At 66.6% G+C, this 115,343-nt stretch carries 92 protein-coding genes and 1 tRNA gene (2 of these 93 running past the window's edge); 30 read left to right on the top strand and 63 right to left on the bottom strand.

Going from position 1 to position 115,343, the window contains the following annotated elements; translation table 11 throughout:
- The 10 genes from trxB to MF610_RS06240 all read right to left on the bottom strand — a co-directional run.
- Positions 1-631: the 5' portion of a thioredoxin-disulfide reductase gene (gene trxB, locus MF610_RS06200; RefSeq protein ID WP_242193935.1), read on the bottom strand. It extends 341 nt beyond the left edge of the window; 631 of the gene's 972 nt are visible here — the first part of the coding sequence; its start codon is at positions 629-631; the stop codon falls past the left edge of the window.
- Positions 632-736: 105 nt separating this feature from the next.
- Positions 737-871 (bottom strand): hypothetical protein, encoded by a 135-nt coding sequence (locus MF610_RS19045; RefSeq protein WP_277923934.1) that lies wholly within the window; start codon positions 869-871, stop codon positions 737-739.
- A 99-nt stretch (positions 872-970) separates the two neighbouring features.
- The gene (locus tag MF610_RS06205) at positions 971-1,177 is read right to left on the bottom strand and encodes a hypothetical protein (RefSeq protein ID WP_242193937.1); all 207 of its coding nucleotides are present in this window, start codon (positions 1,175-1,177) and stop codon (positions 971-973) included.
- Positions 1,178-1,229: 52 nt separating this feature from the next.
- Complete coding sequence (locus MF610_RS06210; protein WP_242193940.1) at positions 1,230-4,451, bottom strand: YadA-like family protein; 3,222 nt, start codon at positions 4,449-4,451, stop codon at positions 1,230-1,232.
- A 348-nt stretch (positions 4,452-4,799) separates the two neighbouring features.
- Positions 4,800-4,876 (bottom strand) — tRNA-Met (locus tag MF610_RS06215).
- 53 nt (positions 4,877-4,929) lie between these two features.
- Positions 4,930-5,442: a 2'-5' RNA ligase family protein gene (locus MF610_RS06220; RefSeq protein ID WP_242193942.1), complete on the bottom strand. Its 513-nt coding sequence runs from the start codon at positions 5,440-5,442 to the stop codon at positions 4,930-4,932.
- Between the two features lie 2 nt (positions 5,443-5,444).
- Positions 5,445-7,370, bottom strand: a complete 1,926-nt coding sequence (locus tag MF610_RS06225; protein WP_242193945.1) for a potassium transporter Kup — start codon at positions 7,368-7,370, stop codon at positions 5,445-5,447.
- Positions 7,371-7,940: 570 nt separating this feature from the next.
- Positions 7,941-10,634, bottom strand: a complete 2,694-nt coding sequence (locus MF610_RS06230; protein ID WP_242193948.1) for an exo-rhamnogalacturonan lyase family protein — start codon at positions 10,632-10,634, stop codon at positions 7,941-7,943.
- A gap of 25 nt (positions 10,635-10,659) precedes the next feature.
- Complete coding sequence (locus tag MF610_RS06235; protein ID WP_242193951.1) at positions 10,660-11,328, bottom strand: DUF6250 domain-containing protein; 669 nt, start codon at positions 11,326-11,328, stop codon at positions 10,660-10,662.
- On the bottom strand, positions 11,325-14,531 hold the full coding sequence (locus MF610_RS06240; protein ID WP_242193954.1) for a TonB-dependent receptor: 3,207 nt from the start codon (positions 14,529-14,531) through the stop codon (positions 11,325-11,327). Before MF610_RS06240 ends, MF610_RS06235 begins: the two co-directional genes overlap by 4 nt.
- A 173-nt stretch (positions 14,532-14,704) precedes the next feature.
- Between MF610_RS06240 and MF610_RS06245 the strand changes: the two genes are divergently transcribed.
- The 5 genes from MF610_RS06245 to bglB all read left to right on the top strand — a co-directional run bounded on the left by MF610_RS06245 (position 14,705) and on the right by bglB (position 22,347).
- Positions 14,705-16,579: a rhamnogalacturonan lyase gene (locus MF610_RS06245; protein ID WP_242193957.1), complete on the top strand. Its 1,875-nt coding sequence runs from the start codon at positions 14,705-14,707 to the stop codon at positions 16,577-16,579.
- Entirely contained in the window at positions 16,576-17,775 is a 1,200-nt protein-coding gene (locus MF610_RS06250; protein WP_242193959.1) for a rhamnogalacturonan acetylesterase, read from the top strand. Before MF610_RS06245 ends, MF610_RS06250 begins: the two co-directional genes overlap by 4 nt.
- Before the next feature lie 85 nt (positions 17,776-17,860).
- Positions 17,861-18,175 carry an L-rhamnose mutarotase gene (locus MF610_RS06255; RefSeq protein WP_242193961.1) on the top strand — a complete coding sequence of 105 codons (315 nt, stop codon included), beginning with the start codon at positions 17,861-17,863 and terminating at the stop codon, positions 18,173-18,175.
- 5 nt (positions 18,176-18,180) lie between these two features.
- Positions 18,181-21,159 (top strand): glycoside hydrolase family 35 protein, encoded by a 2,979-nt coding sequence (locus MF610_RS06260; RefSeq protein WP_242193963.1) that lies wholly within the window; start codon positions 18,181-18,183, stop codon positions 21,157-21,159.
- Positions 21,160-21,234: 75 nt separating this feature from the next.
- The gene (gene bglB / locus MF610_RS06265; RefSeq protein ID WP_242193965.1) at positions 21,235-22,347 is read left to right on the top strand and encodes a beta-galactosidase BglB; all 1,113 of its coding nucleotides are present in this window, start codon (positions 21,235-21,237) and stop codon (positions 22,345-22,347) included.
- A gap of 174 nt (positions 22,348-22,521) precedes the next feature.
- Here bglB and alaS read toward each other — a convergent pair whose 3' ends face one another.
- Positions 22,522-25,167: an alanine--tRNA ligase gene (gene alaS / locus MF610_RS06270; protein ID WP_242193967.1), complete on the bottom strand. Its 2,646-nt coding sequence runs from the start codon at positions 25,165-25,167 to the stop codon at positions 22,522-22,524.
- Positions 25,168-25,278: 111 nt separating this feature from the next.
- Between alaS and MF610_RS06275 the strand changes: the two genes are divergently transcribed.
- Both MF610_RS06275 and MF610_RS06280 read left to right on the top strand, forming a co-directional pair.
- On the top strand, positions 25,279-26,622 hold the full coding sequence (locus tag MF610_RS06275) for a dicarboxylate/amino acid:cation symporter (RefSeq protein WP_242193969.1): 1,344 nt from the start codon (positions 25,279-25,281) through the stop codon (positions 26,620-26,622).
- Positions 26,623-26,676: 54 nt separating this feature from the next.
- Entirely contained in the window at positions 26,677-26,901 is a 225-nt protein-coding gene (locus tag MF610_RS06280) for a DUF3072 domain-containing protein (protein ID WP_242193971.1), read from the top strand.
- A 326-nt stretch (positions 26,902-27,227) separates the two neighbouring features.
- On the opposite strand, the gene MF610_RS06285 is transcribed toward MF610_RS06280, so the two are convergent.
- The 6 genes from MF610_RS06285 to ccmC all read right to left on the bottom strand — a co-directional run bounded on the left by MF610_RS06285 (position 27,228) and on the right by ccmC (position 31,970).
- Positions 27,228-27,869: a tetratricopeptide repeat protein gene (locus tag MF610_RS06285; RefSeq protein ID WP_242193974.1), complete on the bottom strand. Its 642-nt coding sequence runs from the start codon at positions 27,867-27,869 to the stop codon at positions 27,228-27,230.
- A complete protein-coding gene (locus MF610_RS06290) occupies positions 27,866-28,270 on the bottom strand; it encodes a cytochrome c-type biogenesis protein (RefSeq protein ID WP_242193977.1) in 405 nt (134 codons plus the stop codon). Before MF610_RS06290 ends, MF610_RS06285 begins: the two co-directional genes overlap by 4 nt.
- Positions 28,267-28,794, bottom strand: a complete 528-nt coding sequence (locus MF610_RS06295) for a DsbE family thiol:disulfide interchange protein (RefSeq protein ID WP_242193980.1) — start codon at positions 28,792-28,794, stop codon at positions 28,267-28,269. Before MF610_RS06295 ends, MF610_RS06290 begins: the two co-directional genes overlap by 4 nt.
- Positions 28,791-30,719, bottom strand: a complete 1,929-nt coding sequence (locus MF610_RS06300; protein ID WP_242193982.1) for a heme lyase CcmF/NrfE family subunit — start codon at positions 30,717-30,719, stop codon at positions 28,791-28,793. Before MF610_RS06300 ends, MF610_RS06295 begins: the two co-directional genes overlap by 4 nt.
- Positions 30,716-31,144, bottom strand: a complete 429-nt coding sequence (gene ccmE, locus MF610_RS06305; RefSeq protein WP_242193985.1) for a cytochrome c maturation protein CcmE — start codon at positions 31,142-31,144, stop codon at positions 30,716-30,718. The genes MF610_RS06300 and ccmE overlap by 4 nt, the downstream gene beginning before the upstream one ends.
- Positions 31,145-31,244: 100 nt before the next feature.
- Positions 31,245-31,970, bottom strand: coding sequence for a heme ABC transporter permease CcmC (ccmC, locus tag MF610_RS06310; protein WP_242193988.1), 726 nt, complete (start codon positions 31,968-31,970; stop codon positions 31,245-31,247).
- A gap of 145 nt (positions 31,971-32,115) precedes the next feature.
- Between ccmC and MF610_RS06315 the strand changes: the two genes are divergently transcribed.
- Positions 32,116-32,868, top strand: a complete 753-nt coding sequence (locus MF610_RS06315; RefSeq protein WP_242193991.1) for a Crp/Fnr family transcriptional regulator — start codon at positions 32,116-32,118, stop codon at positions 32,866-32,868.
- A 141-nt stretch (positions 32,869-33,009) separates the two neighbouring features.
- Here MF610_RS06315 and MF610_RS06320 read toward each other — a convergent pair whose 3' ends face one another.
- Together MF610_RS06320 and MF610_RS06325 are read right to left on the bottom strand one after the other, a co-directional pair.
- The gene (locus tag MF610_RS06320) at positions 33,010-34,020 is read right to left on the bottom strand and encodes a ferritin-like domain-containing protein (protein ID WP_242193994.1); all 1,011 of its coding nucleotides are present in this window, start codon (positions 34,018-34,020) and stop codon (positions 33,010-33,012) included.
- Positions 34,021-34,037: 17 nt separating this feature from the next.
- Complete coding sequence (locus MF610_RS06325; RefSeq protein WP_242193995.1) at positions 34,038-35,003, bottom strand: ferritin-like domain-containing protein; 966 nt, start codon at positions 35,001-35,003, stop codon at positions 34,038-34,040.
- Between the two features lie 142 nt (positions 35,004-35,145).
- Between MF610_RS06325 and MF610_RS06330 the strand changes: the two genes are divergently transcribed.
- The 3 genes from MF610_RS06330 to MF610_RS06340 all read left to right on the top strand — a co-directional run bounded on the left by MF610_RS06330 (position 35,146) and on the right by MF610_RS06340 (position 37,803).
- Complete coding sequence (locus tag MF610_RS06330; protein WP_242193998.1) at positions 35,146-35,874, top strand: Crp/Fnr family transcriptional regulator; 729 nt, start codon at positions 35,146-35,148, stop codon at positions 35,872-35,874.
- 275 nt (positions 35,875-36,149) lie between these two features.
- Positions 36,150-37,022 (top strand): fatty acid desaturase, encoded by an 873-nt coding sequence (locus MF610_RS06335; RefSeq protein ID WP_242194001.1) that lies wholly within the window; start codon positions 36,150-36,152, stop codon positions 37,020-37,022.
- A complete protein-coding gene (locus MF610_RS06340; RefSeq protein ID WP_242194003.1) occupies positions 37,015-37,803 on the top strand; it encodes a phosphate/phosphite/phosphonate ABC transporter substrate-binding protein in 789 nt (262 codons plus the stop codon). Before MF610_RS06335 ends, MF610_RS06340 begins: the two co-directional genes overlap by 8 nt.
- Positions 37,804-37,810: 7 nt before the next feature.
- On the opposite strand, the gene MF610_RS06345 is transcribed toward MF610_RS06340, so the two are convergent.
- The 17 genes from MF610_RS06345 to MF610_RS06425 form a co-directional block, all read right to left on the bottom strand.
- Positions 37,811-38,074 (bottom strand): hypothetical protein, encoded by a 264-nt coding sequence (locus MF610_RS06345; RefSeq protein WP_242194005.1) that lies wholly within the window; start codon positions 38,072-38,074, stop codon positions 37,811-37,813.
- A 21-nt stretch (positions 38,075-38,095) separates the two neighbouring features.
- Entirely contained in the window at positions 38,096-39,451 is a 1,356-nt protein-coding gene (locus MF610_RS06350; RefSeq protein WP_242194007.1) for an HlyD family type I secretion periplasmic adaptor subunit, read from the bottom strand.
- 3 nt (positions 39,452-39,454) lie between these two features.
- Complete coding sequence (locus tag MF610_RS06355) at positions 39,455-41,266, bottom strand: type I secretion system permease/ATPase (protein WP_242194009.1); 1,812 nt, start codon at positions 41,264-41,266, stop codon at positions 39,455-39,457.
- Between the two features lie 4 nt (positions 41,267-41,270).
- Positions 41,271-42,536 carry a hypothetical protein gene (locus MF610_RS06360; RefSeq protein WP_242194011.1) on the bottom strand — a complete coding sequence of 422 codons (1,266 nt, stop codon included), beginning with the start codon at positions 42,534-42,536 and terminating at the stop codon, positions 41,271-41,273.
- A 62-nt stretch (positions 42,537-42,598) separates the two neighbouring features.
- On the bottom strand, positions 42,599-42,862 hold the full coding sequence (locus tag MF610_RS06365) for a hypothetical protein (RefSeq protein ID WP_242194013.1): 264 nt from the start codon (positions 42,860-42,862) through the stop codon (positions 42,599-42,601).
- A gap of 281 nt (positions 42,863-43,143) precedes the next feature.
- Positions 43,144-44,031 carry a helix-turn-helix transcriptional regulator gene (locus MF610_RS06370; RefSeq protein ID WP_242194015.1) on the bottom strand — a complete coding sequence of 296 codons (888 nt, stop codon included), beginning with the start codon at positions 44,029-44,031 and terminating at the stop codon, positions 43,144-43,146.
- A gap of 135 nt (positions 44,032-44,166) precedes the next feature.
- Positions 44,167-45,045, bottom strand: a complete 879-nt coding sequence (locus MF610_RS06375; protein ID WP_242195279.1) for an SDR family NAD(P)-dependent oxidoreductase — start codon at positions 45,043-45,045, stop codon at positions 44,167-44,169.
- A gap of 20 nt (positions 45,046-45,065) precedes the next feature.
- Positions 45,066-46,607, bottom strand: a complete 1,542-nt coding sequence (locus tag MF610_RS06380; RefSeq protein ID WP_242195282.1) for an AMP-binding protein — start codon at positions 46,605-46,607, stop codon at positions 45,066-45,068.
- Between the two features lie 23 nt (positions 46,608-46,630).
- Positions 46,631-48,265, bottom strand: coding sequence for a carboxylesterase/lipase family protein (locus MF610_RS06385; RefSeq protein WP_242194017.1), 1,635 nt, complete (start codon positions 48,263-48,265; stop codon positions 46,631-46,633).
- Complete coding sequence (locus MF610_RS06390) at positions 48,262-49,554, bottom strand: spinster family MFS transporter (RefSeq protein ID WP_242194019.1); 1,293 nt, start codon at positions 49,552-49,554, stop codon at positions 48,262-48,264. Before MF610_RS06390 ends, MF610_RS06385 begins: the two co-directional genes overlap by 4 nt.
- A gap of 3 nt (positions 49,555-49,557) precedes the next feature.
- Complete coding sequence (locus tag MF610_RS06395) at positions 49,558-51,867, bottom strand: TonB-dependent receptor (RefSeq protein ID WP_242194021.1); 2,310 nt, start codon at positions 51,865-51,867, stop codon at positions 49,558-49,560.
- A 213-nt stretch (positions 51,868-52,080) separates the two neighbouring features.
- Positions 52,081-52,806 carry a TetR/AcrR family transcriptional regulator gene (locus MF610_RS06400; protein ID WP_242194023.1) on the bottom strand — a complete coding sequence of 242 codons (726 nt, stop codon included), beginning with the start codon at positions 52,804-52,806 and terminating at the stop codon, positions 52,081-52,083.
- A gap of 65 nt (positions 52,807-52,871) precedes the next feature.
- The gene (locus MF610_RS06405; protein WP_242194024.1) at positions 52,872-54,524 is read right to left on the bottom strand and encodes a M28 family metallopeptidase; all 1,653 of its coding nucleotides are present in this window, start codon (positions 54,522-54,524) and stop codon (positions 52,872-52,874) included.
- A gap of 89 nt (positions 54,525-54,613) precedes the next feature.
- Entirely contained in the window at positions 54,614-55,189 is a 576-nt protein-coding gene (locus MF610_RS06410; RefSeq protein ID WP_242194026.1) for a class I SAM-dependent methyltransferase, read from the bottom strand.
- Positions 55,186-55,821, bottom strand: coding sequence for a PIG-L deacetylase family protein (locus MF610_RS06415; protein WP_242194029.1), 636 nt, complete (start codon positions 55,819-55,821; stop codon positions 55,186-55,188). The genes MF610_RS06410 and MF610_RS06415 overlap by 4 nt, the downstream gene beginning before the upstream one ends.
- The gene (locus tag MF610_RS06420; RefSeq protein ID WP_242195285.1) at positions 55,818-56,768 is read right to left on the bottom strand and encodes an acyl-CoA dehydrogenase; all 951 of its coding nucleotides are present in this window, start codon (positions 56,766-56,768) and stop codon (positions 55,818-55,820) included. The genes MF610_RS06415 and MF610_RS06420 overlap by 4 nt, the downstream gene beginning before the upstream one ends.
- Before the next feature lie 5 nt (positions 56,769-56,773).
- Positions 56,774-57,787 carry a glycosyltransferase family 2 protein gene (locus tag MF610_RS06425; RefSeq protein ID WP_242194031.1) on the bottom strand — a complete coding sequence of 338 codons (1,014 nt, stop codon included), beginning with the start codon at positions 57,785-57,787 and terminating at the stop codon, positions 56,774-56,776.
- 284 nt (positions 57,788-58,071) lie between these two features.
- Here MF610_RS06425 and MF610_RS06430 point away from each other — a divergent pair, with 284 nt between their 5' ends.
- Positions 58,072-58,530, top strand: coding sequence for a tRNA (cytidine(34)-2'-O)-methyltransferase (locus MF610_RS06430; RefSeq protein WP_242194033.1), 459 nt, complete (start codon positions 58,072-58,074; stop codon positions 58,528-58,530).
- 77 nt (positions 58,531-58,607) lie between these two features.
- Here the strand turns inward: MF610_RS06430 and MF610_RS06435 are convergent, their stop codons facing one another.
- Positions 58,608-59,933 (bottom strand): oligogalacturonate lyase family protein, encoded by a 1,326-nt coding sequence (locus MF610_RS06435; RefSeq protein WP_242194035.1) that lies wholly within the window; start codon positions 59,931-59,933, stop codon positions 58,608-58,610.
- 113 nt (positions 59,934-60,046) lie between these two features.
- Between MF610_RS06435 and MF610_RS06440 the strand changes: the two genes are divergently transcribed.
- A complete protein-coding gene (locus MF610_RS06440) occupies positions 60,047-61,555 on the top strand; it encodes an MFS transporter (RefSeq protein WP_242194037.1) in 1,509 nt (502 codons plus the stop codon).
- A gap of 89 nt (positions 61,556-61,644) precedes the next feature.
- On the opposite strand, the gene MF610_RS06445 is transcribed toward MF610_RS06440, so the two are convergent.
- From MF610_RS06445 to rhmD, 4 genes are all read right to left on the bottom strand, one after another.
- On the bottom strand, positions 61,645-62,544 hold the full coding sequence (locus MF610_RS06445) for an amidohydrolase family protein (RefSeq protein ID WP_242194039.1): 900 nt from the start codon (positions 62,542-62,544) through the stop codon (positions 61,645-61,647).
- 180 nt (positions 62,545-62,724) lie between these two features.
- A complete protein-coding gene (locus tag MF610_RS06450) occupies positions 62,725-63,468 on the bottom strand; it encodes an SDR family NAD(P)-dependent oxidoreductase (protein ID WP_242194041.1) in 744 nt (247 codons plus the stop codon).
- Complete coding sequence (locus MF610_RS06455; protein WP_242194043.1) at positions 63,465-64,319, bottom strand: 2,4-didehydro-3-deoxy-L-rhamnonate hydrolase; 855 nt, start codon at positions 64,317-64,319, stop codon at positions 63,465-63,467. The genes MF610_RS06450 and MF610_RS06455 overlap by 4 nt, the downstream gene beginning before the upstream one ends.
- A 10-nt stretch (positions 64,320-64,329) precedes the next feature.
- A complete protein-coding gene (rhmD, locus tag MF610_RS06460; RefSeq protein WP_242195288.1) occupies positions 64,330-65,520 on the bottom strand; it encodes an L-rhamnonate dehydratase in 1,191 nt (396 codons plus the stop codon).
- A 201-nt stretch (positions 65,521-65,721) separates the two neighbouring features.
- Here rhmD and MF610_RS06465 point away from each other — a divergent pair, with 201 nt between their 5' ends.
- From MF610_RS06465 to glgX, 9 genes are all read left to right on the top strand, one after another.
- Entirely contained in the window at positions 65,722-66,564 is an 843-nt protein-coding gene (locus MF610_RS06465; protein WP_242194046.1) for an IclR family transcriptional regulator, read from the top strand.
- Between the two features lie 13 nt (positions 66,565-66,577).
- Positions 66,578-67,342 (top strand): L-rhamnose 1-dehydrogenase Lra1, encoded by a 765-nt coding sequence (locus MF610_RS06470; RefSeq protein WP_242194048.1) that lies wholly within the window; start codon positions 66,578-66,580, stop codon positions 67,340-67,342.
- A complete protein-coding gene (locus tag MF610_RS06475; RefSeq protein ID WP_242194050.1) occupies positions 67,339-68,118 on the top strand; it encodes a rhamnogalacturonan acetylesterase in 780 nt (259 codons plus the stop codon). The genes MF610_RS06470 and MF610_RS06475 overlap by 4 nt, the downstream gene beginning before the upstream one ends.
- Entirely contained in the window at positions 68,109-69,071 is a 963-nt protein-coding gene (locus MF610_RS06480; RefSeq protein WP_242194052.1) for an alpha/beta hydrolase, read from the top strand. Before MF610_RS06475 ends, MF610_RS06480 begins: the two co-directional genes overlap by 10 nt.
- A 121-nt stretch (positions 69,072-69,192) precedes the next feature.
- The gene (locus MF610_RS06485; protein ID WP_242194054.1) at positions 69,193-71,619 is read left to right on the top strand and encodes a glycogen/starch/alpha-glucan phosphorylase; all 2,427 of its coding nucleotides are present in this window, start codon (positions 69,193-69,195) and stop codon (positions 71,617-71,619) included.
- Complete coding sequence (glgB, locus tag MF610_RS06490; protein WP_242194056.1) at positions 71,616-73,766, top strand: 1,4-alpha-glucan branching protein GlgB; 2,151 nt, start codon at positions 71,616-71,618, stop codon at positions 73,764-73,766. Before MF610_RS06485 ends, glgB begins: the two co-directional genes overlap by 4 nt.
- Before the next feature lie 15 nt (positions 73,767-73,781).
- Positions 73,782-75,041, top strand: a complete 1,260-nt coding sequence (glgC, locus tag MF610_RS06495; protein ID WP_242194058.1) for a glucose-1-phosphate adenylyltransferase — start codon at positions 73,782-73,784, stop codon at positions 75,039-75,041.
- A 155-nt stretch (positions 75,042-75,196) separates the two neighbouring features.
- Complete coding sequence (gene glgA / locus MF610_RS06500; RefSeq protein WP_242194060.1) at positions 75,197-76,612, top strand: glycogen synthase GlgA; 1,416 nt, start codon at positions 75,197-75,199, stop codon at positions 76,610-76,612.
- Positions 76,609-78,378, top strand: coding sequence for a glycogen debranching protein GlgX (gene glgX, locus MF610_RS06505; protein ID WP_242194062.1), 1,770 nt, complete (start codon positions 76,609-76,611; stop codon positions 78,376-78,378). The genes glgA and glgX overlap by 4 nt, the downstream gene beginning before the upstream one ends.
- Here the strand turns inward: glgX and MF610_RS06510 are convergent.
- The 6 genes from MF610_RS06510 to MF610_RS06535 all read right to left on the bottom strand — a co-directional run bounded on the left by MF610_RS06510 (position 78,365) and on the right by MF610_RS06535 (position 89,943).
- Entirely contained in the window at positions 78,365-79,864 is a 1,500-nt protein-coding gene (locus tag MF610_RS06510; protein ID WP_242194064.1) for an MFS transporter, read from the bottom strand. The genes glgX and MF610_RS06510 overlap by 14 nt on opposite strands.
- Before the next feature lie 153 nt (positions 79,865-80,017).
- Complete coding sequence (locus MF610_RS06515) at positions 80,018-82,060, bottom strand: glycoside hydrolase family 97 protein (RefSeq protein ID WP_242195291.1); 2,043 nt, start codon at positions 82,058-82,060, stop codon at positions 80,018-80,020.
- A 168-nt stretch (positions 82,061-82,228) separates the two neighbouring features.
- Positions 82,229-83,827: an alpha-glucosidase family protein gene (locus MF610_RS06520; RefSeq protein WP_242194066.1), complete on the bottom strand. Its 1,599-nt coding sequence runs from the start codon at positions 83,825-83,827 to the stop codon at positions 82,229-82,231.
- Positions 83,827-85,611 carry an alpha-amylase family glycosyl hydrolase gene (locus tag MF610_RS06525; protein ID WP_242194068.1) on the bottom strand — a complete coding sequence of 595 codons (1,785 nt, stop codon included), beginning with the start codon at positions 85,609-85,611 and terminating at the stop codon, positions 83,827-83,829. The genes MF610_RS06520 and MF610_RS06525 overlap by 1 nt, the downstream gene beginning before the upstream one ends.
- Positions 85,608-87,128, bottom strand: coding sequence for a tryptophan halogenase family protein (locus tag MF610_RS06530; protein WP_242194071.1), 1,521 nt, complete (start codon positions 87,126-87,128; stop codon positions 85,608-85,610). Before MF610_RS06530 ends, MF610_RS06525 begins: the two co-directional genes overlap by 4 nt.
- Before the next feature lie 58 nt (positions 87,129-87,186).
- The gene (locus tag MF610_RS06535) at positions 87,187-89,943 is read right to left on the bottom strand and encodes a TonB-dependent receptor (protein ID WP_242194074.1); all 2,757 of its coding nucleotides are present in this window, start codon (positions 89,941-89,943) and stop codon (positions 87,187-87,189) included.
- Positions 89,944-90,133: 190 nt separating this feature from the next.
- Here MF610_RS06535 and MF610_RS06540 point away from each other — a divergent pair, with 190 nt between their 5' ends.
- The gene (locus MF610_RS06540; RefSeq protein ID WP_242194077.1) at positions 90,134-91,156 is read left to right on the top strand and encodes a LacI family DNA-binding transcriptional regulator; all 1,023 of its coding nucleotides are present in this window, start codon (positions 90,134-90,136) and stop codon (positions 91,154-91,156) included.
- 128 nt (positions 91,157-91,284) lie between these two features.
- Here MF610_RS06540 and MF610_RS06545 read toward each other — a convergent pair whose 3' ends face one another.
- The 6 genes from MF610_RS06545 to MF610_RS06570 all read right to left on the bottom strand — a co-directional run bounded on the left by MF610_RS06545 (position 91,285) and on the right by MF610_RS06570 (position 98,598).
- Positions 91,285-92,175, bottom strand: coding sequence for an SMP-30/gluconolactonase/LRE family protein (locus MF610_RS06545; protein WP_242194080.1), 891 nt, complete (start codon positions 92,173-92,175; stop codon positions 91,285-91,287).
- 1 nt (position 92,176) lies between these two features.
- Positions 92,177-92,959 carry a D-xylose 1-dehydrogenase gene (xylB, locus tag MF610_RS06550; RefSeq protein ID WP_242194082.1) on the bottom strand — a complete coding sequence of 261 codons (783 nt, stop codon included), beginning with the start codon at positions 92,957-92,959 and terminating at the stop codon, positions 92,177-92,179.
- 21 nt (positions 92,960-92,980) lie between these two features.
- On the bottom strand, positions 92,981-94,120 hold the full coding sequence (locus MF610_RS06555; RefSeq protein ID WP_242194084.1) for a fumarylacetoacetate hydrolase family protein: 1,140 nt from the start codon (positions 94,118-94,120) through the stop codon (positions 92,981-92,983).
- A gap of 10 nt (positions 94,121-94,130) precedes the next feature.
- Positions 94,131-95,909 (bottom strand): IlvD/Edd family dehydratase, encoded by a 1,779-nt coding sequence (locus MF610_RS06560; protein ID WP_242194086.1) that lies wholly within the window; start codon positions 95,907-95,909, stop codon positions 94,131-94,133.
- Between the two features lie 61 nt (positions 95,910-95,970).
- Positions 95,971-97,380: a sugar porter family MFS transporter gene (locus MF610_RS06565; protein ID WP_242194088.1), complete on the bottom strand. Its 1,410-nt coding sequence runs from the start codon at positions 97,378-97,380 to the stop codon at positions 95,971-95,973.
- Positions 97,381-97,542: 162 nt separating this feature from the next.
- A complete protein-coding gene (locus tag MF610_RS06570) occupies positions 97,543-98,598 on the bottom strand; it encodes a LacI family DNA-binding transcriptional regulator (protein ID WP_242194090.1) in 1,056 nt (351 codons plus the stop codon).
- 270 nt (positions 98,599-98,868) lie between these two features.
- On the opposite strand from MF610_RS06570, the gene MF610_RS06575 reads away from it, so the two are divergent.
- The gene (locus tag MF610_RS06575; RefSeq protein WP_242195294.1) at positions 98,869-101,163 is read left to right on the top strand and encodes a glycoside hydrolase family 3 N-terminal domain-containing protein; all 2,295 of its coding nucleotides are present in this window, start codon (positions 98,869-98,871) and stop codon (positions 101,161-101,163) included.
- 954 nt (positions 101,164-102,117) lie between these two features.
- On the opposite strand, the gene MF610_RS06580 is transcribed toward MF610_RS06575, so the two are convergent.
- The 5 genes from MF610_RS06580 to MF610_RS06600 form a co-directional block, all read right to left on the bottom strand.
- Positions 102,118-102,489, bottom strand: a complete 372-nt coding sequence (locus MF610_RS06580; protein ID WP_242194092.1) for a tetratricopeptide repeat protein — start codon at positions 102,487-102,489, stop codon at positions 102,118-102,120.
- Positions 102,490-102,640: 151 nt separating this feature from the next.
- Positions 102,641-103,069, bottom strand: coding sequence for an ExbD/TolR family protein (locus tag MF610_RS06585; RefSeq protein WP_242194094.1), 429 nt, complete (start codon positions 103,067-103,069; stop codon positions 102,641-102,643).
- A gap of 12 nt (positions 103,070-103,081) precedes the next feature.
- Positions 103,082-103,567, bottom strand: a complete 486-nt coding sequence (locus MF610_RS06590) for an ExbD/TolR family protein (protein ID WP_242194096.1) — start codon at positions 103,565-103,567, stop codon at positions 103,082-103,084.
- A gap of 74 nt (positions 103,568-103,641) precedes the next feature.
- The gene (locus MF610_RS06595) at positions 103,642-104,436 is read right to left on the bottom strand and encodes a MotA/TolQ/ExbB proton channel family protein (RefSeq protein WP_242194099.1); all 795 of its coding nucleotides are present in this window, start codon (positions 104,434-104,436) and stop codon (positions 103,642-103,644) included.
- A gap of 86 nt (positions 104,437-104,522) precedes the next feature.
- Complete coding sequence (locus tag MF610_RS06600; RefSeq protein WP_242194102.1) at positions 104,523-105,218, bottom strand: TonB family protein; 696 nt, start codon at positions 105,216-105,218, stop codon at positions 104,523-104,525.
- A gap of 223 nt (positions 105,219-105,441) precedes the next feature.
- On the opposite strand from MF610_RS06600, the gene MF610_RS06605 reads away from it, so the two are divergent.
- Positions 105,442-106,299, top strand: a complete 858-nt coding sequence (locus tag MF610_RS06605) for a hypothetical protein (protein ID WP_242194105.1) — start codon at positions 105,442-105,444, stop codon at positions 106,297-106,299.
- A gap of 96 nt (positions 106,300-106,395) precedes the next feature.
- Here MF610_RS06605 and MF610_RS06610 read toward each other — a convergent pair whose 3' ends face one another.
- Both MF610_RS06610 and MF610_RS06615 read right to left on the bottom strand, forming a co-directional pair.
- Positions 106,396-107,145, bottom strand: coding sequence for an SDR family oxidoreductase (locus tag MF610_RS06610; RefSeq protein ID WP_242194108.1), 750 nt, complete (start codon positions 107,143-107,145; stop codon positions 106,396-106,398).
- Entirely contained in the window at positions 107,142-107,513 is a 372-nt protein-coding gene (locus MF610_RS06615; protein ID WP_242194111.1) for a dihydroneopterin aldolase, read from the bottom strand. Before MF610_RS06615 ends, MF610_RS06610 begins: the two co-directional genes overlap by 4 nt.
- Before the next feature lie 136 nt (positions 107,514-107,649).
- Here MF610_RS06615 and MF610_RS06620 point away from each other — a divergent pair, with 136 nt between their 5' ends.
- The 4 genes from MF610_RS06620 to MF610_RS06635 are packed head-to-tail and all read left to right on the top strand — an operon-like array spanning position 107,650 to position 110,532.
- A complete protein-coding gene (locus MF610_RS06620) occupies positions 107,650-108,144 on the top strand; it encodes a GNAT family N-acetyltransferase (protein ID WP_242194114.1) in 495 nt (164 codons plus the stop codon).
- A gap of 41 nt (positions 108,145-108,185) precedes the next feature.
- Complete coding sequence (locus MF610_RS06625) at positions 108,186-108,749, top strand: DUF1285 domain-containing protein (protein WP_242194117.1); 564 nt, start codon at positions 108,186-108,188, stop codon at positions 108,747-108,749.
- Positions 108,746-109,336, top strand: coding sequence for a CoA pyrophosphatase (locus tag MF610_RS06630; RefSeq protein ID WP_242194120.1), 591 nt, complete (start codon positions 108,746-108,748; stop codon positions 109,334-109,336). Before MF610_RS06625 ends, MF610_RS06630 begins: the two co-directional genes overlap by 4 nt.
- The gene (locus MF610_RS06635) at positions 109,327-110,532 is read left to right on the top strand and encodes a CCA tRNA nucleotidyltransferase (protein ID WP_242194122.1); all 1,206 of its coding nucleotides are present in this window, start codon (positions 109,327-109,329) and stop codon (positions 110,530-110,532) included. The genes MF610_RS06630 and MF610_RS06635 overlap by 10 nt, the downstream gene beginning before the upstream one ends.
- Here the strand turns inward: MF610_RS06635 and MF610_RS06640 are convergent.
- The 3 genes from MF610_RS06640 to MF610_RS06650 all read right to left on the bottom strand — a co-directional run bounded on the left by MF610_RS06640 (position 110,505) and on the right by MF610_RS06650 (position 115,199).
- Entirely contained in the window at positions 110,505-112,241 is a 1,737-nt protein-coding gene (locus MF610_RS06640) for a putative bifunctional diguanylate cyclase/phosphodiesterase (RefSeq protein ID WP_242194124.1), read from the bottom strand. The two genes, MF610_RS06635 and MF610_RS06640, sit on opposite strands and share 28 nt — an antisense overlap.
- Before the next feature lie 66 nt (positions 112,242-112,307).
- Positions 112,308-114,560 (bottom strand): DNA topoisomerase IV subunit A, encoded by a 2,253-nt coding sequence (gene parC / locus MF610_RS06645; RefSeq protein WP_242194127.1) that lies wholly within the window; start codon positions 114,558-114,560, stop codon positions 112,308-112,310.
- Between the two features lie 60 nt (positions 114,561-114,620).
- Positions 114,621-115,199, bottom strand: a complete 579-nt coding sequence (locus MF610_RS06650) for a TetR/AcrR family transcriptional regulator (RefSeq protein ID WP_242194129.1) — start codon at positions 115,197-115,199, stop codon at positions 114,621-114,623.
- A gap of 141 nt (positions 115,200-115,340) precedes the next feature.
- Here MF610_RS06650 and MF610_RS06655 point away from each other — a divergent pair, with 141 nt between their 5' ends.
- Positions 115,341-115,343, top strand: partial view of an alpha/beta hydrolase gene (locus tag MF610_RS06655; RefSeq protein WP_242194131.1) — the beginning only. 858 nt of this gene lie beyond the right edge of the window; the window shows 3 of its 861 coding nt (coding positions 1-3); the start codon lies at positions 115,341-115,343; its stop codon lies off the right edge, out of view.

A 115,343-nucleotide genomic window follows, 5' to 3' on the forward strand; every position in this document is an offset into this window, starting at 1 on the left:
CGACGAAGCGCTCGACCTGCTTGTTCCACAGCACGTTGATCTTGTGGCTGGCGAACAGCCGCTGTTGCAGGATGCGTTCGGCGCGGAAGCTGTCGCGGCGATGGATGATCGTCACGTCGTCGCTATGGTTGGTCAGGTACAGTGCTTCCTCGACCGCGGTATTGCCGCCGCCGATCACCGCCACCTTCTTGCCGCGATAGAAGAACCCGTCGCAGGTGGCACAGGCCGACACGCCCTTGCCCTTTAACAGCTCCTCGCTGTCGAGCCCCAGCCAGCGCGCCTGCGCACCGGTGGCGATGACCAGCACCTCGCCCTCATACACATCGCCGCTGTCGCCGGTCAGGCGGAACGGACGGCGGCTCACGTCGATATCGACGATGGTGTCCCACATCATGCGCGTGCCGACATGTTCGGCCTGCGCCTGCATCTCACCCATCAGCCACGGGCCCTGCACGACGTCGCGGAAGCCGGGGTAGTTTTCGACATCGGTGGTGGTCATCAACTGACCGCCGGGCTGGATGCCCTGCACCACGATCGGCTCCATCCCGGCGCGCGCGCCATAGATCGCGGCGGACAGGCCCGCAGGGCCGGAGCCGAGGACGAGCATACGGGTATGGTGCGTTACAGACATGGTACAGGTTCCGTTCGATGCGATCGGTCCGTCTATGCCGGTCGCGGGGTCGAACGCAACATGGGGAACCGGCGGCATGGCGCAAGCCATCCCGCCGGTCGCGCGTTATAGGATGAGGGCGAGGATCGCTGCCCAGAGCGGGAGGGCGAGCAGCAAGCCGAATATCAGCCCCGCCATGCTGTTCGGGCCATCGGCGTCGACACCGGTGGGCATCGGGCGGACGGGGGTGACGGTCGACATGGCGGCTATCCTCTCATGTTTTCTTGTTAACCATCAACGAACGAACGCCCCGGAGGTTCGATAGAATCTGAACGCTGGATGAAGATCATCGTGAATAGCTCACGCTCCGACCGGAGGGTCACCGGCCATTGCCTGCCGATGCGCTTCGGCGAGGATCGTGTGTGCCTGTGCCGCCTCCGCCGATCGGGCGTCGCGTACCATCGCCATCTCCTGGGCGTAGCGCAGCGCGTGATAGTCGCGGGCGTTGGTGGCCGACGCGGGCCTGGACAGGGTCGCCGCGCGGAAACGGCCGAACCAGAAATGCATGGTATCGCTTTCTGCAAAGATACGCCGGGGCGCGGGCGCCCCGGCGTCACGGTTAGAACTGGAACCCGACCCCGGCATTGGCACCGCCATAGCCCTGGCTGTCATAGGTCCCGCCGACCTTCACCACCGCGCGTCCATCGTTGAACGCCCGCGATGCGCCGAACGCGATGGCCGACTGGCCGCGATAGGTGCCGCCGCCGATGGCGACCATCGTCGCACCGGGTTCCATCGCCTGTGGCAGTGCCGCGACGGCCATCGCCGCCGACGATCCGGCGCTCAGGTCGCGGCGCAGCACGCCCAGGTCGAACCCGACCTGCGCCATCCGGCTGTCGATATAGTTGGTCGTCTGGTTGGCGACGCCTTGCAACCCGGCCTGCAACTGGCCGAGATTGACCGCATCGGTCGCCGCCGTCCCCGCCGCGACGTTGCGCAGCGCGACCGGTGTGCCGCCACCATTGCCCAGCGTTACGTTACCCGAGCCGTCATACTGGACCGAATTGGTGCCCAGCGTCAGCGCCGCCTGCGCGGTCTGGTTGACGGCGTTGAGCTGTCCGCCATTCACCGCCTGCGTCGATCCGGCCGCAACCGTGCCGGCGGCGACATTGGCGAGGGTGACGGGCGCTGCGGCATTGCCCCCGGCCAGCGTCACCTGGTTGGTGCGGGCGCCGGTGGCGTCGCGGTCATATTGCAGGCTGTTGGACGACTGGGTCGCCACCGCGAACAGCTGTCCGCCGTTGACCGCATCGGTCGATCCCGCCGCGACGTTGCCCGCCGCGACATTGTGCAGGCCGACGGGCGCTGCCGGGTTGGCGCCGATCAGCGTCACGTCGTTGGTCAGCGTACCGCCGTTCGACACCGTCGGCGACCCCGGATTGCTGTACTGGATCGCGCTGACCGTGCTGCCGGTCAGCGTGTTGCTCAGATTGGTGATCGCCGCGCTGTTGGCCGCGACCTGCACGTTCGTCTCGGCCAGCTGCCCGCCATTGACCGCATCGGTCGAACCGATCGCGATATTGCCGGCGCGGACGTTGCGCAGCCCGACCGCGCCACCGCTCGCCCCGACCAGCGTCGCATCGTCGGTCAGCGTGCCGCCATTGGGCGTGGTCGGCGCCGATGCGTCGGCATATTTAAGGGGCTGGTTGCCGACCTGCGTCTGCAGATTGGTGATCGCCGTCGAATTGGCGTCGACACGGGTCGTCAGGTTGGTCACCGCCGTCCCGGTGCCGGTCGCATTCGCCTGAAGGTCGGCGATCGCGGTCGTGTTGCTGGCGATCTGCGTCGTATGACTGGCGACCGTCCCTTCCAGCGTGGTCGTCCGCCCCGCCACTGCGGCTACTGCCTGGTTGGTGGTGTTCAGCTGATCGCCGTTCACCGCGTCGGTCGACCCGGCACCGACCGCACCGCCCGCGACGTTGTGCAGCGCGACCGCGCCACCGCTGGCCCCGACCAGCGTCAGGTCGTCGGTCACCGTGCCACCATTAGGCGTCGTCGGCGTCCCCGCCGTCGAATAGCGGACCGGCCCCGCCGATCCGTTGCCGATCTGCGCGATGGCATTGGTGTTCGCCACGACCTGTGCGTTGACCGCGAACAGCTGCGATCCGTTCACCGCGTCGGTCGACGTGGCGGACACGCTGCCCGCCGCGACATTGGCGACGACGGTACCCGCGGCACCGCCCAGCGTCAGCCGATCGCGCGCGACATTGTCATACTGCACCGCGCTGGCACCCAGCGCCGCCAGCCCGGACGTATTGGCCGTTACCCGCGTATCGAGCGCACTGAGTGCGGTCACGGTGGCATCGAGCCGCTGATCGGTCGCGAACAGCTGCGACCCGTTGACCGCATCGGTCGAGGTCGCGCTTACCGCACCGGCCGCGACATTGCCCAGCGTCACCGCCGCGCCCGGGGTGGTACCGACCAGCGTGACGCCGCCGGTGCGGACCCCGGCGGCATCGACGTCGTAACGGACCGCCGTCGCGCTGGCCCCCTGCAACGTCGCGATATCCTGACTGTTGCTGGTGACCCGCGTGTCCAGCCCGCCGATCGCGGTCGTATTCGCATCGACGCGCGTGTTGGTGGCGAACAGTTGCGATCCGTTGACCGCTTCGGTCGACGTCGCCGCCAGCGCACCCGCCGCAACGTTGCCCAGCGTAACCGCCGTACCCGGCGTAACGCTGGCCAGCGTTACGCCACCGGTCCGCACCCCGCCCGCGTCGACATCGTAGCGGACGGCGTTCGCAGTCGCGCCCTGCAGCGTCGCGATGTCCTGGGTATTGGCCGTCACGCGCGTGTCCAGTCCGCCGATCGCGGTCGTGTTCGTATCGACGCGCGTGTTGGTGGCGAACAGCTGCGATCCGTTTACCGCTTCGGTCGAAGTCGCCGTCACGGCACCCGCACCGACATTGGCCAGCACCGTACCCCCTGCGCCGCCCAGCGTCGCACGGGTGCGGGTGGCATCGTCATACGCGATCGTGCTGCCCGCCAGCGCCGTGACGCGATCGGCCACGCCGGTCACCTGTCCGACCGTCGCTGCATCGGTCGCGGCCGATCCGGCGGCGACGTTGGTGATCTGCCGCAAACCGCCGGCGGTGCCGACCGAGACTTCGCCGGCCGAATTCTGCGCACCGGTCAGGCCGACGGCGGTGTAGCCAGCCAGCGCGCCGCGCCCGGCGATCGAGCCGGCGCCCAGCGCCACGCTGTTCGCCGCCGTCACCTGCGCATTGGTGCCGAACGCGATGCTGCCGGTCGCACCGGCCTCGGCACGGGCATTATTGCCGAATGCGATCGCGTTGAGATCGGAAGCGAAGGACGGCGTGCCGTTCGTGCCCAGCCCCGAAATCCGGTTGCCGCCGATCGAGATGCCGCCGGGATTGTCGAGGCTGATCGCATTTGCCGTCATCTGGCACTGATCGTTCGGGCCGATGACGTTGCCACTGGTGTCCAGCACCTGCAGCGTGATCGGCGCACCCGATGCCGCCTGGTTCAACAGGCCGGTCACGTTGGTATTGAGCGGCGGCAACACCCCGCCGAGCAGCGGCAGGCCGAGGATACCGTTGACGGTCCCCTCGATCGGGCCGGTGATGCCGGTGACGACGGGCGCGACGATGTCCGTCACGACCGATCGGGGCAACTGGACGCCGGCGCAGGCGCTGACGACGCGGGTTTGCGCCGCCGCCTGTTGCACGCCAACCGTGCCGATCAACATAGTCGAACCGAGCAGCATCCGGAGCAACGGACTGACGGTACCGAAACGCGCGTTGGGCTGGGGAAATTGCATACGTCCTCCTGTACTCCCCGGAGCTGGGGCCCGGGTTCGGATCAGGATGACGCAGCGATCGCCACGATCTGCTTGACGGCAAATCTTAAAGGAAAACCGTATTTTACAGGCGCTTAAAGACTAATGTATCCGGTTTTGGACAGGGGAACGGGAGGCGGAAACGATGCTCGGGGGGACACGCCAACAACCGCCCATGGCCGAAATCCGCGACAGCGCGCGTTCAACCGTTCGCAAACCGCAACCTCGCGACCTTCACATGCACGGGGCAGCCAGCACGACGCGCATAGGGCACCGTTGCCACCACTTGAGGATTTTGCGTGAATTTCAACGGCTTCGGACCGCGGCGGGTGGTAGCGAAGGAGGGATTTGAACCCCCGACCCCAGGATTATGATTCCCGTGCTCTAACCAACTGAGCTACTTCGCCCCGCCGCATCCCCGTTGGGGAGGGCGGCCCTATACGAACGCGAATCGTTGTGGTCAAGCGAACATATGCCGGGAAAGTGCTTCCCATGGTCCGCCGCGATACCACCAGCTTGCCAGACCGGCGACTTTGAGCGGGCGGGGCTCGAAACCGGGGGACAATTCGGCCAGCAACGCCTTTGCTTCCGCTGGCTCCACCTTGTTCTGGATGGTGACGTGCGGCCGCCATCCGGCGCGGTCCTGCGGCACCAGCATGGTGGCAAAAGCATCGGCCAGTTCGGCACGGATCGATTCGAGATCGGGCGATTCGATGCGATAGGCGACGCCGCGGCCGAGGTTCATCAGCCCGCCGACCCGCGCGAACGGCGCCGGTACGCCGCGGGTCAGTGCGCTCAGCCGCTGCTTGAGTTCCGCGCCCAGCTCCGGGGCCAGATGGTGGAACATCGTGCAATGCGCCGCCAGCACGTTGCGCTCCGGCGGAAAATAGGCGCGACGCTGCCGGTCGAACCACGCCTGATCCTCATGCCCGAACAACGCGGTCACGATGATCGGGGCGGGACCGTCGGACATCGTCAGATTTCGACCTGGCTACCCAGCTCGACCACGCGGTTGGTCGGCAGGCGGAAGAACTCCATCGCGCTTTCCGAATTCTGCAGCATCCACGCGAACACCTTTTCGCGCCAGATCATCATCCCCGGCCGCGACGACGGCAACAGCGTCTGCCGCGCGAGGAAGAAGCTGGTGTCCATCATCCGGAAATCGCCGCCGCAGCATCCGACCGCCTTCAGCGCACCGGGCACGTCGGGGTCCTGCATGAACCCGAACTTCAGGATCATGCGGTGGAATCCCTGTCCCAGATCCTCGTTCTTCGTGCGAACTTCGGGATCGACATAGGGCGTGTCGGCGATCTTGACCGTCAGCAGGATGACCCGCTCGTGCAGCACCTTGTTGTGCTTCAGGTTATGGAGCAGCGCGTGCGGCACGCCTTCGGGGGTCGAGGTCATGAACACCGCGGTGCCCGGCACGCGGGTCGCGCTGCTGGCCGCCGACTGGATGAACACCTTGATCGGCATGGCGGCCTCCCGCATCCGCTCGATCATCAGCTTGCGCCCCTTGGCCCAGGTCGTGAGCAGCACGAAGACGACGATCCCGACTAGCAGCGGGAACCACCCGCCATCGGGCACCTTGGTCAGGTTCGACGCGAAATAGGCGCCGTCGATGCACAGGAACATCGCCATGAACGCCACGACCGCCGCGACCGGCCAGTTCCACACGCGCTTGATCAGCACCGCGATCATGCAGGTGCTGATGAACATCGTGCCCGTCACCGCGATGCCGTAGGCGGCGGCAAGGTTCGACGATTCCTGGAACCCGAAGATCAGCAGCAGCACCATGACCAGCAGCGCCCAGTTGACCACCGGGATGTAAATCTGCCCGGCCGCATCGGCGCTGGTATGTTCGATGCGCAACCGCGGCATCAGGCCCAGCTGCACCGCCTGCTGCACGACCGAGAAGGCACCGGTGATCACCGCCTGGCTGGCGATGATCGTCGCCAGCGTGGCAAGGATGACCAGCGGCAGGCGGAAATCCTCGGACGCCATGAAGAAGAACGGGTTGGATGCCGCATCGGGGTTCTGCAGCAGCAGCGCGCCCTGCCCCAGATAGTTCAGCATCAGCGCGGGGAACACGACGTACAGCCACGCGACCGAGATCGGGCGGCGGCCGAAATGGCCCATATCGGCGTACAGCGCCTCAGCCCCGGTCACCGCCAGCACGACCGACCCCAGCGCAAGGAACGCCATGATCCCGTCCTGCGCGAAGAACCGCACTGCCCAGATCGGGTTCAGCGCCTGGAAAATATCCGGCCGTTCGAGGATGTTGATGACGCCGAGGAACACCAGCGTCGCGAAATAGGCGATCATGATCGGCCCGAACAGCCGCCCGACGCTGGCCGTGCCGACCGCCTGCAACCAGAACAGCCCGATCATGATGACCACCGCGATCGGTATCACGAACGGATCGAAGCCGGCATTGACCGTCGCCAGCCCCTCGACCGCCGACAGCACCGACACCGCGGGCGTGATCATGCAGTCGCCGAAGAACAGCGCCGTCGCCAGCACGCCGAGGATGACGAGGCTGGAGGTCCAGCGCCCGCCGCCGCTCTTGCGCTGGATCAGCGCCAGCAGCGCGAGGCTGCCACCCTCGCCGTTGTTATCGGCACGCATGATGATGAAGACGTATTTCAACGTCACGATCAGCATCAGCGACCAGAAGACGAGGCTGACGACGCCGAAGATGTTCAGCTGGTCGACCGGCAGCCGGTGATGGCCGACGAACGTCTCCTTCATCGCGTAGAGCGGCGAGGTGCCGATATCGCCGTAGACGATGCCGAGCGCACCCAGCGACAGCTTGGCGAGCGACTGGCGCGGGCCGTGATGGCCCGTTCCCTCGGCGGGGAGATCGGTGGCTTCCGACGAAGCCTCTCGGGAAAATATCACGGGCGCGAGAACCGCGCCGAAGTGGCAACGAGTTTGGTCATGTCGACCGCGTCCCAGTGGTTCAAGGCCGCGCCGTTAGCACGCGCAATATGGCCGTGCAATCATCCGCTGTGCGGCAGGTGGGATGGATGGGGGATGAACGACGGGCTTTTGCCGGGCGTCGACTGGAGAAAGGACAATGTTCGCTCTTCCGTCCCGCTCCCCCCCTCCCGTTTGCTTCGAGCGCAGGTTCGAGCCTGTCGAGAACCGAAGTCGAGAAGGGGTTGCCCCAAGCAGGGCGTTCTCGACGGACGCTTATCGACAAGCTCGAAGCTGCTCGAACCAAACGGTGTGGGTGTTGACGGGTGCGAGCTGGGGGCTGATCTCTCTGATGTGAACGGTCGCCCGGCGAAGGCCGCAGCCGCAAGCGGCTATAGTCGCACGCGACCATCGGTACGCTACCGATAGATATCGCGGCCCTCCCCACTCTGTACAGCGCAGGAGCAATCGCACCGATGTTTCGGTTGAACGTCGATCGGTCCTGCGACGCCCGGTGACCGGATGCGTAGCGCCATATACCGCTAGCAACGTTTATTCAGCGCCCCCGCCCCGCCGCGGCCGGATGGCGCCGGCGTCGATCGCCTGACGAATCAGCGCCAGATTCTCGATCGCGGCCAACCCCCATTGCGACGCGGCGTTCGTGCTGATCCCCGGCCATTCGACCACCCCGCCCGGCAGCCACCGGCGCGGGTCGGTGGTTGCGACGCCGAGGCCCGCACGGCCGGCAAAGAACTCGCTCGCCCCCCGCGTTGCGAGGGCGGCATCCTTCTTCGCCCATGCGGCAAACGCGGTCAGCCGCGAATGCGCCTCGCCCAGATTCTCCGATCCCTTGCGCGGACCGAAACGCGCCTCGAACGCGGCCTTCGGCGCATTGTAATAGCGGCAGTAATCGAGCCACGCCGAACGGTAGCGCGGCACGTCGAGCAGCTGGAGCAGTTCGGTATTGATCTCCACCGCACCGAACACCGAATTGAGGTGCGAGATCGACACCTTGTCTCCCGGCCCCAGAAAACGGCCGCTGGCAAGGTCATACGGCGCGCTGCCCGCGACCCAGCCGTTCTGCAACCGGCCGATGCTGTCCATCCCGGCGATCAGCCGGTCGCGCCAGCGCTTGTCCCCGGTCCGCTCCCATTCGGTCAGCCATGCCGCGGCCAGCGAACACCACACCGTCCCGAACGACATCTCGATCGTGCCGGCCGGCAGCACCGGGCGATCGCCGCCGGGTACCTTGCGGCCGATCTCGACCGTCTTGAGCGTCTGGTCCGACGTCAGCAGGTCGCGCATCAGGTCGCCGACGCGTTCGTCGGCGGTCAGATAGTAGAAGATGCGGCGATAGGCGGCGTTGCTCACGCGCGGCTGCTTCGAACTGTCGCTCCAGTGCTGCACGCCGTGGCGGGTGCCCATGCCGCGGAAGCGGCCGACATGATACACATCGACCTCGCCGGTATGGCGGGTCATCGCCTCGGCCAGCCGGTACGCCTGCCCGCCACCGGTGCGCAGCGCCTGCATCCACAGCCACAAATCGGGCGACAATTCGCTGTTCGCCCACGCAAACCCGCCGATGTCGTAGCGCCACTGGTGCCGGTCGGCATCGTAGCTGTGCATGACGTCGCCATGGTTCCAGAAGCCGTACCAATGACGCCGCTCGACCTCGCCGGCATAGAAATCGACCAGCCGGCTCAGTTGATCCTCGATGGCGATACGGTTCGGCGTCGAACGGTCGGGCAGCGTCCAGTGACCGAACACCCCTGCCGCGTGCAGTCCCACCGGATCGGCGACCAGTTGCGGTGCGTCGACCACCGCCTTCGCCAGCGCCTGCAACCGCGCCGTGTCGGGCGTCGCCGGGAACGACCACAACATCAGCTCGCTGGTGCGCGCGATCCCGGTCGCACTGTCCCAGCCGGGCTCGTAATCCTCATAGGTGACGGCCAGCCCCTCGTTCTGGGCGTCATACCCCTCCATCCCCATCACGCCGCGATAGGGGCGCAGGTCCATCGCCGCCGCGCGCGGCGACCATAGCCACAGGGTGAGCTTCGCCGCATCGCCGTCCGCCCCGGCAATCGCGATCTCGCCGGGATGGCGCTCCCAAAACCAGCGTCCACCGATCGCCGCGCCGCCCATCGGCGACCCGACATAAGCGAAGCCCGGTGCACGACGCCCCTCGCCCGCGTCGATCCAGCCATGGCCGGGCCCGGTCCGCTTGCGCAGCGTGAAGCCCTGCGCCGAAAACTGCGCCAGCGACAGCTCGCCCCATGCCGGTATCCGCTCCAGCAGGTCGCCGACCGGCCGCGCCATGGCGGCGGGCGGCGGCGTCGCCTGCCCGGAAATCTGCGCGCGCCGCGTCGTCTCGCCCGGATCGCGGCGCAACCCGGTCAGCGGCCGCACAGCCTCGACGAACATCGCATCGTCGTCCAGCGCGATGCGGACATGGCGGTCGTGGAGCGGCACCGCCATCGGCACCGCCGTGGTCAACCCGACCCCCGACACGAACAGCGCGGCGGGATCGACGTCATGGACGAAGCTGTGGACGATCCGCAGCCCTTCGGCCCCGGCATAGGCATAGAGTCGGACGACGAACGGCAGGATCGACAGGCCGGACGCGACATGATGCCCCTCCAGCCGGACGACTGCGCGGACCGGTCCGCGCTGTTCGACCTCGACCCGCTCGATCCGTCCGGTGAGTGGCGTCCGCGGCCCTTCGGGATCGCCGCGCCGCACCTCGGCGACCAGTGCCGCGTCGCGCAGCACGACGCGGTCGCCATGCCATGCCCGGCGCACCAGCGTCTCGCCGCTCCGCGCGATCTCCCACCGGCGATCGCCGATCCTGACGACGATCGCGTCGCCCCGTTCCTCGATCGAGACTGCCCGGTCGGGCGCCACCGGTCGTCCCGGCGCTACCGTCACGCCGGCACCGGGCTGCACATCGGCGGGCAGCGCATGCGCGCTCCATTTGACGCTGCCATCGGGCCAGGTGGCGGTGGTCCAGCTCTGTGCCGCAATCGCCCGCCCGTCGCCATCGAGCACCGCCAGCGACCGGCGCGGCGACACCTGCCCGCGCGGCCACGCGATACCGAACGTCTGCCCCTGATGGATCGCCGGCGCCGTCCCCTCGACCCAGCGTGCGCCCGGTCGCGACACCGGCCCGGCCGGCGCAGCCAACGCTCCCGGCAGTCGCGCCGCACCCGCCGCCAGTATCGTTGCGCCCATCAGGGTCCGGCGGCTCATCCGCATCGTACATTCTCCGGATCGATCAGGGGCGCGAGATCGTGACGCCCCGGATACGCAAATGGCTTTGGGTCGTGCGGATCGCGAACCATCCGCGGCGATAGGGTTGCGGGTCGTGTAGGTTGAACATCCTTTGCCCGTCACGCTCGACGGCGATGCGCCGGCCGTCGGCGATCAGCACGATGTGCGTCCAGCGATTGGGCACGAGCATGTCGGCCGCCGCGCTGCGGTCATGGTCCGGCAACAGCGGGCGATCCCCTGCCCGCCCGGTATAGCGGCGCATCCGGGTGGTCGTGTTCCGGTTGCCGCCGATCCCGACATAATAGGTGGTCAGCGTGTCATAGTCCTCGAACCGGCCGCTACGCCGGCCCACCACCGTGCCGCCCGCCGGATCGGTCGCCATCCAGAAGGCGTTGAGGTCGCTCACCCGGTCGTTCGGCCCGCCCGCCGACACGGCCATCGCATCGAACGCAATCCGCACCGGCCCGTCGATCCGTTGCGGATGCCACAGCGTCAGGCCGGCGGGCGTGTCGATATCGATGACGCCCCCGGGCAGGAACGCGACGGTCGCCAGCGGATCAGCGGCCTCGGTCACCCAATCGACACGCGCCGGCCGATCGACCGGCACGCATCCCGCGAGCAACAACAGGCACCAGCCGCCCGCCGGGGCAAGGCGGCCGGTGCGCCGGATCACAGCTTGAACTGCGCGCCGATGAAGATGCGGCGGCCATTGTCGGTGAACTCGACGACGCGGGCATCGTCGATATACGCACGCGACAGTTCGTTGGTCAGGTTCAGCGCCTCGAAGAACAGGCTATATTGTGGCGAAATGCGGAACTGCACCCGCGCATCGACATAGGTTTCACCGCGGCGGAAGATCGGGTTGTTGCTGTTCGTCGCATCCGCCGCGTTGATCAGATAGTCGCTGCGCTTGTTGTAGCTGACCCGCGCGTTCAGCCAGTCCTTGTCGTAGAACACGCTGCCATTGTACGTATACTTCGACAGGCCGGGGAACGCATCCAGCGGCTGACCGGTGGCAACGTTGGTCAGCGAGCTGTTGAGCGCGCGGCTGTAGGTGAAGTTGCCGTTCACGCCAAAGCCATCGAACGGCGCCGGCAGGAAGGAGAATGCGGTCGACGCACTGACCTCGAACCCGTCCAGCTTCGCTCCGAAGCTGTTGGTCGGCTGACGCACCGTATAGAGCACGCCGTCACCGAACAGGTCGACACCGGCGCGGACCGATGCCGGCAGGACGAAGCTTTTGATGTCCTTGTAATAGTAACCGATGCTGACGACCGTGTCGGCGTTCGGATACCATGCGGCGTTCAGGTCGTACTGATCGGCGCGGTACGGCTTCAGATCGGGGTTGCCGGCCGTGCAGGTATCTTCGCCGGCGATGGTATCGGCGATGTCGATCACGCAATTGACGGTGGGCGACAGGTCGCTCGGCTTCGGCCGGGCGAGGTTCTTGGCATAGGTCGCGCGGACGAACAGGTTCGGCTGCACTTCCAGCGACAGGTTCACCGCCGGCAACCAGTCGTGATAGTCGTTGGACAGGGTAACTTCCTGTACCCCGACGGTCGCGATCTCGATCACCGCCGGAATGCCGGGAACACCGGTGCCGGGACGCACACGGCTTTCACGGCGCGTATTGCTGCTCGTCGAATCGTCGCGGGTATAGGTGTAGCGCATGCCGGCGTTGCCGGTCAGGTTCATGCCGAAGATCTCGGAACCGAAATTCGCCTTCAGGTAGCCGGCAACGATCTTTTCGTTGATGATGTACCCCGGAATCTGCGGCAGGCCGTCGGCGAAGCGCACCCGGCTCTGGTTGAAGCCGGACAGGTCGTAATAGCGCGACAGGTTGGCGAAATCGAACAGCGGCTGGGCCAGCCGCGTCGGCGCGCCATCGACCGCAGGGATACCGCCGAACAGCGGCGCACCACCGGTAATCCCGCCATTGACGCGCAGGAATTCCTGATACTGCGCCGGCGTGAAGTAGGTGACACCAGCCACGGGCCCCGTCGCCGGAGGGGAACCGATCACCGTGGTGAGCGACACGTTGTTGTTATACTGGAACACCGCCGGTCGCGCGACGATACCCGCCGCCGGAACGGCGGTGACCGCCGGCGACAACAGGCGCGCGCCACCTGCGTTATAGGCGACCAGGTCCGCGCTGCGATACTGTCCGCCGAACTTGATGCTCTTCAGGAAACCCCAGTCGAGATCGTAGTCGACGTCCAGCTTCAGCTGGTCTTCGGCAGAATCGTTCTGGCTGGGACGATATTGGACGCTGGGGCCGCTCTGGACCAACAGCTGTCCATTGGCGCCGCGCCGCGTATTGTCGCCATAGGCATTGATGTTCGCCGGATCGAACGCGCTGGGGAAGGTGATGATCGGCAGGCCGTCGGCATTGCGACGGTCGACGGTGATCCCCGACACGCCGGTGCTGATGCCCACGAGGTTGGTTTCGTTGACCCGGTTGCCTTCCGAGCGCGAGGCGAGGAACACCATCTTCATCCGGTCGAGTTCCCACTGGAACCCGGTCTGGTAGTAACGGGTGTTCTCGTCATAGCTGAAGTCGCGGCGCTGCACGCCGACGATGTTGCTGGCGCCGCCCGAATTGGCGACGATGTTGCTGCCAGCCGGCGTTGCCGCGTTCAGCGCGGTCGTCCAGCTCGTCAGGATATGCCCGTCGGTCGTGACGAACGACTGGGTCGGCCGCGCCCGCGACGCGCCCCCGGCGGCATTGGTCGCCAATGCGGCATCCAGGTTGTAGCGGGTGAGATCGGCCGTGCTGGTGACGACGCCGGCACTGCTCAGACCGCCGCCCATGTTGATGGCGTAGTTGGTGTCGCGCAGGTTCTGGTTACGGTAGTTCAACTGCACCTGGCCCCAGACGGAGAAATTGTCCGCGAAGCGATATTGTGCCTGGAAGTCGACCGAGGTCCGCGCATCGGTGCGTTCCTGGTTGCGATAGCGGACCGAACCCGGCGACCAGTCGAAGAACTGTTCCTCACACGCCAGCCGGTTGGCCGTCGCCAGCGCGGCGGTGGCGCCGGTCGTGCCCGCGCAGCTCTCATAGGTGCCGAAATTCGCGTAGGCGGCGTTGGGAATGGTCTTTTCGCTCGACCGGTCGAAATCGAAATAGCGCTGCCAGTTGGTGTTCGCGACCGAATCGCCGCGCGTATCGACCACGCTGTGCGTGACGTTGAACAGCACACCCAGTCGCCCGTCGAGCAGGTCGGAACGCCCCGCCGTCAGGTTGAAGCGTGGACGCCACTTTTCGGTGAGGTTGAGGCGCTGCGCCTCGCCCTTGATGCTGAACAGCGGTTGTTTGAGTTCGAGCGGACGGCGCGTTTCGACGCGCACGGTGCCACCGATGCCGCCTTCGGTCAGGTCGACGGTATAGCCCTTGTACACGTCGACCGACTTGACCAGTTCGACCGCCAGTTCGCGGAAGTCGCCGCTGCGCTCGCCCCCCGGCGATTGCTGGCTGACGCCGTTGATCTCGACGCGGTTGAGGTCGGGCTCGACGCCGCGGATCGACACCTTGCTACCTTCGCCGAAGTCGCGCTGCAGCTGCACGCCGGTGACGCGGGCCAGCGCCTCGCCGACGTTCTTGTCGGGGAAGCTGGCGATATCCTCCGCCACGATCGAATCGACGACGGTGTCGGCGTTCTTCTTACGGGCGTTGGCGGATTGCAGCGAGGCGCGGGTGCCGGTGACGAGGATGTCGCCGACCTCGTCCGCCAGCGGGTCGGTGGGGGATTGCGACGCTTCACCGCCCGACGCGACGACCTGCGCCATGGCCGGCGCGCTACCCAATGCCACGATCAGCGCCAGCCCCGATACCGCGCTGCGCAGCCCCGATCCGCGAATGTCGACGAACGGCGTCATGCAATCCCCTCCTTAAAAGTCCCTGCACGGCGCGTGGTTGTTCCCCGTAGCCGCAAAATGTCGTGATGCTCGTTACACGGCGTAATACCGAACGACGCCGTTGCAAAGCAGAATCTTCGCAATATGATATATGTGTTCACATGTTGGAACATTATACAGTGATTGGACAGACGATGCGGCGAAGCTACAGGGCGGCACTGGCGATCGGGATGGCAGCGATCGCGGTCGGCGCGGCGCCTAAACCGACCCGTCAATACGAACGACTCGACCGCGGGCTGGTCGCCGTGCCGGCGGCAGGCGGTGGCAATCACGTCAGCTGGCGGCTGCTGGCCGACGACCGGCGCGGCACTGCCTTTCGCCTGCTGCGCGACGGACAGGTCGTCGCGAAACGGGTTAGCGGCGCATCGAGCTTCCACGATCGCAGCGGCACCAGCACCGCGCGCTACCGCCTCGAAACGATCGGCGGACGCGAAGCCCTGAGCGAGGCAACGACCTGGGCCAGGGGCTATCTGCCGATCCCGCTCGACCGCCCTGCCGACCGGGTGACGCCGGCGGGCGAGCGCTATTCCTACACCGCCAACGATGCGAGCGTCGGCGACCTCGACGGCGACGGCCGGTACGAGATCATCCTGAAATGGGACCCGACCATTTCGAAGGACAATGCGTTCGGCGGCTATAGCGGGGAAACGCTGCTCGACGCCTATACGCTGGATGGCAAGCGGCTGTGGCGGATCGACCTTGGCCGCAACATCCGTTCGGGCGCCCACTACAGCCAGTTCATGGTCTATGACTTCGACGGCGACGGCAAGGCGGAGATCATGGTCAAGACCGCCGACGGCACCATCGACGGCACCGGCCGCGTGCTGGGCGATCCACAAGCCGACTGGCGGGCGAAGGGCGGCGAACTGCCGCAGGCTGACCGCACCGGGGCCGCCACCCTGCCCGACGGGCGCAAGGTCGCGCGGGTACAGGGACGCATCCTCAGCGGCCCGGAATATATCACCGTGTTCGAAGGCGCGACCGGACGCGCACTGGCCACCGCCCCCTATGCCCCGCCCCGCGGCAGCGATACGCCCGAAGGGTTGGCGGCGCTGTGGGGCGATGGCTATGGCAACCGTTCGGACCGGTTCCTTGCCGGGGTCGCCTATCTCGACGGGAAGCGGCCGAGCGGCGTGTTCGGGCGCGGCTATTATGCGCGCTCGACCATCGCCGCTTGGGACTGGCGCGACGGCAGGCTGACGCAGCGCTGGCTGTTCGACAGCGCCGCACCCGGCAACGCGAAGTTCGGCGGACAGGGCAACCACAACCTCTCGGTCGCCGATGTCGATGGCGATGGCCGTGACGAGATCGTCTATGGATCGATGGCGATCGACGACGACGGCACGGGGTTGTGGAGTGCGGGCCTCGGCCATGGCGACACGATGCATCTGGGCGACCTCGACCCGACGCGGCCCGGGCTGGAAAAGTTCGGCGTGCATGAGGAAGTGCCGCGCAATGGCGGGATCGGGTCGGCGATGCTCGACGCGCGCACCGGCAAGATCCTGTGGACCACCCCCGCGACCAAGGACACCGGGCGCGGCCTGTCGGCCGATATCGACCCGCGCTATCCCGGTGACGAGAACTGGAACTCCAGCACGCCGTACCTCTATTCGGCGCAGGGCAAGGTCATTCCCGGCCCCAAGCCGAAGGTCGCCAATTTCGCTATCTGGTGGGACGGCGACCCTTTACGCGAACTGCTCGATCGCAACCGCATCACCAAATGGGACTGGCGCACCGGTACCGAGACGCCGCTGCTGGTCGCCGAAGGCGCCACGTCGAACAACGGGACCAAGGCGACGCCCGCGCTATCGGCCGATATCCTCGGCGACTGGCGCGAGGAACTGATCCTGCGCAGCGACGACAGCAGCGAACTGCGCATCTATGCCACCCCCTTCCCCACCACCATCCGGCGGGTCACTTTGATGCACGATCCGGTCTATCGGCTGGGGGTCGCGTGGCAGAACACGGCCTACAACCAGCCGCCACACGCGCTGGTCGTGCCGAAGTGATCGCGGCGATCGCGCTGCTGCTCGCCGGGCCGACCGCCCCGACGACCTATCGGCTCGACGATGCCCCACCGGCCGCGAGCGAGACGCCGGTGGCGAGCGATCGCTCTTATCGGGGCGACTATGGCTATGAACCGGGTGGCGGGCGCCGTTTCTCGGTCGCGCTGCCCGAAGGCAATTGGCGCGTGACGGTGACGTTGGGCGGCAAGCGGCCGGCATCGACGACGATCAAGGCGGAGGCACGCCGGCTGATGCTCGATCGGGTCGCGACCCGCGCCGGGCAGCGGATGACGCGCAGCTTCGTCGTAAACACACGGACACCCGCGCTCGCGCCGCCGCCAGCGGGTGCGCCGGGCGGCACGGCGGTACGGCTGAAGCCTGCCGAGCTCGCCAGCGCGACCTGGGACGACCGACTGACGCTGGAACTGCTCGGCGACGCTGCGGTCACCTCGATCCGCATCGAACCCGCGCAGGTGCCGACGCTGTATCTGGTCGGCGATTCGACCGTCACCGATCAGCCATCGGAACCCGCCGCCAGTTGGGGGCAGATGCTGCCGGCGATGCTCGGCGATGACGTCGCGGTCGCCAACCATGCCGAATCGGGGGAGACGCTGAAGTCGTTCCTGACTGGCCTGCGCCTCGACAAGGTGCTGTCGACGCTGCGGCCGGGCGACTGGCTGTTCATCCAGTTCGGCCATAACGACCAGAAACGACAATGGGCGCAGACCTATGTCGACGCCGCGACCACCTATCGCAGCTATCTCAAGACCTACATTGCCGAGGCACGGCGGCGCGGTGCCCGGCCGGTGCTGGTGACCAGTCCGGAGCGACGCAATTTCGACGCGAACGGGCGGATCGAGCGCACGCTCGGCGACTATCCCCCCGCCGTCCGCGCGGTGGCGGCGGAGGAAGCGGTGCCGCTGATCGACCTCAACGGCGCCAGCGTCACGCTGTACGAAGCACTTGGCCCGACCGTCAGTCCGCAGGCGTTCAACGACGGTGGCAAGGACCGCACACACCACAATAATTATGGGGCGTGGCTGCTGGCGCGCGCGGTCGCGCAGGGCATGCGGGCAATTCCCGAACTGGCACCGGCGGTGACCGCAGCACCGTTCGATCCTGCCCACCCGCCGCCGCCCGCCGCCGTAGCGATCTTGCCCAGCAGCCTGCGCAGCGCGGTGCGGCCGGACGGGAATTGAATGCCGTCTCCGCGTTGACGCGATCGTCGCGTCGTTCTATTATTTGAATACGACGTCCACATGATGGACGACATGGGAGGGATCGATGGCGCGCCACGCGTTTCGGATGCAGTTGAAGCCGGGCATGGCCGCCGAGTATCGCGCGCGCCACGACGCGATCTGGCCCGAACTGTCGGCGCTGCTGCGCGGGGCGGGGATTTCCGACTATTGGATCTTCCTCGACGAAGAGACTGGTGCGCTGTTCGCGACGCTGGAACTGGCCCAGGTGAATCAGCGCGATGCGCTGCCCGGTCATCCGGTCATGCAGCGCTGGTGGGAATCGATGGCGCCGCTGATGGAGACGCAGGCGGATAACCGGCCGCTCGAATGGTCGCTCACGCCCATGTTCCACATGGCATGACCGGCATGCTGCGTAGCTTGCTCCTCGCCGCGACCGCGCTGGCCGCGACGCCGGCGCTTGCCCAGACCGCCAAGCCGACCGCTAATCTGAACGCGCCGGCAAGGCAGTTCGGCCGCGTGTCCTATGACGCGCGCTCGCTGATGATCGATGGCAAGCGGCTGACCATCTGGTCGGCCGAGGTTCATGCGTTCCGCCTGCCCAGCCCCGATTTGTGGCGCGACGTGTTGCAGAAGATGAAGGCCAGCGGGTTCAATACCGTCGCCTTCTATTTCGACTGGGGGTTCCACAGCCCCAAGCGCGGGGTGTACGACTTCAAGGGCATTCGCGACATCGACCGGCTGCTCGACATGGCGGCGGAGGAAGGGCTGTACGTCATCACCCGCGCCGGGCCGTATGTGAATGCGGAGCTGACGCGCGGCGGCTTTCCCGGGTGGTTGCAGAACCAGCGGGCGCGGGCGCGGACCGACGACCCTGACTATCTCGCCGCCGCGGATGAGTGGCTGAGCCAGATCAACCCGATCATCGCGCGTCACCAGATCAATAGCGGCAAGGGTACGGTGATCCTGCACCAGATCGAGAACGAGCTGGCGCTGACCACCCCGGCGCAGGGGCGGTACATGGACCATCTCTATGCCAAGGCGCGGGCGGACGGAATCACCGTGCCGCTGTTCCACAACGATCAAGGACGCAACGGATATTGGGTCCCGCGCGGGTCGAACGTGGCGAAGACGGTCGAGGGATCGCCCGACTTATATGCATTCGACGGCTATCCCGGCGGTACCTGCACCGTCGGTGGCAAGTTGACGCGCGGGTCGGCCGCGCCCGACTGGGGCTTCTATGGCTCCGGCGGGGCGAAGGGCGGCGCATCGGCCAGCCCGAACACCCCCGGTTTCGCGGCAGAGTTCGGCGGCGGCTGGTTCGATTATTGGGGATCGAACGGGGGCTACGAATGCAATGCGCGCCAGCGCGGCAAGCGGTTCCAGCGGGTGTTCTATGGCACCAACCTCGCCAACGGTATCGCCATCCAGAGCTTCTATATGGGGTTCGGCGGCACCAGCTGGGGCTGGTTGCCGGCACCGGTGGTGTTCACCAGCTATGATTACGGCGCGGCGTTCAGCGAGACGCGCGAAGTGCGCGAGAAGGCCGAGGAGCTGAAAGCTCTGGCTGGCATGATCGCAGCAGTGCCCGATCTGGCAGGGATGGTGCCGGCGGGGCCGGTCACGGTCTCCTCGCCGAACATCCAAGTCTATCACAACAAGTCGCCTGAGACCGATGCGCGCTTCCTGCTCGTGACGCATAATCCGTCGAACAAGGCGACCGACGACCGTTTCACCATCACCGCCGACCTGCCCGACGGGCGCTATGCGTTCCCCGAAATGCGGCTGAACGGGTTCGATGCGAAGTGGTTGATCGCGGGCGTGAACCTCGGTGGGCAGCGGCTGGTCTATGCGACATCGGAGTTGCAGTCGCATGTGAAGATCGACGGCGGCGACGTGCTGCTGCTGTACGGACGGGCGCAGGAGAGCGGCACGACGGTGCTGCGCTATGCGAGCGCGCCGACGGTGCGCGTCATCGCCGGCGACGTGCGGTCGGCGTTCGATGCGGCGAAGGGCGATCTGCGCCTCGATTATACCCATGGGGCATTGGCGCGGGTGCAGGTGTCGGGCGGCGGACGGCCACCGCTGACGCTGCTGATCGGCGACGAGGCCGAGGTCGCGAAATTCTGGAAATCGGGCGACGTGCTGGTGCGCGGGCCGGCGCTGGTGCGCTCGGCCAAGGGTGGCGCGACGCTGGCGCTGACCGGCGATATCAGGGAGGCGACGCCGCTGGAAATCTGGGCACCGAAGCGGGTCCGGTCGGTGACGTGGAACGGGCAACGCGTCGCGATCGCGACCGGCAGCGCGGGCAGCATCGTCGCGCGCACAGCGCTGGCGGGGCCGGCGGCGGTCGCCCTGCCGGTGCTGGCCGACTGGCGGATGGCGCCGGGGACGCCCGAGGCGGAGGCCGCGTTCGACGACAGCAAGTGGCAGGCGATCGACAACCGCGCCTATGCGAGCATCACCGCCCGCCCCGATGGGCAACCCAACATGCTGATGGACGCGTACGGCTTTCACGAAGGCGACGTGTGGTATCGCGGGCGCTTCACCGGCACGCCGGATGCGCAGCGGCTGCGGCTCTATTACGGCGCCGGCGGGTCGGGGATGGTGCAGGTGTTCCTCGACGGAAAGCTGATCGGGCAGGACGAACTGCCCGGCGGGCTGCCGCGACCGATCACGACAGGGGCAGCAACGATCGCGCTGCCCGACGCCGCGCGGGCGCCGGGCGAGCATGTGCTGTCGGTGATGTTGCGCAACAACGGCCATAACTGGGATCTGGACGCCGACGATTTCCACAAGGAAGCGCGCGGACTGGTATCGGCGTCCGTCGAGAAGCAGGCCGGGCAGTCGTTCGCGATCCCCGTTGCGTGGAAAATCCAGGGACGGCAGGGTGGCGAGGATATCGTCGATCCGGTCCGTGGCGTTCCCAATAATGGCGGACAATATGGCGAGCGGATGGGCTGGCACCTGCCCGGGTTCGACGATGCGCACTGGGCGAAGATTTCCTTGCCGGCGACGACTGCGCCTGCCGGCACCAGCTGGTACCGGACCAGCTTCGACCTGAACGTGCCGAAGGGGCAGGATGCGACGATCGGCGTGTCGTTCGGCGATACCGCCGTCCCGCGCTCGCCGGTCGATTACCGGGTGCTCGTGTTCGTCAATGGCTGGCACATGGGACAGTTCATCGCCCATGTCGGGCCGCAGCGGACCTTCGTGATCCCTGAGGGCATCCTCAACCATCGCGGCCGCAACGTCCTGTCGCTGGCGGTGACCAGCGATGGCATGCCCGGCAATGCGCTGGAGGCCGTCCGGCTGGTGACGTTGCGCAACGTGCGCGGCGGGGTGCCGGTGCGGATGGTAGATGCGCCGGCGGTGCTGGCGAAGTGATCCCGCCGCCCGTTCCGCACCCCCGCACACACATCCAGATCTTTACCGAAACAAACCCATCCTACCGGAGCAATCATGGCCGCGCTGACCCACGACATTCCCCGCCAAGAGGTGACCGATGCCATCGCGCTGCTGATGGACAATCTGGTGAACATCAAGGACGAGACGGGCGAGTTCCTGCTCCACCTCGATGACGGGCGGATCATCGACACCAAGGGCTGGGCCGGGTGGGAATGGACGCATGGCGTCGGCCTGTTCGGCATGTGGCGCTATTACGAACAGACCGGCGACAAGGCGGCGCTGGCGATCATCAAGCAATGGTTCGAGGACCGCTTCGCCGAAGGTACGCCAACCAAGAACATCAACACCGTCGCGCCGTTCATCACGCTGGCGTACCTTTACGAGCATGAGCCGGACCCGCGCTACATCCCGTATCTGGATACGTGGGCGGAATGGCTGATGGCGCCCGATGGCCTGCCCAAGACCGAAGAGGGCGGGTTCCAGCACATCGTCTACAATGACGAGAATCCGGGCGAGATGTGGGACGATACGCTGATGATGAGCGTGTTGCCGCTGGCCAAGATCGGGCTGCTGCTGAACCGTCCGCATTATGTCGAGGAGGCGAAGCGCCAATTCCTCGTCCATATCAAGTATCTGTTCGACAAGAAGACGGGCCTGTGGTTCCACGGATGGGATTTCAACGGGCGGCATAATTTCGCCGAGGCACTGTGGGCGCGGGGCAATTGCTGGGTCACGATCGCGATCCCCGAGATCATCGAGATTCTTGATCTGCCGGTCGGCGACGCGTTCCGGATGTTCCTGATCAACACGCTGGCGGCGCAGGTGAAGACGCTGGCCGAGACGCAGGACGAGAGCGGGTTGTGGCATACGCTGATCGTCGATCCGACCAGCTATCTGGAAGCGTCGGCGGCGGCCGGGTTCGCGTACGGCATTCTGAAGGCAGTGCGAAAGGGCTATCTGCCGCGGCATTACGAAGCGGTCGGGATCAAGGCGGTGCGCGGCGTGCTGGCCAATATCGATGAGGCCGGCGAGTTGAAGCAGGTGAGCTTCGGGACCGCGATGGGCGATACGCAGCAATTCTACAAGGATATCGCGCTGACCTCGATGCCGTACGGGCAGAGCTTGGCGGTGTGTGCGCTCGCGGAGTTTTTGCGGACGTATATTTGAGGGTCGTTGCCGACCGATAGCCTACCCCTGCGAAGGCGGGGGTCCAGGGCACGGGCGGTGCACTGCTTGGCTCTGGATCCCAGCCTGCGCGGGGATACGTCTTGCGAGCGAGCGAAACCCTACAAACGACGTACCCCGGCGAAGGCCGGGGTACGGTTTTACTTGGGGTCAGCGTTAGTTAGCCAACAACGCCTTGATCGCAGCGATCGCCGCGTCACCCTTCGACCCATCCGGGCCGCCGCCCTGCGCCATGTCGGGACGACCACCGCCGCCCTGCCCGCCCAGCGCCGCAACCGCCGCCTTGACCAGATCGACCGCGCTGACCCGGCCGACCAGATCGCTCGACACGCCGACCGCGACCGAGGCCCGACCGTCGTTGACCGCGACCAGCGCGACCACGCCCGACGGCACGCGGGTGCGGGCTTCGTCGATCGTGCCACGCAGAGCCTTGGCCTCCAGTCCGTCGATCACCTGACCGAGAAACGCGATGTCGCCGACCTGTTCGGGACCGGCGGGTGCCGCACCGGCGCCGCCGCCCATTGCCAACGCCTTCTTGGCCTCGGCCAGTTCGCGCTCCAGCCGGCGGCGATCCTCGACCAGCTGCGCCACGCGCGCGGGCACTTCGTCAGGCGTCGCCTTCAACGCGGCGGCGGCTTCGCGCAGCTTCGCGTCGCGATTGCCGAGCCACTGGCGCGCGGCTTCGCCCGTCAGCGCCTCGACACGGCGGACGCCCGACGACACCGCGCCTTCGGACACGATCTTGAACAGGCCGATCTCGCCCAGCGCATTGACGTGGGTGCCGCCACACAGCTCGATCGAATAGGTGCCTTCCGCATCCTGTCCCATCGATACGACGCGAACCTCATCGCCGTACTTCTCGCCGAACAGCGCCATCGCGCCCATCGCGATCGCGTCGTCGGGGGTCATCAGCCGGGTGGTGACGCCGCCATTGCCGCGGACCTGCGCGTTGACGTCGGCCTCGACCATCGCCAGCGCATCGGCCGCGATCGGCGAAGGCTGCGAAAAGTCGAAGCGCAGCCGCTCGGGCGCAACCATCGATCCCTTCTGCGCGACATGGGTGCCGAGCCGTTCGCGCAGCGCCTCGTGCAGCAGATGCGTCGCCGAGTGATTGGCGCGAATTTGCGCACGGCGGGCGGTATCGATCGTCAGCGCGACGCTGTCACCGAGCTTCACCGTGCCGGCGTCGATCGTGACGACATGGGCGTGGAGCTTGCCGAGCTGCTTGGCGGTGTCGGTAACGGTTGCCTTCAATCCCGCTTCGGTCGTCATCGTGCCGGCATCGCCGACCTGACCGCCGCTTTCGGCATAGAAGGGCGTCTGGTTGGTCAGCACCAGCACTTCGTCGCCCGCGCCTGCGCTGTCGACACGCGCGCCGTCCTTGACGATCGCGACGACCTCACCCTCGCCCGCTTCGACCGAATAACCGATGAACTCGGTCGGGCCGGCGGTTTCGAGGACGTCGAACCACACATCGTCCGAAGCTTTCGCGCCTGAACCCTTCCACGCCGCACGGGCCGCACGCTTCTGTTCGGCCATCGCCGCGTCGAAACCGGCGCGATCGACCGCATAGCCCTGCGCCCGCAACGCGTCGTCGGTCAGGTCATAGGGGAAACCATAGGTGTCGTAGAGCTTGAACGCCGTCTCGCCGGCCAGCGTCGCCCCGGCTTCGAAACCGGCGGTGGCTTCGTCGAGGAGCTTCAACCCCTTGTCGAGGGTGCGGCGGAACTGGGTTTCTTCTTGGCTGAGCGTCGCTTCGATCAGCGGCTGCGCCCGCACCAGTTCGGGATAGGCCGCGCCCATTTCGGACACGAGCGAGCCGACCAGCCGGTGCATCAACGGGTCCTTCGCCCCCAGCAGATGCGCGTGGCGCATCGCGCGGCGCATGATGCGGCGGAGCACATAGCCACGCCCTTCATTGGCGGGCAGCACGCCGTCGGCGACGAGGAAGCCCGACGCGCGCAGGTGATCGGCGATGACGCGGTGGCTGGCCTGAGTCGCCCCGTCGGCGCGGGTGCCGGTCAATTCGCACGACGCGGCGATCAGCGCCTTGAAGGTGTCGGTGTCGTAATTGTCCGACACGCCCTGCATCACCGCCGCGATCCGCTCCAGCCCCATGCCGGTGTCAATCGACTTCTTGGGCAGTTCGCCGACGATCTCGTTGGCGTCCTGCTCGAACTGCATGAACACGAGGTTCCAGATTTCGACGAAGCGATCGCCGTCCTCATCCGGCGAACCGGGAGGACCACCGGGGATATCGTCGCCATGATCGTAAAAGATTTCCGAGCAGGGTCCGCACGGGCCGCTGTCGCCCATCGCCCAGAAATTGTCCTTGGTCGGGATGCGGATGATCTTGTGATCGGGCAGCCCGGCGATCTTCTTCCACAGGTCGAACGCTTCGTCGTCGGTGTGATAGACGGTCGCGGTCAGCTTGTCCGCCGGCAGCCCCCAGTCGCGGGTCAGCAGGGTCCAGGCATTCAGGATCGCCTGTTCCTTGAAATAATCGCCGAACGAGAAATTGCCGAGCATTTCGAAGAAAGTGTGATGCCGCGCGGTATAACCGACATTGTCGAGGTCGTTGTGCTTGCCCCCGGCGCGCACGCACTTCTGCGACGACGTGGCGGTCACGTACGGCCGCGTCTCCAGCCCGGTGAACACGTTCTTGAACGGCACCATGCCCGCATTGACGAACATCAGCGTCGGATCGTTCTGCGGAACGAGCGGTGCCGAGGGCACGCGGGCATGGCCGGCCTTCTCGAAAAAGTCGAGGAACGAGCGGCGGACGTCATTGGTCGAGGTCATGGCCATGCTCGATACGCAGCGTTTTCACGCTTGCCAAGCGACGACGCGCACGGGGGTTGACCCGGACGAAACATTCCCCTCCCTTTGCGCGCAAACGAACAGGGACGACGCATGGCCAAGCGGCTTACGACTTTCATCCTTATCGCGCTGGCAGCAGGGCTCGTGCTCGGCTGGGCGCTGAACGCAGGCCTCGACGATGGCGGCGGCAGCGGGACGGCGACGCTGAAGAGCATCGCTTATTATCTGTCCGCCGTGACGACCGTGTTCCTGCGGCTGATCAAGATGATCATCGCCCCGCTGGTGTTCTCGACACTGGTCGTCGGGATCGCGCATATGGGCGACAGTTCGTCGCTGGGCCGGGTCGGCCTGCGCTCGTTCGGCTGGTTCGTGATGGCGAGCTTCATCTCGCTGATGCTTGGGCTGTTGCTGGTCAATCTGTTGCAGCCCGGTGTCGGCCTCAGCCTGCCCGTCCCGCCGGTCACCGCCGATACCGGCGTTGCCAAGCCGGCGTTCGATTTCGTGAAGTTCGTCGGTCACATCTTCCCCGCTTCGGGCATCGAAGCGATGGCGACGAACGAGATTTTGCAGATCGTCATCTTCTCGCTGTTCATCGGCGTCGCGCTGACCGCGGTGGGCGAGAAGGGCGCACCGATCGTTCGCGCGCTCGAGGGGCTGGTGGCGGTGATGCTGCAGGTCACCGACTATGTCATGCGCTTCGCCCCGTTCGCGGTGTTCGCGGCGGTGACGGCGACGCTGGCCGAACGTGGTCCGGGGATCATCGGCGACCTCGCCTATTTCATGGGCAGCTTCTATCTGGGCCTCGCCACGCTGTGGACGGTGCTGATCGGCATCGCCTTCGTCATCATCGGGCCGCGGGTGAAGATGCTGCTGCGCTATCTGCGCGATCCGATCCTGCTGGGTTTTTCGACCGCGTCGTCGGAAGCGGCCTATCCGCGCACGCTGGAGGCACTCGACCGGTTCGGGGTACCGCCGCGCATCGCCAGCTTCGTGTTGCCGCTCGGCTATTCGTTCAACCTCGACGGGTCGATGATGTACATGACGTTCGCGTCGATCTTCATCGCGCAGGCGTACGGCATCGACCTCAGCTGGGGACAGATGTTCCTGATGCTGCTGGTGCTGATGGTCACGTCGAAGGGCATTGCCGGCGTGCCGCGCGCCAGCCTGGTGGTGATCGCGGCGACTTTGGGCATGTTCAACATCCCGGAGGCAGGGTTGCTGCTGATCCTCGCGATCGACCATTTCCTCGATATGGGTCGCACTGCGACCAACGTCGTCGGCAATGCGATCGCCGCCAGCGTCATCGCCAAGTGGGAGGGCGGGTTCGACACGCCCGAATCGCCGGTGATCGAACCGCTGCCGACGCCATCGGGGCATCCCCGCAAGGACGTACCCGACAGCTTCCGCGACATGGGCGGCCCGTCCGCCGGACGCTGATCGACGGAACGAATTGGGAACAGCATGGTTGGTCCGGCGAAAGGATTTTTTGCCATGACCGACCATGCCAATCCCAAGACCGAACCCTTTTCGAATGCCGAGAAGGACCCCGACGACTGGACGACCGGTGACGAGGCGATGACCGGTGCGCAGGCGTCGTACCTCAAGACACTGAGCGAGGAAGCCGGGGAGCCGTTCGACGACACGCTGACCAAGGGCGATGCGTCGAAGCAGATCGATGCGTTGCAGGCGAAGACCGGACGCGGCGCGGGGAACTGACGGCCGGTGAGCGCGGAGCACCCTCGCTCACCGTCGCCCTGGGCCTGAACCGGGGTCCCGCTTCTTCTAGGCCGCAGTGAGGAAGCGGTACCTCGCCTCGTGCGAGACCAGCGAAAACCCTTGACTGTACCCCGGCGGAAGCCGGGGTACAGTTGGGGAACGTCGCAAATATACCGAGGAGCCTTGTTAACTGGACCCCGGGGTACGACGTGAATGGGGTTCCGTTCCAGACTTTCGCAAAAGTCCCGCTCAGGTCCGCGATGACCATTTGGAAGGCGTTGCGGCAAGAGGCGGCGTCGCCCCCGTGCGACGCTAACCGACCGCCCCTACTTCCCCGCCTCCGGCCGCATCGCCATCAGCCGGTCGAGCAACACCAGCCGCATCGCCAGATCCTGCCGGTAGCTCGCCTGTTTCGGCGTCCGCGCCAGTGCGGCGACCCACGCCCGCTTCGCGCCCGGCAAATCACCGATCTGGATCAACGCCATCCCGTAATAGAAATACGGCCCCGGATGATCCGGCGCAGTCGCCATCCCCCGCGCAAAGGCGACCTTGGCGGCCGGCGACAACACCTGTCCGCCATCATGCGCCAAAATCGCAGTACCCAATCGCGTCCACAGCCGCCCGCTATTCGGCGCACCGTGCAGCCCACCCAGCACCGCGTTCACCGCCGCCTGCGTCGCCCCGGCCCGCGCCAGCCCGTCGGCCGCGACGGCATAGGCATAGTCGTAGGTGAACCGTCCCCAGATCGCATCGCGCAGATCGTCGGCGGCCAAATCCTCGGGCTGGGTCACCCGCACCGCGCCGCGCGGATCGCCGGGCAGGCCCGGTCGTCCCTGCCACGCATAGCCCGCCGCACCGAGCATCAACGCGGCGCCGACAACGCCCCATAAAGGCCGGGACACGCGGCCGAGAACGATCAGCGCGAACGTCGCCACCAACAGCAGCGTGAGCAGGAACCACCCGTTCATCGCCGCCTCCGCTTCAAGCTACGCGCCGCCAGCAGGGCGCCGATCGCCAGCAGCAGGATCGGCGCGATCCACAGCGGTCCGGTCGCTGCCGACAGCGGCGGGTCATAGCTGACATAATCGCCATAGCGTTCGATCAACCAGTCGCGCACCCGGTCGGGCGCCTCGCCCGCCGCGATCCGCTGCCGCACCAGCGCGCGCATGTCGGCGGCCATGTCGGCATCGCTGTCGGCGATCGACTGCCCCTGACAGACCAGACAGCGCAGCGTTTCCATCAACGCCTTCGCGGTCCGTTCCTGCCCGGCATCGGCCAGTTGCGTGTCGGCCAGCGGCGGCGGGGGCACACGCGACTGCGCCAGCGCCGGACCGGCGAACAGCAGCGACAGGGTCAGCAGCCCCCTCATTTCGCCGCGTCCAGCTTGGCGAGCAGCATCGGCACATCCTCGTCGCGGATCGCACCGATATGCTGGTGCGCGATCTTCCCCTGCCCGTCGATCACGAAGGTTTCGGGAACGCCCGACGACCCCAGCGACAGCTGCACCGAACTGTTGCGATCGTCACCGACCGCCGCAAAGGGATCGCCATTGCGGGTTAGGAACTGCGCGACATCGGCCTTGGTATCGCGAATCGCAATCGCATCGATCGGCGCGCCCGCAGCGGCCAGCTTCGCCAGTTGCGGCGCCTCGGCCGCGCACGGCACGCACCAGCTGCCAAAGACGTTGAGCAGCCGCGGTGTGCCCGTCCGGAACGCTGCGGTCGACAGACCGGGCTTGCCCGTCGCGATCGGCGCCAGCGTGAAGTCGGGCAAGGGCTTGCCGACCAGCCGCGAGCGTACCTGCCGGTCGGGTTCCCGCGGCAACATCCACGCGAACAGCGCGGCGACGACCACGAACGCCACCAGCGGCATCCAGAGCAGCCGGCGGTTCATGCCGCCACCTGCCGCCGCCTGCGCCGCACCCGCCCGACCAGCGCCAGCAGCCCGCCGATCGCGATCAGCCCGCCGCCGGCCCAGATCAGCGACACGAACGGCTTCCACCACAGCCGCAGCTGCCGACGACCGCCGACATCGTCGCGGCCCAGCACGGCATAGAGCTGCCCATCCCAGAAGGTGGCGAGCGCCGCCTCGCTGGTCTCGGTCGGCGGGTTGGCGAAGAAACGCTGTTCGGGGCGCAGCACGAACGGCCGCCCGGTGCCCCGCGTAACGGTCAGCTTGCCCTGCACCGCCGACCAATTGTCGCCGACGACCGGCTTGATCCCGTCAAAGCGGACCGCGAACGGGCCGACGGTGTGACTCTCACCGGGTGCCGCCGCGACCAGCCGCTCGGCGGTGAACGCACTCTCGCTTGCCATGCCGGCCAGACTGACGGCGATGCCGAGATGCGCGACGACCATGCCATAGATGGCCAGCGGCGTCCGCCACGGCTTGCGCCCGACCAGCGGCAACACGCTGGCGATCGCCAGTCCGGCGGCGAAGGCCAGCCCCAGCACCGGCAACCACCCGCCATCGGTCCCCAGCCGCGCGGCGACCAATACGGCCAGTGCCACGCCGCCCGGCACCGCGACACGCCGCAGCACCGCCACGCCATCGTCCCGCCGCCAGCGCAGCAACGGCCCGACCGCCATCGCCCCTACCAGCACCAGCGCGATTGGCCCGGCGGCACGATTGAAGAACGGCGGCCCGACCGACAATTGTACCCCGAACGCCTCCGCCAGCAGCGGATAGAGCGTCCCGATCAGCACGATGCCGAGGATCACCGACAGCAGCAGGTTGTTGAGCACCAGCCCGCCCTCGCGGCTCACCGGCTCGAACAGCGCGCCTTGTCGCACCGTGCCCACGCGGAAGGCGAACAGCGCCAGTGCCCCGCCGATATACAGGATCAACAGCGCGAGGATGAACCCGCCCCGCGTCGGATCGACGGCAAAGGCGTGGACGCTGGTCAATATGCCCGAGCGGACGAGGAAGGTGCCGACCATCGACATCGAAAAGGCGACGACCGACAGCATCACCGTCCACGCCCGCAACCCGTCACGCGTCGCCAGCACCGTCACCGAATGGAGCAAAGCGGTCGCCGCCAGCCACGGCATCAGCGAAGCGTTCTCGACCGGGTCCCAGAACCACCAGCCGCCCCAGCCGAGCTCGTAATAAGCCCAATAGCTCCCCGCAGTGATGCCGATCGTCAGGAACACCCAAGCGCCCAGCACCCATGGCCGCATCGCGCGTGCGAAATCGCGCCCGACATCGCGGGTGACCAGCGCCCCCACTGCGAACGAAAACGCGACCGACAGTCCGACATAGCCGAGGTAGAGCGTCGGCGGATGGAAGGCGAGGCCGGGGTCCTGCAACAGCGGATTGAGCCCCAGCCCTTCGCTTGGGGAAGGCGACAGGCGCGCAAAAGGATTGGAAGCGAACAGCAGGAACGCATAGAAGCCCGCCGCGATCGCGCCCTGTGCCGCCAGCGTCGCGGCATGGGTCCGCACCGCCAACATCCGTTCGAACAGTGCGATGCCACCGCCCGCCAGCGCGAGGACGGTGACCCATAGCAGCATCGACCCTTCGTGATTGCCCCATGTGGCGGCGACCTTGTACAACATCGGCTTGGCCGAATGGCTGTTCTCGGCAACCAGCAGCACCGACAGGTCGGTCCGCGCGAACAGGGCGATCAGCGCCGCGAACGATCCAGCCGCCAGCACCGCCTGCGCCACCGCGACCGGGCGAACGGCGGACAGCAGGTCGCGGACGATCTGCGGCGGCTCAGGCGCACGTGACGACAGCGCGATCGCCGCCATCGCCAGCTGCAACAGCGCCATCGCCGCTGCCAGCCACAGCGCCGCCAGACCCACTTCGGCGATCATTTGGCGATGCTCTCGCTCTTGTGCATTTTCCCCGCGACCTGCGGCGGCATATAGCGCTCGTCATGCTTGGCGAGCAGGTTGTCGGCTACGAACCCCCCGCCCGCGACGAAGCGCCCTTCGGCCACCACGCCCGAATTTTCACGGAACAGGTCGGGGACGATTCCTGCAAATCGGACCGGCACGCTAGCCTTGCCATCGGTCACGGTGAACCGGATCGTCACGCCATCGGCGTCGCGCGCCACCGATCCCGGCGCGACCATCCCTCCGAGGCGCACCGGCTTGTCGAGCGGTGCGCTGGCGGCGTCGGCGGGGGCATAGAAGAACGCCGCCTCGTCGCCCAGCGCGGACATCGCCAGCAACACCGCGCCGACGATCGCGACGACCGCCAGCAGCGCCAGCGCCATGCGTTGCCGTTTCGGACTCATCCCCGCTCCGCGCGGCGCATCGCCACCCACGACGCGGTCGTGATCGCCGCGATCCCGCCCAGGGTCACGGCATATGCCGCGGCGATGAAGGCCCAATGGTTCATACCGCCGCCCGCCGACGCATCCGCGCCTCCGCCTTGATCCGCGCCAGATCGGCCCGCATCCGCATCAGCACGATGCCGCCGAACAACAGGCTCGCGCCGCCGGCGGTAAAGAACAGCGGCCACAGGATCGCCGGATCGATCGTTGACTTGGTCAGCGTGATGCTCGGCCCCTGATGCAGCGTGCGCCACCACAGCACCGAATAGCGGATGACCGGCAACAGCGCGGTGCCGGCAATCCCGAACAGCGCCGGGATACGCCCGTCGCCGTCGCGATCGGCATCGGCGCGTGCGAGCGCCAGATAGGCGAGATAGACGAAGAACAGCAGCAGCATCGATGTCAGCCGCCCGTCCCACTGCCACCACGTCCCCCAGGTCGGCCGGCCCCAGATCGATCCGGTGGCAAGGCACAGCGCAGTGAACAGCGCACCCGGCAACGCGATCGCCCGCGCGGCGACTGCCGCCAGCGGATGGCGCCACACCAGAAAGACGATGCTGGCGATCGCGAGGCTCGACCACCCGCCCATGCCCAGCCACGCGGCGGGGACATGGACATAGAGGATGCGGACGCTGTCGCCCTGCAGATAATCGGCCGGCGTCTGCGTCAGCCCGGCCCAGCATCCGAACGCGAACAGCGCCAGCCCGCCCCACACCAGTAGCGGGGTGAGCGGTCGGGCGATCGACAGGAAGCGCCGGGGATTGGCAAGGGCGTGAAGGCTGGGCACGGTCGCGCCCTGTCTATGCAAGGTCCGGGCAAACGGCAATCGGCATCGCACATCCGAAAACCGACGCGCCGTCCCGTCCCACCTTCGGAGCTTTCGCCGCCGGTTCGAGTTTGCCTTGCAACGCAAGCCATGGAACATGCTGCCTATGACGGTCGTACCCCACCAGACTGACGGCGCGATGCCGACCTCCCCCATCGGCGACGGCAATCGCCTGCTCGCCACGCTCGAACCCGGCGACCTCGCGCTGCTCGCCCCCGCGCTCGAACGCGTGTCGCTGGAGGTCGGGGATACGCTGCTGACCGCGGGCGGGCCGATCGAGCATGTCTATTTCCTCGAAGGCGGGATCGCCGCGGTGCTGGAGGTGATCGACGGCGAACGGCTGCACGCCGTCGGACTGCTCGGGTCCGATGGCTATGTCGGCTGGCCGGTGTTGCTGGGGGACGACCGGTCGCCGCACGACGTGGTGCTGCGCGCCGAACCCGGCACCGCGCTGCGCATCCCCGTCGACCGGCTGATGGCGGCTCTCGACCAGAGCGAATCGTTGCAGGCCGCGCTGCTGCGTTTCGTGCAGGTGTTTCTGATCCAAATGGGTCGCACGGTCGTCTCGGCGCTATCGCATCCGGTCGAGCGACGGCTGGCGCGCTGGATTCTCCTCTATCACGACCGGGTGCGCGGCGACGAAATCTCGATGACGCACGAGGAATTTCGCCTGATGCTGGCGGTGCGGCGCAGCAGCATCACCGACGCGCTGCACAAGCTGGAGGAAACGCTGGCGATCCGCGCGCTGCGTGGCCGGGTGATCGTACGGGACCGCGAAAAGCTGCTGGAAATGGCGGCGATGACCTATGGACCGGCCGAGGAAGCCTATGTCCGACTGGTCGGCTCGCCCGCGGCGTAACCGCCCCTCCGTCACCCCGGACTTGATCCGGGGTTCCGGTTCTTCTCGACTTCAGCAAAACGCCCCCCGGACCCAGTCCGGGAGGCCGCATAGGAGAGGAGAACGGCGCCCCGGCACAACACCGGAACGCCGCCCGCCCGATCAGTTCGCCGCGCTCGACCGGATCGTGCCGTTGACGCCATTGGGGAAGAAACCCCCGGCGGTCTTGGCGGTACGGTCGAGGTAGACGATGTTGAGCACCTGCCCCGGCGTCCGGCTGAACGCGATGCCGCTGCCGTCGGTGGGAACGATGTTCGACACCGCGGCGGTGCCGCTGCCGGTCGCCCGGATACCCTGGTCAAGATCGGTGCTGCCGTCGAGGCTGTCGCGGGCGTTCGAAATCGCCTCGGTCGCATCGATCAGCGCAGGCGTGGCGACGCCCTTGCGGTACAGCACGGTCCGCACCAGTCCGGCGTGATAGGCTTCGGCGGCGTGAATGCCGGCCGCCGCTTCGAGGAAGGTCTTGTTGCTGATGAAGCCGACCGCGCCCTTGTACGCCGTGACGCCGACGTCTTCGAAGATGAACGCGCCCAACAGGAAGTTCTCGTCATTGGCATAGACGTCGAACGACGCCCCGGCCCCGATCAGCCCGGCGGCACGCGCCGCGTTCGAGAAGGCACTGGTCGCGGTGGTGCCGATGTCGATCGCCGGCTGCGCTACCGCCGCCGACCCCAGCGCCGTGCGCAGGAAGTTGACGTGTGCCAGCTCGTCCGCCGCGATTTCGCGGGCATAGCGCGCGACCAGCGGATCGGTGAACGTCACCTGCCGCCCGCCGGTGACCGCCCCTTGCGTGCCTGTGCCCGACAGGCTGCTGTTGGGCAGGCCGGTGCCATTGGCGGCGAAGGCGTAGAATTGCGCTTCGAGATATTCAAGGTTCAGCGCGAAGTTCAGCACGTCGGCATCGGTCAGCGCCGAGGTCGCCGTCGGCGTGGGAGTAGGCGTGGGGGACGGCGTACCGTTGATGAAGCCGCCGCCGCTGTCGCTACAGGCGGACAGTACCGTGGCACCCGCCGTGGCGATCGCCGCGCCGCCGGCGAACCGGATGAAGTCGCGCCGCGCGTTGCGGCGTTCGCCGCAGGCTTCGAGCACCTGCAAAATAGGATCGTTCGTCATGATGTCTCTCCCTGAGCTCAATTGGCGGCGCTGGCGCGGATGGTGCCGTTGACACCATTGGGGAAGAAGCCCCCGCCGCTGGCCTGGGCGCTGGTGAGATAGACGATGTTGAGCACCTGCCCCGCCGACCGGCTGAACGCGATACCGTTATTGTCGAGCGGAGCGATGTTGCTCGCGCTCGGGTTGCTCGACAACGGGGTCAGCCCCTGATCAAGGTCGAGCGTACCGTCGAGGCTGTCGCGCGCGTTCGAGATCGCGTCGCTGGCTTCGACCAGTCGGGCCGACGGGGTTGCGATCCCCTTGGCATACAGCGTCGTGCGGACGATCGCGGCATGATAGGCCTCGACCGCGAGGATGCCGGCGGCCGCTTCGAGGAAGGTCTTGCTGGCGAGCAGCGGCGCTGCACCCTTATAAGCGGTGACGCCGACGTCTTCGAAGATATAGGCGCCGAGCAGAAAATTCTCGTCGCTGGCATAGGGATCGAACGATGCCCCGGCGCCGATCAGTCCGGCCGCGCGGGCGGCGGAGGAAAAGGCGCCATTGGCCGATGCACTGATGTCGATCGCAGGCTGCGCGACGGCCGAGCTGCCCAGCGCCGTACGCAGGAATTCGACGTGCGCACGTTCGTCCGCCGCGATTTCACGGGCATATTGCCCGACCAGCGGATCGGTGAAGGTGACCTGCCGTCCGCCGGTGACCGCACCTTGCGTGCCGGCACCGGTCAGGATCGAATTCGGAAGCCCCGAACCGAATGCCGCGAAATAGTAGAATTGGGCCTCGAGATATTCGAGGTTCAGCGCGAAGTTCAGCACGTCGGCATCGCTCGGCGCGCTCTGTGCCAGGGCATCGTTCGACTGCGTGGCGAAGATCGCCGCGCCACCGACCACGGCCGCACCGCTCAACATCTTGAAGAAATCGCGCCGGTCGTCCCGCCGTTTTGCGCGTGCTTCGAACGCCTCCGTCACCAATAGTTGGTCGGTCATGTCACCGTCTCCCTGGATCGTTGTCACGACCTAACGGTTGATCGATGTTAAACGATGCGGCGCCATGGGCACGCGTACGGTTCCGTACAAGATGCGTCGGACGACTGGATTGCCGCAGTTCTTGCAGGCAAAAGATAACCAAATGGCGTTCGCAGTAATGATAGACAGTTCGGCCGACATGGGTACTAGCCTGCCCACGACCGACAACATGCTGATCGGCGCACTGCGCCCGGAGGTACGGCGTCTGCTGTCCCGGTTCGCTACCCGTATCGAATTGCAACCCGGCGAAATCCTGACGCGCAGCGGCGAGCCGATCGACCGGCTGGTCTTTCCCGAAGGCGCACCGGCGATGCTGTCGCTGTCGACCGGCGGATCGTCGCAAGACGTCGGCATGATCGGACGCGACGGCGTCGTCGGATGGTCGCGCTTGTTCAGCGATCAGCCGACTCCGTTCACCGCCCGTGCGCATATCCAGCCTGGCACCGCGATCGTCATTCCGGCCATCGCGGTGGTCGAGGCGGCGGATCAGGACCCTGCGCTGCTGAAGGCGATCCTGACCTTTGCCCAGCGCTTTTCGATGCAGATGGCGCGTACGCTCGCCTCGGCACTGCGCGACGTGCCCGAACGGCGCATCGCCCGTCTGCTGCTGATGATCGACGACCGGATCGCAGGCGACGCGATGTCGGTGACCCATGCATCTATCGCCGCAACGCTGAACCTGCGCCGCGCAACCGTCACCGACTGTCTGCACATCCTCGAGGGCGAGCATATGGTCCGTTGCTCGCGCGGGCGGATCGTGATGCGCGACCGTGCCGCGCTGGAGGCCCGTGCCGGCCTTGCCTACGTCCCTGACGACGGGCTCGCCGCCTGACGCAAGCCGGTCAAGGCTGACGCTCCATGACGCCAAACGCGTGGACGCGTCCCGGAAGGACGAAACGCCGTTCCTGCCACCGGATCGTACCCCCGCGCAGGCGGGGGTCCAGAACCACATACTTCTCCCTGCCATTACTCCAGGGTTCCGCTTGCGGGGGGGAAACGCTGACGTTGCTCTTGTCCCGGAGCCCGATCGACAGTCGTTAAGTCCACCGAGCAGTAGCACGTAACACCCGATCGACCGTTGCCACACCATATTCCCATCTCTATGGTATGATTATGGTCACGAAGATGCGTGCAGTGGAATGGCCGACCCTATCGCTGGCGATCGCCGTCTATGGCGGCTGGATCGCGGTTACGGCCTATGCGGCGCTGTTGCCGGTACCGTTGCTGGTGCTGCTCGGCGGCTGGTTCCTCGGTTGGCACGGATCGCTGCAGCATGAAACGATCCACGGACACCCCACGCGCTGGCACCGGGTGAACGACCTGATCGGCGGGGTGCCGCTGTCGCTCTGGTTACCCTATGGCGTCTACCGCCGGACCCATATGGCGCACCACCGCTCGCCCCATCCGACCCACCCCCTCCACGATCCCGAATCGCGTTATGTGATGGGCGGTGGGCTCGCCACGGGCATCGCGAAACTGCGGGCGACGCTCGTCGGGCAGATGCTGATCGGTCCGGTAGCCGCGATCGCACTGTTCATCGCTGGCGAGGCAGGGCGAGCGTTCCGCGATCCGTCCCGTTTCGCACGGGAATGGGGGGTGCATCTGCTCGGGGTCGCGCTGGTGCTGGCATGGCTGCACGCCGTCGGCCTGCCGATCGTTACCTATGTCCTGTGCTTCGTGCTGCCGGGACAGGCGGCGTCGCTGTTGCGCGGATTTGCCGAGCACCGGGCGGATGCGGCCGGTACGTCACGCGCCGCGACCATCACCTCGCGCGGGCCGCTCGCGCTGTTGTTCCTCAACAACAACCTCCACGCCGCGCACCACGCCTCCCCCGCGACGCCGTGGTATCGCCTGCCTGCGCTGGAGCGGAGCCGGGCGCAGCGGATCGAGCCGCGCTATGCCGGCTACCGCGACGTCCTGCGCCGCTTCGCCTTCCGCCCGCACGACGTGGTGCGCCATCCCGACCTTGCCGATGGATAGCATCGCGTGGCTGGGCATGTACGATCACCCCGGACAGCACGCCGCCAACGACGCGCTGTGGAGCGCGATCCGCGATCATTTGCGCGCATCCGGGCTTGCGGACGTGCCGGAGCAGCGATCGCGCGATACCGACATCCACCGCGTCTGGGCGCATCCCGGACTGCTGCTCGGCATGATCTGCACCCGCCCCTGGGCATTGGCGCACCGCGATCTCCAACTACTCGGCCACCCGGTCTATGCCGGCACCGATCGACCCGGCGAGCATCGCAGCTGGATCGTCGTCCGCCGCGATGATCCGGCGGTCCGGCTGGCGGATCTGCGCGGGCGGCGGGCCGCCATCAACGATGGCGGGTCGAATACCGGCATGGCGCTGCTCCGCGACCGTATCGCTTCGCTGGCCCAAGACGGTTGCTTCTTTGGCGAAGTGGTCGCAACCGGGGCGCATGCCGCCAGCGCGCGGGCAGTAGCGACCGGGCGTGCCGATGTGGCTGCGATCGACGAGGTCACCTTCGCGGCGCTGGCACGCTTCGAGCCTGAACTGACCGAAAGGCTGCGTATTCTCGACAAGACCGCGCCAGCCATAACCCCGGCGTTCGTCACCGCAGCCGGTACGCCCCCAGACATCGTATCGCTGCTGCGCATCGCACTGGACCAAAGCCTGCCCCACGAGCCACCGGCACTGGGCCTGATGGGCATGGTGCCACCCTCACCTGCCTTGGCCGACCGCATCATGGCGCAGGATGAAGCAGCGGCAAGGGCAGGCTATCCGCACCTCGCGTGACGGCCTGCTATCCTTCGATCCCGGCATCGCCCGACAATAGCACGCTGGTATCGACGTCGAGGCCTAACGAGTCCTCGCGCGACCATGTCGTCTCCGACCCGTCCAGCCCCTGATAGCTGCCCCCCATTTCGTTCGACAGGTCGAGTTCGAGCGCAACGCCCTGATCGACGGACAGTCCGGCGGCCAGCGCGCCGCCATCGGCGTCGCTGATCTCGCTGCCACCTGTCGTCGGATCGCCCTGCGACCCAGCGTCGAAAATCCCGGACAACATGCCTGGCATAACGAAATCCTCCTATTCCTGACGGAAACTGCGGCTGATGGCGTCGCTGAGCGGCGCGAAGATATAGTCGAAGATCGTGCGCTCCTGCGTACGGATGTTCACACTGGCGGGGATGCCCGGCTGCAACGTCACGTTCGCCGCGCGCAACGCCGCCGGATCGACCAGTCTGATCTGCGCCCGGTAATAGCCCTGCCCGTTGGGCCCGGTGATCCGGCCCGGCGACAGAGTCACCACCTGTCCGTCGAACGTCGTGCGCCCATGCGGGTTGACCGTCGAGAAGCGGATGGTGGCGATCTGCCCCACCTTCACGTCGTCGATATCGGCCGGCGACACCTGCGCATCGATCAGCAGCATCCGTCCCGACGGCACGATCTCCATGACGGTGCGCCCGCCCGACAGCACCATGCCTGGACCGATCGCCGTCAGCCCCGACACCCGCCCGGCCGCCGGTGCGCGCAGGACGTCCTGATCGGCGGCATAGCGGGTGGTATCGAGCTGCGGCATCACCTGCGCCAGCTGTTGGCGGACGCCGTTCAGCTGCGACGACAGCTCCATCGTCTGCGTATCGACGATGCGGCTGCGCGCGATCGCGGCCTGGTTGACCGATGCCAGCCCGGCGGCACGATCGGCCATCAACTGCGCCTGGTTGCGCTCCAGCGACCGGATCGTCGTCTTGCGCGCAAAGCCCTTGGCATAGAGTTCGCGGTAATCGCGCAGTTCGTCGGTGATCAGCGCCAGCTGCCGACCCGCCGCGGCATGTTGCGCCCGCGCCGCCGCCAGCGATTCGGCGCTGGTAGCACGATCGGCGGCGAACACCGCCTGCCGCCGCGCGAACAGCCGCCGCTCCGCTGCCATCGCCTCCGCTACTACCGGATCGTCGCTCCGGCTAGTCAGCGCGGCGGGAAAGGTCAGCGCCCGCCCCGCCTGTTCGGCGACCAACCGCGCTTCCTGCGCCAGCAGCGCATCGGCCCGCGACTGCGCCTGCCGCAATTGCGCGCCCGAGCGTACGCCGTTCAGGCGGATCAGCGGCTGGCCTGCCGCAACTTGTTGCCCTTCGCGTACCAGAACCTGCGTCACGATGCCGCCGCCGACCGGCTGGATCGCGACCTTGTCGCCCGCCACGCTGACCTCGCCCGGCGCGATCGCCGCGCTGGACACCGGCGCGACCAGCGCGAAGCTTGCGAACAGCAGGATGCACAGGAACCCGACGATCAGCCCGACGCGGATCACCCGGTCCGATTTGTCGAGCGGTTCGATGTCGAGCTGGCGCATGCGCCGCTCGATCGTCCGCCGCGGCAGCGTCGGCGCGGCCCCGCCACCCCCTTCCGCGCCGCCCAGCGATTCCGGACCGGTGAAATCGAGCTTCATGGATCAGGCTCCTACCGGTTCGCGCGCGATCGAGCGGACCAGCTCGGTCCGCACCTTACGGAACACGCGGGCGCGGGGGCCATCGAGCTGCAACTCGCCGTTCGACAGCACCAGCACCCGGTCGACATGGGCGATGGGGTTCAATCGATGCGCGACGAGGATGATCGTGCAGCCCTCGCTCTTCAGCGTCTTGAGCGCGGCGGCCAGCGCCTCCTCGCCATCCTGGTCGAGGTGCGCGTTGGGCTCATCCAGCACCAGCAGCCGGGGCGATCCGAACATCGCCCGCGCCAGCCCGATTCTCTGCCGCTGCCCGCCCGACAAGCCGGCGCCGCCCTCCGACACGCGCGTGTCATAACCGTCCGGGAACGCCATGATCATGTCGTGGACATTCGCCCGGCGGGCGGCGGTAATGACATCCTCATCGCTCGCCTGCGTGAACCGCGCGATATTCTCACGGATCGTGCCGGGGAACAGCCCGACCGTCTGCGGCAGATAGCCGACCAGCCGCGACAGGCTTTCGGACGTCCAATGCCGCCCCTCGACCCCACCGATCACCACGCGGCCCTGTTGCGGGCTGGTGATCGCCACCAGCATCCGCGCGAGGCAGCTCTTGCCCGCACCGCTCGGCCCGACGATGCCGATCGCCTCACCCGGACGGATCGTGACGTCGATATCGCTCAGCGCCGGCTTCTTCGCGCCCGGTGGGGTATAGCTTGCACCCTGTACCTCGATCCCGACATGATCATCCGGCACGTCGACCTTCAGGTCGGGCGGCGGTGCCAGTTTCAGCATCTTCTGCACGTTGCGTCCGGCCACCACCGCCTGTGCGATCGTGCGCCAGCCGGTGACCGCCAGCTCCAGCGGCGCGAGCGCACGACCGAGCAACAGGTTCGCAGCGAAGATGCTGGCGGCGAGCAGCTGGTTCTGGATCACCAGATATCCGCCGATGCCGATCATCGCGCTTTGCAGGATCAGGCGGACGAACTTGAACACCGACGCCATGTCGGCATTCTTGTCGCTGCCCTCCGCCTGTCGCCGCATCATCGTCGCGCGGTCGATATGCCAATGCACCGCCAGCGCGTCCTCCATGCCCATCGCCCGGACCGGGCCGGCATGGCGCGCGATGCTGTCAGTGAACTGATAGCTGCGTCCGGCCGCCTCCTGCGCCACCCGCGCGCTTTCTCGCGTCGCACGGTTGTTGACCCATGCCAGTACCAGCAGCAGCACCGCCCCGCCCAGCGCTACCCCGCCCAGCAATGGGTGGATAATGAACAGTACGATCAGGAACAGCGGCATCCACGGCACGTCGAAAAAGAACTGCGCGCCCTGCCCCGCCAATGCGGTGCGGAACTGGTCGAGGTCGCGCAGCATCTGCGCGTTGCGGGCATTGGCGCCGGTACGTGGCGCCAGATCGATGATCGCCTCGAACACGCGGTGCGCCAGCACGCGGTCGAGCCGCGCCGCCGCCCGGATCAGCAGGCGTGCGCGCACCGCATCGAACACCACCATCGTCGACAGAGCGATCAGCAATCCGATCGACAGGCTGACCAGCGTCGGAATGCTCCCGCTCGGGATCACCCGGTTGTAAACTTCGACCAGATAGAGCGGCGAGGCGAGGAACAGGATGTTGACCCCGCCGCTGAAGATCGCCGCGGTCCAGATCAGCCGCTTGCACTGCCTGAGCGCCGAGGCGAACTCGTCGCCGCGCGTCAGTTCGGCGGCACGCGCCGCGCTGTCGAGCGCGACGACTTCCGCCTGCGCGACGGTGGCGGCGTCCTGCGCCTGACGAACATCGGCGGGGGTCGTGATGCTCATGCGTTCATCCTAAACCATGGCCACCGAACAGGTCCGGACCGTCATCGTGGCTTGCACCGTCGTGATCGCCCAGCAGCGGGGCGACCTCGCTGACGTCGCCGATCAGATCGTCGATCACGCTGGACGACGGTTCTTCCGGAGAAGCGGTGCCCGGCGCGATCACGTCGAACGCATCGGCATTCGCTACCATACCGACAAGGGTCTGGACCCCACCCTCCGGATCACTGCCGCCCAGCGCTTCGCCGGCAACGGCAGTAACTGCCTCCGCCGCCGGTTGCGCCACAAGGCCCGCAGGCTGGACAGCATCGACGATCGGGGCAGCGGCGGGCGCCGCAGCCGCCGTAACGGGGCTGACCGTTTCGGTTACGGCAGCGACCGCAGGTGCAGCGGCGTTCACTACCGGCGCCACAGCATCGACGACGGGATCGACTGCCGGGGTTACCGCAGCCACCACCGGCGCCGCAGTCTCCACCGTCGCGCCCAGCGCCGTTCCGACCGGTGCGGCGACGCCAGCGATGGTTGAGACTGCGGGCGCGGCAATCGCGGCAACACCCCCGGTCACCGGCGCAACGGTGTCCGCAACGTCTGCAACTACCGGGGTGACGCTGTCGGTTACCGGCGCGAGGACGGGATCGACCGCGTCCACGGCGTCGGCGACACCAGTAACGAGTGGATCGACCACATCGTCCGTCACCGGCATCGCGGCATCGGCAAGATCGCTCACCACGCCCGCGATCGGCGCAACCGTTGCGGTCAGCGTACCGATCTGTGGTACCAGCTGATCCAGCGTCGGCGCATCGAAGCCGCCGCCGGCTGGCGCCATCGGGTTGGGCGCCGCGTCGATCGTCGCGGCCGACGGCGTGGGAATAGAATGGGCGAGACCCAGCGCGGCGAGGCCGGCCATGACTAGTCCGCCGCTCGACACCGCTGTGGGAACGAGGTCGTCCAGCGTGGGGGCGGAACTGTCGGGGGTCGCCGCGGCGGGGAACGAGGACGTGGCAGCGCTCAAAAGGGCGCCTCCGTCGTCGTTGCGCGCGGCAGGAATTTCGTCGATCGAACCGGCCGGCGAGAAGGTCGCAGCAGCAGCGGTTGCGGGCGCCGCCTGCGCGGTGCCATTTCCGGCAGGGGCGGCGATGCTGACATGGCCGTTCACCGCCTGCTCGCGGGCAAAGGTCACGCCGGGGGTCGGCTGTCCGCCGAACAAGCTGAAATCGCCGGTGGCACCGCCCAGCAGTCGATTATCGGGGCGAAGCAGCAGATCGGCGATCATGATTCCCGTCCAGGCAAAGGAAAAGGGGCGGACAATAATGTCCGCCCCCGTTCGGAAAGGAATTACTCGGTCGTCTGGTCGTTCGAGCTGAACGAGTCGGTCACCGAGCTGAGCAGACCATCGGTCGACGTGTCGAGCCCGAGGCTGTTGTCATTCTGCTGTGCAGAGACGTTGCCATCCTCGTCCTCGTTGTAGCTCGACTGCGACGAACTGGCGTCGAGGCCCAGCGTCGTGTTCAGATCACCCACGACATCCGACGAGTCGGCTGCGCTGTTGCTGGTGCTCGATTCGTCGTTGCCGCCGAAGATGTTGGTCAGTCCAGCCATGATACGCTCCTATGGTTTCGATCGCGAAGATCGTCACGATCTTTGCGATCGTAGAAGTATAACCATCGCCGACCTTGCGCCGTTCCGGTACACTTTTGCCTCATCGCAACCATGTAGGACGATGTTTTCGCTAATACGCCATCGAAACGATCGTTGATTTACCGTTGATTGTTGCGTTGCAATGTAATCTAAATCTATTGCATTCTAACGCGGCAATCGGGACGTCGGGGCACCATGGCGGCGCGATCGGGCACCGTTCTGGGTCATTCAGGGACCGGATCTTACGGGATCACGCGATAGGCGGTGGGATCGACGCCGAATTTGGCGCGGAACGCCCGCGAAAAATAGGATCGGCTGACGAACCCGACGCTCGCCGCGACGGCCTTTACCGGCAGGCTGGTCGACCGGAGCAACGTCGCCGCCTCGCCCAGCCGCTGGCCGAGCACGAAGTCCATCGGCCCTGTGCCATAGGTCGCGGTAAAGTGGCGGGAAAAGGTCGACCGGCTCATGCCCGCCGCCTGCGCCAGCGAATCCACGCTATGGTCCGCGCCGGGGCTCGCCACGACCCGGGCGACCGCGCGCGCCAGCGGTGCGGTGGCGTCGGCACTCGCCAACAGGTTGCCGCTGCTTGCCGCGCGCACGGCATAGACGATGCACGCGCTCAGCATCGCTTCGGCCAGTGCCATGCTGCCGGCCAGCGGATCGGCGACTTCGTTGCGCAGCAGGGCCAGCGCCTGACGCGCGCAACGATCGGTCGCAAGCGTCAGGACCATTGGAGCGCTGAGCGTCGCCTGCGTCGTACCGCCGACCCGGCCCGCGGCGACGGTTACCGCCGCTTCGCCGTCGTGCCGGGCATCGGCGACCAGCCAGCCCTGGCGCCGCGCCGCGATGGCCGCACCATCGACGACCCGGTCGTGTCGTGCCGTACCGGCAGGCGATAGCTGTGTGGCCCAACCCGCCGGTACCAACACCAGCTGGCCCGACCGCGCGCGGGCATCGCCGCTATCGGAATGCAGCTTGAGCGTACCGCCAAGCACGAGGAAGGCGGCAACCCCGGCAACGGGCGGGGTGATCATCCGCACGCCGTTGCCGATCTCGCACAGGGTGAACCCCAACGCCCCGGCATCGATCGCACCCAGCAGCGCGGCGCGTGCCGGTTCGACGGACACGGTGGCAACGACAGCTGGCGGTGTGGCGATCAAGTGGTTCCAACCCCTTGCAAACACGCAAGCCTATGGAACCACCCGGGTTTTTACTCGGTTCCCCACCCGTACGCTGCGTACGGGCAGACGCGACCGGCTGGCTCAGGCAGCGGCGGCACGCTGCGCGCTGGCGACCTCGCGTTCTGCCTGGAAGAAGCCATAGGCGGGCACCGCCTCGCCCTCGCGGTCATCGATATCGGCCCAACGCTCGATCACCCGGTCGCCCGCGCCTTCGTCGTGACCAATATAGGTACCATTGGTCAGCGTGACGTTGGCGGTCGCGAAATGCCCGGCGCCGGCGCACAGGATCGCCCGCGTCGGCGCCTGTTCGCCGGTCAATGCCAGCAGGCCGTTGCTGACCAGCGCCGGGTCGAGCCGCGACAGGCTTTCATCGGGCAGCACACCATGCGTCATCGCCGTCGCGGCGGTCGGGGCCAGCGCGTTGACGCGGATGCCGTATTTCGCGCCCTCGATCGCCAGCGTCTGCATGAGGCCGACCAGCGCCATCTTGGCCGCGCCGTAATTGGCCTGCCCGAAATTGCCGTAGAGTCCGGACGACGACGTGGTCATCACGATCCGCCCATAGTGCCGCTCGCGCATCGGCTCCCACACCGCCTTCGAACAGATCGCCGCACCGATCAGGTGGACGTCGACCACCTTGCGGAAATCGTCGATCGTCATCTTGGCAAAGCTCTTGTCGCGCAGGATGCCGGCATTGTTGACGAGGATGTCGATCCGTCCCCACCGCGCCAGTACCGCCGCCACCCCGGCCTCGATCGCCGCTTCGTCGGTGACCGACGCGGGCAACGCCATCGCTTCGCCACCCGCCGCCTCGATCTCGCGCACGACCGTTTGCGCCTGTTCCGCCGAGACGTCGTTGACCACGATCCGCGCGCCGTGGCGGGCGAGGAACAGCGCGTGCGTCCGGCCCAGCCCGCCGCCCGATCCGGTGACGATCGCGACACGATCCTGAAGTTGCATCATCTCATCCTTGTTGAAAGTCATTGGCCATGCTCGGCACGCAGCCGCAGCTTGTCGATCTTGCCGGTGGCGGCCAGCGGCATCGCCGGCAGGCGCACCACCGCATCGGGAATCCACCACGGCGCCACCCGCCCGCGCAGCGCGCCCAGCAGCGCGTCGTCGCGAATGTCCTCCCCGTCGCGCAGCTCGACGACCAGGATCGGCCGCTCGCCCCATCTGACGTCGCTGCGCCCGATCACCGCCGCCATCGACACCTGCGGCAGCGCACCGACCACGCCTTCGATCTCCGCCGGATTGATCCATTCGCCGCCCGATTTGATCAGGTCCTTGGCCCGGCCGGTGATGGTCAGGTCGCCATCGCGACCGATCCGCGCCAGATCGCCGGTCGCGAACCATCCCGTCGCATCGGTTGCCGGTTCGACCTGCCCGAAATAGCGTTCGACCACCGCCGCACCGCGGACCCGCAAATGCCCCTCGACCTCGCGCTGTTCGGGAAGCGCTATGCCATCGGCATCGGTCAGCAACAGGTCGATGCCGATGGCTGGCCGCCCGGAGGACGACGCCTCGCGCTCCGCCATTCCGGGCGGGGCGAAGGTGCCGGCAGGCGACAGCTCGGTCATGCCCCAGCTGGTCTGCACCGTGACGCCCAGCCGCCGCTCCAGCCGTTCCATCAACGCGGGCGGCATCGGCGCCCCGCCGACGATGACGCGCTTCAGGCTCGGCACGTCGTCACCGGTCTGATCGAGATGCTCGACCAGCCCCAGCCACACCGTCGGCACGCCGACCGCGATCGTCACGCCTTCGACAGCGATCAACCGGGCAAGGTTCGCCCCGTCGGTCGCGCGTCCCGGCAGTACCAATGTCGCGCCGACCGCCGGCACCGCAAAGGGCAGTCCCCACGCATTGGCATGGAACATCGGCACCGCCGCCAGCACCCGGTCGGTGGCGGTAATCGCCATCACATCGGCCTGCAAACTGCGCAGCGTGTGCAGGAAGCAGGCGCGGTGAGTGTACGTCACGCCCTTGGGCCGCCCGGTCGTGCCCGACGTGAAACACAGCCCCGACGGCGTGCGCTCATCGAACCCGCCCCATGCCGCCGCCACGTCCGGTTCGACCAACGTGTCGAGCGTGTCGACCGCCGCCGCCCCGTCGATCGACAGCAGCATCGGCGGCACATCAAGCAACGCCAGCACGTCCTGCGCCAACGGGATCAGGTCGGCACTCGCCACCACGATCCGTGCCTGCGACTGCCCCAGCATGTCGGCCAGCTGCGCCGCCGTCAGCCGCGGGTTGAGCGTATGGCACGCCGCCCCGATCCCCATGATCGCATACCATGTCTCGACATGCGCCTGGCTGTTCCACGCCAGCGTCGCGACATGATCGCCGACGCCGATCCCTTGCGCGACCAGCGCCGCCGAAATCGCCCGCGCCCGCATTTCCAGATCAGCATAGCCGATCCGCTGCGTCGTGCCGTCGGGCGCGGCGGTGACCACCCCGGCGGTCGGATGCCATTTCCCGGCATGGGTCAGGAACCGGTCCAGCGTCAGCGCGAAATCCTGCATCGCGCCGGGTGTCGGGGCGTGGGTCACTGGCAGCCCCCCGCCTTGGCCAGCACCGGCGAAGCGACGCCGACATTCCAGTTCCACGGCTGATCGCCCGCCGCCCGCCGCCGACACGTCGCCGCCTCGTGCAGCGCATACATGTTGGGGAGCAGATAGGCGCCGGGACGCGGCTCGCCGGCAAACGCCATGTAATTTGCGCCGTCACCATAGGGTGCCCATGCCGGCGCGCGATCGGCACGCGGCACCCCGGTCTTCGCGAACGACGTCCAGTACCCGATCATCGCCGCCGACAGCGCGCGCTCGCGCGGGGTATCGGGAACCGCCGGCCAATAGGGCGGCATCTGTCGCGCGGTGCCGAAGACATAGGGGATTTCGGCGGCATGGAAGGCGTGCAGCCCGTTATCGTCCGCCGCCGGATAGCCATGGTCGAAATAATAGAGATAGGCGTTCTGCCCGACCGCCGTCTGGCGCAGCGCGAGCCGGGTCGACGTCCAGCCATACATCGCATCGCGCGTCGTCGCGAGCATCGACTCCGCCATCGTCTCGGCCGGGTACAGCTTCAGGAAGGTTGGGGCGAGGTCGCCATAGCGCGCCCGGATCGTCGCGACATAAGCTTGCGCGTCGGCAGGCGCCGGCGGCAACAGGAAGCGCAGCGACCGGATTTCACCGGCGTTGAACCCGGTCAGGATCGGCACCCGCGCCTGCTCGCCCCGATCGAACGTATCGACCAGTTGCCGGCGCAGCCACACGCCATCGACGCTGCCCCACGGGATATAGCCGGCTGCAGCCGCCTTCTGCACCAGCGTCGCCGCCGGCATCGCGCGCAAGGCAGCGAGGTCGATCGCTCCGGCAGCGGCGGCAACGCGCGTACCCTCTGCCTCCGCCGAGGGCGTACCGTTGGTGGTCGTCCGCAACTCAGGCGTCGAGATCATATAGGCGCTCTGGGCGATCGCCTTGTGGAACAGCCCGCGCGCCTGCGGCGATGCCATCAGGTACATCGTGCTGAGCGCACCCGCCGATTCCCCGGCCAGCGTCACCTTGGCAGGATCGCCCCCGAACCCGGCGATGTTGCGCTGGACCCAGCGCAGCGCCGCGACCTGATCCATCAGTCCGTAATTGCCCGAAATGCGCTGATCGTTCTCTGCGCTCAGCGCCGGATGGGCGAGATAGCCGAGCACGCCGAGGCGGTAGTTGATCGACACGACCACCAGCCCCTGTTCGGCGAGTTTCCGCCCGTCGAACATCGATTCATGGCCGTACCCCGCGATCAACGATCCGCCATGGACCCATACGAACACCGGATAGGTGCCGGGCTTGCGCGGGCGCCAGACATTGAGCGCGAGGCAGTCCTCGCTCATCCGGCGCGGCGGGTCGGCATAGATGCTGCCCATACGCGGCGCCGGCTGGACGCAGGCATCGGCGAACTCGGTCGCCTTGCGCACGTCGCGCCAGTCGGTGGCAGGCACCGGCGGCCTCCAGCGCAGGTCGCCGACCGGCGCCTGGGCGAAGGGGATACCACGAAACACATCGGTCTCGCCGAGGCGTACGCCCTCGACCTTGCCGACCGGCAGCGTCGCGACCGGACCGGGGGCGGCGATCGCCTGCCCATGGCCGGCCAGCACGGCCAGTGCCGCGCCGAATATCCAAGCACGGATCATTGCACGTCTCCGGTTTCCTTGGCGATCGCCCGGCCGAGCGCGAAGAACAGCAGCACGGCGACGGCGTAGAAGGGCAGCAGCGTGTAGAACGCCATCTGCAGCGGCCGGGCATAGCCCGCAGTCCCGAACCAGTCGCTCGCAGCACCCAGATAGGTCGGGCCCAGCCCCAGTCCGATCAGGTTCATCACCAGCAGCAGCAGCGCACCGGCCATCACCCGCTGCGCCGGCGCCACCGATTCCTGCACCAGCGCAACGGCGGGCGAGAGGTAGAAATAGTTCAGCCCCATCGGCAGGATGAGCAACAGCATCGCCAGCGGCCAGCCCGGCGCGGCAATGAAGCCGGCAAAGAACGGCGCGGCGACGATCAGCGCGAACGCAGGGATATAGGCATAGGCCCGCCGGTCGCGCGGCACGAAGCGGTCGACCATCCGCCCGGCGATGAAGATGCCGCCGCCCATCGATACCAGCACCAGCAGCGCGTACCAGATCGCGACCTCGTTCAACGTCATCCCCTTTTCCTCCATCAGGAACAGGGTGGTGAAATTGGCCGCGGCATAGGTGATGAACTGGTTGGCGCCGGTGGCGAGCGCGGTCAGCAGCAGCACGCGGCGCGTGAAGAACATGCGGAAGGTCGGCCAGAACGGCGCGCGCTCGACGACCGTGATAGTGGCTACGTCCAGCCCGCCGCGCTTGGGCTCGCGCACCGTCAGGAATACGATGACCGCGGTGGCGACGCCGACGATGCCCAGCACCATGAACGCGTCGCGCCAGCTATAGGCAGCGGCGATCGACGCACCGAACGCCACGCCCAGCGCGTTGCCGATCGGCGGCCCCAGATTGTAGAGACCCAGCGCCGTGCCGCGCGTGCCGGGGCGGAAATAGTCGGAGATGATCGCGTAGGATGGCGGCACGCCGCCCGCCTCGCCCACCCCGACCAGCATCCGCGCGCCCGCCAGCTGGCCGTAGTTGCCCGCCAGCCCGCAGGCGGCGGTCGCCGCACTCCACAGCGCGCAGGCAAACGCGACGACCCGCACCCGGTTGCTGCGATCGGCGAACCACGCGACCGGGATCGACAGCACGCAGTAGAACAGCGCGAAATACAGTCCGCTGATCAGCCCGATCTGGCCATGGGTCAGCCCCAGCTCGTCGCGGATCGGCTTCGCCAGGATCGCCAGCAACTGCCGGTCGAGGAAGTTCAGCACATAGACGAAGCACAATATGGCAAGGACGAACCACGCGCGGCGGCTCGTGGGCGGGGCGGCACCGGCCGCTGGCGCGATCGTCGCCATCGCTTAGATGCCCTTCGCCAGACGGATACCGATCGTGCGCGGGCGCAGCGTGCCGAACCGGCTAGCAAAGAACGCTTCGGGGTGGATGTACGTCACCGAATGATCGTCGGTCAGGTTCTCGACGTACAACTGCCCGAACCAGTCGCCATGGCGCAACCCGACGCTGGCGTTCAGGTTCACATATTCATCGGTTTCGCCAAAGGTCGGCAGGCGCGCGCGCGGATTGCCCGGCACGTTGGGGAACGAGCTGTTGAACGACCCGACATATTGCGCATTCACCGCGAAGTTGGCGTTCCAGTCGGGCTTCAGATCGAAGCCATAGGTGATCGACGACGATCCCTGCAACCGCGGCGCCGACAGCCGGTGGCCGATCACCGCACCCGAAATCGCGGCCTCTGCGGCGGTCAGTTCGGTGATCTTGGCATCGTTATAGGCGGCGTTCAGCCCCAGCACCAGGCCGGTGGTCGGAACAACCGCCATCTCGACCTCGAACCCCTTGCTGCGCGCCGCGCCAACATTGGTGGCAAACTGCACCGCATCCGAGATGCGATTGGCCTGCACCTGGATGTTGCTCCAGTCGATGACATAGGCGGCGGCGTTGATCGTCACCCGTCCGTCGAGCCACCGCCCCTTCGCGCCAACTTCATAACTTTTCAGGTCGTCCGACGACGCCCCGTCGGGGATCACTACGTCGGCCGGGTTGATCGTGCTGACCCGTCCGGCAAAGGCGTTGATGACCGGTCCGCGATAGCCGGTCGCGAAGGTCGCATAGGTCGTGATGTGGTCGACCGGCTTGAAGCTCGCGCTCAGCTTGTACGACGGCTTCGACCCGCGCGCCTCGCGCCCTTCCGCCGCCTGATACGGCGTCAGCGTCAACGGTCCGCGCCGCCCGGTCAGCGCCGCGACGAAATAGTCGCTGTTGTAGCCCCCCGCCTCGGTAAAGCCCTGCGCCGTGATCCGGCCATAGCGCAGGCCGCCGGTCAGCCAGAATTGAGGCGAGAAGCGATACGTCACCTCGCCGAACCCCGCCAGTTCGCGGTTGAACTGATGGGTATACTGCTTCTGATAATATTGATCGGGCAGCCCGGTGATCCCCCGCGCCTGCAGGAACGGCAACGACGAGCGGTAGAAGAAATCGACGTCGCGCCGACGGTCGAGATAGAAGCCGCCGACGACGAACTGCAACGGCCCCTCGAACGTCGAGGCAAGGCGCGTTTCCTGCACGAACACCTTGTCATAGGCATTCGCATCGAGCCCGAACGCGATCGCCCCGCCGAAGGTGTTGGCCAGATCGGCATAGAATTTCTGGTCGAAATCCGAATAGGTGCTCGAACTGGTCAGCCGCGCGAAATCGAAGTCGTAGTCGATCGTCGCGTTCAGGATGGTCTGCACGCCGGTAAAGCGGTCGGGCTGGTCCGACACGCGCTTTTCACGCCCCAGCGACGGGCTGGTCAGCGACGAATCCTTGGGATCGCTATTCTCGTACGACGCGAGCAGCCGCACCGACAGCCGGTCGGTCGGCCGTCCCAGCAGGATCACGCGCCCGCCATAGTCGATCAGCGTGTTCGAATTCTTCACGCCGGTCCCGACATTGTCGAGATAGCCTTCCTCGTCGCGATAGAAGCCGACCGCGCGCAGCGCGAGCTTGTCCTCGACGATCGGCACGTTGACCATCGCATTGTAGCGCTGGCGAAAGCTGTCCTTGCCGGTCAGTCCGAGGTCGACGACCGCCGCGGTATCGAAATTCCGGAGGTTCGGGCTCTTGGTCAGGATGCGCATCGCGCCCGACAGCGAACCCGATCCGAACAGCGTTCCCTGTGGCCCGCGCAGGAATTCGACGCGCTCGACGTCGAACAGGTTCGGATCGACCACCGTCGTATTGCCGATCGTCGAGACCGGCAGTTCGTCGATATAGACCGCGACCGTGCTCTGCAGGTTCGCGCCATAACCGTTGGTGGCGATGCCGCGCACGGTGAAGTTGTTGAAATTCTGGGTCGGGCGATTGAGCACCACACCCGGCGTCTCGCGTGCGATACCTTCGAAGCCGACGATCCCTTCGCGGGTCATCTCGCCCTGCTGGAACGCCGTGACGCTGATCGGCACGTCTTGGATGCGTTCTTCACGGCGGGTCGCGGTGACGACGATCTCGTCGGTCGGGCTCTCGGTCGCCCCACGGTCGCGGTGCGGCTCCTGCCCCGACTGGTCCGACGTCCGCTCGGCCGGCGGAGTCGCGACGTCCTGTGCAAAGGCCGACGATACCGACATCACCGCCAGCGCGCCGGCGCACACCGACGCAGAATAGGAAACCCGCATGCTCACTCTCCTGAGCGAAGCCGGCTGTTCGCGCCGGTCCTCGATCCCCGGATCATTGCAGGTTCCGGGGCGATGTCAACACTCACTATCGCGAGCGTTAGTATTATTTTCAGTTAGGGACAGGTGGTGGCGAGGATCGAAACCTCAACGTCACCGGACTTGATCCCAAGTCCCGCTTCTTCTTCCGACCGCCATGGAAAGCGGGACCCCGGATCAGGTCCGGAGTGACGACGACACGGGGGAAGAATCCGCGGCACCCCCTGCGCAGATCGACCGGAACCCGGCGGCCATGAACCGCGCCATCCGCTGCTTCACCGCGACGAAGTCCTCCGACCGGCACAGCCCGCCCGACAATTTGTCGATCCGCCCCGTCCGCGCCAGCGTCAGCATCAACGACCCGGTGACGAAGTGATAGCCCCAGAAAATGTCGGTCCGGCTGCATTCGGGCATCGCCCGCTGGAGAATATCGACCAGCCGCAACACGACCGGATCGAAATAATCGTCCATCATCTCGGCACCCCATTCGGGGGTATTCGCGACCTGTGCGCCCAATGCCGCATAGTTGCGCCACCCCTCCCCGCCCTGAATATACAGGTCGAGATCGGTGTCGAGGAACGCCTGCAACACCCCTTCGACGGTCGGCGCATCGCCCGCGGCGCGTTCATATTCCTCCAGCGCGCGCATCCGCGTCTCGCTGGTCACCACCGCGCGACGGGCGAAGACCTGATCGAACAGCTCCTTCTTGTCGCGGAAATAATAGCTCAGCAGCGTCCGGTGCACGCCGATCCGTGCTGCGACATCGGCCAGCGTCACGCCGTACAGCCCGTGTTTCGAGAACAGTTCCTCGGCGACGTCGAGAATCTGTTCGATCATCTCGGCGCGCTGTTCGGCCTTGCGCGAGGCGCGCTTGGTCGCGGCGGGGGTTTTGGCGGTCGTCACGCCTGCGTCCTGTCAGCAGCGACGATCCGTCGTCAAGAACCGATCGGATCGCCGCCGCTTCGCCCTCACCGCGGTTTGCGCTCGGATGCAGTCACGTCGCGCGCCGCACGGAACTCGCTGTCCGACGACCAGTTCGGCCAGACCGGCTGGTCGGCCAGCCGCCGCCCGACCGCGTACAGGATGCCCAGGTCGCTCGCCACGCTGCCGGTATCCCATTTCGGATCGTACTCGTCGGCGGGCTGGTGATATTTGTCGCGGGTATAGGCGTCGGCCAGCTGCTTGCCGCGCGCCGTGCCGCCGACGACCAGGTCTTGCCCGGCGTCATAGGACACCGCCGGCACGCCGCGCTTGGCGAAGGGGAAGTGGTCGGAACGGTAGAAGCTTCCCGCTTCGGGCTTCGGATCGGGGGTATAGCGGCGGCCCTGCGTGCCCGCCGCCTCGGTCAGCATCGTCAGCAGGTCGAGCTTGGCATTGCCCGAAATGCTGAAATCGCGCGTCCTGGCGGCGGCGAACGGCCCGTCCATGTTGATGACCCCGGCGGTGGTCGCGAGCGGCCGGAGCGGATTGGCGGCGTAATATTCGGAGCCCAGCAGCCCCTTTTCCTCCGCCGTCACCGCAAGGAACAGCACCGACCGGTCGGGCTTGGGACCCGCGCCATAGGCCCGCGCCAGTTCGAGCAACGCCGCCACTCCCGACGCATTGTCGAGCGCGCCGTTATAGATACGGTCGCCCTTCGCATCGGGCTGCCCGATGCCCAGATGGTCCCAATGCGCCGAATAGATCACCGTTTCGTCGGGATGGCGCGTGCCCGGCAGCACCCCGGCGACGTTGTACGAGGTGATCACCTGGCTGTTCACCGCATAGCGCGCGTCGAGTGTCGATTTGAGCGGCATCGGCCGGAAATCGGCCCGCCGCGCCGCCGCCTTCGCCTGTTCGAAATCCAGCCCCGACCGCTTGAACAGCTGCACGGCCAGATCGCGCTGGATCCAGCCCTCCATCGCCGGGTGCGACGCGGTCGGGTCGCCGCGCACGATGTCGAACATCGTGTTGGTGTTCGAATTCTTGACCGTGGCCCAGCCATAGGACGCCGGCGCGCTTTCGTGCACGATCAGGATGCCCGCCGCGCCCTGCCGCGCCGCTTCCTCGTACTTGTACGTCCAGCGGCCGTAATAGGTCATCGCCTTGCCGCCGAACTTCCCCTCGCCGCCTTCGAAATCGGGGTCGTTGATCAGCACGACCATGATCTTGCCGCGCAGGTCGACGCCCTTGAAATCGTCCCATTGCCGCTCGGGCGCGCGCACGCCGTAGCCGACGAAGACCAGCGGCGCATCCGCGATCGCGACCGACTTCTGCCCGTTGAGCGCCGCGCGGACCGCAATCTCGTTCCCCTGCGTCAGCGCCTGCGTCTTGCCCCCGGTCTTGAGCGACAGCGTCGGGGTGCCGACGATATCGGCCTTCAGCAACGGTACGTTCTGATACCAGCTGCCCTTGTCGCCCGCGGGCTGCAGTCCCGCCGCCTTCATCTGCTCGGCGATATAGGCGATGCTCTTTTCCTCGCCCGCCGTCGCCGGCCCGCGCCCTTCGAACGCATCACTCGACAGCGTCTGGATATCGCGCGAGATGCGTTTGACGTCGAAGGTCGGCGTGGCCGTCTGCGCCGACGCGGCGACCGCGGATACCGACAGCAACAGGGTCGACAGGAACAGGCGCTTCATCATCCGGGGCTCCGCATTGGTTTTCGCCAACCTGCCGCAGCCGGGGGCCGGCGGCAATGGCTGCAGGGGCGACGGTCCGTTTCGGCCCGGCGTCACATCCGGCGACACGTATCCACCCGCCAGCGCCGGTTCCGCCGAACCGTGCGGCACCGCCACTGGGCGCCGCTCTCGCCCAGAAACTTGCCGTGGAGCGGTTCGGCGTGCTGGGCGAAGTCGTGGAAATCGATGCGGTGATGCGCCAGCACCAGCACCCCGCCCGGCCGCAGCGCCGCTGCCACGTCCCGCGCGACCTGCCGCATGGCACGCGGCGACAGATAATAGAGCAGTTCCGCCACGACCACGACGTCGTAGCGCGCCCGCGGCAACCGGCCCGGTACCGCCAGCCGGATCGCCCGCGCCCGTGGCCGGTCCGCCAGCGCGCCCTGCACCAGCCGCGTGCCGTTCGCGGTCGCCTCGGTCGCGTCGAGCCGCAGCGCGCGCCCCGCCATCGCCACGCTGTTCGATCCGTTGCCCGCCGCCAGTTCCAGCACCCGCCCCCACGGCCCCGGCCCGATGCCGGTCAGGATCGCCTGCCGCTTGGCGGCTTCGTCACGGTCGTGGAAGGTGCGCCACGGATCGGGATCGGCGGCAAAGGTCGCCTCGAACCCGGCAAGGTCGATCGGCTTCATCGCCGCGCCTCGGCAAAGACTTCCTGCGGACGGCTGAACGCCGCGATCTGCCGCGCGGTCAGCGCGAAGCCCGCAGGGTCGTCGGTGATCCGCCCGGTCTGGGTACGATAGCTGCGGATCGCATGCCGTTTCATCAGCCGCTCCTGCCCGCTCAGCTGGATCGGTCGCGCGCCGGGCAGACGCTGTCCCGCCGGCCAGACCGGATAGGTCCGCCACCGCACGCCCGCCTGCCGCCGCGCCGCCGCCGCCGCGACGACGCGGTGGTCGGGATGGTCGTCCAGCAACGACGGGGTCAGCACCATCGCCGGGCGCGGCAAGCCCCGGACCGCTCGCGCGACCGCGCGATGCACCGCTCCGGCATGTTCGTACAGCGCGCCATCGGACAGGCCGAGGAAGCGCACATCCCCCGCCCCGATCCCGATCCTGCGCAACACCCGCCGGCTCTCGCGCTGCCGCTCGCGCACCAGTCGTCGCGTCGGCCAGCGCGCGCTGCCCCGATGCGATCCCGCCCCGTCGCTGACGATCATCACCCGCACCGTGACGCCGCGCCGCCGCAACCGCATCATCAGCGTGTGCGCGCCGATCGTCTCGTCGTCGGGATGCGGCGCGATCACCAGCAGCGCACGGATCACAGCGTCACCGTGAGCGTGCCGGCTGCCACCGCTGCGCCGACCTGCATCCGCTGCGCATCGGGGCCCGGCTGGCGCAGATAGACCGACAGGTCGGTGATCTTCGCAGCGAGCGGATGGTCGACGAACATCGCCGAGACCCCGACCGCCTCCTGCGCGACCAGCACCGCCTCGCCCCCCGCGGCATAGACCGCCGCGCGAGCGGCGGCGACCAACGGCAGTCGCGCCGACTCGTCACCGAACCATCCATCGGCGGCGCGTCGCACCGCATCGGCCGCCGCCATGCCCAGCGTGTACAGCCGCGCAAGCCGCCCCGCCTGATGCGGATCGTCGGCGCGGGCCGTCGCGACCAGATGATCGCGCGTCGCATCGACCAGTCCGGCGATCCCGCCTGCCTGCACCGCCGTGAAGCGCAACGCCCCGCCGCTGAACCACGGCTCGCGGATATAGTCGCCGGGCTGTCCGACATGGTCGCCGGGCGCGATCGCTTCGCCCGCCCAGCGCACCTGATGCGTATCCGACCGCTGCATGCCGACCACGCGCCAGAACGAACGATCGATCGCGGGCGGGGTGCGCGCCAGATCGAGCAGCAGCAACTGCCGCCCGCCCGCCACATCGACGCTGACCAGCGCATGGCTGAGGATGCCCGCGCCCGACGCGAAGCTCTTGCCCCCCGCCAGCCGCTCGCCCTCCAGCCGCAGCGGATCGCCGGGCAGGTCCGCATTCCACACGCCCAGCACCGCGCCGCGTAGGCGTTCGCGCTGCGCCGCGCTGCCATAGCGCGATACGATCTGCATCGCGTCGACATGCCCCTCGAACAGCCTCCCCAGCGGCAGGTCATCGCGCCCGACCGCGTACAGCGTCCGCAACAGGCGGAGCATTGCCACCGCATCCTGCGGGTCCGCCACCCCGTCCAGTTGTTCGCTGAGCGCTGCCAGCCGATCCCGCATCACGCTCACGCCGCCTTTCCAACGCTCGCGGTCAGCGCGCACAGCGTCGCCTCGGCAGTGAGGAACGGAACGTGGCGCATGCCGCCGGGCGGTACCGGCACGACCCGCATCGCAAACGCCTCCGCATTGGGGCAGTCGCGCGCCACCCCGATGACATGATCGAGCGTCAGGCCCAGCCGCGCCGCCAGCGGCTCGAACGCCTCGACCGCGAAACTCGCCCGCGCCAGCCCCTGCATCCGATATTGCCACAATTGGTCGGCGGGATGCGCGACGCCGACCCCGTCGAGCCCGCGCCGGTCGATCTCGTGCAGCACGGTCGCCAGCCCGCCCCGCGCGCGCCCGACCCGCCGGTCGGACGTGTGCACGATGCTCGCCGCATCGCGTCGCACCCGTAACCCGGCGCGTGCGGCATCGTCGACCAGCCGCGCATCCTCGCCACGCTCCACCGCCAGGAAGCCGCCGAGCGCCCGATAACTCGCCGCGCGCAGCCCCATATTCGCCCCGCTGGCATGATGATGGGGCCGCACCGCCTCCCACGGCACCGGGTCGACCTGCCGCCGCAGGGCAAACAACCGTGCGTAATACGCCTCGATCCGATCCTGTTCGGGCGCCCGGCCATGCCCGGCCCGCACCACATCGCCCGTCACCAGATCGGCACGCTCCAGCCCGGCGACCATCGCCATGATCCAGTCCTGTGCCGGCACGCTGTCCGCGTCGGTGCTCAGCAGGATCGCGCCCTGTCCCGCAGCATCGATCCCGTGCCGCATCGCGCGGTCGCGGGCGCGACCGGCGTTCGACGGTTCGCGATCGACCGAGGTCACGACCACCCGGTGCCGCGATCGCGCACGATAGATCGCGGCCAGCGCCGCGCTCGCATCCTCGCACCCGTCGAGCAACAGGCTGACGAAGACGGCCGTTTGCGCCGGGACGGTAAGCCGTTCCAGTGCATCGAACAATTGGGGCAGCCGCTTCGCTTCGTCGCGCGCCGGGATGCAAATCGCGATCGCGCCGCTACTCAAGCGCGCTTACCGCAACCGTCGATACCAATACTTCTCATCCCATTGCCCCCGTCCTGCGCGTGGAAAGCCCATCCCTGCACGATCGCGTAGACGCGACAACGAATGGCAACGTGTTCAGTTCAAGGGATTTTCGACAGCCGTTGCCGCGCGCTACGATCGCCGCTCGCCGCCTGCAGGAAGGACACCATCCGCCGGGTCGATATCGCCTGTCCCGACAGGATCATTCACAGCGAAGAGCCCGCGTTCCGCTTGCGCCGCCGTTCGCGACGCGCCAAGCACACGCGATGCGTATCGCGCTTTACGAACCGGAAATCGCCGGCAATGTCGGGGCCGTCCTGCGGCTGGGCGCCTGTCTGGGCGTTGCGGTCGACCTGATCGAGCCGCTGGGATTTGCGTGGGACGATCGTCGCGTGCGGCGGACGGCGATGGACTATATCGATCATGTTGCGGTGACGCGCCACGCCGATTTCGCCGCGTTCCGGGCCACCACCGGCACCGCGCGCACGATCCTGTTCACGACCAAGGCCACGCAATCGGCCTATGACTTTGCCTTTGCCGCCGACGACATATTGCTGTTCGGCAAGGAGAGCGCCGGCGTGCCGACCGACGTCGCTGCTGTATGCGATGTAGCGTTGAAGCTGCCAATCATGGCCGAGGTCCGCTCGATGAACCTCGCCACCGCCGCCGCCCTCGCGCTGGGCGAGGCGTTGCGACAGACGGGGTCGTTGCCAGGTCAGGGTTGATCGACATCCTATAAAGCCGAATGCAATGCAGGAGCGCGAGGCGCATTGCTTGCCACGCGTACCCCCGCACCTCTACGTCATCCCGCGGTCTTGGCCAGTTCGACCGCATAGATGTGCGTCGCGCCCTCGAAATTGCCGCGGAATACCGCCCATTTGCCGTCGGGGGTAAAGGTCATGTTGGGTTCGAGGCGATAGTCGTGACGGCGCATGTCGACCAGTTTCTCGACCTTCAGCGTCCCCGGCACGATCAGCCGGTCGGCATTCGCCGCATGGATATCGGCGACGTCGGGAATCGCCTGCGGCGTGAAGAGGTAGAGATATTTGCCGTCCGGGGCGTGCGCGACCATTTCGTTGTCGCCGCCGTCGCCGGAGAAGCGGCGGCCGTCGCGCAGCTGGTTGTAGTGGACCGACCATTGGTTGCGATCGACCTTGTACCAGTGCCGCCGCCCGGTCGCGAGGTCGACGCCGGCCAACCAGAACACCTCGCCGCGCGGGGTCTGCAGATCGTACCAGACGGTCTTGCCGTCCATCGAGAAGAACTCGTGCCCCGCGATCTCCATGTTCATCGTGCGGGTGTGGAGCAGGCGCTTGCCCGTACCGTCGGTGCGGATCGCCCAGATGCGGTCGACCTTGTGCCACGGCCCCTCGTGGCAATAGAGGATTTGCTGCGGATCGGTGGGTGAGAACTGGATATGGTTCAGCCAGTCGGTCGAGGCGGTGACGACGCGGCGCTGCCCGGTGCGCAGGTCGATGGTGAAGATCTCCATCGGTATCCCCGCCTCCAGCCGTTCGTTCAGCCGGCGCTCCTTCGCCTCGGCAAAGCTGTAGGGGGTGCCGTCGGCGCGGGTCGCGCGGTAATCGGCCTCGCCCGGTCCGACGACGCGGCCGGGCGTGTGGCGCTGGTCCTGCCGCGTGCCGTCGGGGCGGAGCGCCCCCTCGCCCAGCGCCACCTGTCCCAGCAGCAGCGTCTCGTCGGCGTTGATCGATCCGATCGACCCGCCCGGCACGTCGGCGACCTTGCGGCTGCGTCCGCTGTCGATGTCGACCGCGAAGACCGACGACGGCCCGCTGCCGTCGTTGCGCAGCTGCGTCGCGTAATAGGCGGTGCGGGTGCGGCGTCCGGTGAACAGCAGCGTGATCCCCTTCCCCGACACCAGCGGTTTCAGCTCCCAGCTCTTCAGGTCGACGGTGGCGATGCCGCCGGGGACGCTGACAACCATGCGATCGCCCTGCGGCGTATAGCTGTTCTGGTGGAAATACAGGCTTGTGCTGTCGGCCTGCGTGCTGATGCGGACCACGCGGTGGCCGGTCAGTTTGTCGACCCATTCCACCGTCGGACGCGCCAGCGACGGTGCGCTGCCGATTAGCACCGCCATCGCCGTCAAAAGGGTCGGTATCCGCATTGCAATCGTCCTCGACGCTTGTGGGTGTTCCACATAGTATGATATCGAACCACATATTGAGCATGACAGCCCGGCACGGACAAGCCCGGACGGTGCGAAAGGAGAGCGCAAGCGTGACATCCGCCCCGCCAGCCAAACGTCCCGTCCGGCTGATCAACTATCTCGCTTATGGTTCGAACGACGTGCTGGGCGCGGGGTCGATGGCGGTCATCTCCGGATGGGTGCTGATCTTCTACACCCAGTTCTGCGGGCTGACCGCCGGACAGGCGGCGATGATCTTCGCGGTCGCGCGTATCCTCGACGCGGTCGCATCGCCGTTGATCGGCTACATGTCCGATCATTTCGGCCATACCGCGCTTGGCCGGCGGTTCGGGCGGCGGCGGTTCTTCATCCTCGCGGCGATCCCGCTGCTTCCCAGCTTCGCGCTGATGTGGCTGCCGGGCATGTCGTTCTGGTATTATCTCGTCAGCTATGTCGGATTCGAGCTGGTCTACGCGATGGTCATCATCCCGTACGAGACGCTCGCCGCCGAAATGTCGTCGGATTACAAATCGAAGGCGAAGTTCGCCGGCTTCCGCATCCTGTTCGGACAGACCGCAGCGATCCTTGCCGGGTTCCTGCCGCTGTGGCTCATCAACTATCTCGGCCGCGACAGCGCATCGACCTTCTTCTACATGGGGCTGATCTTTGCCGCGCTGTTCATGGCGACCGCGGCGTTCCTGTATCGCTTCAGCTGGGAGCGCCCGTTGCCGGCGATGGTGGCGGGGCGGAACGGTGCCGGCGTCGGATCGGCATTTCGCGCCCTGTACCGCAACCTGTTCTCGACGATGCGCATCCGTGCGTTCCGGCTGCATCTCGGCATGTATCTGGGCGGCTATATCAGCCAGGATATCTTCAACGCCGCCTTCACCTTCTTCGTGATCTTCGCGCTGGCCGGCACGACCGCGATGGCGTCGGGGCTGCTCGGGACGATGTATATCGTGCAGTTCGTCGCGGTGGTCGTCGCGATCAACGTGGCGCTGCGCGCGTCGCCGGCCTTCGCCTACCGCGTGGCGGCGGTGCTGTTCGGACTCGGCGTGGTCGTGCTGCTGTCGCTGTGGAGCGGCGGCGTGACCGCGACCAGTCCGCTGATCTACCTCGCCATCGCGCTGGCTGGGCTGGGGCGCGGTGCGCTGAATTACATCCCGTGGGCGACCTATAACTACATGGCCGATGTCGACGAGATCGTGACCGGGCAGCGGCGCGAGGGGAGCTTTGCCGGGGTCATGACCTTCGTGCGCAAGGCGACGCAGGCAGCGGCGGTGGCTGGCGTGGGCCTGATCATCCAGGCGGGCGGCTTCGTCTCGGGCGCCACGACGCAGACGGCGCAGGCGGTGAACACGATCGCCGCATTGATGGGGATCGGGACGCTGGGCGTGCTGACGGCGGGCATCCTGGTGTCGCTGCGCTTCCGGCTCGACCCGACCACCCATGCGATCCTGATGGCCGAGATCGAACGGCTGCGCGCCTGCGATCCCGCCCCGCCCGAACCGCACAACAAGGCCGTAGTCGAGGATTTGTCGGGCTGGCGCTACGACCGGCTATGGGGCAACAACCCGGTGGCGGCGGCGAGCAGGGAGTAGGTCGCCCTCACTCCGGCTTCTTTTTCCCTCTCCCGCTGGGAGAGGGACGGAGGCGCACAGCGCCGGAAGGGTGAGGGTGATCCCGGACCTTAGAGCGTCAGGCCCAACCGATAAAGCCGGTTGGCATTCCCGGCGAACATCGCGCGGCGTTCGGCATCGGTAAAATCCGCGGTGATCGCATCATACGCGCTGAGCGTCGCGGCGAAGCTGCCGAACAGCCGGTCGGTCGGAAAGTCGCTGGCGACCATCGCCCGGTCGGTGCCGAACAGGTCGATTGCGGTCAGCACCAGTTCTCGCGCCTGTTCGAGCTCCCAGGGCCGGTGGGTGAAGCCGATCCCCGACAGCTTGATCGCGACATGGGGCAGCCTCGCGAGCGCGGCGAGGCCTTCGCGCCATTCGCCTTCCTCACCCGGAACGCACATGCCCATATGGTCGATCATCACCGGCGTTCCCGGATGACGTTCGATCAGGCGGGTAAGGCCGGGGAACTGGCCGGGATAGGCCTGCAGGTCGAAGCCCAGACCATATGCGGCCAGGCGGGCATACCCCCTGCCCCATGCCTCGTCCCGCGTCACGTCGCGCGGGGTATAAGTCCGGCGGGGGTCGGCGTGCCAGTTGACGATGTGGCGGATGCCGCGGACGTTCGGGTGCGCGGCATGGCGGCCAAGCAGCGTATCGACCTGCGGATCGGACAGGTCGGCGAAGGCGACGATCGCGTTCGGCATGCCGTCGCGGTCGGCCATCGCCTGTAGCCAGCGCGTTTCGTCGAGCGCGGCTTCGGGGGCGGCACCGGCATCGATATGCACGATACCGCGGACGTCCCATTCACCGGCGTCGGCGCGATAGTCGTCGAGGAGATAGGTGGTAGCGATCGGCTCGACCGAGCCGTTTGGGCCGTCATTGGCAAAGGGCGGCGTCAGCCACGGGTAGCGGATATGGTCGAGGTCCCACAGATGGACATGGGCGTCGATGAAGGGGAGTTTGGTCATCGTAATTACGTCCCATGCGTCCTGCCGCCCGTACCCCCTACCCGTTCGGTTCGAGAAGCTTCGAGCCTGTCGAGAAGCGTCTGTCGAGAACACCCTGTTTGAGGCACCCCTTCTCGACTACGGTTCTCGACAAGCTCGAACCTGCGCTCGAAGCAAACGGGTTTTGGGAGGGGGTAAACCTCAATACGTCGTCCGCCCCCCCGACGTGTCGAACACCGACCCCGTCGTGAAGCTGCATTCCTCGCTGGCCATGAAGCACACCATTGCCGCGCTTTCGTCGACTTCGCCCAGCCGCCCCATCGGGATCTTCGAACGCATGTAATCGACCTGGCTCTGCGGCAATTGCGCGAGGATCGGGCTTTCGAACGTCGCGGGGGTCAGCGCGTTGGCGATCACCCCCTTGCCGGCCAGTTCCTTGGCCAGCGACTTGGTGAAGCCGATCACCCCCGCCTTGGTCGCCGAATAGGCGCTGGCGTTGGGATTGCCTTCCTTGCCCGCGACCGAGGCGACGTTGACGATCCGGCCGTACCCGTTCGCCAGAAGATGCGGGACAACTGCGCGGTTGCAATAGAACAGCCCGTTCAGGTTGACGTTCACGACCTGCAGCCAACTGTCGATCGGAAACTCGTGCACCGGCACGGTCGCCCCGGTGATGCCGGCCGAACAGATCAGGACGTCGACCTTGCCCAACGCCTTCACGCTATCCTCGGCAGCGGCCGCGACCGCCGCTGCGTCGGATACGTCGAGGCGGACGCCGTGCAGCCCCTCACGCTGGCAGTTGTCCTCCAGCGCGGGGTTCATGTCCCACACCGATACCTGCCCGCCTTCTGCGACGATCCGCTCGGCGACGGCGAGGCCCAGCCCCGACGCGCCGCCGGTGATGATCGCGTTCCGTCCGGCGAACCGCCCCGAATAGGTGGTCATCCGAGCACCGCGTCGCCCAGGTTGCGCCATGCAACGACCTGCTGGTTCTGCTCACCCAGCCCGGCGATGCCCAGCTTCATGGTGTCGCCCGCCTTCAGGTAGATGGCGTTCGGCTTCTTGCCCTCACCGACGCCCGGCGGAGTCCCGGTGATCATCAGGTCGCCCGGATACAGCGTGATATATTCGCTGACATAGGAGATGAGTTCGGCGACGTCGAAGATCATGGTCTTCGTATTGCCGGTCTGCATCCGCTCGCCGTTTACGTCGAGGAACATGTCGAGGTCCTGATGGTCGCCCACCTCGTCCGGCGTGACCAGCCAAGGACCGACCGGGCAGAAGCTGTCATGGCCCTTGCCCTTCGACCACTGGCTGCCGCGCTGCTTCTGGTTGAAGCGTTCGGACACGTCGTTGGCGATCGCAAAGCCCGCGACATGCGAAAGCGCGTCCTCCTTCGACACGTAGCGCGCGGTCTTGCCGATCACGACGGCCAGTTCGACTTCCCAATCGGTATGGGTCGAATCCTTCGGGATCATCACCTCGTCATTGGGGCCGGTCAGCGACGACAGCGCCTTCATGAACATCATCGGTTCGGCCGGGACCGGCAGGTTCGATTCGGCGGCGTGGTCGGCATAGTTCAGCCCGATCGCGACGATCTTGCCGATACCCTTGACCGGCACGCCGTAGCGCTGTTCGCCCTGAACGGCGGGCAGGCTGTCCACATCGACGTTCAATCCGGCGATGCTGTCAACGGTGATGTCGTCGACCACGCCCGACAGGTCGCGGATCTGGCCGTTCGCATCGACGATGCCGGGCTTTTCATTGCCCTGGGTTCCGTAGCGGCAGAATTTCATGCGGTTTCTCTCAGTGTTCGAAGGGGCGGTGCATGGTCAGGTCGCGGTTCAGCTCGACCCCGAAGCCGGGCGCGTCGAGTTTGCTGGTCCGTATCCGGCCGTTCTCCGGAATCGGTTCGCCGATCAACTGCGGATGGAACATCGGCTGCACATGATCGGCCTCCGGCGCCATCATCAGATATTCGGCGAAGGGCGAATTGTGGCGGGTGACCACGAAGTGATAGCTGTAGACCGACGACCCGTGCGGCACGACCAACTTGCCGCGCGCATCGGCCAGCGCCGAAATCTTGAGCAATTCGGTGACGCCGCCGCACCAGCCGACATCGGGCTGGATGATGTCGCAACAATCCATCTCCAGCAACATACGGAAGCCCCAGCGGGTCGCTTCATGCTCCCCGGTGGTGACCAGCATCCCCTTGGGGGCATTGCGCTTCAGTTCGGCATAGCCCCAATAATCATCGGGGCTGACCGCCTCCTCGATCCATTTCAGGCCGTGTTCGTGCGCGGCATGGGCAAGACGCGTCGCATAATCGACGTCCAATGCCATCCAGCAATCCCACATCAGCCAGAAGTCCGGCCCGACGCGCGACCGCATCTCGGCGAGTTCGGCGATGTTCTTCCTGAGGCCCTCGACACCCTCGGCCGGGCCGTGGTGCAGCGGCATCTTGCCACCGATGAAGCCCATCTCCTTGGCTAGGTCGGGCCGCGCGCCGGTCGCGTAGAATTGCAGTTCGTCGCGCACCGCGCCGCCCAGCATCTGATACACCGGTTCGTCGCGCAGCTTGCCGAGCAGGTCCCACAGCGCGAGGTCAACGCCGGAAATGGCGTTCACCACCAATCCCTTGCGCCCATAATATTGGGTCGAGAAATACATCTGGTCCCAGATCTTCTCATATTCGGTCGGCGACCGGCCTTCGAGGAAGCGGGCAAGGTGCTTTTCGACGATGAAGCACGCCGGTTCGCCGCCCGTCGTGACCGCGAAGCCGATCGTGCCGTCCTCCGCCTCGATCTCGACGATCAGCGTGCCGAGCACGTTGATGCCGAAGCTCTGCCGCGACTGGCGATATTCGGGATAGCGGCTCATCGGCGTCGCGATGTGATCGTCGATCCAGTGATAGCCCTGCTGGTCGTGATAATCCGCCCCGCCGCCGCGCACGGTGAACGCGCGGACATGTTTGATCCTGGGAAGCGCCGCCTTCATTGCCACCACCTTACCTTTAGGCGGCCGGACCAGTGTCCGCCGCCGACTGTCGTCCGAAATCCCCATGGCCGCGTTCCATCATGTGGTATGGACCACGCGGCACAGGGTTTGAAACTGGTTGGAACCCCCGTGCGGGGAAAACCCGCGAACATCCGCTCCGACTGGTTTACTTTCTCACTTTATGGGATAGGATGCTACTAGATGAGACAGATACCGTCAAACGAAGAATCACCGGAAGGCACCGAACCAGAGGCCAAGGCTACGGCCAAGGTGCAGGGCAGCCAGACCCTCGTCCGCGGGCTCGATCTGCTCGACCAGGTGATCGACGGCCCGGTGAAGCTGGCCGAATTGTCGCAGCGCATGGGGCTGACGCGGTCGACCACCCACCGGCTGGCCAATGCATTGATCGATCGGGGTTTCCTGACCTTCCTGCCGCGCGAGGGCTATCTGCTGGGGCCCAAGCTGTTGCAGCTTGGCTTCCTAGCGCAAGGGCAGGCCGACATCGTCCAGATCGCGCGCCCGCGGATCGAGGAACTGGCGGCGCAGACCGAGGATACCGTCCATTTCGGTCGCCTCGACAGCAATCTGGCGCTGTATCTCGACAAGATTCCGGGGCGGCGGCGGGTCGATATCTCCAGCCGGATCGGCGATCGCCAACCGCTGTCGTCGACCGGCCTCGGCAAGGCGCTGCTGCTCGACGATCCCGAGGAACATTGGGTCGAGATTTTCGAGGCGGAGCATCCGCCGGGCACCCGCCGTCCCGACTTCGATACGTGGATGGAGCGTATGCGCGGCTATGTCGCGAACGGTCATGCGTACGATCTCGAAGAGAATGAGGATTTGATCCGCTGTGTCGCCGCGCCGGTGCGCGATGCGTCGGGCCGGATCGTCGGCGCGATCAGCGTGTCGAGCGCCGCGCAATATATGGACGACGCCCGGATGACGACGCTCAGCGTCGACGTCCGCAGCACCGCCGAACGGATCAGCCGCGATCTGGGCTGGTCCCCCGAAACACAGGCGCTGCAAAAACGCCGCAAACGATAGGGTCGAGGACGCGATGAAGCTATTGGAAGGCAAGACCGTATTGGTAACCGGCGCATCGACCGGCATCGGCCGCGCGGCGGCGATCGGCGCGGCGGAAGCTGGCGCGAACGTCGTCATCAACTATCACAGCCGCGATGCCGACGCCGATGCCTGCATCGCCGCGATCGAGGCGACCGGCCAGCGCGGGCTGGCGATCAAGGGCGACGTCGCCGAAGCGGCGACCGCCAGCGATTTCGTAGCAAGGGCGGTGGCCGAGTTCGGCCGGGTCGACGTGATGGTGTCGAATGCCGGCATCTGCCCATTCCACAGCTTCCTCGACATGCCGGCGGAAACGCTGGAGCGAACGCTGCGCGTCAACCTACACGGCGCCTATTATATGTGCCAGGCGGCGGCGCGGCAGATGGTTGAGCAGGGCGATGGCGGCGCGATCGTCGCGGTGTCGTCGATCTCGGCGCTGGTCGGCGGCGAGATGCAGACGCATTATACCCCGACCAAGGCGGGGGTGCATTCGCTGATGCAGTCGACCGCGATCGCGCTGGGGCGGCATGGCATCCGCTGCAATTCGGTGCTGCCGGGCACGATCCTGACCGAAATCAACAAGGACGACCTCGCCGACGAAGGAAAGCGCAAATACATGGAAAGCCGCGTGCCGCTCGGCCGGCTGGGCCAGCCTGAGGACATGGTCGGGCCGATCGTGTTCCTCGCTTCCGACATGGCGGCCTATGTCACCGGCGCGGCGCTGCTGGTCGATGGCGGCATGTTCGTGAACCTGCAGTGAGGAAGGTTGCGACGCTCCTTGCCCTGCTGGCGGCGACGCCGGCGGCGGCCGAAACCATCTTCATCGCCGGCGATTCCACCGCGCAGACCTACAAGCAGGACCGCTATCCGCAGACCGGCTGGGGTCAGATGCTGCCCTGCGGCCTGACCGGCGACGTAAAGGTCGAAAACCGCGCGATGGGCGGACGATCGACCAAGAGCTTCATCGCCGAGGGGCGGTGGGACAAGATCATGGCCGATATTAAACCCGGCGACGTCGTGCTGATCCAGTTCGGCCATAACGACGCCAGCCAGAACAAGCCCGAACGCTATGCCCCCGCTGCCACCCTCTACCGCGACAATCTGCTCAGGATGGTGTGGGAGACGAAGGGGCACGGTGCGACGCCGATCCTGATCACCCCGGTCACGCGGCGGTCGTTCGGGCCGAACGGCAAGACCAAGGCCGATTTCGCGGCATGGTCGGAGGTGGTACGCGATATCGCCGCGACGACGGGCACGCAGCTTATCGACCTCGAAGCATCGTCGCGAAGCTGGGTCGATGGCAAGGGGGTCGAACCTTCGAAGGCGCTGTTCCTCCACTATCCGGCGGGCCGCTGGCCGGGGTTCAAGAACGGCATCACCGACGACACCCATTTCAGCGAACTCGGCGCGCGCGGCGTGGCGGAACTGATCGCCGCCGATCTGGCGCGCACCGGCCTGCCGGTCGCGGCAAAGGTGGCGAAGGTGCGGCCCGACCTGACGCGGGCGACGCCGCTGGGAAGCACGGCATGTCGCTAGACCAGATCGCCCGCCGCACCCTGCTCGGCGCGAGCGTCGTGCTCGGCATCGCGACCACCCTACCCGCCTTCGCCCAGCCGGGCGCCACCCCCCTCGCCTTCCGCTCGATCTGGCCGGGCGCGGCACCCGGCGGCGGGAAGGTCACCGTTCCCGAACAGGAAATCCCGCGTTCGCCGACCGGACCGAAGGACGACACCGCCTTCCTCCACGTCCGCACTCCCACGCTGGCGCATATCGCGCCGGCCAAGCCCAATGGCGCAGCGATCCTGCTGATCCCCGGCGGCGGCTATCTGCGCGTCGCGATCGGCAATGGCGGGCGGGCGCTGCTGCAGTTCTTCGCCGACCGCGGCTATCACGCCTATCTGCTGAAATACCGCCTGCCCGGCGACCCGTGGGCCGCCGGTCCCGATGCGCCGTTACAGGACGCCCAGCGCGCGCTGCGCCTGATCAAGGCGGAGGCGAAGGCAAACGGCGTCGCCACCGGCCGGATCGGCGTCATGGGTTTTTCCGCCGGCGGGCACCTCGCGGCGATGCTCGCCTATCGCCGGGACGAGACCTATCGCGCGGTCGATGCCGCCGATGCCCAGCCACTTGGTGTGCGCGCCGCCGCCCTGCTCTATCCGGTCGCGCTGATGGGCGTTCCGGGCACGCACAAGGGATCGCAGGACCAGTTGCTGGGCGCCAGCCCGGCGCCGGACGTCGCCCTGCGCTATCGCACCGATGCCCGTATCGTGCCCGCCAGCCCGCCGACCTTCATCGCCCACGCGATCGACGACCGGGTGGTGAGCGTCGACAACGGCCTCGCCCTGCTCGCGGCACTACGCCGGGCGAAGGTACCGGCCGAGGCGTATCTGCCCGAGATCGGCGGCCACGGCTTCGGCGTCACACTGGACGGCAAGCCGGCGCCATGGACCGGGCTGTTCTTCGATTGGGCAAGGCGGCACGGGCTCTAGCGGTACCACGCGCACGACTTTCACTATGTCACCGGAACGACGCGGTTCACGCATACGTATTGCGCGTGACAAGCGTTCGACAATCGATACTGTCGGTCGCGACCCGCATCTAGGAACCTGCGTGACCCAGCCTGCCCTTCCCGTCGCCACCCCCACGCCGCCGCTCGCCGACGCCATCCTCGACACGCTGATCCATCGTATCGGCAAGGACCGTCAAGCCGCGCTGCCGCACGACTGGCTGGCGGCGACGATCCTGACGGTGCGCAACGACATCATCGAACGTTGGATGGCGTCGAGCAAGGAAGCACATGCCGCCGGGGCCAAGCGGGTCTATTATCTCAGCCTCGAATTCCTGATCGGCCGGCTGCTGCGCGATGCGATCGCGAACCTGTCGCGCACCGATGAAGTACGCGAGGCCCTGTCGTCGCTGGGCGTCGATCTCGCCGATCTGGAGGGCGAGGAGCCTGATGCCGCGCTCGGCAACGGCGGCCTCGGCCGGTTGGCCGCATGCTTCATGGAGAGCCTCGCCAGCCTCGACCTGCCGGCCTACGGCTATGGCATCCGGTATGTGAATGGTATGTTCCGGCAGCGGATAGACAACGGGTGGCAGGTCGAACTGCCCGAAAACTGGTTGCGGCACGGCAATCCGTGGGAGTTCGAACGCCGCGAGAGCGCGTACCGCATCGGCTTCGGCGGCGAAGTCGTCGGCGACGAGAATGGCGACATCCACTGGATGCCGGGCGAGAGCGTCGAGGCGATTGCGGTCGACACGCCGGTCATCGGCTGGCGCGGCGCGCGGGTGAATACGCTGCGGCTGTGGACTGCCCGCGCACGCGATCCGATCCGGCTCGACCGGTTCAACGCCGGCGACCATGAAGGCGCGCTGGCGGCGTCGGTCCGCGCCGATACGCTGGTCCGCGTGCTGTACCCGGCGGACTCGACCCCGGCGGGACAGGAACTGCGGCTGCGGCAGGAATATTTCTTCTCCTCCGCCTCGATCCAGGACATCGTCCGCCGCCACGTCCAGTATTTCGGCGACATCCGCACCCTGGCCGACAAGGCCGCGATCCAGCTCAACGACACCCATCCGGCGGTGTCGGTCGCCGAACTGATGCGCATCCTGATCGACGACCATGCGCTCGACTTCGACGGCGCGTGGACGATCACCAAGGCGACGTTCGGCTATACCAACCACACGCTGCTGCCCGAGGCGCTGGAAAGTTGGCCGCTGCCGTTGTTCGAACGCCTGCTGCCGCGCCACATGCAGATCGTCTATGCGATCAACGCGAAGGTGCTGCGCGAGGCGCGGACCCAGGGACAGGACGACCGCGCCATCGCCGCGATCAGCCTGATCGACGAAGGCGGTGAGCGGCGGGTGCGGATGGCGAACCTCGCCTTCACCGGCAGCCACAGCGTCAACGGCGTCGCCGCGCTGCATACCGACCTGATGAAGCAGACGGTGTTCGCCGACCTGCACCGGCTCTATCCCGACCGGATCAACAACAAGACCAACGGCATCACCCCGCGCCGCTGGCTGTTCGAAAGCAATCCGGGGCTGACGTCGCTGATCCGCGAGGCGATCGGCGACGGCTTCCTCGACGATGCGACGAAGCTGGCGGACCTGAAACCCTTCGCGGCCGACGCCGCGTTCCGCGAGAGGTTCGAGCAGGTGAAGCGCGCCAACAAGGTCCGCCTGTCGCAGCATCTGCGGGAGCTAATGGGCGTCCGGCTCGATCCCGATGCGATGTTCGACGTGCAGGTGAAGCGCATCCACGAATATAAGCGCCAGCTGCTCAACATCCTCGAAACGGTCGCGCTGTACGACCAGATTCGCAGCCATCCCGACCGCGACTGGACTCCCCGCGTAAAACTGTTCGCGGGGAAGGCGGCGTCGAGCTATCACAACGCCAAGCTTATCATCAAACTGGCCAACGACGTGGCGCGGCGGGTCAATGCCGACCCGGCGGTGCGTGGGCTGCTGCGCGTGGCGTTCGTGCCGAACTACAATGTCTCGCTCGCCGAACTCATCATGCCCGCCGCCGACCTGTCCGAACAGATCAGCACCGCCGGCATGGAGGCATCGGGCACCGGCAACATGAAGCTGGCGCTGAACGGCGCGCTGACCATCGGCACGCTCGATGGCGCGAACGTCGAAATCCGCGACCATGTCGGCGCCGACGATATCGTCATCTTCGGCCTGACCGCCGACGAGGTCGCCGAGAAGCGCGCCAACGGATACGACCCGCGGGCAGCGATCGCCGCATCGCCCGAGCTGCAACAGGCGCTGTCCGCCATCAAGGGCGGGGTATTCAGCCATGACGAGCCCGGCCGCTATGCCGGGTTGATCGACGGGCTGGAAACCAGCGACTGGTTCCTGTGCTGTGCCGATTTCGACAGCTATGCGCAGGCACAGCGACAGGTCGATACCCGCTGGAGCGACCGTGCCGGATGGAATGCCAGCGCGATCCGCAACGTCGGCGGGGTCGGCTGGTTCTCGTCCGACCGCACGATCGGCGAATATGCCCGCGACATCTGGAAGGTGATGTGAGCCCCGGCGACGACGCCATCAACGCCCTGTTGGGTGGGCGTCACGCCGATCCCTTTTCCCTGCTCGGCCCCCATGCCGGCCCCGACGGCACGTTCGTACGCGCATGGTTGCCCGGCGCGCAGAAGGTGCTGGCCCACGACCTGTCGGGCAAGGTGCTCGGCGAACTGCGTCCGGTCGGCGACGGCATCGTCGAGGGAACGATCGACGCCCCGCCCCAGCCGCTCTGGTATTATGCGCGTGGCGGGGGCGGCGAATGGTGGGTCAAGGACCCCTATTCGTTCGGCCCGGTTCTCGGCCCCACCGACGACTTCCTCCTGGCCGAGGGAACGCACCTGCGCCTGCACGACAAGCTGGGCGCGCATCCGATCCGGCACGAGGGTGCCGAGGGGATGCACTTCGCGGTGTGGGCGCCCAATGCGCAGGTCGTCAGCGTCGTCGGCGACTGGAACATGTGGGATGCGAAGCGCCACCCGATGCGACGGCGCGGCGATGTCGGCGTATGGGAAATCTTCCTGCCCGATGTCGGCCCCGGACAGGCGTACAAATTCGCGATCATCGGCGCCGATGGCCAGCGCCTGCCGCACAAGGCCGATCCCTTCGCCTTCGAAAGCGAGTTGCGCCCCGCCACCGCATCGTGCACCGCCGCGCCGCTCGATCATGACTGGCGCGACGCGGCGCATCGCGATCATTGGGCATCGGTCGATCCGCGGCGCGTGCCGATTTCGATCTACGAGGTCCATGCCGGCAGCTGGCAGCGCGACGACGATGGCTGGTTCCTGCCATGGGATCGCCTTGCCGACCGGCTGATCCCCTATGTCGTCGATATGGGCTTCACCCATATCGAATTCCTGCCGATCAGCGAGCATCCCTACGACCCGTCCTGGGGATATCAGACCACCGGGCTTTACGCACCGTCGGCCCGGTTCGGCGATCCGGCCGGCTTCGCGCGGTTCGTCGATGGCGCGCACAAGGCGGGGGTCGGCGTGCTGCTCGACTGGGTGCCGGCACATTTCCCGACCGACGCGCATGGGCTGGCGCGGTTCGACGGCACCGCGCTCTACGAACATGACGACCCGCGCCTCGGCTTCCATCCCGACTGGAACACCGCAATCTATAATTTCGGGCGGCGCGAGGTGTCGCAGTTCCTCGTCAACAACGCGCTGTTCTGGGCCGAGCGCTATCATGTCGACGGGCTGCGCGTCGATGCGGTCGCATCGATGCTGTACCGCGATTATTCGCGCAAGGCCGGCGAATGGATTCCCAACGAGGCGGGCGGGCGCGAGAATTGGGAGGCGGTCGCCTTCCTGCGCGACACCAACCGTGCGGTGTACCGCGAACATCCCGGCTTCTTCACCGTTGCCGAGGAATCGACGTCATGGCCCGGCGTATCGAAACCCGCGCATGAAGGGGGCCTGGGCTTCGGGTTCAAATGGAACATGGGCTTCATGCACGACACGCTCGCCTACATGGCGCGCGAGCCGGTGCATCGCTCGCATCATCACAACGAAATTACCTTCGGCCTGACCTACGCCTTCAGCGAGAATTTCGTCCTGCCGCTCAGCCATGACGAGGTCGTGCATGGCAAGGGGTCGCTGCTGACCAAGATGGCGGGCGACGACTGGCAGAAATTCGCCAATCTGCGCGCCTATTACGCGCTGATGTGGGGCTATCCGGGCAAGAAGCTGCTGTTCATGGGACAGGAGTTCGCGCAGCGCCGCGAATGGTCGGAGGAACGCGCGCTCGATTGGGAATTGATGGACGCGCCGGCGCATCGTGGGGTCGCGACGCTGATCCGCGATTGCAACCGGCTGTATCGATCGACCCCGGCGCTGCATGCGCGCGATTGCGAGGGCGACGGGTTCCAATGGGCGGTGGTCGACGATGCCGTCAACTCGGTGTTCGCGTGGGAACGCCATGCGCCGGGCGAACCGCCGGTGCTGGTAGTCAGCAACCTCACCCCCGTCCCCCGCGAAGGGTATCGCGTGCCGGTGTCGCAGGGCGGCCGCTGGTGCGAGGTGCTGAACAGCGATGCGTCCGATTATGGCGGCAGCGGAACCGGCAATCTGGGCGTTGTGGAGGCAAGCGATGGCGCGGTTGTGCTGACCCTGCCGCCGCTCGCGACGCTGTGGTTTCGATACGAAGAATAAGACGGGGAGAGAGGCATGGAACGGCGGGGACAACCATTGGCGCGCGACGCGATGGCCTATGTTCTGGCGGGCGGACGCGGCAGCCGGTTGTTCGAGATGACCGACACCCGCGCCAAGCCCGCCGTCTATTTCGGCGGCAAGAGCCGGATCATCGATTTCGCGCTGTCGAACGCGATCAATTCGGGCATCCGCCGCATCGGTGTGGCGACGCAGTACAAGGCGCACAGCCTGATCCGCCATTTGCAGCGCGGCTGGAACTTCCTGCGGCCCGAACGCAACGAGAGCTTCGACATTCTTCCCGCCAGCCAGCGGATCAGCGAGTTCCAATGGTATGAAGGCACCGCCGACGCGGTGTTCCAGAATATCGATATCATCCAGAGCTATGGTCCCGAGTATATGGTCATCCTTGCCGGGGACCATATCTACAAGATGGACTATGAGTTGATGCTCCAGCAGCATGTCGACACCGGTGCCGACGTGACGGTGGCGTGCATGGAAGTGCCGCGGATGGAGGCGGTCGGCTTTGGCGTGATGCATGTCGATGCGCAGGACCGGATCATCGATTTCGTCGAGAAGCCCGCCGATCCGCCGGCGATCCCGGGGCAACCCGACCGCGCGCTGGCCAGTCTCGGCATCTATGTCTTCAACACCAAGCTGCTGTTCGACGAACTGCGTCGCGATGCCGATACCAAGGATTCGAGCCGCGACTTCGGCAAGGACCTGATCCCGTGGCTGGTGAAGCACGGCCATGCGCAGGCGCACCGCTTCTCGGCATCGTGCGTACGCAGCCCCGAAGAACCGCGGGCGTACTGGCGCGACGTCGGCACGGTCGACGCCTATTGGGAAGCGAATATCGACCTGACCGACGTGGTGCCCGAATTGGACCTGTACGACGGCACCTGGCCGCTCTGGACCTATTCGGAGATCACCCCGCCGGCCAAGTTCGTCCATGACATGGATGGCCGTCGCGGCTGCGCGGTGTCGAGCCTGGTGTCGGGTAACTGCATCGTGTCCGGGTCGAGCATCCATCGCAGCCTGCTCAGCACCGGCGTACGAGCGCACAGCTTCAGCAATATCGACGAATCCGTAATCCTCCCTATGACCCGCATCGGCCGCGGAGCGCGGCTAACGCGGTGCGTGGTCGATGCGGGGGTGACCATCCCCGACGGACTGATCGTCGGCGAGGACCCGGTGATGGACGGCCACCGTTTCCGGCGGACCGAGCGGGGAATTTGCCTGATCACGCAGCCGATGATCGACCGGTTGGAGGTTTGAGAATGGTGGCGCAGATCCTCCCCGCTGCGCGGGGAGGGGGACCGTCCGCAGGACGGTGGAGGGGGGTGGCCGCAAACACCACCGCAGCGCGTGGGGCACTGCCCCTCCACCATGCTATGCATGGTCCCCCTCCCCGCGCAGCGGGGAGGACTTAGGTGCGCGTCCTCTCCGTCGCCTCCGAGGCCTATCCGCTGGTCAAGACCGGCGGACTGGCCGATGTCGTCGGAGCGCTCCCTGCCGCGCTCGCACCGCATGGGGTAGAGACGACGACGCTCCTCCCGGGCTATCCATCGGTGTTGAAACATCTCGGCAAGGCGAAGCCGGTCCGTCGCTGGGACGACCTGCTCGGCACGCCTGCGCGGTTGCTTCCCGGCACGATCGACGGCCATCCGTTGCTGGTCCTCGACGCGCCCGAATTGTTCGCGCGGGACGGCGGCCCCTATGCCGACGCAACCGGGCTCGACTGGGAGGATAATTGGCGGCGTTTCGCAGCACTCGGCCGGGCTGCCGCCGACCTCGCCCCCGCGTTCGACCTGCTCCACGCGCACGACTGGCAGGGTGCGATGGCGCCGGCCTATCTACGCTATGACGGCGCGGACGTGCCGAGCGTGCTGACGATCCACAATATCGCCTTTCAGGGCCGCTACGATGCGAAGGTATTCCCCGGGCTGGGCCTGCCCGAAGCGGCGTTCGCGCTCGACGGTGTAGAATATTATGGCGGCGTCGGGTTGCTGAAGGCCGGCCTCGCATCCGCCGACGCGATCACCACCGTTTCCCCCAGCTACGCCGAGGAAATCCGCCGCGGCGAGTTCGGCATGGGGCTGGAGGGGTTGATCGAAGCACGGCGCGACCGGGTCAGCGGTATCGTCAACGGTATCGATCCGGCGATCTGGTCGCCGGAGACCGACGCCTCGCTCCCCGCCCGCTACACCGCCCGCGCCCTGTCGCGCCGTCGCGTCAACAAGCGCGCGGTCGAGGCCGCGTTCGACCTCGAACCCGGCGATGGCCCGATCTTCATCGTCGTCAGCCGGCTGACTTGGCAGAAGGGGATGGACGTCCTCGCCGACGGCCTCGACGCGCTGGTCGCGATGGCCGGACGGCTGGCGTTGCTCGGATCGGGCGATGCCGCGCTCGAACAGGCATTCGTTGCCGCGCGCACCCGCCATGCCGGGCGGGTCGGGGTGCGGATCGGTTATGACGAAGCGCTGTCGCACCTGTTGCAGGGCGGCGGCGACGCGATCCTGATCCCGTCGCGCTTCGAACCGTGCGGGCTGACGCAGCTCTACGGGCTCGCTTATGGGTGCGTACCGGTGGTCGCCCGGACCGGGGGCTTGGCCGATACGGTGATCGATGCGAACGAGGCGGCGGTGGCAGCGGGGGTCGCGACCGGCGTACAGTTCGCCGCGGTGACGCCCGACGGGCTCCATCACGCTCTGCGCCGAACGATGGCACTATATGCCCAGCCGGATTGCTGGACGACGATCCAGAAACAGGGAATGCGCGCCGATTTCTCGTGGAAACGCAGCGGTGCGCGCTATGCCGAACTGTATCGCAGCCTGATCGCCGCATGACGCCGGGTGCCAGCGCTATCCCCGGTGGGACCCGCTTCGCCGTGCGCGCGAGGGACGCGGCGGCGGTGTGGCTGTGTCTGTTCGACGGCGACGACGAACGCCGTGTAGCGATGGTGCGTGCAGGCGACTGGTTCGCGACCGACGTGCCGGGCGTCGGGCCGGGGCAACGCTATGGCTATCGGGCGGAGGGCGATTGGGCACCGGAGGACGGGCGCTGGTTCGATCCCGCCAAGCTGTTGGTCGATCCCTATGCCGTCGAGCTGGACCGACGCTTCATCTATGATCCGTCTCTGACGATCCGTGGGGCCGATACCGCCGCGATCGTCCCTCGGTCGATAGTGCCCAGCAAAACGCCGCTTGTCCCGCGCGAAGCGCCACGGATCGATCCGGCGCGCCCGATCTACGAACTCAACGTTCGCGGCTTCACCATGCTCCATCCCGACGTGCCCGAGGCGCAGCGCGGCACGATCGCGGCGCTCGCGCATCCGTCGGTCGTCGCGCATTTGACCAAGATCGGGGTCGGTGCGGTAGAACTGATGCCGATCGTCGCGTGGATCGACGAACGCCATCTGCCGCCGCTCGGCCTGACTAACGCGTGGGGATACAACCCGGTGGTTCCGATGGCGATCGATCCCGGCCTCGCGCCCGGCGGGATCGCCGAACTGCGCGACACGATCGCGGCGCTGCATGCGGCGGGAATCGGCGTCATTCTCGATCTGGTATTCAACCATAGCGGCGAAAGCGACCGCGATGGCCCGATCCTGTCGCTGCGCGGGCTGGATAATCGCAGCTATGCGCATGCCCCCGACGGCAGCCTCATCAACGATACCGGTACCGGCAACACAATCGATGCCGGCGACGCGGGGGTCCGCGACCTTATCCTTGCATCGCTGCGGCATTTCGCATCGCTGGGCGTCGATGGCTTTCGGTTCGACCTCGCTCCGGTCATCGCACGCTCGCCGGGGTTCGACCGACATGCACCGATCTTCGCCGCGATCGCTGCCGATCCGATCCTCGCCGACCGGGTGATGATCGCCGAGCCATGGGATATCGGACCCGGCGGCTATCAGCTGGGGAATTTTCCTTCAGACTGGCTCGAATGGAACGACCGCTACCGCGACGATGTCCGCCGCTTCTGGCGGGGTGACGGCAGTGTGGGCACGCTCGCTACGCGGCTGATGGGATCGGGCGACATCTTCGGCTCGCCGACCCGCAGCGTCAACTTCCTCGCCGCACATGACGGCTTCCCCCTTGCCGACCTCGTCGCGCATGTCGATCGCCACAACCATGCCAATGGCGAGGACAATCGCGATGGCCATGGCGAGAACCTTTCGTGGAACCACGGCGTCGAGGGGCCGAGCGACGACCCGGCGATCATCGCCGCGCGCGATGCCGATCTGCGCGCGCTGCTGGCGACGCTGTTCGCGACGCGCGGACATATCCAGCTCACCGCAGGCGACGAATTCGGCCGCAGCCAGCGTGGCAATAACAACGCCTATGCGCAGGATAATGCAATCGGCTGGGTCGACTGGGCAGCGCGCGATATCGCGATGGAGGAGCATGTCGCCGAACTGGCGCGCTGGCGGCGTGCGCGGCCGGCGGTGTACGATCCCGCCGTGCCGGATCAGGCGACGTGGCTGACGCTCGATGGCCAACCGATGACGCCCAAGCACTGGGAAGCACCCGATTGTCCGGGGTTCGAATTGCGGCTGGAGGGGGCGACGATCCGGATCGACCGCCCCGCCCGGCAGGTCACGCTGGAATAGGTTCGCGCACCCGCAGCATCGCTACCGCCGCCATCGCCATCACCGCTGCGGCGACCAGCATCGTATAGGCCGGGTTGGCGGGGAACCACGTCTTGATGACGCCACCCATGACCGTCGCGACGATCAACTGCGGCAGGACGATGAAGAAGTTGAAGATGCCCATATACACGCCCAGCTTGCGCTGCGGCAGTGCATTGGCCAGCAGGACATAGGGCATGGTCAGCACCGACGCCCAGACAATGCCGATGCCGACCATCGGCACGATCATCCCGATCCGGTCGTGCGTCGCATAGATGCCGATATAGGCCGCCGCCCCGATCACAAGGCACAGCATGTGCGTCCGCGCCGCGCCGATCGACCGCGCCAGCACCGGCAGCGCGAACGCCGCCAACGCCGCGACGCCCGAATAGATCGCGAACAGCACCCCCACCCAGCTGCCGGCCTGATTATATCCGTCCGACGCGGGATCGATCGTCCCCCACACCTGCTGCGCGATCACCGGTGTCGTATAGACCCACATGATGATGAGCGCGCCCCAGGTAAAGAACTGCACCAGCGCCAGCCGCCGCATCGTGTCGGGCATGGTGGCGAGGTCGCCGATGATGTGGCTGAGCACATTGTCGCCGCGCCCTGCCCTCACCAGCGCTGCCGACACCATCTGCGCGACGCCGTACAGCGCAATCCCCGCCGCGACGAAATAGGCCTCGCGGCCGCTTTCCAGCGCGCCGCTGCTCTCCGCCCATGCGATCAGCGCTGCGACGACGGCACCGCCTGCAATCCACAGCGGGCCGCGTGCCGGCACGACCATCGGCGCGGCGTCGTCGGTTTCGGCCGTATCCTCGCCGAACGCCGCCAATTCCGCCGGGCTGTATTCGCGCACGGTCAGCACCGTCCACAGTACGGCGATCAACAACATCACCCCGCCGAAATAGAAGCCGTAGCGCACCGCATCGGGCACCTGCCCCGCCGGTGCCACGTTGCTTACGCCGAACACGTTTTCCAGGACGTAGGGCGCGATACTGGCGACGACCGCGCCGGCGCCGATGAACCACGTCTGGAATGCATAGCCCGCCGGTCGCTGCCGGGGCGCCAGCATGTCGCCGACGAAAGCCCGGAACGGCTCCATCGACACGTTGAGCGATGCATCGAGAATCCACAGCGTGATCGCCGCAGCGAGGATGCTCGGTGAATTGGGCATGAAGAACAGCGCGCAGGTGCACAGGATCGCGCCGATCAGGAAATAGGGTCGCCGACGCCCCAGCCGCCCCCACGTCCGGTCGGAATAATGGCCGATCAGCGGCTGAACCAGCAACCCGGTCAGCGGGGCTGCGATCCACATCAGCCCCAGCTGATCGATCGGCGTGCCGAGCGACTGGAAGATACGGCTGGCATTCGCGTTCTGGAGCGCGAAACCGATCTGGATGCCGAAGAAACCGAACGAGATGTTCCAGAGCTGGGCGAAGCCGAGCGTCGGGCGGGTCTGCATTGTAATCCTCCCCATATCATGGAGAGGGGGACCGTCGCCGAAGGCGGTGGTGGAAGGGCCTCGCCCCACCCGCTACCGTCGACACCCGGGGCCTTCCCCCTCCACCACCGCCGTTGGCGGCGGTCCCCCTTCCCGCGGAGCGGGGAGGAGTTTTTACTTACGCTTCGCTGCCACGAACCGGATCGCTTCGCCACCGCCGGGTGCCAGTGCGATCGTCATCGTGTCGCCCTTCTTCACCTGCCGTTGTTCGATGGTGATCGAATGGCGGGCGTCGGTCCGGTAATCGGCGCCGGGGCCGTCGCGATATATTTCGGCGGTATAGGGCTTGCCAGCGTCGAGAAAGTCGAGCTTCACCGTGCTGCTACGCGCTTCCTCATCACCGACCGCGCCCAGATACCAGTCGTTGCTGCCCGCCGCCTTGCGCGCGATCGTCGCATAGTCGCCGACCTCGCCGTTCAGCACGCGGGTGTCGGACCAGTCGGTCGGCACGTCGCGGATGAACTTGAACGCGGCCGGATAGCGCGCGTAATTTTCCGGCGTGTCGGCAGCCATCACCACCGGCGAATAGAGCACGACATACAGCGCCAACTGCTTGGCGATGGTCGACTTGATCGCGCTGCCGTTGCTGCCCGACAGGCTCAGCACGCCGGGGGTGAAGTCCATCGGCCCGCCCAGAAACTGGGTGAATACCATGTTGGCCTCATGTTCGGGCGGGTTCTTGCCGCCTTCCCACGCGTTATACTCCATGCCCCGGCCGCCCTCGCGGCTCAGCCAGTTGGGATAGGTGCGGCGCAAGCCTGTGTCCTTGACCGGCTCATGGCTGTCGATCGATACCTTGTAGCGCGCGGCGGCGTTCAGGACGCGCTGGTGATGGTTCACCATCCACTGCCCCTCATGCCATTCGCGATGCTTCGACCCGTCGGCATCGACGCGCTCGATCTGACCGGCATCGGTGACATAGCCGGTTTTGACCACGCGCTCGCCATGGTCCGCCGCCCATTTGAACGCGGTGTCGAGTTGCGCGTCATAGTGATTGACCGATCCGCCGGTTTCGTGGTGACCGATCAGTCGCACGCCCTTCGACTTCGCATAGGCGGCCAGCGCGGTAGCATCGAAATCCGCGGTCGCCTGGCTGAAGTTCATGTCGTTGCCGTTGCCCAGCCAGTCGCCGTCCCAACCGACATTCCACCCCTCGACCAGCACGCCCTGAATGCCGTTGGCGGCGGCGAAGTCGATGTAGCGGCGAACGTTGGCGGTGGTGGCACCGTGCTTGGGCCCGCGCGCCCACGTCCAGTCGCCCTTGATCATATTCCACCACACGCCGACGAACTTGCCCGGCTGAATCCAACTGGCGGTATCGCCCTGCTTGTTGGGTTCGTTGAGGTTCAGCCCGATGCGGCTGGCCGCGTACAGCCCGGCAGCGTCATCGGCGATGGCGATCGTCCGCCACGGCGTCGAGAAGCCGGCGGCGCGCGTAACCTTCGGCCCATTCGATCCGGGGGTCAGCACCGCGCGGAAGGTCGTGCCCTCGGCGCGGGCGAGGTTCATCGCCGAATAGTCGGTCAGCGCAGCTTCGTGGATCGCGACATGGCGACCGCTGGCGAGCTTCACCGTCATCACCGTCTGCGCGGTGCCGACCGCGTCGAGCGGCGTCTTGTTGTAGAGATATTCCTCGCGATTCCATTCGAACGCCGGCTTCCACCATGCGGTGCCGGGCTCGGCAAAGGCGAACTGGGTCAGTTCGTCGGCGATGTTGACCGTCGTCAGGTTCGCCTGCTTCGGCAGGGTGTAGCGAAAGCCGACGCCGTCGTCGAACAGGCGGAAGGTGACCGCCATCTCGCGCTTCAGGTTCTTCGCCTCGCGGAACGTCACCGTCAGTTCGGTGTGGTTGTCGCGGATGGTCTTCCACTCGCCGAACGGCTGCGTCCATGTCGAATCCGACCGGTCGCGTTTCGTGCCCGCAAGCGTCAGCCCGCGCTCGATCTTGGGCGCATCGGTAAACATGAAGCCGAGCTTGCTGTCGTTCAGCACCGCCCGGCCATCCTTGGCGATCGAATAGCTCGGCCGTCCCTCGTTATCGAGGCTGATCGCCAGCGTCAGCTTGCCATCGGGCGAGGCTGCGCGCGCGACGACTTCGGCAAAGGCGGGCGAGGCCATCGCGGTCATGCCCGCCAGTGCCAGCGCCATTTTCATCATCCGCATCGACTTGTTCCCTTATCTCCAAACCTTCCTTCCGCTTGTCCTGAGCAGCCACCGAGCTTGTCGAAGGGGGGTATCGAAGGACCGACAAGGGTGCTTCGATACGCGTCTTCGACTTCGCTCAGCCGCTACTCGGTACGAACGGAGTGGAAAGCCGCACGTGTTTCAGTCGCGGATCGCGACCTGCGCCGCGAACGGGCCGAACCGGTCCGCCCCCACGTCGCCGATGGTTTCGATGGCGCGCCAGCCGTCGCTTGCCGCGAACGTGGCGGGCGCATTCGACAGGTTGAACACGCAGAGCATCCGCTGCCCCTCAAGCTCGCGTTCGAAGGCGAGGATCGCGTCCGACGCCTCGACGATCGTCATGCTGCCCGACCGCAGCGCTGGATGCGCGTTGCGCAGCGCAAGAACGTGGCGGGTAAAGTGCAGCAGCGACGCCGCGTCGCCTTCCTGCCGATCCACCGCCAGCGGCCGGTGCGCTTCGCCGGCCGGAAGCCATGGCTTGCCCGCCCCGAAACCGAGATTCTCTGCATCGGCGACCCACGGCATCGGCGTACGTGCGCCGTCACGCGACAGGGTCAGCGGCCAGTTGACGATCGCTTCGGGGTCCTGCAAATCCTCGAACGCGATCTCGACCTGCGGCAGGCCCAGTTCCTCGCCATTATACAGGAAGATGTTGCCGCGCAGGCAGGCGAGCAGCAGCATCTTGATCCGGCCGAACGCCCCGGCATTCGCGCTATCGCTCAGCCAGCGCGACACCGCGCGCGGCGCGTCGTGGTTCTCGAACGCCCAGCTCGGCCACGGCGAGCCTTCGTCCCATGGCTCGATCGCATCGCGCAGGACGCGGGGGGACAGTTCGGGCGCGTAGAGAAAGTCGAAGCCATAGGCGGTGTTGAGCCGCCTATCGCCGGCACAGAACAGCTTCATCTCGCGCGTGGCGTCATCGCCGCCGATCTCGGCAACGGTGAAGCGGTCGCCGTCATAGCTGTCGAGCAGGACGCGGACGCGTTCGAGGAATGCCGGAATGTCCGGATGCCCCTGATTATACAGCTTGCGCTGGAAATCGAACGGTCGGGTCCGCGTCTTGCCGTTGCTCGGCATCGGCGGATTGTCGCGCAGTTCGGGATCGTGCATCGCGAAGTTGATCGCATCCAGCCGGAACCCGTCGACGCCGCGATCGAGCCAGAAGCGCGCGGTATCCAGCAGCGCCTCCTGCAATTGCGCATTGTGGCCGTGCAGTTGCGGCTGCTCTTTCAGGAAATTGTGCAGATAATATTGCCCGCGCCGCGCGTCCCACGTCCATGCCGGGCCGCCGAAGACCGATTGCCAGTTGCTCGGCGGCGACCCGTCGGGCTTGGCATCGGCCCAGACATACCAGTCGGCCTTCGGATTCATGCGGCTCGACCGGCTCTCGACGAACCACGGATGCTCGTCGCTGGTGTGCGACCAGACCTGATCGATGATGATCTTCAGGTCGAGCGCATGGGCACGGGCGATCAGCGCGTCGAAATCGGCGAGCGTGCCGAAGATCGGGTCGACATCGCAATAGTTCGCAACGTCATAGCCGAAATCCTTCATCGGCGACGTGAAGAACGGCGACAGCCAGATCGCATCGACGCCGAGTGCTGCGACATGGTCCAGATGCGCGGTAATGCCCGGCAGATCACCGATGCCATCGCCATTGCTGTCGGCGAAGCTGCGCGGATAAATCTGGTAGATGGTCGCGCCATGCCACCATGGGCGGGCGGGAACGGGGGTCGTCATTATCGGGTCTCCGCGGCGCACACCGCATAGCCAAGGGCAGGAAGGTCGACGCGGATCGCGCCCGGCGCGGTTACGCGACCGCAACGTCCGGCCAGCGCCCGGAAGCGGGTCGAGGCGGTTTCGACCTGCACGTTGCGGGTAATCGGCGCGGTCGAGGTGTTGAAGAGCAGCAGGACTTCGGCGTTGGTCGCCGGATCGAAGCGCGAGATGGCGAGCAGCCCCGGCGTCTCTTCGCGCGCGCGCAGCACCTGCCGACCGCGGGTCAGTGCGGGGGTGCCGGTGCGCAGCTTCGCCAGCTGGGCGATCTGGCGGTAGAGCGGATGGCCGGGCGTGAAGTTCGCGGTCGCGGTGGTCGCCGACGTGCCGACCAGCTTGTTGTCGTTATACGACGCGACCTGCGACGCGAACATGTCCTCGCGCGCGTCCTGATCGTTGCCGTCGCCGGCAAACCCCTGTTCGTCGCCCGAATAGATGGTCGGCACGCCACGCAGCGTGAGCAGCATCGCGTTCGACAGCATCACGCGCGACAGGATTTCGGCATCGTTCGCCTGCGGCAGCGCCTGACGCAGGTAGAAGGCGAAGCGGCCATTGTCGTGGTTGCCGGTGAAGGTCGGCAACTGCCGCGCCATCGCCTCGCCACCGGCGTACAGCACGTCGCCGTCGAACACCGTTTCGAATGCGTCGGTGCCCTTCTTGCCCGTGACGGCCTGCACGACCGCCTCACAGAACGAGAAGTCGAGCACCGCGGGGAACTTGGCGGCTTTAGTCCAGGCGGCGAGGCCACCGGCGTCGAGCGACGACAGGGCGACTTCGCCGAAGATGTGGAAGTTGGGGATACCCCGCGCCTTCGCCCGCGCCTGCATCGCCGGCACGAACGCTGCCCAGAATTCCGGGTTCACATGCCGCGCGGTGTCGATGCGATAGCCGTCGATGCCGAACCGGTCGATCCATCCGCCGAAGATGTCGATCATCCCCGCGACGACGCGCGGATTTTCGGTCATCAGGTCGTCCAGCCCGACGAAATCGCCCATTTGCGAGCTTTCGTTGGTGAAGGTCGTGTTGCCGCGATTGTGGTAGTAGATCGGGTCGTTGAGCCACGTCGGCACCTTCACCGTCCGTTCGGCCGCCGGCACGAACGGCGTGTAGGCGAAGGACGGATCGGTCAGCTTTGCGAAATTTCCGGGCGTCTGCACGGCGTCGCCGGCGAACCCCTTGTTCTTGCCCTTGGCTGCATAGGGATAGTCGGCGCGGCTGCGATAGACGCACCCGCTCTTGCCCACACATTCGCGATACTGGATCACGTCGGCGGTGTGGTTGGCGATGATATCCATATAGACCTTCATGCCGCGGGCATGCGCCGCATCGACCAGCGCCTTGAACTCGGCATTGGTGCCGAGATGCGGGTCGACCTGGGTAAAGTCGGTCACCCAATAGCCGTGATAGCCCGCGGATTCGTTGCCCGGCGCACCCTGAACGGCCTTGTTCTTGAAGATCGGTCCGACCCAGATCGCGGTGGCGCCAAGCGACTGGATATAGGGCAGCCGCGCGGTCAGCCCTTTCAGGTCACCGCCGTGATAGAAGCCCTTCGACGTCGGGTCGAACCCATGGACCATGCGGTCGCCGGTCATGCTGCCACGGTCGTTCGACCGGTCGCCATTTTCGAACCGGTCGGGCAGGACGAAATAGATCACCTCGTCCTCGGGCGCGCGGGCGCGGAAATCTTGGGCGGCGGCGGGAAGCGCGCTGGCGCCCAGCGTCAGGGCGAGGAGCAGGGATCGGATCACGCGGCAACCTTTGCATCGGGCGCCGGGCAATGGGCGCGCAGGAACTGGTCATGGGTCGGCATCCGCGCGACCGTGGCGGCGACATGTTGCGTGGACATGTCGAGAAACTGCGCGCAGCGATCGGCGGGCAACGCCTTTGCCAACGGGTGATAGCCGGTCGCCACCACCCCCTGCCCGACGAACAGCTGCAGCCACGCGACCTCGGCGAACAGTTCATGCTCGTCTCGGACGATGCGGCCTGACTGTTCGAACAGGGCGATGCGTTCGCGCAAGCTGTCGGGCAGCGGCATCGCGCGCCGCTCCTGCCAGAACGGCTCGTCGCGGTCGTTGAGCGCATAATGCGCGATCAGGAAGTCGCGCACCGCCAGCCATTCGCGCGCCGACTGGCGGTTGAACTCGGCGCTATCGGCATGCCGCGGTGTCGCCGCCGGCCAGAACGACAGCAACCGCGCGATGCCCGACTGGACGAGGTGGATCGAGGTCGATTCCAGCGGTTCGAGAAACCCCGCCGCCAGTCCCAGCGCTACGCAATTCCCGATCCACGGCGCATGGCGGCGACCGGTAGTGAAGCGCAGCGGCTTCGGATCGGCCAGCGTCGCCCCGTCGAGATTGCCGAGCAGCGTCGCCGTGGCTTCGTCATCCGACAGGTGCGCGCTCGAATAGACCAGCCCGTTGCCGGTCCGCCCCTGCAACGGAATGCGCCACTGCCATCCGGCCGACCGGGCGGTGGCACGGGTATAGGGCGTGATCGGCTGCGTAGCGGCGCACGGCACTGCCAGCGCGCGGTCGCACGGCAACAGCGGCGACCAGTCGTCCCAGCGGTCACCCGCCATCCGGCCGATCAGCAGCGCCGCGAAGCCGGAGCAATCGATGAAGAAATCCGCCGCGATCCGGCGTCCGTCGTCGAGCGTGACCGCTTCGATCGATCCGGTTTCACCATCCTGCGCAACCTCGACGACGCGCCCCTCGACACGCTCCACGCCGCCAGCCTCGGCCCGTTCGCGCAGATAGGCGGCATAGCGCGCGGCATCGAAATGATAGGCCCAGTTGGTGCCAGCCGGCGCCTGCGGGTTGCCGGGTTCGCGATCGAACCGGTTCTGCGCGGCGGCAACCGCACAGGCGCTGTGCGACCAGAGCGACTGCGGAAAATCGCCCCCGCCGGCCGCCAGCCAGTAATGATGGAACGGCACCAACCCCAGCGACCGGCCGATCGTGCCGAAGGCGTGAAGGTAACGGCTATTTGGCCCGTTCCAGCCGGCGAACTCGATACCCAGTTTGAAGCTGCCGCCGGTCCGCGCGACGAAATCGTCCTCGTCGATACCCAGATGCTGGTTGAACAACCGCAGTTGCGGGATCGTCGCCTCCCCCACCCCGACCGTCCCGATCGCATCGGATTCGATCAGCGTGACATGCGTCCCCTCTGGCAGGAACCGCGCCAGCGCAGCTGCCGTCATCCAGCCCGCCGATCCGCCACCGACGATGGCGACCCGCCGGACCGGTTCCTGATCGATCGCCATTGCAGCCTCCGTCACGTCAGCCCCACCCGTCCCCCACGGGACGGGCGGAAGCGGGTCGTCAGAACCGGAACGATGCCCCGGCCAGATAGCGCCGGCCATAGCTCTGATAGTCGATCACCGCGAGGTCGTACGCCGGATCGACGGTCGCGAAGCGTTCGTCGGTCAGGTTCTGTCCCTGCACGAACAGCGACAGTCCTTCGAGCGCGGTGCCCTTCTGGAACTCATAGCCGATCTGCGCATCGATGATCGTCTCGTCCAGCGCGCGACGGCGCTGGCGATTGCCGCCGAAGCCCGACAATTCGCCGACAAAGGTCGAGCGGTAGCGTGCCGATCCGCGGGCGCTGAAGCCCCACTTCTCGAAATAGGCGGTGCCGTTGATCACCCACTTCGAATAGCCGGGGATGTTTTCCGGCGGCGAATTCGGGTCGGGCTTGATCTGCGTCTTGGTCCACGATCCGCCGCCCGTCACGCCGAACCCGTCGAGGAACGACACGAAGGTGCTGAGCGGCAGCGTGGCGGCCAGTTCGACGCCGTAGATGCTGCCGCCCTCGCCGTTGATCGGCCGATCGACCCGGCCCAGCGTCGGCGTGCCGGCAGGCGTGCCGGTCGGCGTCGGGAAGGCGAAGTAATCGAACGGCAGCGTCTGGTTATACACGTACGACTTCAGATCCTTGTAGAAACCCTGTGCCGCGATGTAGCCCGACCGCCCGAAATATTTTTCCAGCGTCAGATCGTACGAGTTCGACCGGATCGGGCGCAGCGACGGATTGCCGCCGCCGCCGGTGATCAGGCGTTCGTTCGGATTATAGCCATAGCCCAGCGCGACGCGCATGTCGTCGAGCCGTGGTCGCTGCACCTGCCGCGCGGCACCCGCACGGATCACCCAGTCGCCCGGCATGCGCAGCGACAGGTTGAGACTGGGCATCAGGTCCCAATAGTCGGCACCGCGCGTCACCGGCGACAGCGCGCCATTGGCCGCGATCAGGCCCGACGACTTCTGCTCGGTCGCCACCGCCTGTACGCCGACATTGCCGGTCAGCACCGATCCGCCGATGTCCTGATTGATGTCCGCCTGGACATACATCGTCATCAGGTCTTCTTCGATGCGGAACGCCTTGGCCGGCACGTCGGGGCTGGTGTTGGCGATTAGCGAATATACGCCGCCCGCCAGCAGGTCGCGCGGATCGTAGCTGAGCATCGGCCCCAGACCCAGATAGCTGAGGCTGGTCGGCTCCTTCACATACTGATCGGGGATGCGCAGCTGGCGCAAGCCGCCGCTCAGCGCCAGCAGCGCCTCGTCCGGGGTCAGCGACTTGTCGCGATCGGTATAGTTCAGGCCGAACTTTACCGCGCCGAAGAAGCCGTCGAGCTCCTTTTCGACCTCGAAGCGATACTGCGCGATCCGGTCCTTGACGATGCGGTCGTTGAAATAGCCGGCCTGCAGGTTGGTACCGCCCCACCCCAGCGGATCGGTCAGCAGGATCAGGTTCGGGTCGGAGTAGTTCAACGTCGGGCTAAAGCGCGTGCCGGTCGCGCCGCTGGTGAAGGAGATCGTATCCTTCGCGCCGACATTCTGGCCGTAGCCGGTGCCGGCATAGCTTTCGAGGATGATCTCCTCGCGATCGGTCTTCGAATAGCTGGCGTCGAGCGTGGCGTTCCAGCCGTCATCGCCGCGCCATGCCATGTTGTAGCCGAACGAATACAGCTTCGCCTTGCGCTCGAACGCGTCGTTGCGGACCACGCCTTCGACATTGCCGAACGTGCCCGACGTGACAAACCCGTCGCTATTGGCGGTGGTGTTGGTCAGCTTCACGCCATTGGGATTGGCGGCGCTGTTGAAATCCTGACCATAGCCCAGCGGCAGTTCGATGCCGCGCTTGATCTGGTCGTCGTTGAAGTCCGAATAGAAGCCGTCGACCGTGACGGTCAGGTTCGGGACCGGCCGATACTGCAACGTGCCCGACAGGCCGAGGCGCTTGAGGCGCGTCGAGGTGACGTACGACTTCGACCCGCCGATCACGCCCTGCCCGTTGAAACCGGCATAGCCCCAGGCGTTGAACTCCTGAATCTGGTACGGCTCGTCCAGATAGTTGCCCGACAGCGCGATGCCGATGGTGTCGTCGGCGTACTGATCGATATAGGTGCCGCTGACGCGATAGCCCTTGTCACGCGATCCGGCGTTCAGCTTGCCGAGATCGGCATAGGTACCGCGACCGCCGATCGAGATCGCCTGGCGACCATATTCCAGCGGACGGACGGTCCGCAGGTCGACGGTACCCGACAGCCCCTGCCCGACGAGGTTCGCCTGACCGGTCTTGTATACCAGCACCTGGCTCATGATTTCGGCCGGATACTGGTCATATTCGACGGCGCGGTTATCGCCGGTCGAGGTCTGTTCGCGACCGTTGAGCAGCGTCGTCGAGAAATCGGGTGCGAAACCGCGGATCGAGATCGAGTTCGACCGGCCCGACACGCGCTGCGACGTCAGGCCCGGCAGGCGGGCGATCGATTCGGCGATCGACGCGTCGGGCAGCTTGCCGATATCTTCGGCCGAAATCGATTCGACGACCTGATCGCGGTTCTTCTTTTCGGCGACGGCGTTTTCGAGGCTGGCACGGAAGCCGGTGACGACGATGTCGACTTCTTCCTCGCCGGACTGCGGCGCGGTCGGATCGGTCGCGTCGGTCTGCGCTGCCGGGGCGGTCTGTGCAAATGCCGTGCCGGTGCCGGCGAGCGCCCCTGCGACGATCAATGCCGTGATACTCGCCCCGCGCGCCAATTTGGCGCACGTCGCCGCTTGCGATGGATACCGCATGTCCCAATCCTCCCCAACGATGGTTGATTCCCCGGCTCTTTCGCCCGGTTCGTCCGTACCCTCCTATTGAAACCATTGCAGCGCGTTGAGAAGCGGACAGCATACGTATTCAGACGATGCTTGCCGGTGCCGGTGCCGCGCCGCTACACCGGTGCCAGACGCCCAGGCCGGGCGACAAAGGGACAGGTTCATGGCGTCGGGCGACAAGCCGACTTCGTTCGACATCGCGGCGCTGGCCGGCGTGTCGCAACCGACCGTCAGCCGGGCGCTGCGCGGCGACCGGACGGTCAGCGCCGCCACGCGCCTGCGGATCGAGGCGATCGCACGCCAGCTGAACTACAAGGTCGACAAGAACGCGTCGGCGCTGCGCCGGGGCAGCACCTCCACGCTGGCGCTGCTGTTCTTCGAGGACCCGGCGCCCGACGGATCGCGGATCAACCCGTTCTTCCTGTCGATGCTGGGGTCGATCCTCCACACCTGCGGCGCGCGCGGATACGATCTGCTCACGTCGTTCCAGCAACTGTCCGCCGACTGGCACGTCGATTACGAGGACAGCCGCAAGGCCGACGGGCTGATCCTGCTCGGCTATGGTGATTTCGACGACTATTCGCGCCGGCTCGACCAGCTCGTGGCGCAGGGAACGCATTTCGTCCGCTGGGGATCGGCCGATCCGGCGCATCCCGGCACGGTCATCGGCTGCGACAATATCGCCGGCGGGCGCGACGCGGGGCAGCATCTGATCGAACGAGGCCGGCGCGGCATAGCGTTCCTCGGCGACGCGTCGAACCATTATCCCGAATCGCGCGACCGTTACCGGGGGTTGGCGCAGGCGTTGCGCATGGCCGACATGCCGATCGATCCGGGACTGCAGGTTGATGCGCTGTCGAGCGAGGCATCGGGGTATGACGCCGCCCGCCGGCTGATCGCGCGCGGTATTGCGTTCGACGCGATCTTTGCCGCGTCGGACATGATCGCGCTGGGCGCTGTCCGGGCTCTGGTCGAATCCGGGCGTAGCGTGCCGGGCGACGTGGCGCTGGTCGGCTTCGACGACATTCCCGCCGCTTCACTGGCGCAACCACCGCTTACGACGATTCGGCAGGATTACGCACGGGCCGGGGAGCTTCTGGTCGACATGCTGATCCGGCGGATCAACCGGCGGGATACCGAACCCGCGTTGCTGCCGCCCGAACTGGTGGTTCGCAAGTCGAGTTGAGCAACGCTCCGCTCGACCGGGCGTCATCCCAGCGCAGGCTGGGATCTCCCGGTGGCAGCACGGGACAGGAGCCGCACGAGACCCCAGCCTTCGCTGGGGTGACGTTATCTATGCAGGCGGGTGAGGCGCTAGATCCCGACCGAAATCTCCGTCCCCGCCACTCCAGGCACATCGACCTCGAACTGGAACAGGTTGCCCGCCAGCGGCTGCGCCGCCGCCTGGTCCGCGTCGTGATGCTTGTTCGCGGTCGTCGCAAAGACCGTGCGGCGATCGGGACCACCGAACGCGATCTTGGTGATCGCGTCGACCGGCATGCGGATCGTCTCCAGCAATTCGCCCTTGGGCGAATAGCGGCGGATGCCCCAGCCGCCGTACAGCCCGACCCATACGCAACCCTCGGCATCGACCGTGGGGCCGTCGGGATGCCCTTCCGCATTGGGGATGGTGGCGAACAGACGCCGGTCGGTCAGCGATCCGTTCTCGCCTACCGTACAGGCGTGGATATAACCGCCCAGCGTATCGACGTGGTAGAGGGTCTTGCCGTCGGGGCTGACCGCCGGGCCGTTGGTTATCGCCACCGGCGGCGCCGAAGCGACCACGCTGCCATCCGCTGCAAGGCGATAGATGGTACCCGTCGCCGAACGCTCGCTATCGTCCATCGTGCCGAACCACAGCCGTCCGGCCGGATCGACCGTCGCGTCGTTCAGGCGATTGCCCGGCAGATTGGGTTCGGGATCGACCAGCAGCTCGAACGCGCCGGTGACGGAATCGAACCGGTGCAGCCCGGCCTGCAACCCGGCAATGAACTTGCCGTCCGCCGAAGGTAGCACGAAGCCGCACTGCCCGGGGGCGGCCCAGCTGCGCCGCTCGCCGCTTGCCGGGTCGAAGCGATGGATACGCGGCGTCTTGATACAGACGAACCACAAGGCCCGGTCGCGATCGACCCATACCGGCCCTTCGAGGAGCGGCGCAGAGAGGTCCCAGACGCTGACGGGGTCGGTTCGCTGTACCTTGGTCATGTCACCGCCACCCTGCATCCACGAAAAAGCTGTGCCCGGTTATCAGCCGCGCGTCGTCGGAGGCAAGGAACAGGATCATCGCCGCGATATCGCCCGCGACCAGTCGCCCGTTCAGGCACTGTGCCTTGACGATCTCCGCCTCCCCCTCGGGCGTGTACCATTTCAGCTGGCGCGGGGTGCGGACATTGCCCGGAATGACACAGACCGATCGGATGCCGTCGCCGCCCAGTTCGCGCGCGAAGCTGCGGGTCAGCCCCTCGATCGCCGCCTTGGCGGTCTGGTACAGCGTCAGCTCCTCCAGCGCGAGGTGCCAGCTAATCGACCCCATATTGACGATCACGCCATGCCCCCGTGCCTTCATCCCCGGGATCACCGCCTGCGCGGCGAAGAACAGGTGGCGCAGGTTCACGCCCATGCGGTTGTCCCAATAGGCCTGGTCGACCTGTTCGATCGAATGGCGATCGTCGCTGGCGGCGTTGTTTACCAACACGTCGAACTCACCAGCCTCGGCGATCGCCGCCTGCAACGCCGGGATATCGGTCAGGTCGACGCGCTGGAACACCGGCGTCGGCCCGACGCCCGCCAACTCCTCCACGAGCTGCCGCGAATCGTCTTCGGCGATATCGAAGAAGGTGACGTGCGCGCCCTGCCGCACGAACCCTTCGACCACACCCGCGCCGATCCCCGATCCGCCGCCGGTGATGAGCACGCGCTTGCCGGCGAGTGATGGATAGCATGCGCGCGCCTCGGGCGCGATCGGGTAGGCGAAATCGTCAGGCGACATGGGCGTTTCCAGCAAAGAGGATCAGGCGGCGAGCAGGCCGCGGCGCGCAAGGTTGCGCATCAGGTCGCGAATGCCGAACGCCCATGGGTCGGCGGCCTTCGACGTGGTGACGGTGTTGGCGAGTTCGCCAAGCGCGGGGCAGGAGATGCGCACGACGTCGCCGGGCTTATGGGTAAAGCCCCGACCCGGTTCGTCGCGGTCCTGCACCGGCGCGAACAGCGTGCCCAGGAACAGGACGAAACCGTCGGGATATTGATGCTCCGACAGTGCCTGCCGCACCAGGTCTTCCGGATCGCGGCTGATCTCACGCATCGTGCTGGTCCCGGTCAGGACATAGCCTTCCGGCCCGTCGATGCGCAGGTCGACCACCGCGTCGCGGACCGTGTCCATCGTGAAGTCGCCGTCGAACAGACGGATGAACGGACCGATCCCGGTCGAGGCGTTGTTGTCCTTGGCCTTGCCGAGCAGCAGCGCCGAGCGCCCTTCGAAATCGCGCAGGTTGACGTCGTTGCCGAGCGTCGCGCCGACCGCCTTGCCGTTGCTGGTCGCGACGATCACGATTTCCGGTTCCGGGTTGTTCCACGACGAATCCGAACGGATACCAACCTCGGCACCCCAACCAACGGTCGAGAGCACCGGCGCCTTGGTGAACACCTCCGCATCGGGGCCGATCGCGACTTCGAGGTATTGCGACCACATGCCCGCTTCGATCAGCGCGGCCTTCAGTTCGGCCGCTTCCTTCGAACCCGGCTTCACCGAACGGATGCCACCGCCGATGCGCGCTTCCAGATCGCCGCGAATGCCCTGCGCCGCATCGGCATCGCCCCGCGCGCGTTCCTCGATCACGCGTTCCAGCGCCGACACGGCAAAGGTCACGCCTGCCGCCTTCACGCATTGCAGGTCGATCGGCGACAGGATCGGCGGATGCTCTCCGGCCGGATCGGCCAGCGCCGCGGTGTCGCACACCACCGGACCATCGAGTGAGGCGATGTCGCCGCGTTCCAGCAGGTCGGCGACGGTCGCGGCATGGGCCGATACGTCGATGACCTTGCCACCCTTCACCACCACCGGCGTCGGGCCGTCGACCAGTTGCATCCGCCCGACCAGCAACGCCTGGTCGTGATCGACCGGCAGCATCCGCGCGGCATGTTCGCTCTTCATGTCCGTTTCCTCAGTGATTGTGGCGCGGCGTCGTTTCCGACGTCCGGCGATATTTGAGCGCGAGGTCGAGGACGCCACCGTCACCCAGCTGGCCGACCTTCTCGCGGTAGATTTCTTCCCACGGCGTCTGGCTGGCCGGAACCGGCGGAACACCCTCGCCCTTGCGCCGCGCGATCTCTTCGTCGCTCACGAGCATGTCGCAGCGGCCATGGTTCAGATCGATGCGGATCGTGTCGCCGGTGCGCAGCCACGCAAGGCCCCCGCCCACCGCGCTTTCGGGCGAGGCGTTGAGGATCGACGGGCTGTCCGACGTCCCCGACTGCCGCCCGTCGCCGATCGTCGGCAGGCTCTGAATACCGCGCTGAAGCAACGCTGCGGGTGGCTGCATATTGGTCACCTCGGCCGATCCGGGCCAGCCGATCACACCCGCCCCGCGAATGACGAGGATGCAGTTCTCGTCGATATCCAGCGCCGGATCGTCGATGCGGTGGTGATAATCGTCTGACCCGTCGAACACGATCGCGCGGCCTTCGAAACAGCCTTCATTGCCCGGCTGCGACAGATAGCGTTCGCGGAAATCGGGGCCGATCACGCTGGTCTTCATGATCGCTACGTCGAATAAATTGCCCGACAGCACCAGGAAGCCGGCCTGTTCCTTGAGCGGCTGATCATAGGGCCGGATGACCTCGCGATCGGTCGCGACGCGGTGCGCAACATTCTCGCCCAGCGTCTTGCCAGTGACGGTTGCGACGCTGCCATCGATCTTGCCCGCCGCGATCAGTTCGCTGACCACAGCCGGCACCCCGCCCGCGCGGTGGAAGCGCTCACCGAGGAACCGCCCGGCCGGCTGCACATCGACCAGCAGCGGCAGGTCGTAGCCGAACTCCATCCAGTCGGACGGGCGGAGTTCGATATCGGCATGGCGTGCCATGGCGTGCAGGTGTGGATGCGCGTTCGACGAACCGCCGATCGCGGTGATCAGCGCGATGGCATTCAGGAACGACTGGCGCGTCAGGATCTTCGACGGCCGCAAATCCTCAAAAGCCATCTCGACGATGCGCTTGCCCGTCTCGTACGCGATCTGCCCGCGTTCGCGATACGGCGCGGGGATCGCCGCGCAACCGGGCAGCGACATGCCGAGCCCCTCGGCGATCGCGTTCATGGTCGACGCCGTGCCCATCGTGTTGCAATGCCCGGCCGACGGCGCCGACGCGGTCGCCGCCTCCAGAAACTCCTCCTCGGTCATCTCGCCCGCCGCCATCTTGCGTCGCGACCGCCAGATGACCGTGCCCGACCCGACCAGATCGCCGTCGTGCCAGCCATCCAGCATCGGCCCGCCCGACAGGACGATCGCCGGAATGTCGACGGTCGACGCCGCCATCAACCCCGACGGCGTGGTCTTGTCACACCCGGTGGTCAGCACCACCGCGTCGATCGGATAGCCGTTGAGGATTTCGACCAGTCCGAGATAGGCGAGGTTGCGGTCGATCGCCGCGGTCGGGCGCCGGCAATTCTCGAAGATCGGATGCGTCGGAAATTCCATCGGAATGCCGCCGGCCGCCTCGATCCCCGCCTTCACCCGCTTAACCGTTTCGAGGTGGATGCGGTTGCACGGCGTCAGGTCCGATCCCGACTGGGCGATGCCGATGATCGGCCGCCCGCTGGTCAGTTCCTTCGGCGTGATGCCGTAGTTCATGAACCGTTCGAGATAGAGCGCGGCCATGTCGAGCCGGCCTGGCGCGGCGAACCATTCGCGCGATCGAAACGGGCGGACGGGGGTGCGGGTCATTGTCGATACTCTGCCGATAGGAAAATGCCCCGCCCGGTAGCGCGGACGGGGCCGGGCCGGATCAGCCCTGCATGTCTTCCAGTTCCTTGCCCTTCGTCTCGTGAATGAACTTCTGGACGAGGAAGAAACTGATGACCGCGAACGCGCCATAGAAGCTGTAGGTGATGGTCAGGCCCAAGCCCGCCGCCATGACCGGAAAGCTCTGTGCGATCAGATAGTTGGCGAACCATTGCGCGAAGCCGCACACCGCCAGCGCGGACCCCCGCATCTGGTTGGGGAACATCTCGCCCAGCATGACCCACATGATCGGGCCCCAGCTGACGTTGAAGAACACGACGTACAGGTTCGCCGCAACCAGCGCGACGGTGCCGAGTTCGGCCGACAGCTGCAGCTTGCCGGCGGCATCGAGCGTGCCGTTATGGAAGCAATAGACCAGTGCCCACAGCGTCACCGCCATGCCCGCCGAACCAATCAGCAGCAGCGGCTTGCGCCCGATCTTGTCGACCAGACCGATGGTGATGAAGCACGCCGCGATCGAGACGAGGCCCGAGACGATGTTGATCTGCAGCGACTGGTCTTCGGTAAAGCCCGCCAGCTGCCACAGCGTCGCGCCGTAATAGAAGATCACGTTGATGCCGACGAGCTGCTGGAACACCGCCAGCAACAGGCCCGCCCACACGATCGGGCGAATGCCGCCCTTCACCGGGTCCATGATGTCGCGCAGCGCCGGCTTGTGATCCTTGCTGAACGACGCTTCGATATCGCGAACCTTGGTCGCGGCGGCGGCCGGACCGAACAGCCGGGTCAGCACGATGCGAGCTTCGTCCAGACGCCCCTTTTGCACCAGATAGCGGGGACTTTCCGGGATGAAGAGCAATGCGACGAGGAACACGGCCGCCGGAATCGCCTGCATCCAGTACATCCAGCGCCATGCCTCATAGCCGCCCCACCAGATCGAGGTAGAGGCACCGGCCGCATTGGCGAGATAATAGTTCACGACGAACGCGGCGGTCAGGCCGCTGATGATCATGATCTGCTGGATGGTCGTCATCCGCCCGCGAATATTGGCGGGGGCGACTTCGGAGATATAGGCGGGCGACAGCACCGATGCAGCACCGACCGCCATGCCGCCCATGAAGCGGGCGATGACGAACAGCATCTGGACATGGCTGAACCCCTGGATCAGCGCACCGACCAGGAACAGCACCGCGGCGAGCATCATGACCTTGCGACGGCCCATCGCATCGGCCAGCTTGCCGGCAAGGAACGCGCCGACGAAACAGCCGATCAGCAGCGAACCGACCGTAAAGCCCAGCCCGGCTTCGCTGAGCCCAAAGGCGCTTTTCAGCCCTTCCTGCGTTCCGTTGACCGCACCGCTGTCATATCCGAACAGCAAACCGCCGATCGTCGCCACTGCGACGATGGCGATGACAAGCGCGATGTTCACGCGCTCCCCGCTCGCCTCTACCATCCCCATCCACTCCCAAGCTCACTACCGTCACAACGGCGTGTTAGCGGTAACGGTGGCGAATTCTTCAGACAAATGCAAGCGCCGCCGACATTGGTGCGATGCGTTTTCGCATAAGCGCATTCCGCCGGGTGCTCAACCGGCGATCCGGGCGGGCGAATGTTCTTAGCGAGGTGCCGGCCCCGACGATTCGCGGACGACCAGTTCATGGTCCAGTACGCGGTCGTCGCCATCGTCATCGGCCAGCCCCGCCCGACGATCGCGGATCTGTGCCAGCAGCATTTCGACCGCCGTCTCCGCCATCGCCGCGATCGGCTGGCGGATCGTGGTGATCTCCGGCCAGGTCGTCGTCGCGAGCGACGTGTCGTCGAACCCCACGATGCTGACATCCTCCGGCACATGCAGCCCGCGACGATGCGCGACGCTGATCGCGGCTGCCGCCATGTCGTCGTTGCTGGCGAAGATCGCAGTCGGGCGGTCGTTGCGATCGATCAGCCGTTCCGCCGCATCGATGCCCGATCGATAGGTGAACAGCCCCTGTTCGACCGGCATGTCGGCGACGGCGAGGCCGGCGGCCTCGATCGCAGCGACGAACCCACGCCACCGTTCGCCGCTGGCACCGTTATTGGGGTTGCCACGCACGAAGCCGATGCGACGATGGCCCAACGCGATCAGGTGGTCGGTCATCGCCCGCGCCGCCGCGAAATCGTCGATTCGCACCGACGCCCGGCCCGCCTGCGCCCCCCCCACCGCCACTGCGACCGATGGCGTTCCCGCAGCATCCAGTTCGGCCTGCACCGCCTGCGCATCGGACAGCGGCGGCGGCAGGATCACGCCCTGCACCGGCGTCGATGCGAAGCGCCGCGCGGCCTCGGCCTGTTCGTCCGGCCCGTCGCCTTCGCACGGTTCGAGGACCAGGTGGCATCCCACCTTGCGCGCGCCTTCCAGCGCACCGATCAGGAAGTTCGACAGATACGCCATCGACGGGTTGGCATAGAGCAGCCCGATCTGCGCCGCCTCTCCCGCCGCCAGGCTGCGCGCCGCGCTGTTCGGCGAATAGTTGAGCTGCTCGATCGCCGCCAATACCGACTCGCGCGTCGATTGTCGGACGTTGGCGCCGCCGTTCACCACGCGTGACACCGTCATCGCCGATACCCCCGCGGTGCGTGCGACGTCCTGTATGGTGACGTTACCACCGCTGCGGCGACTAGGCTTTTCCATGGATCGTGACGGCTCCTTCCCGATGCTGATTATGAGCCGCCCGTCATGATTGCAAATCGCGAGTCGGTTGACGCAGCGGTATCGGGCGGATAGCTGATAGCGCTACCAATAACGGTGACGGCACTGCCGGACGCCGACTGTCCTGGGAGAGAGATCGTGACCCTAGCGTCCAAGCCCGTTCGCCTTGCGCTCGCCTGCCTGCTGGCGACCGCCGCGACCGGCACCGTCATCGCGCAAACCCGGCCGACCCGCCCCGCCGCCACCGAACGCATGCTGTACAAGGACGCGTCGCAGCCGGTTGCGGCGCGCGTCGAGGACCTGCTGCGGCGGATGACGCTGGAGGAAAAGGTCGCGCAGATGATCGGCATCTGGGAAAAGAAGGGCGATATTCAGGACGCGCAAGGCAATTTCTCGGCGGCCAAGGCGTCGCGCGCCTTCCCCAACGGCCTGGGGCAGATCACCCGTCCGTCGGACAAGCGCGGCGTCACGGCCAGCAACAACGCGGCCGGCGTCGCCGCCGATGCGGTCAACCGCACCGCGCAGGAAACCGCCGACTATATCAATGCGGCGCAGCGCTGGGCGGTCGAGAACACCCGGCTCGGCATCCCGATGATCATGCATGAGGAAGCGCTGCACGGCTATGTCGCGCGCGGCGCCACCAGCTTTCCCCAGTCGATCGCGCTCGCGTCGAGCTGGGACCCGGCGCTGGTCGAGCGCGTGTTCGGCGTGGCGGCGCGCGAGATGCGGGCGCGCGGCGCCAACCTTGCGCTGGCCCCCGTCGTCGACGTCGCGCGCGATCCGCGCTGGGGCCGGATCGAGGAAACCTATGGCGAGGACCCGGTGCTGGTCGGCGAAATGGGCCTCGCCGCGATCCGCGGGTTCCAAGGCACGACTCTGCCGCTCGCGCCGAACAAGGTGATGGTCACGCTCAAGCACATGACCGGCCACGGCCAGCCCGAAAACGGCACCAATGTCGGCCCGGCCAACATCTCCGAACGCACCCTGCGCGAAAATTTCTTCCCGCCGTTCGAACGCGCGGTGAAGGAACTGCCGGTGCAGGCGGTGATGGCGTCGTATAACGAGATAGACGGCATCCCCAGCCACGCCAACAAATGGCTGCTCGACGATGTGCTGCGTCGCGAATGGGGCTATAAGGGCTCGGTGGTCAGCGACTATTTCGCGATCAAGGAACTCAACACCCGCCATCATCTCTACGGCACCGACATGGCCGCCGCCGGCCGCCGCGCGCTGGATGCCGGCGTCGACATGGAACTGCCCGATGCCGAGGGTTGGTCGACGCTCGCGCAGATGGTGAAGTCGGGTCAGGTCCCGCAGGAACAGGTCGACAATGCGGTGCGCCGCATCCTGACCATGAAATTCCAGATGGGGTTGTTCGAAAACCCCTATGCCGACGCCCGTACCGCAGAGGCTAAGACCGCGACGCCCGACGCGATCGCGCTGGCGCGCGAAGCCGCCATCCGTTCGGTCGTGCTGCTTAAGAACCAGAACAATTTGCTGCCGCTCGATCCGGCAAGGGTCGGCAAGATGCTGGTCGTCGGCACCCATGCCCGCGACACCCCGATCGGCGGCTATTCCGACGTGCCCCGCCACGTCGTCAGCGTGCTGGAGGGCATGCAGCAGGCGGCGCAAGGCCGCTTCTCGGTCGATTATGCCGAGGGCGTGCGCCTGACCCGCAGCCGCCAATGGGCCGCGGACAAGGTCGAACTGGTCCCGCCGGCGGAAAACGCCCCGCTGATCGAGGAAGCCGTGCGCAAGGCCGCGCAAGCCGACACGATCCTGCTGGTGCTGGGCCAGAACGAACAGCTGAGCCGCGAGGCGTGGGCCGATGCCCATCTCGGCGACCGACAGAAGCTCGACCTGATCGGCGAGCAGAACGAACTCGCCCGCCGCCTGTTCGCGACCGGCAAGCCGGTGGTGGTCGTGCTGCTGAACGGCGGCCCGCTTGCCGCGACCTATCTCGACGCGACCGCGCCGGCGATCGTCGAGGGTTGGTATCTGGGTCAGGAAACCGGCAACGCCGTCGCCGATATCGTGCTCGGCCGCGCCAATCCGGGCGGCAAGCTGCCCGTCTCGGTCCCGCGCAGCGAAGGCCAGCTGCCGATCTTCTACAACCACAAGCCGACCTCGCGCCGCGGTTACCTGTTCGACAGCACCGCGCCGCTCTATCCGTTCGGCTATGGCCTGTCCTATACCAGCTTCACCGTCGGCGCGCCGCGGCTTGCCAAGGCGACGATCGGTCGCGACGAAAGCGTCCGGGTGTCGGTCGATGTCGCCAATACCGGTCGCCGGGCGGGCGACGAGGTCGTGCAGCTCTATGTCCATGACGACGAAGCCAGCGTGACGCGACCTGTCCTCGAACTGAAGCATTTCCAGCGCGTGACTTTGAAGCCCGGCGAGCGGCGGACGGTGACGTTCGACCTGAAACCCGCCGACCTCGCCTTCTGGAACGTTGACATGCAACGGGTCGTCGAACCCGGCACCTTCACGATCAGTGCAGGGAACAGCTCGACCCAACTGAAGACAGCGACGCTGACGGTTCGGTAGGCTGTTTATCCCGAAGCGATCGGTTCGCGCCAAGGCGAACCGGTCGCTCGCGCGCGTTCTGTTACGGGCGGGCGGCGCCGTTGCTCGGACGAAATTCCCCGAGCGGATGTGTTCTACGGAGCATGTGCGCTGGTCTTCATCACCCCGAAATTGCTCTGATACAGTCTCTGCCGAACCAGACACGGGCAAGGTCAAATGATGTTCCGGGTAACGAAGGCCGGCACGAAGAATGCCATGCGTACCCGAAGCCCTGTCGCACTTCTTACAATGATAAAGTTTACCAAGCCGCCGCCGACGCATCAAAGTCAAAGATGATGTGTCGGCGAAGGCAGCGCTGCATCCGCAATGGTTCGATGCCGACAGTTGCAGAAGGCCCGCAGCGGGGTATCCGGTGCTGCGATCACCAGCAGGCGGGAATTCCGCCAATCCATCCACGCGTGAGAGCTAGCAACGACGCGTCGATGCTGTTTAGTCCACCGTCTTGCCCCTGACGCGGTGTCCTTAGACGTGGAGCCGGTTTGAAACCGATTGACGTTTGGCCTTCCCGACAACCTTAAAGCCTCGATCAGGCGGGGCACCACTTCGGTCACTCTGGACTTGATCCGGGGTCCCGCTTCTTCTCGACCACAGTTGAAGGGACTCCCAGAAGCAAATCCGGGTAGGGATATAATTCGCCAAGCAACCGAATATTGATCCGATCTCGCGATGCGGTCCGCCTGCGCCGCTTCACGTCTGCGGAGGACCGACGTGGATGACGAGCGAGGAATCGTGGATTGAGCCAATACCGATATTTAAGCGCTCGATCATGGGCGAACGGCAGCGCTGACAAGCGGGGAGACATAACCGGTATCGGTTTCGCGACACGATCTGCCGCGATCGTGCGGGAGAACCCAGTGTGCAGAAACGCAGCGACCCGGCGACGCCATTGGCGCCACCGGGCCATGCTCCCTACGCCTAGCGCGAGGTCAGCTGCAGAGTCGCGGGGCGATCCAGCATCCGCAAGCCGCGGCGCGCAACGTCATGCGCGCTGGCAACGCGAGCCGACGGCAGCACCAGCGAGGCATCGTCCGCCGCCAGAACCTTGGCATAGAGCGCACGCGCCGCATCGGGGCGCTGCGTCATCGCATAAACGGCGGCAAGGTTGAGCAGCACTTCCGGCTCGCGATTGCCTGCGCGCGTTTCGCGCTCGAGGCTGCGTTCGGCCGAGGTGAGGTTGCCCGCGGTGATCGCGGCATAGGCATATTGCGCATCCTGGGCGTTCGCGCTGGTGGCGATCCCCATCACCGCCAGCGCCGAGCCAAGCAGTGTCAAAGTTCCGATTCGCATGACATCATCTCCTATTTGTTACATCGTGATGACATCAATGTTTCACTTTTAAGACCGTTGCACAAGCGCTCCGCTCTGCAGGCAGAAAAAAAGGGGCGGCCGAAGCCACCCCTTGGGTATCCCCGGCCGAGGCCGGGCTAGGTCCGAACGATCAGAAGTCGGCGCGATACTGTTCGTTGCCGACGAAGCCGAGCTTCGTGACGTTCGCGCGCTTGATGATCGCCAGCACGCCGTCGACCACTTCGTACCGCGCCGTCGCGTCGGGCTGGAAGTGGAGTTCGGGCTGCGGGCTCATCGCCACGGTCTGATCAAGATACTGGGTCAGCGTGACCTCGTCGACCGGCGCACCGTTCCAGAAGGTCTGGCCCTGCGCATTGATCGAGATCTTGTTCTTTTGCGGGTCGATATTCTGCTGCGGCCGGTTGTCCGGCTGTGGCAGGTCGACCTTCACCGCGTGGCTCTGGATCGGGATGGTGATGATAAACATGATCAGGAGCACGAGCAGCACGTCGATCAACGGCGTCGTGTTCATATCCATCATCGGTTCGTCGTCGCTGCGACCGCCGCTACTCATTGCCATGTCAGGCTACTCCTATTGACGCGCGCGCGGCGTGGTATTGGGGTCCGGTTCGGAAATGAACCCGACCTTGGTGAACCCGGCCGACTGCATCGTGTAGATGGTACCACCGATGCAACGGTACGGCGTGTTCACGTCGCCACGGATGTGCACTTCGGGCAGTTCGAGGTTCGGGTTACCGATGCCACCCTGACGGGCCACTTCGTCTTCCAGCTTCTTGACCGCGCGGGTGCGCAGTTCGTCCGCATTCACCCGGGTCAAACCCCAGTACACGGCGCATTCGCCGCCAAGGCCCTGCACCGACAACGAGACGTTTTCGGGCTTGGTCGTCGTCGGTTCGAATACGACCTTCGGGACCTTGAGGCCGCTCACCTGCTGGACCACGACCGGAACCGCGATCAGGAAGATGATCAGCAGCACGAGCATGACGTCCACGAGCGGCGTGGTATTGATGTCCGAGAGGGGGGCTTCATCGCCGCCGCCGCCAACACTCATCGCCATGAGGCTATCCTATCCACTTCTACTCAATCGAACCGCCGGGACCGTCAGGCCCCGGCGGCATCAGCGCCGTGCGATCAGACGCGCGGTGCGGTCGGCACGCCACCGGCCTGGCCGGCGGTGGTGCTGCCGACTGCCGGCTTGGCAACCGGCGCCGGGCCGCGAGCCGCGACGGTCGGACGAACCGCACCGTTCGAGGCGAGGTAGCCGAGCACGTCGTTCGAGAAGGCCGACAGGTCTTCCGAGATCGACTTGTTGCGGCGCTGTAGCCAGTTGTAGGCGAGCACGGCCGGAACCGCGACGACCAGGCCGATGGCGGTCATGATGAGCGCTTCACCGACCGGACCGGCGACGTCACCGATGGCGGCCTGACCGGCGGCACCGATCTTCACCAGCGCGCGGTAGATACCGACCACGGTACCGAACAGACCGACGAACGGCGAGGTCGCGCCGACGGTCGCGAGGAAGGCGAGGCCGCCGTTGAGCTTCGAGTTGATCGACGCTTCCGAACGGGCCAGCGAGCCGTGCAGCCAGTCATGCGCTTCGACCGGATCGGTCAGCTTGCCATGCTGTTCCTGCGCGGCGAGGCCGTCGTCGACGATCTGGCGATAGGCCGAGTTCTTGTCGAGCTTGGCGGCGCCTTCGCGCAGCGAGTTCGACTGCCAGAAGGTGGCGCGGACGCGCTTCGCCTGGTTCATGATCTTCTGCTGTTCGAACAGCTTGGTGAAGAGGATGTAGAACGAGCCGACCGACATGATCACCAGGATGCCCAGCGTGCCGAACGCGATCGCGCCGCCCTGCTGAAGCGCTTCCCAGAAGCCGAAGTTCGGAGCTCCGGCAGGGGCGCCGGCAGCAAGAATGGGGGTGAGCATCGGATAGTTTCCTTAGAGCTGATATGTTCTTGAAGAATAATGCCCCGGGCCGCCCCGCGCCGTACGTGGCGCGGAGGACGCCGGAATTACCGGTCGGCCGGCAGCTTCCAGGTGAAGCGCAGCGTCTTGGTACCACCGAACGTCGGTCTGCCTGCGGCATCGAGCGCGGGGGTATAACGGCCGCGCGACGTCACCAGACGGCAGGCGGTACGATCGAGCGTCGACGAACCCGAACTGGACGACACGCGGCAGTTTTCGATCCTGCCGGCAGCGTTCACTTCGAACGTCAGACCGCTGACGCCTTCTTCCTCGGCGTTGAGCGCGCTCGCCGGATAGTCGGCGTCGGTCACCCACGAACCCGGATTGCCCTTGATACCGGCGGCCTTGCTGATCACCGGCGCGGGTGGCGCAGGTGGAGCGGCAGGCGCGGGCGGCGCAGGCGGAGCGGCGATCGGCACCGGATTGTACGTCGGCGGCGGCGTCGTCACCGACTGGATCACCACCGGCGGCGGCGCCTGCGTACGAACGATCGGCGGCGGCGTCACGACCGGCGGCGGCGACTGCGGCTGCGGCTGTTCGGGCGGCGGCGGGGGAGGAGGAATTTCCTCCGGCGGGGGTGGCGGTTCCTCGACGTCGAACGTCTCGGTATCCTCAGTCACCTTCTTCACATATTTGTAGGCAAGGCCGGAAATGAACGCATAACCGATCACGACGTGGAGAATCCCCACGATGATCAGCGCGACGATCCGGCCACTACCTGCTTTTTGGTCAGCGTAAGCCATTCAGCAACCAAACTCCTCTAGCCCGGTACATTGGGTCGGTCCGTCCGGCGGAAACCGGCACGCAACGACCGTCGTGTCCGGGGCTACGCGGCATTCCGGACGCGATTGTCTATCGCGGCCTTTTAAACGACGCAAACGCTTTGTCGGACGAAACAATCGTACAATCGCGCCATTACCGAAATAAGTCTGTAACCACGGTTTTCCGGGGGGTAAGAGCGGTTGCATGAAGCGCAATCCGACCGCCGCCCTGGCCATGACGTTCAGTTTGATGGCTTGCTCGCCCGTCATCGCCCGACAAAACGCCCCGTCGCCTGTTACCGCTACCGCCGATTCGGGCGTCGCCTATGCCCGGCTGGCCCGACTGGCGCTGGAGAGCGATATCGTACTGGACATCACGATTCGCTCGGTCGCGCGCATCGCGCCGGCCGAGGCGACCGGGCTCGCGCCGGGGCATGTCCGCTTCTACGTCACCGCCGATGTCGGTGCGTTGATTCGAGCGGGCGGCCCCCTGCCCGCGCGGATCGGCTATCTGGTTGACGTGCCGTTCGACCCGCGCGGCCGCGCACCCAATCTCAAGCGGCAGCGCGTCATCGCCTTTGCCCGCGCCGTCGCCGGGCGTCCCGATCAGGTACAGTTGGTCACGCCCGACGCGCAATTTGCGTGGAGCCCGACGCTGGACCAGCGGGTGCGCGATGTGGTGCGTGAAGTCATCGCCCCCGATGCGCCGCCGACGATCACCGGCATCGGCAATGCCTTCCACGTCCCCGGCACGCTGCCGGGCGAAGGCGAAACGCAGATTTTCCTGAAGACCGCGACCGGCAATCCGGTGTCGCTGCTGATCCTGCGCCGACCGGGCGAAGAGCGGCGCTGGGCGCTGTCGCTGGGCGATATCATCGACGAAGCGGGCGGCGCGCCGAAGCCCGATACGCTGGCATGGTACCGGCTGGCGTGCGGCCTTCCCGATACGCTGCCCGAGCCGAGCCTGCAGTCGCAGGAGGAGCCCAACGCCGCGATCGCGCGCGAGGACTATGCGTTCGTGCGTGAATCGCTGGGCCAGTGCGAGGATGGACGCGCCGGCTGAGGCCGACACTGCGGTTTCGGACGGACTAGGCGGACGTCATCCCGCGATCCGACTGCGGTCAGTTCGCATCTAGCCGGAAAGACGAAGGCACCGCGACTAGCGCGCCAGATGGACGAAATCGCGTTCGTACCGCACCAGTCCCGCACCGCCGTCGACGAACACCACCTGCCCGGTCGACGCCGCCGCACTGGCGAGGAACAGCACGGCATCGGCCACCTGATCGGCGGTCGGCAACCGTTCGAGCGGCATCATCGCCGCCAGCCGGTCGAGCTGCCCCGGCAGATAGTCGCCGGTCGCGAGCGTCAATCCCGGCGCGACGCCATTGACCCGCACCGCCGGTGCCAGCGCCAGCGCCAGCGTCCGCGTCGCTTCGGCCAGCGCCTGTTTCGACAGGGTATAGGCGAGCTGATCGCGGTGCGGATGGGCGATCCGCTGGTCGAGGATATTGACCACCGCCTGCCCCCCCTGCCCGGCCAGCGCGGTCGCGAGCACGAACGGCGCGGCGGCGTTCACCGTGAAATGCGCTACGAGCGACTCGGGAGACGGCAGCGCATCGTCGTCCGTGCGAAAGCAGGATGCGTTGTTGACCAGCAGGTCGACCCGCCGGCCGAACTGCGCCGCAACCGCCGGGATCAGCGCCGCCGTCGCCGCGCCGTCGCTCAGGTCGGCGGCGAAACATGCATGCCGCGCACCGGCGGCGACGATCGCCGCGACGATCGCGCCATCGGGTTCGCCGTCCCGCGTCGCGTGCAGCGCCACGTCATGCCCCGCCTCCGCCAGCCGGACCGCGATTCGTCCGCCCAGCCGCCGGAAGCTGCCGGTGACCAATGCCAGCGGGCGGCTCACCGCCGATGCCGAACCATCGTGACGCCGATCGATTCGCCGGCTTCGGCGATGGCGAGCTTCACGATGCGGATCTGGACCCGCTGCACCCGCGGATCGGACAGGAACAGCGTGTCGACGATATGGTCGGCAACCCCCTCGATCAGCGTGAAATGCACGCCCTGCGGCAGCGAGGTCGTCGCCGCCTCCTTCAGGTCCATATAGCTTTTCGAGGCCGATAGCGGCGTATCGGGCGTAAAGCGTTCGGGGCAGTCGAGGTCGACCGTCATCGAAATGCGCAACGGTTGCGGCAGATGAGTTTCCTCGGAATAGATGCCCGTCAGGACATGTACTTCGACGTCATGGACTTCCAGTTGGAGCGAATCGCGCAAACGGCACCTGTCACAATAAGGGAATGTCGGCGCGATAGCAGATGGCGGCGGACACGTAAGCGTCCGCATCTTCGTGCTTGTACCCCGGAGCCTGCGCGGTACAGGCGCCAGAACCGCACACCGAATGGACTTGGCCTTGCCCGACCTGTTGCCGCTTGCCCGAATTGCCCAAAGCGACGTCGAAGCGCTGCTCGACGCGGCGTTCGGGGTCGATCGGCATCGACGCACCGCGTACCGGGTGCGTGCCGGGCTGGTGCCGATCGATGCGCTGAGCTTCGCGATGGTCGAGGATGGCCGGCTGATCGGCTGTATCCAGTGCTGGCCGGTGCAGCTCGATGGCGACGATGGCAACGCACTGCCGCTGGTGATGGTCGGCCCGGTCGCGGTCGCGCCCGACCGGCAGGGCATGGGGATCGGCGCCAGGTTGATGGCGAAATCGATCGCGGCGGCGGGGGATGCCTTTCTGATGCTGGTCGGCGATCCCGACTATTATACCCGGTTCGGCTTCACCGCGGAGCGGACCGGCGGGTGGCGCATGCCCGGCCCCTACGAAGCGTACCGCATCCTGGCCAAGGGACCGGTGCCGATCGCGTCGGGCATATTGGCGCCGCGCGTCGCGTTGGCGGCCTGAACCCCTTGTCGGCGGCGGCGCGTCCGAGCTAACGGCATCCCATGTCCATGCAGCCCCCCAATGATTTCGCATCGATGTCGCTTGCCGAGGTCGCGCGCCTTGCCGCCGAGGCGAAGCTGCCGCCGGTCGAGCGCTGGAACCCGACGCATTGCGGCGACAGCGAGATGCGGATCGCCGCCGATGGCAGCTGGTTCCATCAGGACGCCCCGATCACCCGGGCGGAAATGGTGCGGCTGTTTTCGACCATCCTGCGCCGCGAGCCCGACGGGTCGCACGTGCTGGTGACGCCGGTCGAAAAGCTGTCGATCGCGGTCGACGACGCGCCGTTCGTCGCGGTCGAGGCGAAGCTGTCGGGCGAGGGCGAACAAAGCCGAATCGCATTCCGGCTGAACACCGACGAGTTGATCGTCGCCGATGCCGAACATCCGATCCGGATCGAGGGGACGCCCGATGCCCCGCGCCCCTATCTGCGCGTGCGCGGCGGCATGGACGCGCTGATCGCGCGGGCGGTCTTCTACGAACTGGCCGAGCGGCTGGTCGCCGGACCGGACGGCGCGCAAGGGTTATGGAGCGACGGCGCGTTCTTCCCCTTCGCCCCGGCATGACGCTGGCGCAGCGGCTGCGCGAGCGGCTGGGGGCGCCGGCGGGTCCGCTGCTGATCGGCGACCTGAACGGCGAGGCGCCGATGCCCGATACGGGCTGGCGACAGGCGGCGGTGCTGATCGCGGTGACCGATCGGACCGAACCGGGCGTGCTGCTGACGCAGCGGACCGGCGACCTGCGCACTCATGCCGGACAGGTTGCGTTCCCCGGCGGTAGCATCGATCCGACCGATGACGGCGCGACCGGCGCGGCGCTGCGCGAGGCGTGGGAGGAAATTGCCCTGCCGCCGGAGCGTGCCGAGGTCGTCGCGACGCTCGATCGCTATCATACCGTCACCGGGTTCGAGGTGACGCCGGTGCTGGCGGTGGTGCCGCCCGACCTGCCGCTGATCGCCGCCCCGCTGGAGGTCGATGCGATCTTCGAAGTGCCGCTCGCCTTCCTGCTCGACGCCGCCAATCATGGTCGGGGCAGCCGGTGGTTCGAGGGGCATGAGCGCCATTATTACGAACTGCTCTTCGCCGAACGGCGCATCTGGGGTGCGACGGCGGCGATGATCGTGAACCTTGCGCAAAGACTGACATGGCCGTGACCGAACCCGATACCCTGCCGCCCGCCGCGTGGATGACGCGACCGGGGCTCGACCGCATCGCCGCCGCGCTGGGCGCCGACGAGGGCGCCGCGCGCTTTGTCGGTGGCGCGGTGCGCGATACGCTGCTGGGGCTGCCGGTGTCGGACATCGACGTCGCGACGATCCATCCGCCGCAGGAGGTCGTCCGCCGGCTGCAGGCGGCGGGGATCAAGGCGGTGCCGACCGGCATCGCCCACGGCACGATCACCGCGGTGGCCAGGGGCACGGTGGTCGAGGTCACGACGCTGCGCCGCGACGTCACCACCGACGGACGCCATGCCGAGGTCGCGTTCACCGACGACTGGCAGGCCGATGCCGCGCGCCGCGACTTCACGATGAACGCGCTCTACGCCGACATGGCGACCCATCGGCTGCACGATTATTTCGGCGGCGTCGCCGATCTGCGCGCCGGGCGGGTTCGGTTCATCGGCGACCCGCTGCGCCGCATCGCCGAGGACCATCTGCGCATCCTGCGCTTCTTCCGCTTCCTCGCGCGGTTCGGCGATACGCCCGATGCCGCGGGGCTCGACGCCTGTATCGCGCGCGCCAACGACCTGATGGCCTTGTCGCGCGAGCGGATCGCCGATGAATTGCTCAAGCTGCTAATGGCGCGCGATGCGGTGGCCGTACTGCGGCTGATGACCGGGCATGCGATCTGGTCGCCGGTCCTGCCGGAGATCGACCCGGCGGCGGTCGAGCGGCTGGCGGCACTGGTCGCGGCGGAAGCGGCGGGGGGCATCGCGCCCGACCCGATCCGCCGGCTGGCGGCGCTGCTCGACGCCGGCAATGCCGAAGGCGTCACCGCGCGGCTGAAACTGTCGAATGCGCAGCGCAAGCGGATCGCGACCGCGCTCGGCCATGATGCGGGTAGTCCGCTGGCGCTCGGCTATCGGCTGGGCGTCGAGGGGGCGGTCGACCGGTTGCTGCTGGCGGGCGACCACCCGGCGGCGGCGCGGGTCGCGGCATGGCAGCGCCCCACGCTACCGCTGTCGGGCGGGGCGCTGGTCGAACGCGGCCTCGCACGCGGTCCCGATGTCGCGCGGGCGCTCCGGCAGGTCGAGGAGCGGTGGATCGCGGAAGGCTTCCCCGACGCGACGCGCACCGCCGCGATCGCCGACGACGTGGTGGCTCAGGCGTTGCGGTCGAGCAGCAACTGATACGCCGCCTCAGCATCGACCGGCCGCGAATAGAAATAGCCCTGCCCGAACGCGCAGCCGAGTGCGACCAGCGTATGCTCCAGCTCCTGCGTCTCGATCCCTTCCGCCGTCGTCCGCATTCCCAGCGCCTGTGCGAGGCTCAGGATCGCGCGGACGATCGCCACCTTGTCGCGATCGGCCAGCATGCCGGTGATGAAGCTGCGGTCGATCTTAAGCTTGTCGATCGGCAGCTTCTGAAGATAGGCGAGGTTCGAATAGCCGGTGCCGAAATCGTCCATCGCGATGCTGGCACCCAGGTCCTTCAGCGCCAGCATGGTGTGCAACGTCCGGTCGGGGTCGACCACGAACGCGCTTTCGGTCAGTTCGATCGTGAAGCGGTCGCCGCGCAGCCCATGGCGGGCCAGGACATCGGCGAACATCGCCTCGACATTGTCGCGCTGGAGCTGCACCGCCGACAGGTTGACGGCCATGCGCGCGCCGCTGTCCCCGCCCAGGCGCCGGTCCCATTCCGCCAGCGTCCGGGCCGCCTCGTCCATCGCCCAGCAGCCCAGCGGCACGATCAGCCCGGATTCCTCGGCGACGGGAATGAACGCGGTCGGTGAAATCTCGTCGCCCTCGGGCGTCCGCCACCGTGCGAGCGCCTCGAAACTGTTGATCCGCCCGTTCGACAGATCGCAGATCGGCTGGAAGGCGAGGCGCAACTGCCCCTCCTCCAGCGCGTGGCGCAGGCGGGTCTCGATCGAGAACTGGTTGCGCACGATATCGAACAGGTGCGGGCGATAGACTTCGGTCTGACCGGTGCGCTTGGCCCGCTTCACCGCGAACTGCGCGTGGCGGATCATGTCCTCCGCCTCATCATCGGCGTCTTCGCCCAGCGCGATGCCGATCGAACATTCGATGCGGATGCTGAAATCGGACAACTGGAACGGCTGGACCAGCGCCTGTTGCAGTCGCCCGGCGACCTGCAACGCGTCGGCGGGGCCTTCGCGCAGCCCCAGCAGCACCGCGAATTCGTCGCCGCCGGTGCGGGCCAGCAGGTCGCAGCCGCGCAGCACCCCCTTCAACCGGCGCGCGACCGAGATCAGCAATTCGTCGCCCGACAGCGATCCCATGCAAGCGTTGACGCGGCTGAACCGGTCGAGATTGACCACCAGCACCGCATAGCGCGCGCGCTCGACCGCCGCGATCATGTCCTCGACCAGATCGGCAAAGCCCGTGCGATTGGGCAGGCCGGTCAGCGAATCGGTGCTCATTTCGCGACGCAGGCTGGTTTCGGTGCGCTGTTCGGGGGTCTGGTCGACCAGCGACATGATACAGCGCGGCGTCTGCGCCGATTCGGGGCGCCGGGCGAGCGTCACATCGTAATGGCGGCTGTCCACCGCATCACCGAGGCGCAGCGCCATGCGCCGCCGGATATCGCGCGATTGCAGAAAGGCGGTTACCTGCTCCGCCAACTCGTCGAGCAGCGCACTCCGCCCCTGTGGGGTGCTGAAGCCCGCGGCGCGGAACGCCAGGTTGGTCGCTTCGAACGCGATCGCGCCATCGCTCAGCGATACGACCGCGGTCGGCACCGGCAACAGGTCGAGGACCGGTTCGCGCGGGTCGACGGCCAGCGGCACGATATCGGCGGACGCACGGCCACGCACCGGCAGGTCACCGGAAACGGGCTGCGTCCTGAACGCCGAAAATATCTGCCGACCGAAAGCCATTGCGGTCGGTATGGCGCATGGAGGTTAAGAGCTTCTGAAATCGGATACGCGGATTTGAGATCGCTATCAGAAACGATTGTCGCGCGGGAAACCGTTGGGCGGCATCCGTCCGGCGGCACCGCGTGCCGCGCGCCACGGCGACAGGTCGCTTTCCGTCCGCATCCGCCCGGTTTCGCCGCCCATCGTCCAGTGCAGTCCATCGGCAAAGCGCAGCGTCCGCGCATCGGACAGGCCGCCATCGCGGAACCGCTGTAGCTGCACTCCCTGCCCGCGTGCCATTTCGGCCAGTTCGGTCAGCGGGAACAGCACCAGCTTGCGGTTGTCGCCGATCGACGCGACGTAATCGTCTTCCGGTGCGATCGGGCGGACAACCTTCAGCTTCGATCCCGGACGCGGCGCCATCACCTGCTTACCCTTGCGCGTTTCGGCCAGCACATCGGCCACCCGCACCGCGAAACCGCGCCCATCGGTCGCCGCCAGCAGCAGCCGGTCCGATGCCGCCGCACGCGACAGGCCGACGATTCGAGCATCCCCGTCGAGGTCGATCATCGCCCGCACCGGCTCGCCAAAGCCACGCCCGCCGGGCAGCTTGTCGGCGCCCAGCGTATAGAAACGTCCGCCATCGGTCGCCAGCAACAGCTTGTCGGTGGTATGGGCGTGAAAGGCGAAGGCGGGACCGTCCCCCTCCTTGAACCGCGCGGTATCGGCCGAGGCGAGATCGACATGGCCGCGCAGTGCCCGTACCCAGCCGCGTTGCGACAGGATGACGGTCAGCGGCTCGCGTTCGATCATCGCCTCCGCCGGAATCTCCCGCGCCGGCGCCGCTTCCTCGATCGTCGTCCGCCGCTTGCCGAGTACGGTCTCGCTGCCATAGCGATCGCGCATCTTGATCAGGTCGCGCTTCATCCGCGTCCGCTGCCGCGCCTCGCTCGACAGCAGCAGCGTGAGTTCCGCCTGCTCCTTTTCCAGCTTCGACCGCTCGCCGCGGATTTCCATTTCCTCCAGCTTGCGCAAACTGCGCAGCCGCATGTTGAGGATCGCTTCGGCCTGCCGGTCGGTCAGGGCGAACTCGGCGATCAGCACCGGCTTGGGCTCGTCCTCGGTGCGGATGATCGCGATCACCCGGTCGAGGTTGAGATACGCCGCGAGATAGCCGTCGAGCAGCTCGATGCGGTCGGCGATCTTGGCGAGGCGATGCTCGCTCCGCCGACGCAGCACGACGAACTGGTGGTCGACCCATGCCTTCAACGCCTCGCGCAGCGACATGACCCGCGGCGTGCGGTCCTTGTCGAGCACGTTGAGGTTCAGCGGCACCCGCGTCTCTAGGTCGGTCAGGCGGAACAGCCCGTCCATCAATACCCCGGTGTCGACCGTGCGGCTGCGTGGTTCGAGGACGATACGGATTTCCGCATCCGATTCGTCGCGCACGTCGGTCAGGATCGGCAGCTTCTTGTCGTTGATCAGCGTAGCGATCTGTTCGATCAGCTTGCCCTTCTGCACCCCGTAGGGAATCTGCGTCACGACGATCTGCCAGCCGCCGCCCTTCTCGCGCTCGATCTCGTGCTTGGCCCGCACGCGGAAGCCGCCACGGCCGGTGGCATAGGCTTCGCGGATCGCGGCGGGGGGATCGACGACGATGCCGCCGGTGGGAAAATCGGGGCCACGGACATGCGCCAGCACCGCGGCATCGTCCGCTTCGGGCTGATCGACCAGCACGATCGCGGCGTCGAACAGTTCGGCGGCGTTGTGCGGCGGCACGCTGGTCGCCATGCCGACCGCGATGCCGCTGGCGCCATTGGCCAGCAGGTTCGGGAACATGCCGGGGAACAGCTCCGGCTCCTGCTCCTCGCCATTATAGGTCGGGCGGAAATCGGTCGCGTCCTCGTCGAGACCCGCCATCAGGTCGATCGCGACCTGCGTCAGCCGCGCCTCGGTATAGCGGTACGCCGCGGCGTTATCCCCGTCGATGTTGCCGAAATTGCCCTGCCCGTCGACCAGCGGATACCGCAGCGCGAAATCCTGCGCCAACCGGACCATCGCGTCATAGACCGACTGATCGCCATGCGGATGATATTTACCGATGACGTCGCCGACGACGCGCGCGCATTTCTTGTACCCCGATGCCGGGTCGAGCTTCAGCAGCCGCATCGCCCAGAGAAGACGCCTGTGAACAGGCTTTAGGCCGTCGCGAACATCGGGCAGCGACCGCGCGGTGATCGTCGACAGCGCGTAGACGAGGTATCGTTCGGACAGCGCGCTGTCGAACGGTGCATCGAACACGCCGATCGGCGTCGCGGGGTCGGTCAGATCACTTGCCATCGCCGATGCGATAGCAGGGGATGCCGCACCCCGCGAGAGGCGAATTGGAACGAACCGGGATCAGGCCGCCTGTAGCCCGCGCCCCGCCTCGCATGGCAGCTTGCCGTCGCTCAGCGCCATGACGTCGGCGACGATCGACTGCCATTCGGCGTCGTCCATCTCGATCAGGCCGAACAGCCGCATCAGGAACGCGCCCTCCATCGCGACGAAGGCAAGGCGCAGCCAGCGCCCTTCCGACGTAGAGACGTCGATGGCATCGACCCGGTTGCGATACCATTTGCGGATCTGGAGCATGTGCTGCGGCGAATTGAGCAGCGACACCATCAGGCTGGGCGCGCGACGCCGCGAACGGTCGTCATAATCCGCCGCATAGGCGATATGCGCCCGCACCCGCGAAGATTCGTCGTCCGGCTTCGCGCCGAGATCGATCATGTGTGCCGCATAATCCTGCTGCCATCGTTCGAACATCGCGGCGATCAGCGATTCCTTGCTGCGAAAGCTGTACTGCACGCCGCCGTTGGTGATGCCCATCTGTTCGGCCACCGCGGCGATGGTCAGCCCTGCCGGCCCCTTGTCCATCGTCACCGTTTCGGCGGCATCCAGCAACTTGTCCCGTTCGATCGTACGAATGCGTCCCACGTCATACCCCCTTGGGCCACCAATCGGTAGCCTTGCCTCCTCGCATCATCCCTAACCCGCCAAGCAATATCGCACAAATTTTATTATACGATATCATTGTCCGAATTGTCGTTTGGATCACGCTGTTGCAAAGATGCCCACATG

This window comes from Sphingomonas hankookensis, from assembly GCF_022664465.1.
GTDB lineage: Bacteria > Pseudomonadota > Alphaproteobacteria > Sphingomonadales > Sphingomonadaceae > Sphingomonas > Sphingomonas hankookensis.

Bases quoted from the DNA above. Each gene is read 5' to 3' on its own strand.
- MF610_RS19045 (WP_277923934.1), bottom strand. From the start codon at position 871: ATGTCGACCGTCACCCCCGTCCGCCCGATGCCCACCGGTGTCGACGCC.
- MF610_RS06205 (WP_242193937.1), bottom strand. From the start codon at position 1,177: ATGCATTTCTGGTTCGGCCGTTTCCGCGCGGCGACCCTGTCCAGGCCC.
- MF610_RS06210 (WP_242193940.1), bottom strand. From the start codon at position 4,451: ATGCAATTTCCCCAGCCCAACGCGCGTTTCGGTACCGTCAGTCCGTTG.
- MF610_RS06220 (WP_242193942.1), bottom strand. From the start codon at position 5,442: ATGTCCGACGGTCCCGCCCCGATCATCGTGACCGCGTTGTTCGGGCAT.
- MF610_RS06230 (WP_242193948.1), bottom strand. From the start codon at position 10,634: ATGAGCCGCCGGACCCTGATGGGCGCAACGATACTGGCGGCGGGTGCG.
- MF610_RS06240 (WP_242193954.1), bottom strand. From the start codon at position 14,531: ATGACGCCGTTCGTCGACATTCGCGGATCGGGGCTGCGCAGCGCGGTA.
- MF610_RS06245 (WP_242193957.1), top strand. From the start codon at position 14,705: ATGCGGCGAAGCTACAGGGCGGCACTGGCGATCGGGATGGCAGCGATC.
- MF610_RS06255 (WP_242193961.1), top strand. From the start codon at position 17,861: ATGGCGCGCCACGCGTTTCGGATGCAGTTGAAGCCGGGCATGGCCGCC.
- MF610_RS06260 (WP_242193963.1), top strand. From the start codon at position 18,181: ATGCTGCGTAGCTTGCTCCTCGCCGCGACCGCGCTGGCCGCGACGCCG.
- bglB (WP_242193965.1), top strand. From the start codon at position 21,235: ATGGCCGCGCTGACCCACGACATTCCCCGCCAAGAGGTGACCGATGCC.
- alaS (WP_242193967.1), bottom strand. From the start codon at position 25,167: ATGACCTCGACCAATGACGTCCGCCGCTCGTTCCTCGACTTTTTCGAG.
- MF610_RS06275 (WP_242193969.1), top strand. From the start codon at position 25,279: ATGGCCAAGCGGCTTACGACTTTCATCCTTATCGCGCTGGCAGCAGGG.
- MF610_RS06280 (WP_242193971.1), top strand. From the start codon at position 26,677: ATGACCGACCATGCCAATCCCAAGACCGAACCCTTTTCGAATGCCGAG.
- MF610_RS06285 (WP_242193974.1), bottom strand. From the start codon at position 27,869: ATGAACGGGTGGTTCCTGCTCACGCTGCTGTTGGTGGCGACGTTCGCG.
- MF610_RS06290 (WP_242193977.1), bottom strand. From the start codon at position 28,270: ATGAGGGGGCTGCTGACCCTGTCGCTGCTGTTCGCCGGTCCGGCGCTG.
- MF610_RS06295 (WP_242193980.1), bottom strand. From the start codon at position 28,794: ATGAACCGCCGGCTGCTCTGGATGCCGCTGGTGGCGTTCGTGGTCGTC.
- MF610_RS06300 (WP_242193982.1), bottom strand. From the start codon at position 30,719: ATGATCGCCGAAGTGGGTCTGGCGGCGCTGTGGCTGGCAGCGGCGATG.
- ccmE (WP_242193985.1), bottom strand. From the start codon at position 31,144: ATGAGTCCGAAACGGCAACGCATGGCGCTGGCGCTGCTGGCGGTCGTC.
- MF610_RS06315 (WP_242193991.1), top strand. From the start codon at position 32,116: ATGACGGTCGTACCCCACCAGACTGACGGCGCGATGCCGACCTCCCCC.
- MF610_RS06320 (WP_242193994.1), bottom strand. From the start codon at position 34,020: ATGACGAACGATCCTATTTTGCAGGTGCTCGAAGCCTGCGGCGAACGC.
- MF610_RS06325 (WP_242193995.1), bottom strand. From the start codon at position 35,003: ATGACCGACCAACTATTGGTGACGGAGGCGTTCGAAGCACGCGCAAAA.
- MF610_RS06330 (WP_242193998.1), top strand. From the start codon at position 35,146: ATGGCGTTCGCAGTAATGATAGACAGTTCGGCCGACATGGGTACTAGC.
- MF610_RS06335 (WP_242194001.1), top strand. From the start codon at position 36,150: ATGATTATGGTCACGAAGATGCGTGCAGTGGAATGGCCGACCCTATCG.
- MF610_RS06340 (WP_242194003.1), top strand. From the start codon at position 37,015: ATGGATAGCATCGCGTGGCTGGGCATGTACGATCACCCCGGACAGCAC.
- MF610_RS06345 (WP_242194005.1), bottom strand. From the start codon at position 38,074: ATGTTGTCCGGGATTTTCGACGCTGGGTCGCAGGGCGATCCGACGACA.
- MF610_RS06350 (WP_242194007.1), bottom strand. From the start codon at position 39,451: ATGAAGCTCGATTTCACCGGTCCGGAATCGCTGGGCGGCGCGGAAGGG.
- MF610_RS06355 (WP_242194009.1), bottom strand. From the start codon at position 41,266: ATGAGCATCACGACCCCCGCCGATGTTCGTCAGGCGCAGGACGCCGCC.
- MF610_RS06360 (WP_242194011.1), bottom strand. From the start codon at position 42,536: ATGATCGCCGATCTGCTGCTTCGCCCCGATAATCGACTGCTGGGCGGT.
- MF610_RS06365 (WP_242194013.1), bottom strand. From the start codon at position 42,862: ATGGCTGGACTGACCAACATCTTCGGCGGCAACGACGAATCGAGCACC.
- MF610_RS06375 (WP_242195279.1), bottom strand. From the start codon at position 45,045: ATGCAACTTCAGGATCGTGTCGCGATCGTCACCGGATCGGGCGGCGGG.
- MF610_RS06380 (WP_242195282.1), bottom strand. From the start codon at position 46,607: ATGCAGGATTTCGCGCTGACGCTGGACCGGTTCCTGACCCATGCCGGG.
- MF610_RS06385 (WP_242194017.1), bottom strand. From the start codon at position 48,265: ATGATCCGTGCTTGGATATTCGGCGCGGCACTGGCCGTGCTGGCCGGC.
- MF610_RS06390 (WP_242194019.1), bottom strand. From the start codon at position 49,554: ATGGCGACGATCGCGCCAGCGGCCGGTGCCGCCCCGCCCACGAGCCGC.
- MF610_RS06395 (WP_242194021.1), bottom strand. From the start codon at position 51,867: ATGCGGGTTTCCTATTCTGCGTCGGTGTGCGCCGGCGCGCTGGCGGTG.
- MF610_RS06405 (WP_242194024.1), bottom strand. From the start codon at position 54,524: ATGATGAAGCGCCTGTTCCTGTCGACCCTGTTGCTGTCGGTATCCGCG.
- MF610_RS06410 (WP_242194026.1), bottom strand. From the start codon at position 55,189: ATGAAGCCGATCGACCTTGCCGGGTTCGAGGCGACCTTTGCCGCCGAT.
- MF610_RS06420 (WP_242195285.1), bottom strand. From the start codon at position 56,768: ATGCGGGATCGGCTGGCAGCGCTCAGCGAACAACTGGACGGGGTGGCG.
- MF610_RS06430 (WP_242194033.1), top strand. From the start codon at position 58,072: ATGCGTATCGCGCTTTACGAACCGGAAATCGCCGGCAATGTCGGGGCC.
- MF610_RS06435 (WP_242194035.1), bottom strand. From the start codon at position 59,933: ATGCGGATACCGACCCTTTTGACGGCGATGGCGGTGCTAATCGGCAGC.
- MF610_RS06445 (WP_242194039.1), bottom strand. From the start codon at position 62,544: ATGACCAAACTCCCCTTCATCGACGCCCATGTCCATCTGTGGGACCTC.
- MF610_RS06450 (WP_242194041.1), bottom strand. From the start codon at position 63,468: ATGACCACCTATTCGGGGCGGTTCGCCGGACGGAACGCGATCATCACC.
- MF610_RS06455 (WP_242194043.1), bottom strand. From the start codon at position 64,319: ATGAAATTCTGCCGCTACGGAACCCAGGGCAATGAAAAGCCCGGCATC.
- rhmD (WP_242195288.1), bottom strand. From the start codon at position 65,520: ATGAAGGCGGCGCTTCCCAGGATCAAACATGTCCGCGCGTTCACCGTG.
- MF610_RS06465 (WP_242194046.1), top strand. From the start codon at position 65,722: ATGAGACAGATACCGTCAAACGAAGAATCACCGGAAGGCACCGAACCA.
- MF610_RS06470 (WP_242194048.1), top strand. From the start codon at position 66,578: ATGAAGCTATTGGAAGGCAAGACCGTATTGGTAACCGGCGCATCGACC.
- MF610_RS06480 (WP_242194052.1), top strand. From the start codon at position 68,109: ATGTCGCTAGACCAGATCGCCCGCCGCACCCTGCTCGGCGCGAGCGTC.
- glgC (WP_242194058.1), top strand. From the start codon at position 73,782: ATGGAACGGCGGGGACAACCATTGGCGCGCGACGCGATGGCCTATGTT.
- glgX (WP_242194062.1), top strand. From the start codon at position 76,609: ATGACGCCGGGTGCCAGCGCTATCCCCGGTGGGACCCGCTTCGCCGTG.
- MF610_RS06510 (WP_242194064.1), bottom strand. From the start codon at position 79,864: ATGCAGACCCGCCCGACGCTCGGCTTCGCCCAGCTCTGGAACATCTCG.
- MF610_RS06515 (WP_242195291.1), bottom strand. From the start codon at position 82,060: ATGATGAAAATGGCGCTGGCACTGGCGGGCATGACCGCGATGGCCTCG.
- MF610_RS06520 (WP_242194066.1), bottom strand. From the start codon at position 83,827: ATGACGACCCCCGTTCCCGCCCGCCCATGGTGGCATGGCGCGACCATC.
- MF610_RS06530 (WP_242194071.1), bottom strand. From the start codon at position 87,128: ATGGCGATCGATCAGGAACCGGTCCGGCGGGTCGCCATCGTCGGTGGC.
- MF610_RS06535 (WP_242194074.1), bottom strand. From the start codon at position 89,943: ATGCGGTATCCATCGCAAGCGGCGACGTGCGCCAAATTGGCGCGCGGG.
- MF610_RS06540 (WP_242194077.1), top strand. From the start codon at position 90,134: ATGGCGTCGGGCGACAAGCCGACTTCGTTCGACATCGCGGCGCTGGCC.
- MF610_RS06545 (WP_242194080.1), bottom strand. From the start codon at position 92,175: ATGACCAAGGTACAGCGAACCGACCCCGTCAGCGTCTGGGACCTCTCT.
- xylB (WP_242194082.1), bottom strand. From the start codon at position 92,959: ATGTCGCCTGACGATTTCGCCTACCCGATCGCGCCCGAGGCGCGCGCA.
- MF610_RS06555 (WP_242194084.1), bottom strand. From the start codon at position 94,120: ATGAAGAGCGAACATGCCGCGCGGATGCTGCCGGTCGATCACGACCAG.
- MF610_RS06560 (WP_242194086.1), bottom strand. From the start codon at position 95,909: ATGACCCGCACCCCCGTCCGCCCGTTTCGATCGCGCGAATGGTTCGCC.
- MF610_RS06565 (WP_242194088.1), bottom strand. From the start codon at position 97,380: ATGGTAGAGGCGAGCGGGGAGCGCGTGAACATCGCGCTTGTCATCGCC.
- MF610_RS06570 (WP_242194090.1), bottom strand. From the start codon at position 98,598: ATGGAAAAGCCTAGTCGCCGCAGCGGTGGTAACGTCACCATACAGGAC.
- MF610_RS06575 (WP_242195294.1), top strand. From the start codon at position 98,869: ATGCTGTACAAGGACGCGTCGCAGCCGGTTGCGGCGCGCGTCGAGGAC.
- MF610_RS06580 (WP_242194092.1), bottom strand. From the start codon at position 102,489: ATGCGAATCGGAACTTTGACACTGCTTGGCTCGGCGCTGGCGGTGATG.
- MF610_RS06585 (WP_242194094.1), bottom strand. From the start codon at position 103,069: ATGGCAATGAGTAGCGGCGGTCGCAGCGACGACGAACCGATGATGGAT.
- MF610_RS06590 (WP_242194096.1), bottom strand. From the start codon at position 103,567: ATGGCGATGAGTGTTGGCGGCGGCGGCGATGAAGCCCCCCTCTCGGAC.
- MF610_RS06595 (WP_242194099.1), bottom strand. From the start codon at position 104,436: ATGCTCACCCCCATTCTTGCTGCCGGCGCCCCTGCCGGAGCTCCGAAC.
- MF610_RS06600 (WP_242194102.1), bottom strand. From the start codon at position 105,218: ATGGCTTACGCTGACCAAAAAGCAGGTAGTGGCCGGATCGTCGCGCTG.
- MF610_RS06605 (WP_242194105.1), top strand. From the start codon at position 105,442: ATGAAGCGCAATCCGACCGCCGCCCTGGCCATGACGTTCAGTTTGATG.
- MF610_RS06625 (WP_242194117.1), top strand. From the start codon at position 108,186: ATGTCCATGCAGCCCCCCAATGATTTCGCATCGATGTCGCTTGCCGAG.
- MF610_RS06630 (WP_242194120.1), top strand. From the start codon at position 108,746: ATGACGCTGGCGCAGCGGCTGCGCGAGCGGCTGGGGGCGCCGGCGGGT.
- MF610_RS06635 (WP_242194122.1), top strand. From the start codon at position 109,327: ATGGCCGTGACCGAACCCGATACCCTGCCGCCCGCCGCGTGGATGACG.
- MF610_RS06640 (WP_242194124.1), bottom strand. From the start codon at position 112,241: ATGGCTTTCGGTCGGCAGATATTTTCGGCGTTCAGGACGCAGCCCGTT.
- parC (WP_242194127.1), bottom strand. From the start codon at position 114,560: ATGGCAAGTGATCTGACCGACCCCGCGACGCCGATCGGCGTGTTCGAT.